We start from the raw sequence: 97,194 nt of genomic DNA, 5'->3' as shown, positions 1-97,194 counted from the left end.
GTCCCAGGCGGTGTCGAGGGCGGCTGCTGCGTCCTCGGCGGTGGTGGTGCGGTAGAGGTTGCCGATGACGGAGGCACCGAAGCCGAGCTCGGTGAGCTCGACGGCGGTGTTGCGGATCTTACGGCGGCGCAAGGGGTTCTCCTGAAAGGGTCGTTCAGCGTCGTACGTGTGCCGTGGCGCCCGCGAGGAGCGCCTCGACCTCGGCAAGGGTGGCCATGGAGACGTCACCGGGCGTGGTCATGGTGAGGGCGCCGTGGGCGGTGCCGTAGGCGAGGGCGCGCTCCAGTCCGGCGCCGGTGAGCAGCCCGTAGATGAGGCCCGCGGCGAAGCCGTCGCCGGAGCCGATGCGGTCCAGGACGTGCAGACCGGGCATACGGGGGCCGCTCACCAGGCCGGTCTCGGATGACCAGGCGAGCGCGGACCAGTCGTTGACCCCGGCAGAGGGCACCTCGCGAAGGGTCGTCGCCAGCACCGTCGCCTGTGGCAGCTGGGAGGCGACCGAGGCGAGAGCGTCGGGTACCTCGTCGTCGGTGAGCCGCACGGCGCCCGGATGCGGGCCCGTGAGTCCGAGCGCGCCCACGACGACGTCGGCGTGCCGGGCCAGGCGCAGGTCGGTCTCGCGGGCGCGCTCGGCGCCGCCCCGGCCGTCCCAGAGGCTGGGCCGGTAGTTGGGGTCGTAGGAGACGATGACGCCGTGCCGGCGTGCGGCCGCCATCGCCTCGTCGGCCACGTCGACGGTGGTGTCGGACAGGCCGGCGAAGATCCCGCCCGTGTGGAACCAGCGCACCGCGGCCGAGAACACCGCGTCCCAGTCGACGTCCCCCTTGCGCAACTGGGAGACGGCGGTGTTCGCGCGGTCGCTGACACCCAGCGCGCCGCGGATGCCGAAGCCGCGCTCGACGAAGTTCAGGCCGTTGCGGGCCGTGCGTCCCATGCCGTCCGCCGCGACCCAGCGGATGTGCGAAGTGTCGACGCCGCCCTGGAGGACGAGATCCTCCACGAGCCGGCCGACCGCGTTGTCCGCCAGGGCGGTGACCACGGCGGTGCGCAGACCGAAGCAGCGGCGCAGACCGCGTACGACGTTGTACTCGCCGCCGCCCTCCCAGACCTGGAAGGTGCGGGCGGTGCGGATCCGGCCCTCGCCGGGGTCGAAGCGCAGCATCACCTCGCCCAGGGCGATCACGTCGGTCACGGTGCCGTCCTCTCCACTGCCTCGGCGGTCAGCCGGCGGATCTCGTCGTAGTCGCCGCGTTCGAGGTGGCCGGGGGTGGCGATCCAGCTTCCGCCCACGGCGAGCACCGAGGGGTGGGTGAGGTAGGCGGGCAGCTGGTCGGGGCCGATGCCGCCGGTCGGGACGAAGCGCGCGCCTGGGAAGGGAGCCGCGAGCGCGCGGAGCATCCCGGTGCCGCCGAGCGGTTCGGCGGGGAACAGTTTGACCGTGTCGACGCCCGCCTTCAACGCGCGCATCAACTCGCTCGCCGTCGCCACCCCCGGCGCGACCGGTACCCCCAACTCGCGTGCTGCGTCGATGACTTCGTCGTCGAAGCCGGGCGAGACGAGGAAGCGGGCCCCGGCCGCCACGGCCCGCTCCGCCTGCTCGGCGGTGAGCACGGTGCCGGCGCCGACGGTCAGAGCGCCGTGCGCCGCCATCGCCTTGACGACCCGCTCGGCATCCGGCGTGCGGAAGGTGACCTCCGCACAGCGGGCGCCGCCCGAAGCGAGCGCGTCGGCCAGGGGGCCGGCACTCGCGACGGACGGCACGGTGAGCACGGGCAGCAGGCGCGACCCCGCCAGTACCGCGGCCAGGTCGGCGGTCATCGGCCGAGCCATCCGCCGTCGACGGGCAGGGTGGTGCCGTGGATGTAGTCGGAGGCGGGGGAGGCGAGGAAGACGGTGGCGCCGGCGAGGTCGTCGGCGGTGCCCCAGCGTCCGGCGGGAATGCGCTCCAGGATGGCCTTGCTGCGGGCCGGGTCGTCCTGGAGGGCCTGGGTGTTGTCGGTGGCGATGTAGCCGGGGGCGATGGCGTTGACGTTGACTCCGTGCGGCGCCCACTCGTTGGCCAGTGCCTTGGTCAGTCCGGCGATGCCGTGCTTGGCGGCGGTGTAGCCGGGGACGTTGATACCGCCCTGGTAGCTGAGCAGGGAGGCGGTGAACACGACCTTGCCGTGTCCGCGGGCCACCATCGTGGCGCCCACGGCCCGGGTGAGCGCGAACTGGGCGCTGAGATTGACCTGCAGCACCAACTCCCAGTCCGCATCGCCGTGTTGGGCGGCGGGGGTGCGGCGGATGGTGCCCGCGTTGTTGACGAGGATGTCCACCGGGCGTTCGCGCCGGGCGAGGCCCGCGCCCAGGGCCCGTACGGCGTCGGGGTCGGCGAAGTCGGTGCGGATCGCCTCGAACGAGCGCCCGGCGGCGAGGACGTCCTTCTCCACCTGACTGCCGGACTCCTCGAGATTGGCGCTGACGCCGATCACGTCCGCGCCGGCCTGAGCCAGCGCGCGGGCCATCGCCCGGCCGATGCCGCGGCGGGCGCCGGTGACGACGGCGAGCTTTCCGGTGAGGTCGAAGGCGCTCATACCGCGGCTCCCTGGGTGCCGTCGGTGCAGTCCACGAGGATCTTCATCACGTCTCCGCCGCTCTCCAGCGCCTCGAAGGCGGCCGGTGCCTCGGTCAGTGGCACGATCTTGGTGATCAGCCGCTGGGCGGGGACGGTGCCGTCGGCGACCAGGGCGACGGCCCGCTCGAAGTCGCCGCGGTCGTACAACCGAGCGCCGACGAGGGTGAGTTCGCGCCAGAAGAAACGGTGCAGGTTGATCTCGCGGGGCCGTGGGTGGATGGCGACCAGGCACAACCGGCCGCGCACACCGAGTGCTTCGACCGCGGTCTCGACGCCTGCCGCAGCGCCGGAGACCTCGAAGGCGACGTCCGCGCCGGCCTCGTCCGTCCACCGCTGGACGAGTTCGGTGATGTCGGCGGCGGCCGGGTCCCACGTGCTCAGGCCCAACTCCTCGGCGAGCAGCCTGCGGTGGGCGTTGACTTCGACCACGCGCACCTCGGCCCCGGCGGCGCGTGCGACCAGGGCGATGAGGATGCCGACGGGTCCGCCGCCGACCACGACGACCTTCTCGCCGTCCTTCACCGCCGCCCGGCCCACGTCGTGCACCGCGACCGCGGTCGGCTCGACGAGAGCGGCCTGGTCCAGCGGGAGGGTCTCGGGCAGCCGTATGAGGGTGGAGGAGGGCACCGTCCAGCGCTGCTGCATGGCGCCGGGGGAATCGATGCCGATGAAGTCCAGGTGCTGGCAGATGTGTTGGTGACCGGCGCGGCAGGCGGGGCAGGTGCCGTCCCAGCGCAGCGGCATGACGGTGACCGCGTCCCCGGGCCGCCAGTCCTCGACGCCGGGCCCGACGCGGACGATCCGGCCCGCCATCTCGTGTCCCAGTACGGCGGGCGCGGCGACCCGGGCGTCCATGTCGCCGTGGAAGATGTGCAGGTCGGTGCCGCAGATGCCGACGTAGGCGGGGGCGAGTTCCACCTCGCCGGGGCCGGGCTCCGAGTCGGCGGCGGGCGCGGTGTCCAGCGTGCGGGCCGAGGTGTAACGGACGGCGAGAGTCATCGTGGGGTCAGGGTCCCTTCCGCGCGGACACCGATGGTCAGCAGCAGGTTGGCGTAGGTACGGGTGTCACCGGTGACGACGGCGAGTGCCAGGTCGGGGGAGCGGGCGGCGTCGTAGAACTCGAAGCGGCCGAGCGTGTCGACCGGGACCGGCGCCAGTCTGGAGCGGTACTCGGCGATGGCCGGTGGCTCCGGCTCGCTCTCGGGCTCCACCATCACCTGCGCCGACTCCACGGGCAGGGCGCGCAGCAGCACGTCCAGGACGGTGGTGACGTCGAGGGTGCCGGGTGCCAGGTTGAGGTGGACGGTTCTGGCCCGTTCGCCGACCGCGGTGCTGGCGGGGTAGTGGCCGTCGGCGAGCAGGACACGGGCGCCGTGCCCGGCTCCGGCGAGCGCTTCGAGGATGCCGGGGTGCAGCAGTTCGGTCAGCAGCACGCAGTCCTCTCCTTACTTGTCGTTACTAGTCGTTCTCGTGGTCGGACAGCCGGTAGAAGGCGGTCGCCGTGTCGCATAGCACCGCCTGCCTCTCGTGCGGGGAGCAGTAACCCAGCAGGTGTTCGACCGTTTCGGCCCAGCGGGCCCAGCCTCCGGCGAGGACGCAGACGGGCCAGTCGGAGCCGAACATCAGCCGCTCGGGGCCGAAGGCGGCCAGCAGGGTGTCCCAGACCGGGCGGATGTCGTCGAGGGTCCACGTGTCATGGTCGGCCTCGGTGATCAGTCCGGAGACCTTGCAGCGCACCTGGGGACAGCCCGCCAGTGCGCGCACCTTGCGCATCCAGTCGGCGAGCGTGTGCTGTCCGATGGGTGGTTTGCCCGCGTGGTCCAGGACGAGGGGCAGGTCCGGGAAGCGCTGGGCGAGACGGATCGCCTGGGGGAACTGGTGGCTGCGGATGAGCACGTCGTAGCCGAGGTCCCGCTCCTGTACGGCGCGCAGGCCCCGCTCGACGGACGGCTGTTGCAGCCACTCAGGGTCGGACTCGCCCTGGACGAGGTGACGCAGGGCTCGCAGGTACCCGCCCCCGGGCGCGGAACGCAGTTCGTCGAGTACGTCGCCGATCGCGGGGGAGGTCAGGTCCGCCCAGCCGACCACCGCGCCGACCAGCGAGTCCTGGTCGGCGAGGTCGAGCAGTTCCGCCGTCTCCGCCACCGAGGCGACGCACTGCACCACCACCGTGCTGGTCAGCCTCCGCCCCGCGAGGGACCGGTCGGCGGCCCGTCGCAGGTCCTCGATGCCGTGGCTGCGGCGGATCGGCTCGTGGCCGGGTTCGTCGAGCCAGGGCTGGGGGCGGTGGTCCAGGTCCCACACATGGTGGTGGGCGTCGACCAGGGAGAGGAGTTCAGACACGGGCGGACCAGACCGGGCCGTCGGGGTAGCTGTACTCCTTGAGCGAGGCGGGATACATCTGCGCGCTCAGCCCGGGCAGCGTCGGGGCGAGGTAGTGGCCGTCGACGACGCGGACCGGGTCGACGAAGTGCTCGTGCAGGTGGTCGACGTACTCGATGACCCGGTCCTCGGTGCTGCTGGAGACGGCGACGTAGTCGAACATCGACAGGTGCTGCACCATCTCGCACAGGCCGACGCCGCCGGCGTGCGGGCAGACCGGCACGCCGAACTTGGCGGCGAGCAGGAGGATGGCGATGTTCTCGTTGACGCCGCCGACGCGGGCGGAGTCGATCTGCACGATGTCGACCGCGCCGGCCTGCAGCAGTTGCTTGAACACCACGCGGTTGGCGATGTGTTCGCCGGTGGCGACCTTGATGGGGCTGAGTGCCTTGCGGATTGCGGCGTGGCCGAGGATGTCGTCGGGGGAGGTGGGCTCCTCGATCCAGTACGGGTCGTAGGGGGCCAGGGCCCGCATCCAGTCGATGGCGGGCTGGACGTCCCATCTCTGGTTGGCGTCGACGGCGATGCGGATGTCCGGGCCGACCGTCTCGCGGGCGGTGCGCAGGCGCCGTATGTCGTCCTGCAGGTCGGCACCGACCTTCAGCTTGATCTGGGTGAAGCCGTCCGCGACGGCCTCGCGGGCGAGGCGGGCCAGCTTCTCGTCGGAGTAGCCGAGCCAGCCGGGAGTGGTGGTGTAGGCGGGATAGCCGCGCTCCAGCACGTGGGCGATGCGCTCCTTGCGGCCGGGTTCGGCGCGGCGCAGGATCTCCAGTGCCTCCTCGGGGGTGAGGGCGTCGGACAGCCAGCGGAAGTCGACCTGCGCGACCAGCTCCTCCGGCGACATCTCGCCGAGGAGGCGCCACACCGGCTTGCCCGCACGCTTGGCCGCGAGGTCCCAGGCCGCGTTGACGACGGCGCCGGTCGCCATGTGGATGGCGCCCTTCTCCGGTCCCAGCCAGCGCAGTTGGGGGTCGTGCACGAGGGAACGGGAGAAGGCGCCGAGGTCAGCGCAGACTTCCTCGACCGAGAGGCCGACCACGTGCGGGGCAAGGGTGGCGATGGCGGCGGCCTGGGCGTCGTTGCCGCGTCCGGTGGTGAAGGCCAGGGCGTGGCCCTCCAGCCCGTCGCCCGCATCGGTGCGCAGGACCACGTAGGCGGCGGAGTAGTCGGGCTCGGGGTTCATGGCGTCCGAGCCGTCGAGGTGTTCGGAGGTCGGGAACCGCACGTCCAGGACGTCCAGGGCGATGATGCGGGGGGATGCGGGCACGGGGGAGGACATGGCGGCAACTCCTGTAAGGGGCAAGGGAGATGGGTCCCCTTGCGACGAGACGTGAACGCGGCGGAGGTCGGGCGGCCGGTGGGGCCGCCCGGGTCACTCCTGGACCTTGCCGCCGGTGATGCGGGAGATGGCGAGGGCGACCAGGATGATCAGGCCGTTGAGGGCGCCGATCCACTGGGCGGGGACACCCGCCAGCGTGAGCACGTTCTGGATCATGAAGAGCAGCAGGATGCCGCAGAACGCCCCGAACATGGTGCCCTTGCCGCCGTTGAGGCTGATGCCTCCGATGACGGCGGCGGCGAAGACGGTGAAGATGTAGCCGTTGCCCTGCGCGGAGGCGACCGAGGCCAGGCGTCCGGAGAGCATCAGTCCGGCGAGGGCGGCGAGCAGGCTGCCGGTGACGATGACGATCCACAACACCCGGTCGGTGCGGATGCCGGCCGCCTTCGCGGCGTCGACGTTGCCGCCGATGGCGTACAGGGAGCGGCCGAAGCTGGTCCAGCCGAGCACCACGATCGCGATCGCGAACAGGGCCAGGCAGATCCAGATGGAGGCGGGCATGCCGAACCATTCGGCGGTGCCGGGGTAGAGCATCGACTGTGGCAGCTGGAAGAAGGTCTGGCCGCCGGAGATGCCGGTGAGGACGCCGCGCAGCACGATCAGCATGCCGAGCGTGACGATGAAGCCGTTGAGACCGAAGCGGATGATCAGCAGCGAGTTGATCACGCCGATCAGCAGACCTGTGGCGAGCGTGACGGGGATGGCCCAGGCACCGGGGAGCAGCCCGAGTCCGTGTCCGGCGCCGGCCGGGACGACCAGCCAGGCCGCGACGCCGGGCGCCAGGCCCATCGTGGACTCCAGGGAGAGGTCCATCTTCTTGACGATCAGGATCATCGTCTGGGCGAGGACCAGCAGGGCCATCTCCGACATGGTCTGCAGGACGTTGATGAGGTTGTCGGCCTGCAGGAAGACCGGGTTGACGATCTGGCCGACGATCGCGATGACGACGATCGCCGGGACGAGCGCCAGGTCGCGCAGCCGGGCCAGGGGGATCCGGCCGCCGAGCAGCGCGATGCGCTTCTGCTTGGGTTCCACGGCCTGGGCGGCGGCGTCCGCGAGGACGGTTTCAGGCATTGAGGTCCACTCCTTCCATCGCGGCCACGAGGTCGTGGTCGTGCCAGCCGCGGGCTATCTCTGTCGTGACCCGGCCCTGGAACATCACCAGGACCCGGTCGCACATGCGCAGGTCGTCGAGTTCGTCGGAGGCGATGAGCACTCCGGCGCCGGACTCGGCGGTCTCCTCGACCTTGCCGAGGAGGAACTCCTTGGAGCGCACGTCCACGCCGGCGGTCGGGTTGATCAGGACCAGCAGGCGGGGGTCGTCGGCGAGGGCGCGGGCCATGACGACCTTCTGCTGGTTGCCGCCGGACAGGGCGGAGACGGGCAGGTCGGGGCCGGGGGTCTTGATGGCCAGGTTCTCGATCATGCCCTCGGCGAGCCGGTCGCGTCGGCCGCGGCTGAGGAAGCCGTTCTTCCCGAGCCGCTTCGGCACGGACAGGGTCGCGTTGTCGGCGATCGACATGTCGGGCACGAAACCCTGGTGGTGCCGGTCCTGCGGGACGAACCCGGCGCCGGCCGCGAGCGCGTCGGGCACGCTGCCCGGCCGGGGCCGACGCCCGGCGATCTCCAGGTCCCCGGTCGCCGCGGCGCGCAGTCCTACGACGGTCTCGGCGACCTCCGTCCGTCCGCTGGCGGCGGCGCCCGCGAGGCCGACGATCTCGCCGGCGCCCACCTGGAAGGTGACGTCGGTGTAGGTGTCGTCGCTGCCCAACGTGTGCACGGACAGCGCGGGTGCGGTGCTGTCGTCCAGGGTGGTGGAGCGTTCCTGCCGCCGGTCGGCGGCGGCCTCGCCGGTCATGGCGGCGACCAGTTCGGTGCGGGGCAGGTCGGCGACCGGGGCGGTCACGATGTGCCGGGCGTCGCGGAACACCGTCACCACGTCGCAGATCTCGTAGACCTCCTGCAGGTGGTGGCTGATGAACAGGAAGGTCACACCTTGGCGTTGCAGGTCGCGGATGCGGTCGAACAGCCGGTTGATCGCCGCCGCGTCGAGCTGTGCGGTGGGCTCGTCGAGGATGATGAACCGGGCACCGAAGGACAGTGCCCGGGCGATCTCGACGAACTGCCGCTGTTCGACGCTGAGATCGCCGGCCGGGGTCTGCGGGTCGACGTCCACCGACCAGGTCGACAGCAGCTCCTTGGCCCGTCGGCGTACGCCGGTCCAGCTGATGAGCCGGTGGGGGCCGTGGTGGTGCCGGTTCAGGAAGAGGTTCTCGGCGACGGTCAGCGCGGGGATGATCGTCGACTTCTGGTAGACGCAGGCCACGCGCTGTCGCCAGGCGTCGCGGTCGCCAAGTCGTGGTGCGGGGTCGCCGCCGAAGGTGACCGTTCCCTCGTCGGGGGAGTGCAGGCCCGTCAGGACGGACACGAGGGTCGACTTGCCGGCGCCGTTGCGGCCGACGAGTGCGTGGGTCTTGCCGGGCCTGATGGTGATCCGGGCGCCGTTGAGGGCCACCGTGGGACCGAATCGTTTGACTATGCCCGTCGCCTCGACGACGGGCGGGGCTGCGGGGGCCCGCCCGTCGTCCGCCGGGGCGGGCGCGGGGGTGACAGTACGCTCCCCGTCGCTCATCTCAACCGCCTTGTTCTGGATAGCCGTTGGGTGCCTGAGGGGGCGGGTCAGCCGAGGTGGTTGCCCCACAGCGAGGTGTCGTCGCTCTTGAGGCTGGCAACGCCGCCGTAGCTGGCGCCGTCGGAGGTGACCAGGGGTGCGGAGAGCTGGTCCTCCAGCAGACCGTCACGGACCTGGATGATCGTGCTGTCGTGGTCGGTCTTGCCCGGCTTGAACGTCTTCCCGTCGATCGCGGCCTTGAGGTAGTACAGGGCGTACTTGGCGTACAGGTCGGCGGGCTGGGAGACGGTGGCGTCGATCTTGCCGGCGGCGATGTCCTTGAGCTCCTCGGGGATGCCGTCGTTGGACACGATGAAGACGTGCTTCTTGTCCTTCGGATCCACCAGCAGGCCCTTCTGCTTGAGTACCTGCAGGGTGCCGGGCAGGGCGAAGCTGGACTCCATGTAGACGCCCTTGATGTCCGGGTGGGCGGTCAGGTCCGTCTGGAGCTTCTGCGCGGCGACCGCGCCGTCCCAGTTGGTCGCCTCGCCGAACACCTTGATGCCGGGGTAGTTCTTCTTCATGCAGTCGTTGAACGCCTCGGTGCGGTCACGGCCGTTGATCGAGTCGAGGCCGCCCTCCAGCATGACGACCTTGCCCTTGCCACCGAGCTTCGTGCCTAGGAACTGGCAGGCCTTCTCGCCGTAGGCGCGGTTGTCGGCCCGCACCACCATGAACACCTTGCCGCTGTCGGGGCGGGTGTCGACGGTGACGACGGGGATCTTCTTCGCCTCGAGCTGGGCCAGGGTCGGCGCGATGGCGGCGGTGTCCTGCGGCGCCATCGCGATGCCCTTGACGCCTTGGCTGATGAACGTCTGGGCGTTGGCGGTGAGCTTGGCGACGTCGTTCTGGGAGTTCGTGGTCTTCAGGGACAGGCCCATCTGCTTCGCGAAGTCGGGCGTGTACTTGATGTACGAGTTCCAGAAGTCGGTGTCCGACCGCGGGTAGTCGACGCCCACGAGCGGCTTGTCACTCGACGAGGCGGACGTGCCGGAGCCGCTGCTGCACGCGCTGAGCAGCGTCAGTGCACAGACGACGGACGCGGTGGAGCTGAGTGCGGTTCTGAGTCCCATGGGTACTTCCTCGCGCTGGTCCCGGAGCGGGGTTGTTACGCCGGTGCGACAGTGGTGTGTCGCTGACGGAGAGATGGGATGTTTATAGGTCGGGCTCGGCGGGATGTCCAGGGGGTGGGTTGAAAGTTCTGGAGATTGCCGCAAGATGACCCAGGTGGAGGGCCATTGCGAGGCCTTGCTGACGGATCCATCCCATCAATGTTGCCAATCCGTGATGGGATGTCTCTTGCGCCTGCCCTGCTTGAAGGGGAGGCCAGGTTGACTTCTCGACTGCAAACCTGCTGGTCATGAGCCCGTCAGCAGCCCTGCCTGCGATGCGGGAAGTCCGGCCATCTGCGTGAGGACACGGGTCTGGTGCGCATGCCGGGCTGGGGCTCGGCTCAGCCGGATGAAACGGCAAGGCCGTGCGGCTCGGAGAGCCCGACGTCAGCGGGCTGCGTTCAACGAAGCTCTCAACACGGCAGTGGGAAACGGGTACTTCGCGGAGAACTCCCCTCAGGGGCTCCGTTGGAAAGAGCCAGCAGTGAGTGAGGTCTTTCGGCGGTTCACCGATCGTGTGACAAGAGCCGTGGCCACCGGCGCAGGAATGCGTCGAACCGCGCGTGGAGATCGTCACCGAGAACGTTCCTCCCGGGCCATGCCTCGTCGCGGGCACCGGCCGGGTGGGTCTGCTCCCCGAACGCGCCGCCCGCCTGCTTCCCCCGGGCGGTGCCACGGCCGTCGTACGAGCGCGACCCCGCCCACGTCTGGCTGCGGAAGATCACGTCGGAGGCCGGCCGGATGGTCGGCGCGGGCGGACCGGAGCGCACACGGCACGACACCACCGACTCGCCAAGGGCTGATCGCGCGTCGGCCCCACCCGGTGCACCCGGCCCGCCCACAGGTGGCGGGTGTTGCCACACCCGCGAGGCCCCCACCCGCCTCGGTGGGACACGTCGCGGGCTGCCCTCTGCGCGGAGATCGTCGTGGGCCCCGTACCGGAACGCGCGGTGCTTGTCCCCTGCAACTCGCCGCGGGACGCTGCCTGTTCATTCATCGTGCCGAGAGGCGCGCGGAGCGCCGCGGTTCTGCTCGGAGGACGGCGGAGTCCGCCGACGTGCGGCGTTCGACAACGCTGCTGTCACTCGCGCGAACAGCTGCGATGTGTGGTGTGAACGGGCCTCTATGCGACTGCCGAGCGCCAGGTCGCACAGCTTCTGGAGGTTCTGGAAGTGCGAGAGCCCCTCCACGAGGCCGGCGGCGAAGTAGACGAAGACCAGCTCGCGCGCGGGATCGACCATCCAGAGGGTGGATCCGCTGCCCATGGCCCCGAAGGAGCGAGGGGAGGCCAGCAGGCCGAGCGGGGTGAGGTGGTGGCCGTGTCCTTGGACGTAGCCGCCGCCAGGCTGAAGTTGGCGGGGAAGTCGGGGATGCCCCGGGACTCCTTGTTGCCGGACGACTCATCGGCGTCCGCCGGGCAGTCGAGGAGCGGGGAGCTCTGTCGGTGGGCGGCTGGTGCGGCCACCCCTCGTACACGGACACCGTGGAGATGTGCACCCCGTGGGCCGCGGCCGGGCGCAGCGCGGTGGCGGCCGTGAGCTCGCGGTCGGCACGGACGGAACCGCCTACAGCACGTGGTGGCACGCGTCGGGCGGCTGGGCCGGCTGGTTCCGGCTCGGTATCACCTGAGGCTTCGAACGCGCTGGTCGGGCCCTACCCACAGCCGGTGAGGATGGTGTCCGGCAAGGGCCTCGAGCGTTTCCCGTCAGCCAGGTGGACCGGCACGGTCCTGTCGCTCTCGGCGCCTGCGAGCGCCGCCGGCCGCGGCAGGAACCGTCGCCGGGACTCCTGGGGCGAGACGCAGCCGCACTGGACGTCCCAGTAGCCGCCTCGCCGGGTGAGGAAGACCGCGCTCAGGGGCGGCACGGCGAGATGCCAGAAAGCTCTTGCCGGTAGGGCCAGAGCATGAATGAGCACGGCCCGGACAACGGCTGCTTCGGTGATCGCCACCGCGTGGCCCGTGTCGGGTGTCACGCTGCTCAGCCAGTCCGCCGATCGGCGGCAGAGCTGGCGTACGGACTCCCCTTCGTGGGGCGCGGCATCCGGATCCGTGAGCCAGGCGCTGAACCCGTCGGGATCGGTTGCGGCGACTTCGCCGACGGTCCGACCGCGCCATCTGCCCACGTCGAGATCGCGCAGTAGGGGCTCGGACGCCGCCACCAGACCGATGGCGTCAGCAGTCTGCGAGCAACGGGTCGAGGGCGCCCGGATGGCCCACTCGTGGGGAGAGAGCACTGCTCTCGCGGCGCCGGCCAGACGCAGGCCGCGCTCGCTCAGGGGAGCGTCGCCGAGCAGCGGATCCAGGGCGGCGTCACCGCCGGGCGCGCACAGAAACGTCAGGTGGATCGACATGGGACCGACCTCCTTCTTGGCCCGGCATCGCTTTGGACGGGGTGAGACCCACGCGGAGGTCGCTCGGTCGGCCGGGCCGACGCCACGTCGTGCCTCACGTGCTCCACCTTCGGTGCAAGCCCCCCGGCCGCACCATCCGCCAGGTGTCCGAAACCACCCGGCCGACCGGCCGGCGTGCCCCCACAGCCCGGTCGAACCCGGCATCGGTCATCCGTTGCCCGCCGCCCGACGAGGTACCGAACCGGACCGTGGTCCGGCGGCAGGCGGAGTGCGGGTGAGAGCACCGGCAGGAGCTCGGGGGGAGCGGGAAACGCACAGGGACCGGGCAGGGACCGGGCAGGCACTGGGCAGGCACTGGGCAGGGGTGGACCCGCGGTGTGCGGCTGACGGGCCGGCGGGCGGTCGTGTCGGCAGCGGCGTTCACCGGTTCCGCTCAAGGGGCAGTTCGAGGCGGAGCTCGTAGCCTCCTTGGGCCGTGGGGCCGGACGTGACGGTGCCGCCGAGGAGTTCCGCTCGCTGGGCCAGGCCGACCAGGCCGTGGTGGGCGCTGGGCAGGGCGAACGCACGTCGGGTGGGGGCGGTGTTGGTGACGGTGGCGCACAGGGCACCGTCCCGGTGCCTGATGCGGACGGTCACGGCGGCGCCGGGGGCGTGTTTGCGGACGTTGGTCAGTGCTTCCTGGATGGTGCGGTAGACGGCACGCTGGACCGTGGGCGGAATCTCCGCGGGCAGGTCGGTCTCCAGCTTCGCTTCGATGCCGCTGGCCTCGACCAGGTGCTCCAGGTCGGCGAGCGAAGGCTGCGGGGTGAGCTCCGTGGGCCTGCTGCCGGAGGCCCGCAGAACGCCGACCATGTGTCGCAGTTCTTCCAGGGTCTGCACGCTCAGGCGGCGGATCGTGGCCGCGGCCTGTCTCGTCTCGGCGTCCCGGCCGCCCACCTGGAGCGCTCCGGCCTGTACGGCGATGAGACTGACCTGGTGGGAGACCACGTCGTGCATCTCCCGGGCAAGCTGAGCGCGTTCCTTCGCCAGAACGCTCTGGGCCGTCAGCAGCCGTTCCTGCTCGCGGGCCTCGGAGATGTCGGCGAGCCGCAGTGACAGTTCGCGTCGGGCCTGGACGAGCTGGCCCAGGAAGACGGGAGCGGCAGCGGTGGCCAGGGTGTAGCTGAGGTGGAACAGGTTGTTCGTCTGGGACAGCTCGGTGGCGTCCAGGGACGACCACGGCCAGGGCAGGAAGTCGATGATCGCGTAGGTCAGCGCGCAGCCGGCCAGCAGGAGACGGTGGCGGTTGAGGGAGGAGAGCGTGTACAGCGCGGCCATGGGGGCGACCACCGCGTCGGTGACCAGGGCGGTGGGGAGCGTGAGGGCGAAGGTCGTCAGGGGCAGTCGGTGACGCAGCATCAGGGCAAGGGCGCCGAGCAACGCGCAGGCGGCGGTCGGCCGGTCCTCGACATCGACATGAGCCCATCCGTCCGTCAGCGCGATCCCGACGAGGCCGATGTCGAGGACCACGGTCGGCGGCCGTCGGGGACTCACCGGGCGCCCTCGTCCTCGGCGGGAGTGAGCAGGCCCGCGCGCTCGGCGATCAGAGCCGCCTGGACGCGGCTGCTCACCCGCAGTTTGCCGAGCACGTTGGTGACATGGCCCTTGATGGTGCCGGTGCTCAGGTGCAGCCGTTCGCCGATCTCGTTGTTGGCGAGTCCTTCGGCCATGAGGACGAGCACGGCACGCTCGCGCTCGCTGAGCCGAGCGGTGAGACGGACGGCGGCGGGCTCACGCACGCTGTTGTCGAGGTAGCCGCCCACCACCAGACGAGTGACCTTGGACGACAGTACGGTCCCTCCCTCGGCCAGGGTGCGCACCAGGTGGGGAAGCTGCTCGGGGTCGGTGTCCTTGAGCAGGAATCCGGCGGCACCCGAACGCAGCGCGGTCGCCACGTATTCGTCGGTGTCGAACGTGGTGAGCATGGCGACCACCGGAGCCTCCGGCATGCGGCGGAGCTCGGCGAGAATCGTCAGCCCGTCCACGTCCGGCATCCGGATGTCGAGCAGGACGACGTCCGGCCGCAACTCCCGCACCGTGCGCACGGCCTGGCCACCGGATACCGCCGCGACGACCTCGATGTCGCTCGCCGATTCGAGAATGTGCGTGAAACCCGTACGGATCAAGGCTTCGTCATCGACCACCAGTACCCGGATCACGTGCGCTCCGCTCGTCGCATGCCCCGATCGATGCGTACCCCGGCTGGAGCCGTCGTCCCGGCGACCGGCACGGAGACCCGCCGGTTGGCGGCGTGCCCTCAGCCGGTCGGCGGGGACGCCCGCCACCCGCTCACTGCCACGGCGGCAGGCGTGCCACCTCGTCGAACAGCGCGGGAGACCACACAGCCCAGGACAGATCGGGAGACCATGGCCCTCGACCTCGACATCGACAGCATCCGCCAACTCATCGGCGAAGGCGTCCGCGACAAGGTCTACCCCGGCGCCGTCTGGGCCGTCGGCGACCGCTCCGGAAACATGGCCATCGGCACCCCGGGCGTCCTGGACCCCGACCGGCCCGGCGAACCGATGCGGCACGACACCGTCTTCGACGTCGCCGGCCTCACGGAGATCCTCGCGGTGTGGTCGTCCATCGGTTCCCTCGTCGAGGACGGCAGGCTGTACCTCGACGAGCAACTGGGTGACTTCTGGTCCGAGGTGAGCGGCCACCCTCTGGGCCGGGTGAACACACGCCACCTGCTCACCCATACCGCAGGCGTCCCGCTCCGGACCAACCTCATGAACCTGTACGGCACCGACCCCCGGGACATCCGTGACGGCGTCCTCCGCGAAGCCGTGCGCCGTCCGCCCGGGGAGGCCGTGGAGTACACCGGCCGCGCCGCCCTCATCCTCGGCTATCTCGCCGAAGAGCTCTCCGGCCAGCGCCTGACTTGATCCACAGGTCTTGACCATTCCTCGACAGACCGTGAGAAACGATCTTCGGTCTAGGGTGTGATACAGCCTCTGACCTGTGTTGATCCTGTGCCTGATAATTCTGGGTGTGGGTATTGCCACACGGTGGGTGACCGGTCGTCCCGCTAGGGTCTGTCCACTGCCTACAAAATCACCGGAGGGGTCATGGCGTTCGGCTGGATCGACGGACAGGCGGAACTGCGCCGCCGCGCCGGACTCGTACGGACCCTGCGCCCCCGCCCCGCCGACTCACCGCTGCTGGACCTGGCGAGCAACGACTACCTGGGTCTCGCCCACCACCCGGAGATCGCCGCGGGCGCCGCCGAGGCGGCCCGGACCTGGGGCGGCGGCTCCACCGGCTCCCGGCTGGTGACCGGCACCACGGAGCTCCACACCGAGTTGGAGCGCGAGCTGGCCGAGTTCAGCGGGTTCGAGGCGGCCCTGGTCTTCTCCTCCGGCTACGCCGCCAACCTGGCCGCCGTCACCACGCTCGGCCCGCACGGCTCGCTGATTGTCTCCGACGCGCTCAACCACGCCTCCCTGATCGACGGCTGCCGGCTGGCCCGGGGCACCACCCAGGTCGTCGGACACAGCGACCCGGACGCCGTGCGCAAGGCGCTCGGCACCCACGAGGGACCCGCGGTGGTCGTCTCCGACACGGTGTTCTCGGTGGACGGGGACGCGGCGCCGCTGGCCGGGCTGGCCGCGGCGTGCCGGGAGCGCGGCGCCGGGCTGCTCGTCGACGACGCACACGGGCTCGGGGTCCTCGGGGACGGCGGGCGGGGAGCCGCGTACGCGGCGGGGCTCTCCGGCGCCGAGGACGTGGTCGTCACGGCGACCCTCTCCAAGTCGCTGGGCAGCCAGGGCGGGGTCGTGTTCGGCCCGGCCCGGGTGATCGACCACCTGGTCAACGCGGCCCGCACCTTCATCTTCGACACCGGCCTGGCCCCCGCCGCGGCGGGGGCGGCCCTCGCGGCCCTGCGGCTGCTGCGACGCGAGCCCGGGCGGGCGGCCCGGGCCCGCGAGGTGGCCGCCGACCTGCACGCACGGCTGACCGCCGCGGGCCTGGAAGCGGTACGGCCGGACGCCGCGGTGGTCTCCGTGCGGGCACCGTCCCCGGAGGGGGCCGTGCGATGGGCGGCCGACTGCCGTACGGCAGGCCTGGCCGTGGGCTGCTTCCGTCCGCCTTCCGTGCCGGACGGCATCTCACGGCTGCGGCTGACCGCCCGCGCGGACCTCTCCGGGGCCGAGATCGAACGCGCTGTACGTGTGATCGGCGAAACACGACCATGAGTCGGCGTGACACGGCCGGGCTGCGCGCGCATGCGGATACGGAGTCGATTACGGATTCAGTTGCGTACTGATCAGTTTTGTTCGCAGCCTGATCAGCGGGGAGCGCTGATCAGTCGCTGACCGCAGCCACGAAACCCGCCCAGCTCTCGGGGGAGAAGAGCAGCACGGGTCCGGCCGGGTTCTTGGAGTCGCGTACGGCGAGCAGTCCGGCCGGTGGGCCGGAGTGCGGCCGTGCCGTCTCCACGCAGTTGTTCGCACCGGTGCTGTAGCTGCTGCGCAGCCACCGCAATCCGTGCAGATCAGCACTTGAAGGTACGTTCCGAGGCAGTGCAGTCATGGTGCCTCCTTACGCGCCGTCCTGTATCCCGGCGATGTAATCCAACGAGTCCTCGGGCGAAAGGGCGTGGATCTGAAGGGTGTTGAAGGCCTCCGCGTAGGCCTGGAGGTCTTCTTTCCGCTCCAGGTAGAGGCTACTCGTCAACTGGTCGAGAACAACCACATCCAGATCAGAAGTGCTCGGAAATGAGAAGATTACGAAAGGCCCGGTGATGCCGATATGCGCCCCGGCCGCGAACGGCAGCACCTGGAGCCGTACCTGGGGCAGCCGGGCCGCCTCCACCAGCCGCGCCAGCTGCCGTGTCATCACCCCCGGGCCGCCGACCTCCCGGCGCAGCACCGCCTCGTCGAGCACCGCGCTGAGCTCCAGCGGCGGATCGTTGCGCAGCACGTCCTGCCTGGCCAGACGCACCTCCACCAGGGCGTCCAGGGCCTCGTCGTCGAGCCCGTCGGCGGCCACCCGGGTCACGGCACGCGCGTACTCGGGGGTCTGCAGCAGCCCCGGGACGACCAGGGTCTCCAACGTGCGCATCGCCCCGGCCTGCGATTCCAGGCTGATGAAATCCCGGTAGGCGGGCGGCAGCACCCCCCGATAGGCGTGCCACCAGTGGTGCCGCCCGGCCGTGTCCTCAGACCCCGCCAACACCAGCAGCAACTCCCGCAGTTGTCCTTCGACGACCCCGTAGGCGTCGAGGAGTAACCGCACATCGGCCGGTTTCACACCGCTGGCGCCGGTCTCGATCCGGCTCACCTTCGACTGATGCCAGCCCACCAGACGGGCGGCCTCACCGCTCGTGAGACCCACACCGGTGCGCAGCATGCGCAGTTCGGTGCCCAGTTTCCGGCGGCGTACCGCGGGACCGTTCTGCATGGGCTACTCCTTACTCCTTCCGAGCCGCCCAAATACGGTCTGAGGTCGCAGAGTTCACCGCTTCGAGCGACAGATATATGCATATCTTGGTGGATCGCTCCCCGTGACCGGCCCGGTAATGGCAGTCTGACGAAGAAGCACCAGTCCGGGACCGTACTCGAACCTTCCGCGCAGTGTCGGACTCCGGTCCCGAGGAAAGGGACGACCTCGCCATGGCAGACCACCTGGAAGCATCCGTCACTCTGCCGAGCGATCCCGCCTCGGTCTCCACGGCCCGCTCCTACGTGCTGGACATCCTCGCGGAGTGGGGACTGCCACCGGAGACGGAGACCGCGGACACCATCCGCCTCATCGTCTCCGAACTCGCCACCAACGCCGTACAGCACACCTTCGGACAGTCGCCCACCTTCACGGTGGACATGGTCCTCGACCGTGACGAGCACCTGCGCATCGGCGTCACGGACAGTCATCCGCGTTTCCCCAAGAGACTTCCCGCCGCGGTCCAGCAGGACAACGGCCGCGGCATGGTCATCATCCGCTGGCTGACCGCCGAGTGCGGTGGCAAGCTCCGCGTACGCCCCACCCGGGAAGGCGGCAAGACCGTCTCCATCGAACTCCCCTGGACCGTCCCGGCCGGCACCGTCACCGCCGCCGGCCAGCAGGAACCGTAGCCCCGAGCCCCTGCCGGCCGACCGGTGAGCGGGTCAGCTGACCCGGCCGTACCAGACGCTCTTCGTCCAGATCTTCTGGAGCCTGACCACGTCCCCGGTCTTCGGGGCGTGCCAGATCTTTCCCTTCCCGGCGTAGATGCCGACGTGGTAGACGCTGGAACCCGAGTGGAAGAAGACCAGGTCCCCGGCCTTGCGGTTGCCAGCCGAGATGTGACGGGTCTTGTTGTACTGCTGGGCCGCCGTACGGGGCAGCTTCTTGCCCGCCTTCTTGAACGAGTACAGCGTCAGCCCGGAGCAGTCGAACCGGTTCGGTCCGGTGGCACCCCACCGGTAGGGCGCGCCCTTCTTCGACGCGGCGACCTGGAGTGCCTTCGTCCCCATCGTGGCGGCCGAGGCCTCGGAGGCGACACCCGGGATCACGATCGAGCCGCCCACGGCGGCGATCGTCAGCGCCGAGGCCGTACCGGCCCGGGCCATGAGCGACGGAACACGATTGAGCGCAGTCATGCGCAACCCTTCGTCAGCCGCCTGTGAAGGATGACCTGTCGGATTCGGGCTGGCGAAGTTGCCCGGCCGCTGACGCGGCTTCACCCCAAGGGCTGCTCGGCCCGGTCATGGCGTGACCGTCCCGGCGACCCGTCGTGCTTGGGTCCTCCACTCCTGCCGATGCACTTCTGTCGACGGGTCAATCCGGGCGGCGGCAGGACTCGGCGTCCGCCCGGACCGCCCCGCCGCTGTGGCGGGGGCTTGTCGTCAGACAGGGATCTTCACTCACGCGTGTCCGAAAATCCCAATGGAATCGGGGATTTGTGGGGTTACTCACCACCCACCCGTTCGGGTGGACAGTACTGTGTTCGATTCTTCGTCAACTGCCCTGCGTAGCCCCGGACCTGCACGGAAGCACTCGGCGGGCACCCTCGGACCGGCATGCCGAGCGGCCCTGTCGGTCAGGTAAAACCACGCCACGCTCCGCCGAACGGGGGTAACCCCGTTGGGCCGTTTCAACTCCGGCGCGGACAGGGCGTCGACGCGCCCCGACCGATTTCTGCGGCGGTCACCGTACGCAGTCGGGCGGGAGTACGACACGAGCGGTCCGGCGCTCGCCGTCGAGCACCCGCAACGCCCGTGCCAGCGTGTCCCCGTGAAGCTCCGTCTCGCCCCGCCCGTGCATCAGGGCCAGCGCGTCACGCAGCTCGGAAGCGGCGCGCACCAGCGCCTGCGCGGCGCGCAGCCCGCGGTACGTGTCCTCGTTCTGCGCCGGATTGATACGGCCCAGCAGGTCGACCACGTCCAGGTAACGGTCGATCAACTCGCCCTCGGCGCGCGTCAGCGCGGGCAGCGGCGGAAGCTCCGGTGGCAGCATCGCCGGATCACCCCGCGTCCGGCAGGCCGAGCGAGGTCCGGCGGCTGGGTACGACCCGGTCCACCAGCCCGTACGCCAGCGCCTCCCGCGCGTCCAGCACCAAGTCCCGCTCCAGGTCCCGGTGGACCTGCTCGGGGGTGCGCCCGGTGTGCCGGACCAGCATCGCCTCGAGCAGCGTCCGGACCCGCTCCAACTCCGCCGCCCGGATGACCAGATCACTCGGCTGGCCCTGTACCGGTTCGGGCAGCGACGGCTGCTGGAGCACGACGCGGGCGCCCGGCAGCACGGACCGCTTGCCCGGGGTGCCGGCCGCGAGCAGCACGGCGGCGGACGCCCCGGCCTGCCCCAGGCAGATCGTCTCCACGTCGCAGGTGACGTACTGGACCGTGTCGTAGATCGCCGCCATCGCGCTGAACGACCCGCCCGGGGAGTTGATGTACAGCGAGATGTCCCGCTCCGGAGCCGCGTGTTCCAGATACATCAGCTGCGCCATCACGTCGTTCGCGGAGGTCTCGTCCACCGGCGTGCCCAGGAAGACGATCCGCTCCTCCAGCAGCTTCGAGTACGGATCCAGGGTGCGCTGCCCGGAGCTGGTGCGTTCGGTGAACTCGGGCAGGACATAGCGGGCGGACGGTCGGGTCATGGCATACCCCTCCTCGCGGCCGAGGTGTCTCGGCGGCCGGACTCTCTGTAAAAAATGTACAGGACGTACGTAGACCTGGAGAGGGATTCCGCTGTCGCCGAACAAGAGGTGTTGTCCGAGGTGCCCCGTAAGCTGGGTTCATGGCCTACGAGATTCCGGTGACGCAAGCCAGGGCTGAGCTCGCCGAACTGATCAACCGGGTGGTGTACGGCGGCGAGCGCGTCGTCGTGACCCGCCACGGCAAGCCGCTGGTCGCCCTTGTCTCCGCCGCCGACCTCGAGCGCCTCGAAGAGCTCCCCGAATCCTCCGAGGAGCACGTGGTCAGCTCGGTCTCCACGGTCCGCGAGACCGCCTCCGTCCGCCCCGAGCGCGGCCGCTTCGGCATCGCGGCCGAGCACCGGGGGGCCGCGGGCTCCTGACCGCCGCTATGGCATCGGACCCCCTCCGGAGAGGGCCCCGGCGTCACCGCGTTCACCCGGACGGGCGCGAGCGCGCCCGCCGGCGGTGAAACCGTCCGCTCTGTCGCGCCGGTCACCCGTGCGCGCCGGACGGTGAACAGACAGAGGAAAGAGCTTCTCGCCGAACGCGGCTCCGGCATCCGCGGGCCCGATGTCGGCCGGCGGGCCGGGGCTCACCGCGCCCGGACCGAACGCGAGCTCCAGCCTGGACGAGGCGGCGGGCCGGCAGCCGGCGGAACTGGTGGTCCGCGCGGTGCGGTGAGCGCCGTTCCGGCGGCGGCTCCTCGCGACCACGGCCCGGTTAACGTCGTTGAAACTCCGGCGAACTAGCCTGCCCATCCACGCCACCAGCGGTTTTGTGTCCGGACGGGTGGCTGCGGCAACCGGGCCCCGCACGGTCCGGAGCGAGGACTGTGAGGTGGGACGTGCAACTGACCCCGCACGAGCAAGAGAGGCTGCTGATCCATGTGGCGGCCGACGTGGCCGAGAAGCGCCGGGCCCGTGGGCTCCGGCTCAACCACCCCGAGGCGGTCGCCCTCATCACGTCGCACATCCTCGAAGGCGCGCGGGACGGCCGTACCGTCGCCGAGCTGATGGCCTCCGGCCGCAAGCTGCTCACCAGGGACGACGTGATGGAGGGCATCCCCGAGATGATCCACGACGTCCAGGTCGAGGCGACCTTCCCGGACGGCACCAAGCTCGTCACCGTCCACGACCCGATCGTCTGAGGAGGCCGCCGATGATCCCCGGAGAGATCCTCTTCGCCGACGGGCCCATCGTGTACAACGAGGGCCGCGAGGTCACCCGCACGACCGTCCTCAACGCGGCCGACCGGCCCGTCCAGGTCGGCTCCCATTACCACTTCGCCGAGGCCAACCCCGGCCTCGAGTTCGACCGGGACGCGGCCCGCGGCAAGCGGCTGAACATCGCCGCCGGCACCGCCGTCCGTTTCGAGCCCGGCATCCCCGTCGACGTCGAACTCGTCCCGCTCACCGGCGCCCGTGTGGTGCCCGGACTGCGCGGGGAGACCGGAGGTGCCCTCGATGCCTGAGATCTCCCGCGCCGCGTACGCGGACCTGTTCGGACCGACCACCGGTGACCGGATCCGGCTCGCCGACACGGACCTGATCGTCGAGATCGAGGAGGACCGTTCCGGCGGGCCCGGGCTCGCCGGGGACGAGGCCGTCTTCGGCGGCGGCAAGGTCATCCGTGAATCCATGGGCCAGTCGCGTGCTACGCGCGCAGACGGCACCCCCGACACGATCGTCACCGGCGCGGTGATCATCGACCACTGGGGCATCGTCAAGGCGGACGTCGGCATCCGCGACGGCCGGATCACCGGCATCGGCAAGGCGGGCAACCCCGACACCATGGACGGGGTCCACCCGGACCTGGTGATCGGCCCCGAGACCGAGGTCATCGCCGGCAACGGACGGATCCTCACCGCCGGCGGCGTCGACGCGCACGTCCACTTCATCTGCCCGCAGATCGCCGACGAGGCGCTGTCGGCGGGGGTCACCACCCTGGTGGGCGGTGGCACGGGCCCGGCCGAGGGGTCCAAGGCGACCACCGTCACCCCGGGCCCCTGGCACCTCGCCCGGATGCTGGAGGCGATGGAACAGTACCCCCTCAACATCGGCTTCCTCGGCAAGGGAAACACCGTCTCGCACGAGGCGATGCTCTCCCAGATCCGGGGCGGGGCACTCGGGCTGAAACTGCACGAGGACTGGGGCTCGACGCCCGCGGTCATCGACGCCGCCCTGACCGTCGCCGACCGCACGGGCGTGCAGGTCGCGATCCACACGGACACGCTGAACGAGGCGGGTTTCGTGGGGGACACCCTGGCCGCCATCGGGGGGCGCGGAATCCACGCCTACCACACCGAGGGCGCGGGCGGCGGGCACGCGCCGGACATCATGACCGTCGTCTCCGAGCCGCATGTGCTGCCCAGCTCGACGAACCCGACCCGGCCGTACACGGTGAACACCGCCGAGGAACACCTCGACATGCTGATGGTGTGCCACCACCTCAACCCGGCGGTGCCGGAGGACCTGGCCTTCGCCGAGTCCCGGATCCGGCCGTCGACCATCGGGGCCGAGGACATACTGCACGACCTGGGCGCGATCTCGATCATCTCCTCCGACGCACAGGCCATGGGACGCGTCGGCGAGGTCATCCTGCGGACCTGGCAGACCGCGCACGTGATGAAGCGGCGGCGGGGAGCGCTGCCGGGGGACGGGCGCGCCGACAACCACCGGGTACGGCGGTACGTCGCCAAGTACACGATCAACCCGGCCCTCGCGCAGGGGCTGGCTCGGGAGATCGGCTCGGTGGAGACCGGGAAGCTCGCCGACCTGGTGCTCTGGGAGCCCGCGTTCTTCGGGGTCAAGCCGCACCTCGTCCTCAAGGGAGGGCAGATCGCCTACGCGCAGATGGGCGACGCCAACGCCTCGATCCCGACGCCCCAGCCGATCCTGCCGCGTCCCATGTACGGGGCGATCGGACGGGCGCCGGCCGCCAACTCCTTCAACTTCGTCGCCCCGCTGGCGATCGAGGACGGGCTGCCGGAGCGACTGCAGCTCGGCAAGCGGTTCGTCGCCATCGAGTCGACGCGTGCGGTGACCAAGGCGGACATGCGGGAGAACGACGCGCGTCCGACGGTGCGGGTCGATCCCGACAGTTTCGCCGTGCACATCGACGGGGAGCTGGTCGAGGCGACTCCGGCCGCCGAACTGCCCATGGCCCAGCGCTACTTCCTGTTCTGAGGGCTGGGAGTACGTGATGACTCGGGCAGCGTTGCTGGTCCTCGCTGACGGCCGCTTTCCCGCCGGAGGGCATGCGCACTCCGGCGGTGCGGAGGCGGCCGTCAAGGCCGGGCGGATCACCGGGGCGGCGAGTCTGGAGGAGTTCTGCCGAGGGCGGTTGCACACGGCGGGACTGGTGGCGGCCGCGCTCGCCGCGGCCGCCGTACTCGGAGCGGACGTACGGGAGTTGGACGCGGCGGCCGACGCGCGGACGCCGTCCCCGGCGCTCCGGGGCGCCGCTCGCCGGCTCGGGCGGCAGCTGCTGCGGGCCGCGCGGGCGACCTGGCCCTCTCCCGAACTCGACGCCGTGGCACGGGAGTTCCCCAAGGGCGCGCATCAACCGGTGGTCCTTGGCGTGGTCGCCCGGGCGGCGGGGCTCTCGGCCGAGGACGCGGCCTACTGCGCGGCGTACGAGAGCGTGAGCGGGCCGGCCACGGCGGTGGTGCGGTTGCTGAGTCTGGACCCGTTCGAGGCGACCGGGGCGCTGGCCCGGCTGGCGCCGGAGGTGGACCGGGTGGTCGACCGGGCCGTGGAGGCGGCGCGGAGGGTGGCCGGGGGCGGGGTCGACGCGCTGCCGGCGGCTTCGGCGCCGCTGCTGGAGATCGGGGCGGAGTGGCACGCGGGGTGGGCGGTGCGGTTGTTCGCGTCGTAGTTCTCCCCGCACCCGGGGGCTGCCGCCCCGGACCAGAAGCAACGCCATTCGAACAAGGAGCCGCATATGCATCTCGACCACGCACACCAGCACGGCCCCGTCGCCGTGAGTGCCGACGCCCATCGGCCCGACGGGTCCCGGCGGGCTCTCCGTATCGGGCTCGGCGGGCCCGTGGGGTCCGGGAAGACGGCCACCGTCGCCGCGCTGTGCCGGGCGCTGCGGGAGCAGTTGTCGCTCGCGGTCGTCACCAATGACATCTACACGCGTGAGGACGCCGAGTTCCTGCTCCGGGAGGCCGTGCTGCCCCCCGAGCGGATCACCGCGGTGGAGACGGGGGCCTGCCCGCACACCGCGATCCGGGACGACATCTCGGCCAACCTCGAAGCCGTGGAGGATCTGGAGGACGAGGTCGGGCCGCTGGATCTGATCCTCGTCGAGTCGGGCGGGGACAACCTCACCGCCACCTTCTCCAAGGGGCTCGTGGACGCGCAGATCTTCGTGATCGACGTGGCGGGCGGGGACGACATCCCGCGCAAGGGCGGGCCGGGGGTCACGACGGCCGATCTGCTCGTCGTCAACAAGACGGACCTCGCTCCCCATGTGGGCTCGGATCTGGCGCGGATGGCCGCCGACGCCAAGGCACAGCGGGCCGAACTGCCCGTCGTCTTCCAGTCGTTGCGCAGTGAGGCCGGGGTCGGGGACGTGGCCCGCTGGGTGCGGGAGCGGCTCGCCGCGTGGACGGCGTGACCGCCACCGGGGTGCGGGCGACCGCGCGGATCGTTGCCCGGGCGGACGGGCGGGGCGGTACCTCGCTCCCGGTGCTGGAGGGCGAGGGGCCGCTCGCCCTGCGGCGCACGCGCGGCAGCGGGTCCGAGGCCCGGGTGATGGTCGTCGGCGCGATGAGCGGGCCGCTCGGCGGGGACCGGTTCGCCGTCGAGGCGACGGTGGAGCGCGGGGCACGGCTGAGCGTCGGGTCCGCCGCGGCCACCATCTCGCTGCCGGGGCAGGCGAAGGGCGAGGCGCGCTACGACGTCCGGCTCGACGTCGCCGACGGCGGTGAACTGCGCTGGCTGCCCGAGCAGTTGATCGCGGCCAAGGGCAGCGATCTGCATGTCACGACCCGTGTCGACGTCGGTGCCGGCGGGCGGCTCGTGCTGCGTGAGGAGCAGGTGCTCGGGCGGGTGGGGGAGGAGCCGGGGCGGCTCACCAGCCGGCTCACCGTGCGCGTCGCCGGACGGGCCGTGCTGGACCAGGAGCTGGCCTGTGGGCCCGGTGCGCCCGGCGGCTGGGACGGGCCCGCCGTGCTGGCGGGGCATCGGGCGGTGGGGCAACTCGTCGTCGTACGACCGGAGTTCGCCGCGGAACCGGAGGCGGCGCGGATGCTGGGGGAGTGCGCCGCGCTCACTCCGCTCGTCGGACCCGCGGTACTGGTGAGTGCGGTGGCCGGTGATGCGCTGCGGCTGCGGCGGGTGCTGGACGAGGCATGGGGCCGGCTCGGCGGCTGATCCGCTCAGCGGGACGCGGCCATCCGGTTATCGGATTGGTAAAGACGGCGGTCACACCCTGTCCTCAGGAGGTTCACAGCCGGAAGGATCCCCCCTGACCGTTAGTCACCATGTACGGGGAGGGGCCCTCTTGAGGGACAACTTCAGATCGAAGAGCCGTGTGCTGGCGCTCGGTTCGGCGGGAGCGCTCGTCACCGCCAGCCTGCTCACCGGCGCGCTGGCGGCGCCCGCGGCCGGTGCCGAGGCACGCAAGGGCGGCCAGGACCGCGCGCAGTGGGGGGCCGCGGTCGCCGCCGCGCAGGCCGCCAAGGCCGGGATCGCCTGGGCGGACTGCCCGTCCGACTGGGGCCTGGAGAAGCCCATCCAGTGCGGCTGGGTGAGCGTGCCGCTCGACTACACGAAGCCGTACGGCAAGCAGATCAAGCTGGCCGTCGACCGAATAGGCAACACGGGGACGAAGGCGGAGCGCCAGGGCGCGCTCGTCTACAACCCCGGCGGACCGGGCGGCTCCGGGATGCGCTTCCCGCGCCGGGTCACCACAAAGAACCCGCTGTGGGTCAACACCGCGAAGGCGTACGACTTCGTGGGCTTCGACCCGCGCGGTGTCGGCCACTCCGCGCCCATCTCCTGCATCGACCCGCAGGAGTTCGTGAAGGCGCCCAAGGCCGACCCGGTGCCCGACACCGAGGCCGACAAGACCGCGCAGCGGGGGCTCGCCAAGCAGTACGCGGACGGCTGCGCCGCGCGCACCGGCCGGGCGATGCTCCAGCAGATGACCACCCCGAACACCGCCCGCGACCTGGACGTCATCCGGGCCGCCCTCGGTGAGAAGAAGCTCAACTACCTGGGCGTCTCCTACGGCACCTACCTCGGCGCGGTGTACGGGACGCTGTTCCCGGGGCATGTGCGCCGGATGATCGTCGACAGCGTGGTCAACCCCTCGCGCGAGAACATCTGGTACCAGGCCAACCTGGAGCAGGACATCGCCTTCGAGGGCCGCTGGAAGGACTGGGAGGACTGGGTCGCCGCGCACGACTCCGCCTTCCACCTGGGCACCACGCGGGACGCCGTACAGGCCGAGTGGCTCCAGCTGCGCGCCACCGCCAAGGCGAACCCGATCGGCGGGGTCGTCGGACCGGCCGAGCTGATCTCCTTCTTCCAGAGCGCGCCGTACTACGACTCGTCCTGGGTCCCGGTCGCGACCGTGTTCAGCAAGTACGTCGGCGGTGACACCCAGGCGCTGGTCGACGCGGCCGCCCCGGACCTCACCGACACCGCCGGCAACATCACGTCGGAGAACGGCAACGCCGTCTACACCGCCGTGGAGTGCACCGACGCCAAGTGGCCCACCAGCTGGAAGAAGTGGGACCGCGACAACACCGAGCTCAACAAGCAGTACCCGTTCATGACCTGGGCCAACGCATGGATGAACCTGCCCTGCGCCACCTGGCCGGTCAAGCAGCGGACCCCGGTGGACGTCACCACCCACAAGGGCCTGCCGCCGGTGCTGATCGTGCAGTCCACGCGTGACGCGGCCACCCCGTACCCGGGCGCCGTCGAACTGCACAAGCGCTTCAAGGGCTCCCGCCTCATCACCGAGCAGGGCGCCGGCTCGCACGGTGTGACCGGCCTGGTCAACCCGTGCATCAACGACCGCGTCGACACCTACCTGCTCACCGGCAAGCTGGACGGCGCGGACGTCACCTGCACGCCGCACGCCACCCCGCAGCCGTAACCCTTCCGGTACGACGACGAGGGGCGGCGGGATCCACTCCCGCCGCCCCTCACTCGTACCCGCGAACGACCTCAACTCAGCGGCGCCCGAGGGAACTTGCGCTCCTTCTCGCCCTTCGTCGCCGCCTGCCCGGCCTTGGCGACCGCCGCGTACTCGTCGACGTACTCCTGCTCGGAGAGGCTCAGGATGGCGTACATGATCTCGTCGGTGATCGCGCGCAGGATCGCCTTCTCGCTCTCCATCCCGGCGTAGCGGGAGAACTCGAGGGGCTTGCCGAAGCGGATCACCACGGGGTGGATCCGCGGGATCACCGCGCCGGGCGGCTGCGCCTCGAAGGTGCCGATCATCGCGCAGGGGATCACCGGGACACCGGCCCGCAGCGCCATCACGGCCACTCCGACCTTGCCCTTGTAGAGGCGGCCGTCGTGCGAGCGGGTGCCCTCCGGATAGATCCCGAGCAGCTCGCCCTTGCTCAGCACTCCGAGCCCCTCCCGGATCGCGGCCTGGCCCGCCTCCTTGCCGGAGCGGTCGACCGGGATCTGCCCGGCGCTGCGGAAGAAGAACGCGGTCAGCCGTCCCCGTACACCGGGGCCCGTGAAGTACTCGGCCTTGGCGAGAAAGGTGATGCGCCGCTTCAGGACGGCCGGCATCAGGAAGTGGTCGGAGAAGGAGAGGTGGTTCCCGGCGACGATCGCCGGCCCCGACGCCGGCACGTGTTCGAGGCCCTCGATCCGGGGCCGGAACACCACGCGCAACAGCGGCCCCAGCAACACGTACTTGAGCAGGTAGTAGAACACGGCTCTCTCCTCACTTTGCCCGTTCCCGCCGGAACTGGCATTTCCCCCAGGTGGGATCCGCTCCAGCCTGCCCGGGTGATGTGCACTTGTCGTCATCTGCGGCCATGTTCGGTCGGTCTCATACTGAAGCTTCGCCGAGTTGCCTGCGGATCGAACATCGTCTCGGGATTTCACCATGCCGGACGCTGTTCCGTCGCCCGCCCCGCGGGTCGGCACGCGGGGCGGCGTTCACAGTGCTTTCTCAGGGCCGGTAGACCATGCCCGGCTGTGGCTTGGCGGGGGCGAGCAGTTGCGACACGGTCACGAGGGTGTAGCCGCGCTGTTCGAGTGCCTTGATGATGCCCGGGACGGCGGGCACGGTCCCCTTGTGCAGGTCGTGCAGCAGGATGATGCCGTCGCGGTGGGTCTGGTCGAGCACCCTCTTGGTGATCAGGGCCGAGTCGGTCGTCTCGTAGTCCTTGGCCGTGACGCTCCACAACACCTGGGCCAGTCCCAACTCCTTGCAGACCTTGGCCACTTTGCGGTTGGTGCGGCCCTCCGGGGGACGCATCAGGACGGGCCGTTCGCCGGTGATCCGCTCGATGGCTTCCTGAGTCCTGCTCAGTTCCTGGCGGGCGGCGGCCTCGTCGAGGTCTGTCAGCCTGGGGTGGGTCCAGGTGTGGTTGCCGATTTCGTGTCCCTCGGCCGCAATGCGGCGCAGGATGCCGGGGTACTTCGCGACGTGGCCTCGGCCCTGCACGAAGAACGTGGCGTGCAGACCGTCCTGCTTGAGGATGTCCAGCAGTGCGGGGGTCGTCGGACTGGGGCCGCCGTCGAAGCTGAGGGCCACGCACTTCGCCTTGCGGCAGTCGACGCTTCCGGCGACTCTTCCCTTTGCCTTGTCGCGAGCAGCGCGCGGCGAGGTGTGATCGTAGGTCGTGACCGTCAGGGCCAGAGTGAGCGCGACGGCCAGGGCGGCGGCCACCGCCGTGACGGTGGCGATGAGTATGCGTGAGCGTCTGGTGCGCCTGTTGAAGGGCATGCGGGACCATTCTCCGGAGCGAGTCACGGGGTTATCGGGTGCGGGCGGGAACCGGCTTCGCGGCCAGGTCCCGCGCCCGTATGTCGAGCGTCAGGCGATGCCTGAGCAGGCGTCCGAGCCGGCGCTCCACCGTTGTGTGGATGAGCAGGGACAGCGCCAGCGCGCAGGCGACCGACACCACCATCGAAGGCAGCGGCCCCAGCTTCGGAAAGGCTCGGATCAAGCCTTTTGCCAAAGGAATGCCGATGCTCTGGTGGACGAGGTAGAAGGGGTAGGTGAGTCCGCCCGCGGTGACCAGCCAACGCCATCGCAGCCGCGCCAGGGTTCCTTCGACACCGGCCAGCGCCAGCAGCCCGAGACAGACCGTCAGCAGGACCGCGCACACGGCCCAGGAGGGCCGGCTCTCGCCGGGGGGCACGGCGGCGTGGTCGGCCACCCGGAGTTCGAGCACGGTGAGTTGGTAGGACCAGGCGAATCCCAGCAGCAGCCACAGCAGGAGGCTCTGACCGAACCTGTGCATCAGATGGAGGACGATTCCGGCGACGAACAGGCCGGTGTACCGGGGCAGCACGAACTCCTCGAGCAGGGGCGAGTGGAGTTCGAGGGTGACGACACCGGCCAGGAGCCAGGCTCCGCAGAAGGTCACCACCCGCCGGTACGACAGCCCGAAGACGAGCAGCACGGCCATCAGCAGGTAGAAACGGGCCTCCACCCAGAGCGTCCAGCTGACGCCGTCGACCAGGTCGAGGCCCAGGGGTCCCGGAGCCATCGTCAGGTTGCCGAGGACGGTACGGGGGTCGATGCGGGTGGCGGCCGACCAGTGACCCAGCCGTGAGACGAGGACCAGCGCGACGACGAGGAGAACGGCGCACCAGTAGGCCGGGAAGAGCCGCGCGACACGGGAGACGGCGAACTGCGCGGGAGTCCGGCCCCAGCAGCTCATGCAGATGACGAAACCGCTGATGGCGAAGAAGAACTCGACGCCGAGCCAGCCGTAGCGGCTGATCCCGTGCAGGAACGGCGCGAGATCGCGGAGTTCGGTGGGCCCCCAGAAATGGGGGGTGGGGGTTCCGAGGAAGTGGTACGCGGCCACCATCACCGCCGCCACCAGGCGGAGCCCGTCCAACGCGGCCAGGCGGCCCGGCCCGGTCGGCGGTTCGGGGGACGGTCTGTCGGACGGCATGTCGCGGGCCGTCTCAGGCGGCCGGCAGCGGGGAGCGGCTGACCCGTATCCTCGACTGGCCGTGCGGGCGCTTCTCCCAGTCCGCCATGAACCGGGCGTGCAGACCGTGCCGTTGTACCAGGGCCAGGAGGGTCTCGGTTCGGTCGAAGGTGAAGTCGAAGAACCCGGTGTCGGTCAGCACCCGGCCGACGTGTGCCAGGCACTGCTCGATGACCTCCAGCGGTGAGTGGGAGAAGACGCTGTGCGCGTGGACCACGTCGAAGTGGTCGTCGGGCAGGAAGCCCAGGGTGAGGTCGCCGGTGATGGTCAGGTGCGGCAGCTCGTCCTGGACACGGCGCTCGACCAGCGTCTTCTTGGCGGCCATCAGGATGTCGGGCGAGATGTCGATGCCGTAGTAGTTGCCCGCGTCCAGGCGGCTGATGAACCGCCGGCCGCCGCGCATCCCGTGTTCGACGAGGTAGTCGAACTGCATCCGCCCGAGCGCCGGCCAGCGGTCGTGGGTCCGGCTGCCGACCGCGGCCTCCGGGCTGCGGCGGGTGTCCGAGGCCATCACGGCGCGGTAGTAGCCGATGTGGTCGGGGTGCTTGAGGCGCAGCCACGCATCCCGGCCGGCCCGGCGCAGGTAGGGGACGACGCGGCCGGGGTGGCGCAGGGCGTAGCCGGTCCTGTGGGTGAGGGCGGCGCGGTTCTCGCGCAGTTTCTTCGGTGACGTGGCGTCGGCGGGCATGGCGAAGCGACCTCCGTGCAGGGAAGGGAAGGGAAGTGAAGTGAAGTGAAGGGGAGAGGAAGTGGCTGGATACGGCCGCCGCGGTCAGACGCGGCGGCGCAGCAACAGCATCGTGAGGACCGTGAACAGCGCGGCGAGGCCACCGAGCACGGCGGTGTCGGTCCACTGGAAGGCCCAGTAGTCACCGGCCGGGTTGGCCTCGTAGAAGCGGGCGACGTACCCGTGGGCCGTCATGCACTCCCTGAGCTGGGGGCCGGACGGAAAGGGGCAGTTCAGCACGTCGTCGTGGCGGCCGGACGCGGTGATCAGGCCGTAGGTGCCGGTCGACCACTTTTCGCCCATGGGCGCCTTGGGGGTGATGCCGGCGCTGACGTAGGTGTGCGGCGGGACCAGCAGCCGGGTCCGATGCGTCCACTCCAGCAGGAGCGTCAGCACGCCGGTCATCAGCAGGGTCAGGCCCATCGCGGCCAGGACCCGGCGGGTCAGCAGGCCCAGCAGGGTGCCGGCCGCCAGGCCGAACAGGGCGGCCGCGACGACGCGGGGGCCCGAGCCGCTCAGGGCGGTGTCGTCGTACCAGAACAGGCCGTAGCTCCGGTCGGCGGCCGGTCGCCACCACCAGGCGAACACACCCGCGAGCAGGCCGGAGAGGGCGGTCGTGGCCGCCGCGGCCAGGGCGAACCGGGAGGCGAACCACTGACGGCTGCTCACGCCCTGGGCGAGGACCATGCGGTGCGTGCCCAGTTCCCGGTCGCGGCCGAGCAGCGGGGCGCCCCAGAAGACCCCGATGACGACCGGCAGGGCGATGTTCAGCGCCCCGAGGTACTTCAGCGGCTCGACGTCCAGCAGCAGGGGCAGTCCGGTACCGGACCGTGTGCAGTACAGCGGTCCGGTACCGCAGTGGTCGAACAGCCCGCTGTGCAGGGCGTCGAGCATGCCCGAGCGGAAGTACGCGGCGATCGCCGCGGCGACGACCAGCGCGGCCGCGCCGATACCGACCGACACGCGCTGCTGGCGCCAGGCGAGCCAGAGGGAGCCCTTCACGCGGCCGCCTCCGTCCGCTCGCCCGCGACGCCACCGGTGTGCTCCGGCTCGTCGGCCCGCAGGTAGCCGATCAGGACGTCCTCCAGCGCCGGCCTTTCGACGTGCCAGTCGCCGCGCAGCGGTCCGCGCTGCCGTATCAGAGCGGTCAGTTGTCTGCCGCCTGTACGGCTTCGCACGACGGTGTGCTGTGCGGTCAGGGTGTCGGCCTGGCCGGCGGGCCCGGTCAGTACGGCATGGCTCGCGCGCAGTTCCTCGGCGTCCTCGCTCAGTTCGACCCGGCCGTCGCGCAGTACCAGCACCCAGTCGCAGGTCTCCTCCAGTTCCGGCAGGACGTGCGAGGACAGCACGATGCTCAGGGCGCGCTCGGCGGCCTCGGCCATCAGCTCCGCCATGATGTCGCCGCGTGCCACGGGATCGAGATCGGCCAGGGGCTCGTCGAGAAGCAGGAGGTCGGGCCGCTTGCCCAGGGCCAGGGCGAGCGCGACGCGCGTGCGCCGCCCGGGGGAGAGCTCGCCGACGCGGGCGTGGGGCGGGATGCCGCCCTCGCGGACGATCCGCTCGGCGGTCGTCCGGTCCCACGAGGAGTTCAGCTTCTCGCCCATCAGCAGCGTGTCCGCCACCGTGAAACGCGGGTAGAGCGGCTTGTCCTGGGTGAGCAGCGCGACCCGGGCCCGGGCCTCGGGCGTGCCGGGTACGGCGCCCAGCGCCCGTATCTCCCCTGAGCCGGGTCGCAGCAGGCCGCCGGCCAGGTGCAGCAGGGTGCTCTTGCCGGCGCCGTTGCGTCCGACGAGGGCGGTGACACGACCGCCGGGCACGGTGAACTCGCAGTCCCGCAGGGCTTCGCCGCCCCGCCTGCGGTACCGGAATCCCAGTCCCGTGGCGCAGAGCGCGGCCGAGGCGTCAGGCCCCGTCATGCGTCCTCCTTCTGTCGTTCCCGGTCACCCGGGTGCTGCTGTCGTACGCGTCGTCGTAGGCGTCCAGGGCGGCCGTGACCAGGGCGAGCACATCGGCCCGCTCCAGCCCCGCGGCCCGCGCGCGGGCCACCCAGTCGGTGAGTTCCCCGCGCAGCGGGGAGTCGTCCTCCGCGGCAGGCCGGGTGAGTGACCGCGTCACGAAGGTCCCGAGGCCGCGACGCAGTTCGACCAGACCGGCCTGCTCCATGTCGCGGTAGGCCCGCAGCACGGTGTTCGGGTTGATGGCGGTCGCCGCCACCACCTCCCTGGCCGTGGGCAGCTTGTCTCCCACTCGCAGGATGCCCATCCGGAGCGCGCGTTCGGTCTGCTCCACGATCTGCACGTAGGCCGGTACACCGCTGCCACGGTCGATCCGGTAGTCGATCACATCGTCTTCCTCGGTTCCACCATGCTTGTGTTAATGAATTAATGGAAGCATGATGGATGTCCGTCGGTCATGTCAAACATCCCGGGTTGGTCGAGGGGGACGCCGAGAGGTTACGGGTGGCCGAATCACCAGATCGTGCGATGCGCCTCGGTGCCGGCGCGGCCCGGTCCGGTCTGGTTGGCGAAGCGGGGTCGATGCGGATCTCTGGTCCGGATTGCAGTTTCTGTCTTCGTGCAGCACCGGGCGCGTCTGTCCGGGATCGCCTACCGCGTGCTGGGCAGCGTGGCCGAGGCCGAGGCTGAGGACGTGGTCCAGGAGGTGTGGCTGCGCTGGCAGAAGACGGACCGTTCGGTGGTGGTGAGCCGGGTGGCCTTCCTGTCGAGCGCGACGACCCGGTTGGCCATCAACGTGGCGCAGTCTGCGCGGGTGCGCCGGGAGACCCGCATCGGGCCGTGGCTGCCCGAGCCCGTCGACACGGGTTCGGATCCGGAAGTGGGCGCGCAGCGGGCAGAGGCCCTGGAGCCGGCCCTGTTGCTGGTGCCGGAGAAGCTGAGCCCTGTCGAGCGGGCCGCGTACGTGCTGCGTGAGGCGTTCGACTACGCCTACCCCGAGATCGCCGAGATGCTGGGGCTCAGCGTCGTCAACGTACGGAAGATCGTCAGCCGTGCGCGCAGGCAGCTGGCGGACGGGCAGCGGGAGAGCGTGGCGGCAGCGGAGCACCGGCGTCTTCTGAACGCCTTCGTCTCGGCGGCCCGAACGGGGGATGTGGCTGACTCCGTCGCCCGAGCGCGCCCTACCCGTCTGTATTGCCGAAGCGCACGGTCGGGCGTTGAGCCCACGTCCACGCGGGAAGGCTCGTGATGCCAGGCCGCCCTGTGATACCGGGACCCGGGCGATGGGCAGAGCCCGACGGAATGGTGCTGTCGAACGCCATGTGCGGACAGCTGGTTGACCGCGACGACCGAACCGATGGCGTATTGCCCGGATATGGTGGTTTATGTACCACTTCGGAGCCGGTGAAAGGGCACGTCATGAAGTTCGCGGTCATAGGCGGTACGGGACTGATCGGGTCGCAGGTCGTCGAGAACCTGAACGCCGCAGGGCACGAGGCTGTGCCCCACTCGAAGTCCACCGGAGCCGACGTCCTCACTGGTCAGGGGCTGGACGAGGCGGTGGCAGGTGCCGACGTCGTCGTCAACCTGACGAACTCCCCGACCTTCGACGAAGCCTCCCCGGCCTTCTTCCGGACCTCGATGGACAACCTCGTGGCCGCGGCCCGCAAGGGCGGCGTCGGCCACTTCGTCATCCTCTCGATCGTCGGCGTGGACCAGGTGCCGGAGCTGGACTACTACCAGGCCAAGACGCTCCAGGAGCACATCCTCGCGGCCGGGCAGATCCCCTACTCGATCGTGCGGGCGACGCAGTTCATGGAGTTCATGGACGCCACCATGTCCTGGACCTCGGACGCCGAGACCGTCCGGCTGCCCGCCACGCCCATCCAGCCCATCGCGGCCAAGGACGTGGCCGCCGCGGTGGCGGAGGTCGCCGCGGGCGCCCCGCTCAACGGCATCCGCAACATCGCCGGCCCCGACGTCTTCACCCTGGACGAACTCGGCCGGATCACCCTGGCCCACAAGGGCGACCCCCGCACCGTCGTCACCGACCCCACCGCCGGCATGTTCGCCGCCGTCAAGGGCGACGTCCTCACCGACCCGGACGCCCACCTCGCCCCCACCCACTACGCCGACTGGCTCTCCTGACATGCCGGCGGCGGTCAGGGGTGTACGAGCAGCATGATGACCGTTCCCCAGGCCGTCGAGCCGTCCCAGAAATGGCCGTAGGGCCCTCTTGCGCCGGTGGACACGGCTGTGGCATCCGGAACGCTGCGCAGCGTGGGCATCGGGTACGGCCTCTGGCGGCCCCGTGTCCCGACGAGAGGCCTTCGGCCGGGGGCTCGTGCGACGGGCCCGCCATGGCGAGCGTCATCCAGGCCATCGCTGCCATGCCGACCGAGTACGGCAGCCGCCGTGCGATCACGGTCAGTCGCGACCGCCGGCCGCGGCCGGCGGTCAGCGGGAACCACAGGGCAGCGGCTGCGAAGAACGCCGACGCCGTCTGTGGCAGCTCAGGCAGCGCGTGGCCGGAGTGCCACGGCAGCACCGTCATGGCCAGGGCCATGACGGTGTGCAGGAGATGGTCGACCCGGCTGCACCATCCGCAGCGCCTCGACGTGAGGGCATGCCGCAGTGCACGGACGGCCGCGGCCGCGAACAGCGCTGTCAGCCCGCTGTACACGACATCAGTGGCGCTCATGTTCCGGCCTGTGGGCGGCAGGCGGCAGGCGGCAGGCGGCAGCTCAGCCGGTCGGGCGCGGGGCGCGCAGATGGGCCCGCTTCTCCAGTTCCTCGTCGTCGACCAGCGTGAGCATCGGCTGATCCGGAGCGCACATCATGAACACGATGTACTTGGCCGGGACGTCCGACGAGGCGTTGCCGTTCTGATAGTGGATCACTTCACCGCCCGGCTCCCAGAACGTCTCGCCGGCCTTGATCACGTGCTCCGGCTCACCCTCGAGCTCCCACCGGACAGCTCCCTCGAGTACGTAGCCGAAACACGGCCCGGAGTGGCGGTGCGGGGGAGTGCCGGGGTCACCGGGGGCCCATTCGACAAGGACCGTCATTCCCGACGCGCCCTCGGGGATGAAAGGCGGTTTGATGTCTGCCAGCATCTTGGGGCCGAAGCCGTCCTCAGAGTGCATTTCGTGCATGTGTTACACCTCCGTAGACCTGCCCGGAACGGGGGATCTCACGTCGGCCGTTCCGGGCTCACGACAATGTGCTTGATCGGCTTGCGCTCGAAGTCCGTCCCCCGCCGAAGGCGGCGATGTCGCAGAGAAGGACCGGCCGCGTCCGGCGGGGCCGGAGCCTGGCTCTAGCCGAACATGCCGACCTTGTAGCCGCCGGCCGGCTGCCGGGTGACGATGTTGATGCGGTTGTAGGCGTTGATGACGGCGATGAGGGTCGTCAGTGCGGCGAGCTGGTCCTCGTCGAAGTGCTTCGCGGCGTCCGCCCACGCCTCGTCGGTGACACCGCCGGCCGCGTCCGCCACCCGGGTGCCCTGCTCGGCCAGCTCCAGCGCGGCGCGCTCGGCCTCGGTGAAGACCGTCGCCTCCCGCCAGGCGGCGATCAGGTTGAGCCGCACCGAGGTCTCCCCGGCGTGGGTGGCCTCCTTGGTGTGCATGTCGGTGCAGAAGCCGCAGCCGTTGATCTGGCTGGCGCGGACCTCGACCAGGTACTGGATCGTGGCCGGCAGCGTCGAGTCCGACAGCGCCTTGCTGGCCGAGAAGAGGTGCTTCAGCACCTTGCCCGCGAGGGGGTTGGCGTAGTAGTTGAGACGTGCATCCATGTGCGCTCCTAGCAAAATCGCTGGTACGCATCACTGACCGGACAGCTCGGCCAGGTGTGACACCAAAGGATGTGTGACGTGGGTCTCGGCATCGTGCCGAAGTACCGCCGCCCGCCGGCTAACCATCGACGAACGTGACCGTTTCGTCGAGCGGTGCCCGGCCTGTACGGGTGGAGGGCGCCGCGGGGTCTTCGAATCCGATCGACATGCCACAGAAGAGGATGAGGTCGTCCGGAGGTGACAGGATCTCCGCGACCGTCTTGCGGTAGACGGACCACGCCATCTGCGGGCAGCTGTGCAGGCCTTCGGCGCGGAGCAGCAGCATCACGGTCTGCAGAAACATGCCCACGTCGGACCACTGGGGTCGACCCAGATCGCGGTCGATGTAGCAGAACAGGGCGGCGGGCGCGCCGAAACAGCTCCAGTTCCCGACCGCGGCCCGCTGGCGCGCCTCCCAGTCCTCGCGTGTGATGCCCAGTGCGCTGTAGCGCTCCGCACCGAAGGCGGACCGGCGCTCGTGGTAGGGGGACTTCAGTGTGGACGGGTACATCTCGTATTCCCGTTCGTCCCAGGGGTCGTGTGCGCTCACGCGCCCACCGGCGAGCTCCTTGAGTTCGGCCAGCGGTCGGCCGGTCAGTACGTAGATGCGCCAGGGCTGGAGGTTCGATCCCGACGGTGCCCAGGCGGCAGCGGACAGCACGCGCTCCAGTACCTGCCTCGGGACGGGCCGGTCGACGAATCCACGCACGGCCCGTCGGCTGGTGACTGCCTCGTAGACGTCCAAGATCACCAATCTCCCTCGTCCGCTCTCCGTTCCCCGATCTACATGCCTGTCCCCCGATAACCGTTGATCTACGAAATATGATGATATGTGGGAATCGGTGGGGATGGCAGCGATGCCCGGACGCGCCCCGCACCTCCGACCCCGCGGAAGGAGGCTTCATCGGCCTGGCGTGGCCGGCTGGTCCGATGTCGGCGGGTCGCTCGCCGGAAGGTGGTCCTCCGCCCACAGGAACAGGACGGCCAGGGGGATGAGGAAGGCCTTGCCGTGTACGGAGAGCGCGTAACGGGTGCGTGACGGCGGCCCGGGACGGACGTCCTGGACGACCAGGTCGATCGCGGTCAGTTCCTGGAGGCGCCGGGTGAGCATGCGCTCGCTGATGCCGGGCACGCGCTCGTGCATCCCTGCGAAGTCGGCCGGGTCCTTGGCCAGAGCCATGAGGATCAGGCCGTTCCAGGGCCTGCTGAGCAGAGCGAAGGTCCGGGCGATGGCCGGCGAGGTGTCGGTCGACTGCGGGTGTTCCGACCGGCATACCGCCCGAGAGCGCTGTGGGGTGGTCATGGTGTGTGTCCGTTCCGGTACGGCACGAGGTGTCGTGGTTCAACACCTCGCGCGGTACGTCGAGGTCGTGTCGGAAGCCGACCCGTGGGTCTGCCGGACCGCGCCTGTGGGCGGCGGGCGGAATGTGCCTTCGGGCCGAACTCCTCGGCGGCCAGGGCTTGATCGTGCGTACGAAGCGCTCGGCGTCAGCCGTCAGTCGTCAGCGTCATGGCGACGGGCGTGCGCGTGACGCGGCATCGGTGAAGCGGCGCCGGATTCCGGCAGGGCGGGCAACAGCATCCCGGAACCCGTGGCCGGGGTCGTCGTGCCCCGGGCCTCCCTTGGTTCCCGTATGACCCAGTGGCCGAACAGGACCGCGGTGAGCCCGATGACGCTCCACAGGACGAGGACGGCGAGGTGGCCGGCGCCGGCGTTGCCGTCGAAGTACGTGGTGTCGCGAAGCAGGCTGGCTCCGGCGCCCGGGGGCAGCCACTGGCCGATGTGGTCCGCGCTCTTGGGGAGCATCTCCGGAGCGGACGTGGCGCCGGAGAAGGCGTTCCCGACGAAGACCATGAGCGCGGCGCTGAGCCCGAGGCCCGCCGGCCCCAGGAGCCGGATCATCCCGGCAGCGGTCGCGCTGATGGCGAGCAGGTCGAGTGACAGGATCGCCCACGTGGCCACGTGGTGGTGGGGCAGCGCATCGAGGAAGCCCTGGGCCACGAGATAGACCCCCAGGGCCGCGATGGCGCAAGCGACGAGAAGGGTCAGCACTCTGTGCCGCGGCCGTGACAGGCCGCGAGCCATCGTGACGAACGCCCCGATCATGATGCCGCAGACCGTGAGCGGGAAGACCGCTGAACTGAACACCACACCCCGGGGGTCCGCTGCGGCGACAGGCACCACGTCGACCGCCTTCACGAGGATCTTCGCCGGGGAATCGGCGTCGGCGGCCCCCTGTGGGTCGGCTGCCTGCTTGTGGACCTTTGCCGGGGAATGCGCACCGGCCGCCTTCTGTTCGGCCGCCTTCTGTTCGGCGGCCTTCTGCTGGGCGATCTGCAGGGTGGCCTTGTCGGCCAGCTGTTGTCCGACATCGGTCAGAAGCTGCGCCACGGCGGGGCCGGCGGCGGTGGTCTTCAGCACGGTGATGCCGTGGCCGGAGATGGCGAAGGCGCCGTAGACATCCCGGTTCTTGATCGCCGAACGCGCGGTCTGCCGGTCGGGGTAGAGGTGGAAGTCGAACGCGCCGGGCTTCGCACGGGTCAGTCCCTCCACCGCGTGCTGGCTGGCCGGCCCGGTGCCCACGATCCCTACCGGGACGTCGCGCGGCGAGGTCCGCCCCGCCGGCCAGGCGAACGCCATCACCGCCAGAGTGATCACTACGGGCAGTGCCACGGCGGCGATGAGCACTTCCCGCCATGCGCGGTGTCCTGACAAGGGGTTCCTCACGACCCACCTTCTCCTAAAAAGAATGACCGTTTTCTTGAAGGCCCTAGTCTGGCCTGCCACGCTCGTAAACGTCAATGGAATGTTCGTTTTCTTTGCTAGGCTGGCCCCATGCCCAAGGTCACCCAGCAGCACATGGACGCCCGCCGCAAGCAGATCCTGGACGCGGCGCGCCGTTGCTTCCTCCGTGACGGTTTCCACTCCACATCCATGCAGGACCTCTTCGCCGAGGCGCAGTTGTCCGCAGGTGCGGTGTACCGGTACTTCACCAGCAAGGACGAGGTGATCCTCGCGATCGCCGAGGACAACATGCGGGATGTCCTCGACATCACTCTCGCCGTCGCCGCGAACCAGCAGGGCCGCTCCATGGGAGAGGTCATGGCGGAACTGCTCGACGTGATCCGGGTGAAGTCCATCGAGGAAGACGTGGCAGGCCTCGCGGTTCTGGTGTGGGGAGAGGCCATGCGCAACCGCTCGCTGGCCCAGGGGATGGACCACTTCATGGGCCGGATCCGGGCGAACCTGATCACCTTGGTCCGCGAGCACCAGGAAAATGGTGTGTTGCCCGTGAACGTGACAGCCGAGGCGATCGCGTCGACGATGCTCTCCATCCTCCCCGGCTACATCCTCCAAGTGGCTCTGCTCGATCCGGCTGTTGTGGCCGAGGTTCCCGACGCGGTGCGGGCGTTGTGGCCGGGGCCGGCCGATGGGCGCTGAGCAGTCTCGCGTGCGACCGACCGCCCCGGGAACACCTCGCCCATCGCGCTCGCCCTGACGGGCTCCACCGCTTCATCGCCGCGGTCGTGTCACACCACCCAGGTCCGTCTGGTCTGTCTGGCGTCAGACAAGGAGCAGAGGGACCGATGCGCGAGATTCTGATTGGCGGTGGGGGCGTCCCTACATGACGTACCAGCCCTTCCTGCCGGAGGTGACGGCCGGTTCGGTCGAGGCGCGGCACGCTGCCGTCTCGTTGCGGCGACACCTGCGCAGGACCCGGCTGATCGCGGGGAGCGTGACCGGGATCCGCCACGCGGACCGGACGGTGTCCGTGCGCTCCGCGAGCGGAGCGGACTACGAAGTTCGGTACGACACGCTTGTGGTCACCGCCGGTGCCGTGACGCGCACCTTCCCGATACCCGGAGTGGCGGAGCAGGCGATTGGCCTGAAGCACGTGGAGGAGGCCGTGGCCATTCGCGACCGGCTGATGACCGCGTTCGATCAGGCGGCGTCCCTGCCGCCCGGACCCGAGCGGCAGAGGCTGCTCACCGTCACGTTCGTGGGCGGCGGGTTCTCCGGCGTCGAGGGGTTCGGCGTCTTCGGGATGCCCTCCGATTCGGTGGCCGACATCGTGGGACGCCCTCAGCCCGAGTGCGTGGAGCTTGCCGACCGAGCACGATCACCTTGCCCGCGCCGTCCGCCAGGCCTGCGTGAACGAGGACGCCGAACCGCTTGAGTCGCTGCTGCGCCCGGACGTCACGGCGTTCTTCGACGGCGGCGGCAAAGTCCGAGCACCGAGCAGGCCCGTCCACGGCAGCCGTCAGGTCGCCCACAGCCTGCTGACACTCCTCGCCCGCCACCCCCGCGCCTCCCTGACCACCCACGCCGTCAACGGCCGTACCGGCCTGATCGCCCGCTACGACCACCAGGTCGCCGCCGTCATCGGCCTCGACATCGCCGACCACCATGTCGTACTGGTGTGGGTGGTCCTCAACCCCGACAAACTGCGCTCCTGGAACCAGATCGCCACCCCGGACGACCCCGGACACTCGGCCGGTCACCCGGCTTGCCGGGACCGGTAGAGCCCGTCCGGCGGACGGGCTCCGGAGTGGTGCCTGTGCCGAGCCGCGCTCAGGGCATGCATAGGATGGGCCCCGATGCGCCCCACCGAACCGCCCGCCCCGCCACCGCCGTACCGGCGGTGGCGAGCCGTGCTCGTGCTGGGGCTGCTGGCCGGACTGCTCGGCATGCACGCGCTGGCCTCCGGCGGCGGCATGGGACACGGCGGGCACGAGCGGGTCGCGCACCCGACGGCCGTGGTCGCCGTGTACGACGGCTGCTCCGGCGACGACGGTCACTGCGGCGGCGGCCTTGTGCACCACGCCGACGCGACCTGCGCCTCGGGCGCGGTGAGCGGCGGACCGTCGCTGCCCGCGCTCGTCCCGGACCCGGTCCCCGTCCGCGCCGCCGTCTGCGCGGCCACCTCCCGCCCGGCCACGGCACCGGACGGCGCACGCGCGCCCCCCGACCTGGCCGAACTCCAACTCCTGCGGGTCTAGAGGCACCCGAGCCGGTCGTGCGCGCCCAGCGCCGCGGTCGTGCTCCCGCGTGCCCCGTTCACAGCAATCGCAGGAGATCCAGCATGACCACCACGCGTACCCGTGCCGTCCTCGTCGCGCTGACCGCAACCGCCGCCCTCGCCCTCACCGCGTGCGGCAGCGGCGACGACACCACGTCCGGCGCGTCCGCCACGACGTCCTCCTCGGCCACCGCCGAAGGCGCGCACAACGCACAGGACGTGTCCTTCGCGCAGGGCATGATCCCGCACCACCAGCAGGCCCTGGAGATGGCGGAGCTCGCCGCCGACCGGGCCTCCTCGGCCCAGGTCAAGGACCTCGCCGCCCGGATCGAGAAGGCGCAGGACCCGGAGATCAACACCATGACCGGCTGGCTGAAGGCCTGGGGCGAGGACGTGCCCATGGCCGGCATGGACCACAGCGGTCACGCCGGCATGTCCGGCATGTCCGGCATGTCCGGGATGATGTCCGACAAGGACATGACCGCGCTGAAGAAGGCCCAGGGGACGGACTTCGACACGATGTTCCTGACCATGATGGTCCAGCACCACCAGGGCGCGGTCGAGATGGCCGGCACGGAGAAGTCCAAGGGCGACTACGCCCCGGCCACGAGCATGGCCGACTCCATCGTCACCGCCCAGAACGCCGAGATCAAGGAGATGAACAAGCTCCTCGGCAAGGGCTGAGCACAAGGCGGCGGCCGCGCCCACCGGCGCGGCCGCCGCCTGAGCGGGCCGCCGCCTGAGCGGGCCGCCGCCTGAGCGGGCCGCCGCCTGAGCGGGCCGCCGCCTGAGCGGGCCGCCGCCTGAGCGGGCCGCCGTGCGCTCAGGCCGCCAGGACCTTCTCCAACGAGGCCAGCGCCGAGCGCAGTTCGTCCGCCGTGACGGTCAGCGGCGGGGCCAGCCGGATCGTGGAGCCGTGGGTGTCCTTGACCAGGACGCCCACGCGCATCAGGCGTTCGCTGATCTCCCGTCCGGTGCCGATCGCCGGGTCGACGTCGACGCCCGCCCAGAGCCCGCGCGAGCGGAAGCCCACCACGCCCTTGCCGACCAGCGCGGTCAGCCCGTCCCGCAGGACCACGCCCAGCTCGGCCGCCCGGCGCTGGAACTCGCCGCTCTCCAGCAGCTCCACGACGGCCGTCCCGACGGCCGCCGCGAGCGGGTTGCCGCCGAACGTGGAGCCGTGCTCGCCCGGCCGCAGCACGCTCAGCACCTCACGCCGGGCCACCACCGCCGACACGGGCACGATCCCGCCGCCCAGCGCCTTGCCGAGCAGCAGCACGTCCGGCACGACGTCCTCGTGGTCCACGGCGAGGGTGCGGCCGGTGCGGCCGAGACCCGACTGGATCTCGTCCGCGACGAAGAGACAGCCCTTGCGCCGGGTCAGTTCGCGGACCCCGGTCAGATAGCCGTCGTCGGGGATCAGGACCCCGGCCTCGCCCTGGATCGGCTCGATCAGCACGGCCGCCGTCGTCTCGTCGACCGCCGCCTCCAGCGCGGCCAGGTCGTTGTACGGCACGATCCGGAAGCCCGGGGTGAACGGGCCGAAGCCCGCGCGGGCGGTCTCGTCCGTGGAGAAGCTGACGATGGTCGTCGTACGGCCGTGGAAGTTGTCCGCCGCGACGACGATCGTGGCCCGGTCGGCGGGGACGCCCTTCACGTCGTAGGCCCATTTGCGGGCCACCTTGATGCCGCTCTCCACCGCCTCGGCACCGGTGTTCATCGGCAGCACCATGTCCAGACCGGTCAACTCCGCGAGCCGCTCGGCGAATTCGGCGAGCCGGTCGTTGTGGAAGGCGCGGGAGGTCAGGGTCAGCAGGTCGAGCTGGCGGTGCGCGGCCTCGATCAGAGCCGGGTGGCGGTGGCCGAAGTTGAGGGCCGAGTAGCCGGCCAGCATGTCGAGGTAGCGGCGGCCCTCGACGTCCTCCACCCAGGCGCCCTCGGCACGGGCGACGACCACGGGCAGCGGATGGTAGTTGTGCGCGAGGACCGGCTCCTCCGCCTTGATCAGTTCGGCGGAGGAGCGCGTGGATGCGGGTGCGGTCATCAGGGGGATCTCCTGGTCCTCAGCGGATTTCCTGGGTGCAGCACTTGATGCCGCCGCCGGCCTTGTGGAACTCCGACAGGTCGACGGGGACGGGCTCGTAGCCCTGGTCGGCGAGGCGGCCGGCGAGCGCCTCGGCCTGGGGGGCGATGAAGACATGGCGGCCGTCGGAGACGGAGTTCAGCCCCCAGGCCATGGCGTCGTCGCGGGTGGCGAGCACCGCGTCCGGGTACAGCCGGCGCAGCACCTCGCGGCTGCCGGCGGAGAAGGCCTCCGGGTAGTACACGATGTTGTCCTCGTCGAGGACGAACAGCGCGGTGTCCAGGTGGTAGAAGTACGGGTCCACCAGGGTCAGGCTGATCACCGGGTGGCCGAAGAACTCCTGCGCCTCCCGGTGCGCCTCGCGGCTGGTGCGGAAGCCGGTGCCGGCGAGCAGGTACCGGCCCGTCCAGACCAGGTCGCCCTCGCCCTCGACCACCGAGCCGGGGCGGTGCACGTCGTAGCCCGCCGTCTTGAACCAGAGGTCGTAGTGGGTGGACTCGGGGCGCCGCTCGGGCGCGTGGAAGAGGGAGCCGAAGACCCGGCCGCCGACGACGACCGCCGAGTTCGCGGCGAAGACCATGTCGGGCAGACCGGGGACCGGCTCCAGCCGGTCGATGCTGTGGCCATGGGTGCGGTAGGCGCTGATCAGCGCGGTCCACTGCTCCCGGGCCAGGTCGACGTCGACCCTGGTGTCGGGGTTCATCCAGGGATTGATCGCGTACTGCACGGCGAAGTGTCTGGGTTCGCAGACGAGGAAGCGCCGGACGCGCGGCACACGGCTTTCGGACACAGAGGTGTTCCTCCGCTTTCCTGGCGGTGTCGACTGAGGGTTGACACCACGGTAGAAAGCGACTGATCCGGACGACAAGGAATAAATATTGCGCGTCTGCGCAGGAATGCTGCGTCTCCAGTCATACAAACGCAGCGTCGGTGCGTTTACTCGGGTACCGGCTGGGTGGCGCCCGCCTCCGGGCTCTCCGGGAGCAGATGCGACAGCACCATCACACTGATCGTCTTCCGGATGAACGGCTCCACCCGGATCCGCTCCAGCACCTCCTCGAAGTGGCCCACGTCCCGGGCCCGGACATGCAGCAGCGCGTCCGCGCCGCCGGTCACCGTCATCGCCGCGGTGATCTCCGGATGGTTGCGCACCACCTCCGCGAGCCGCCGGGGCGGGGCCGCGCCCTCGCAGTACACCTCGACGTACGCCTCCGTGCGCCAGCCGAGCGCCGACGGTGTCACGGTGGCCGTGAACCCGGTGATCACCCCGGTCTCGCGCAGCCGGTCGACCCGCCGCTTCACCGCGGTGGCGGAGAGCCCGATGGCCGCGCCGATCTCGGCGAAACTGGTCCGCGCGTTCGCCATCAGCGCGGTGGTGATCTTCCGGTCGAGGTCGTCGAAAGGGGCGGCGCCGCTGTTCATGAGCGCACTGTATCCACGGGGACGGGCAGGGCAAGGACACCACTTCATCCGGCGCGAACGTCCACGTCCGGTACATGTCCAGCGCCCCGCCGCGCCGCCTACACTCCGTTCATGCTGCGCGCCCTCGCCGTCGACGACGAACGCCCCTCGCTGGAGGAGCTCCTGTATCTGCTCAACGCCGACCCGCGCATCGGAAGCGTCGAGGGCGCCGGGGACGCCACCGAGGCGCTGCGCCGCATCACCCGCGCCCTGGAGTCCGGACCCCTGGGCGCCGACGCCGTCGACGTGGTCTTCCTCGACGTCCAGATGCCAGGCCTGGACGGCCTGGAGATGGCCCGCCTCCTCGCCGGCTTCGCCCGGCCCCCGCTGGTCGTGTTCGTCACCGCCCACGAGGACTTCGCGGTAAGGGCCTTCGATCTCAAGGCCGTCGACTACGTCCTGAAGCCGGTACGGAAGGAACGCCTCGCGGAGGCCGTACGCCGGGTCGCCGAACTGCGCGGTACCGCACCGCGGATACCGGTGCACGAACCCGACCCCGACCACATACCCGTCGAACTCGGCGGTGTGACCCGGTTCGTGGCCGTCGACGACATCACCCACGTCGAGGCCCAGGGCGACTACGCCCGCCTGCACACCGACCGCGGCAGCCACCTCGTGCGCATCCCCCTCTCCACCCTGGAGGACCGCTGGCACTCCCGCGGCTTCGTCCGCATCCACCGCCGCCACCTGGTCGCCCTCCGCCACATCGGCGAACTCCGTCTGGACGCGGGCACGGTGAGCGTCCTGGTCGGCGGCGAGGAACTCCAGGTCAGCCGACGCCACGCGCGCGAACTGCGGGACCTGCTGATGAGGAGGGCCTGACGATGCCCACGGACCCCGCCGAGCGCCGGGTGGTCGTCACCGGCCCGCCCCGCCGCAGCCGCCACACCTCCGGCTACTACCGGCCGCGCACCGAGATCGACGAGCAGACCACCCTCGGCCACACCTATGTCCGCTCCCTCATGCGCACCCAACTCCGCGCCGCCCTGGTCGTGTTCGCGGTCCTGGTCCTCCTCGTCGGGCCGCTGCCGCTGGTCTTCGCCGCCGCCCCCGACGCCCGCCGCCTGGAATGGCTGGTGCTCGGCTTCTGCCTCTACGCCCCGCTGATCCTGCTGGCCCGCTGGTACGTGCGCCGCGCCGAACGCAACGAGGAGGACTTCGTCCGCCTCGTCGAGGACCGATGAACTCCAGCCGCGACGAGGACAGATGAACTCCAGCTACGCCGTCCCCGCCGTCGCCCTGGTCGTCGTCGCGACCGTCCTCGTCGGCGCCTTCGGCCTGCGCATCTCCCGGACCACCTCCGACTTCTACGTCGCCTCCCGCACCGTCGGCCCCCGCCTCAACGCGGCCGCGATCAGCGGCGAGTACCTCTCCGCCGCCTCCTTCCTGGGCATCGCGGGCCTGGTCCTGGTCCAGGGCCCCGACATGCTCTGGTACCCGGTCGGCTACACCGCCGGCTACCTGGTCCTGCTGCTCTTCGTCGCCGCCCCGCTGCGCCGCTCCGGCGCCTACACCCTGCCCGACTTCGCCGAGGCCCGGCTCGCCTCGCAGCCGGTACGGCGGCTGGCCGGGGCGTTCGTAGTGGGCGTCGGCTGGCTGTACCTGCTGCCCCAACTCCAGGGCGCCGGACTGACGTTGACGGTCCTCACCGGCGCGCCCGACGCGCTCGGCGGACTCATCGTGGCCGTGGTCGTGGTGGCCACCGTGGCCGCCGGCGGGATGCGCAGCATCACCTTCGTCCAGGCTTTCCAGTACTGGCTGAAACTCACCGCCCTGCTGGTCCCCGCCCTCTTCCTGATCCTTGCCTGGCAGGGCGCCGGCGCCCCCACCCACGCCTTCGACGAACCGGCCGCCTTCCGCGACCGGCGCACCGTCGACGTCCAGGACACCCTCGCCCTCAAGCTCGACCGCCCCCTCACGGTCACCGTCACCGGCACGGTCGACGGCCGCCCGCACGACGACACCCGGCTCACCCTCCCCGAGGGCACCCACCGCATCGCCGCCGGCACCCGCCTGACCTTCGCCAAGGGCACCCGGGTCCCCGCCACCGACCGGGGCACCAACGGCGGCATGTCCACCTCGCTCGCCGAGAGCCGCGAGGAACGCCCGCTGTACGCCACGTACGGCCTGATCCTCGCCACCTTCCTCGGCACCATGGGGCTGCCGCACGTCGTCGTCCGCTTCTACACCAGCCCGCACGGCGTCGCCGCCCGCCGCACCACAGTCGCCGTCCTCGCCCTGATCGGCCTCTTCTACCTGCTGCCGCCCGTCTACGGCGCCCTCGGCCGCCTCTACACCCCCGAACTCACCCTCACCGGCAACGCGGACGCGGCCGTCCTGCTGCTGCCCGACCGGGTCATCGGCGGCCTCGGCGGCGATCTCCTCGGCGCGCTGGTGGCGGGCGGCGCCTTCGCCGCGTTCCTCTCCACCGCCTCCGGACTGACCATGGCGGTCGCCGGAGTCCTCACCCAGGACGTCCTCCCGTCCCGCGGCGTGCGCCACTTCCGACTCGGCACCGTGCTCGCCATGGCCGTGCCGCTCGCCGCCGGCGTGCTCGTCGGCGGACTGCCGGTGGCCGACGCCGTCGGGCTGGCCTTCGCCGTGTCGGCCTCCTCCTTCTGCCCGCTGCTCGTCCTCGGCATCTGGTGGCGGCGGCTGACCCCGCCCGGCGCCGCGGCCGGGATGCTGGTCGGCGGCGGCTCGGCGTTCTGCGCGGTGGCCGCGACCATGGCCGATTTCCCGGGCACCGGCTCCGTGCACGCGCTGCTCGCCTGGCCCGCGCTCTGGTCGGTCCCGCTGGGCTTCCTCACCATGATCCTGGTGTCCCTGGCGACCCCGGGCCGGGTCCCGCCCGGAACGGCCGCCGTCCTCGCCCGCTTCCACCTGCCGGAAGAGCTGCGCGCGGAGACCACCGGACCCCGCGAGGTGCGGCTGTGACCGGATTCCTCGCCGGTCTCCTGGTGGCCGTGCTCCCGCTGCTCGCCGCCGGCTTCTGGCTGGGCCGCCGCACCGCCCGCCCCGAGCGCCTCGGCGGCGGCCTGGGCACCCCGGTCGAACACGCCACCTTCGAGACCCTGCACACCGCGTCCCTCGCCGCGCCCCCGCTGCGCGCCGGCCTCACCGAGGAGACCGCCCGCCGCTCCGCCCGCCGGCTGCGCACCCTGCTCGGCACCGACGCGCTCTGTCTCACCGACCACGAGAACCTGCTGGTCTGGGACGGCGTCGGCGGCCACCACCGCACCGAGATCATGGAACGCCTCGCCGGACCGCTGGAGTCCGGCCGCGGCGAGGCCTTCCGGCTGCACTGCGAGGTGCCCGACTGCCCCCTCCGCTGGGCCGTGATCGCCCCTCTCACCGTCGACGACCGCGTCCACGGCACCCTGGTCGCCTGCGCCCCGCGCGAGTCCGCCGTACTGGTCCGCGCGGCCGGCGAGGTCGCCCGCTGGGTCAGCGTCCAGCTGGAGCTGGCCGACCTCGACCGCTCGCGCACCCGGCTCATCGAGGCCGAGATCCGCGCCCTGCGCGCCCAGATCTCCCCGCACTTCATCTTCAACTCGCTCGCGGTGATCGCCTCGTTCGTGCGCACCGACCCCGAGCGCGCCCGCGAACTGCTCCTGGAGTTCGCCGACTTCACCCGCTACTCGTTCCGCAGGCACGGCGACTTCACCACCCTCGCCGACGAGCTCCACGCCATCGACCACTACCTGGCGCTGGTCCGGGCCCGCTTCGGCGACCGCCTCACGGTCACCCTCCAGATCGCCCCCGAGGTGCTCCCGGTCACCCTGCCCTTCCTCTGCCTCCAGCCGCTCGTCGAGAACGCCGTCAAGCACGGACTGGAGGGCAAGACCGGCACCTGCCACATCCAGATCACCGCCCAGGACGAGGGCGCCGAGGCGCTGGTCGTCATCGAGGACGACGGCGTGGGCATGGACCCCGTCCTGCTGCGCCGGATCCTCGCCGGCGAGCTCAGCCCCACCGGCGGCATCGGCCTGTCCAACGTCGACGACCGGCTCCGCCAGGTGTACGGCGACGACCACGGCCTCGTCATCGAGACCGCGGTCGGAGCGGGCATGAAGATCACCGCCAGGCTGCCGAAGTACCAGCCCGGGGTGCACCAGGCCGCTCGCCTCACCCCGGACTGAGCGGTCAGCCGCTGCTCTGGGTGACGACCATCGCGAGCGTCAGCAACCCCAGCACCACCCACCCGAACCACAGCCAGCCGTTGCTGCCGAGCGCCACCGTGTACGCCGTCACCACCACGAGTCCCCCAACGGTGAGGACCCCCATCGCCTTGGTGGAACCGTTCGAACCGTTCGCAGAACCGGGCATCACGACACCCTCCTCATGGTCCGTCTCCCTCCATGGTGCCCCGGGTTCGGCGTCCACGGGGCACGGAGAGACGGAAAGGCGTCTCAGCCCTTGCGCGCGTGCAGCGAGGCCAGGTACGCGTTGTACGCCTCGAGCTCCTTGTCGCCGTCCCGGTCGGCGGCCCGGTCCTTGCGGCGGGCCTGGCGCTGCTCGGAGCCGTACCACTGGAACAGCAGGGCGATCAGTACCAGCACGGACGGGATCTCGCTGAACGCCCAGGCGATCCCGCCGGCCGCGTTCTGGTCGGAGAGCGCGTCGATCCCGAGCGAGGCGGACGGGTTCTTGAACGTCTCGACCATCGGCTCGGACGCCATCATCAACGCGATACCGAAGAAGGCGTGGAACGGCATGCCGGCGAACAGCTCCAGCATGCGCATGAGGTACCCCGGCCGGTGCGGACCCGGGTCGACGCCGATGATCGGCCAGAAGAAGACCACGCCGACGGCGAGGAAGTGCACCATCATCGCGATGTGCCCGGCCTTCGAACCCATCAGGAAGTCGAAGATGGGGGTGAAGTAGAGGGCGTACAGGCTCGCGATGAAGAGCGGGATGGTGAAGGCGGGGTGGGTGATGATCCGCATGTACCGGCTGTGCAGCAGTGCCAGCAGCAGCTCACGCGGCCCCTTGCGCCCCCTCGCGGCGACGGGCAGCGCCCGCAGCGCCAGGGTCACCGGGGCGCCCAGCAGGATCAGGATCGGCGACAGCATGCTGATGACCATGTGCTGCACCATGTGCACGCTGAACATGACCATCCCGTAGTCGTTCAGCCGCGTGCACATCACGACCATGATCGTCAGCACACCGACCACGAACGACACCGTCCGCCCCACGGACCACGCGTCCCCCCGCCGCCGCAGCCGCACCAGCCCCCACCCGTACAGGGCGAGCCCCGCGACACACGCGACCAGAAAGAACGGATCCGCCGACCACTCCAGCCCCCGCCCCAGCGTGAACGGCGGCAGATCCATCGTCATGCCGTGCCCGCTGTGATCCATCCGGCGGCTCCTGATTCGTGGGGGGTGTTTCTACCGACCCCACATTAGAACCGCGGCCGACCCAGCTTGTGAGCGGGGTGCACGATCCCTACCTAAAGGGGCGCGGGGCTGTGCCGATATGCGGCTGCCGCCGCGTGGGCGCGACCAGCCACAACCCACCCGCACCCGACGCACAACCGCAGCCCTTACAGCACGGTCTCCGCTTCCTCGTACCGCTGCGAAGGAACCGTCTTCAACGTCTCCACGGCCTCCGCCAACGGCACCATCACGATGTCCGTCCCCCGCAGCGCGGTCATGTGGCCGAACTCCTCCCGGTGCACCGCCTCCACCGCATGCCACCCGAACCGCGTCGCCAGCACCCGGTCGTACGCCGTCGGCGTCCCACCCCGCTGCACATGCCCGAGGATGACCGGCCGCGCCTCCTTGCCGAGCCGCTGCTCCAGCTCGATGGAGAGCTGTCGGGCGATCCCGGCGAACCGCTCGTGGCCGTAGATGTCCTTGCCGCCCTCGTCGAAGTCCATGGAGCCCGCCTTCGGCTTGGCCCCCTCCGCCGCGACGACGATCGCGAACCGCTTGCCCGCCTCGAACCGCTCGCCGACCCGGCGGGCCAACTCCTCGATGTCGAAGGGCCGTTCCGGTACGACGATGGCGTGCGCGCCGGCTGCCATGCCGGAGTGCAGGGCGATCCAGCCGGTGTGCCGCCCCATGACCTCGACGACGAGCACCCGCTGGTGGGACTCGGCGGTGGTCTTCAGCCGGTCGAGCGCCTCGGTGGCCACGCCCACGGCCGTGTCGAAGCCGAAGGTGACGTCGGTGACGGCGATGTCGTTGTCGATGGTCTTCGGGACGCCGACGATCGGCAGACCGGCGTCGGACATCAGCCGGGCCGCCTTCAGCGTGCCCTCACCGCCGATCGGGATGATCGCGTCCAGGCCGAGCTCGGCGACATGGCCCCTGGCCCGTTCCACGCCGTCCCGCAGGTGCGAGGGCTGGACCCGGGAGGAGCCGAGGATGGTGCCGCCGCGGGCCAGGATGCCGGCCACGGCGTCGAGGTCGAGTTTGAGGTAGTCGCACTCCAGGAGGCCCTTCCAGCCGTCCCGGAAGCCGATGACCTCGTCGCCGTGGTCGGCGACGGCACGGTGCACGACGGACCGGATGACGGCGTTCAGGCCGGGGCAGTCGCCGCCGGACGTGAGGACACCAATGCGCATAGCCCGAAACAACCTTCTCCACGTGGGCCGGAGACCGGACCACGCTGTCCGGCTGACATCGCGGCCACCCTACCGGCGCAAGGGGGTCATTCCGTACCGGGCGTCCGCCTGCTGGACGTGCCCGCACATGTGAGCGGACACCCTGTCAGGCGGGCCCGGAATCCACCTCTCCGGTACAGCTCAGGCGGGCTGCTGGGCGGCCTCGATCCGCTCGCCCCGCAGGGCCTCGTACCAGCGGTCGTCGATCGGCGGCAGCGCGTTGACGTCGAGCGCCAGCTTCAGCAGCAGGTCGGCGATGAGCGGGTTGCGGGCGAGGACCGGCCCGTGCATGTACGTACCGAAGACGGTCTCGTTGTACGCGCCCTCCGTGCCGTCCCCGGTGCCGTTGCCCCGGCCCAGCTGGACCCGGGCGAAGGGGCGGGCGGTGGGGCCGAGCTGGGTGACGCCCTGGTGGTTCTCGAACCCGGTGAGCTGGGGCAGCCCGAGGCGCGGGTCGATGTCGGCGAGGACGTCACCGACACACCGCTCGCCGGTGCCGCGCACGGTCGTCACGTCCAGCAGGCCGAGGCCGGGCTCGCGCTGGCCCAGGTCGTTGATGAACTCGTGCCCGAGGATCTGGTAGCCGGCGCACACCGAGAACACGATCGCGCCGTTCTCCACCGCCCGGTACAGGTGCCCGTCCCGGCGCAGCCGCTCGGCCGCGAGCCGCTGCGGACGGTCCTCGCCGCCGCCGATCAGGTAGATGTCGCCGGAGGTCGGGATCGGCTGGTCGCTGCGCACGTCCAGCCGGGCCACGTCGAGACCGCGCTGCCGGGCCCGGCGCTCCACGACGAGCGCGTTGCCCTGGTCGCCGTAGGTGCTGAGCAGGTCCGGGTAGATCCACACCAGCCGCAGTTGGTTGTCGCTCATGAAGTCTCTGTCCTTCGTGGTCAGTTGCCGACGCGGCGGCGCAGGTCCTGGAACGCGGTGTAGTTCGCGATGACCTCGATCCGGCCGGGCGGGCACATCTGCACGGCCTGGTCGAGGCTGTCGCAGACCTGGAAGTGCTGGCCCGCGACCTCCAGCCGCACCGCGAGGTCCAGCTTGCGGTCACCGAGCACGAGGATCGGGTGGCCGGTGAGCCGGGTGTAGTCCACGTCCCACAGCCAGGAGGTGTCGGTGCCGTCCGCGCCGCGCGCGTTCACCGAGAGGATCACCGGCGCCGGCGGCGGGTCGATCAGCGAGAACGTCTCCAGCCAGCCGGCCGGGTTCTTGGCAAGGAGCAGCCGCAGATCGCGGTTCTGGAACTGCACGACGTCGTAGCGTCCCGCGACCGCCTGCACCTGGTACATCCGCTCCAGGGCTACCTGCGGCGGCACCCCGAAGACGGCGGCGACGGCGGCCGAGGAGGCGGCGTTGGCCTTGTTGGCGCGCCCGGGCAGCTGCAGATGGATCGGCCAGGCGGACCCGTGCGGGTCGAGGACGTGGTCCCCGGAGAGCACCCAGCTCGGCGTCGGCCGCCGGAAGCCGCACTCGCCGCAGAACCAGTCGTCGCCCGGGCGCTGCATCACGCCACCGCAGGACGGGCACGACCAGGCGTCGTCCTTCCACATCTGCCCGGCGGCGACCCAGACCACGTTGGGGGAGGAGGACGCGGCCCACACCACCAGCGGGTCGTCGCAGTTCGCCACGATGACGGCCTTCGACCCGGCGAGGCCCTCGCGCCAGTTCTCGGCGAGCATCCGGGTCTCGGCGGCGCGGTCGAGCTGGTCGCGGGAGAGGTTGAGCAGGGCGATGCACTTCGGCGCGGTGTCCCGGGCCACTCCGGCCAGGTACTTCTCGTCGACCTCGATGACACCGAACTTGGCGTCCGAGCCGCCGGCCAGCGCCGAGGTGATGCCGGCGGGCATGTTGGCGCCGAGCGCGTTCGACACGACCGGGCCCGCGGCCTTCAGCGCCTCGGCGATGAGCCTGGTCGTGGTCGTCTTGCCGTTCGTCGCCGAGACGAGCGTGACGTCCAGGTGCGTGGCCAGCCGGGCGAGCAGGTCGGGGTCGAGTTTGAGCGCGACCCGGCCGCCGATCACGGATCCGCTGCCGCGCCCCGCTGCCCGGGACGCCGCCGCGACCGCCTTGCCCGCGGTCACGGCCAGCTTGGCCCGCGGCGTGAGCGGGTCCGAGTTGCCTGCCATCAGATCTCGATCCTCCTTGCGTACGCGCCGCGCCTCAGCCATCCGGCAACGTGGTGTGTGTGCACCTCAGCCTATCGATATCCGTTCGCACACCCGAATTCCGGCCCATGCCTGCGCGGCGAGCAGGGGCCGAGTCGAACCGTACCCTTGCGGCCATGCGACACGGTTCCATTCCGGGCGCCCGCGGGCGGGTCCGGCCCCTCACCCTGCTCGGCGATCCCGTCCTGCACGCCCCCTGCGCCGAGGTCACCGACTTCGGCCCCGAACTCTCCCGGCTGGTGGAGGACTTGTTCGCCACGATGTACGCGGCCGAGGGCGTGGGCCTCGCGGCCAACCAGGTGGGGGAGTCGCTGCGGGTGTTCGTATACGACTGCCCCGACGACGAGGAGGTCCGCCACCTGGGCCATGTCGTGAACCCGCGTCTGGTGGCGGCCGACGGCGTGACGCTCCGCGGCCCGGAGGGCTGCCTGTCCCTGCCGGGCCTGGAGGCGGGCACGGAACGGTACGACCACGCGGTCGTGGAGGGCTTCACGGCACAGGGTGACCCGATCACGATCCACGGCACGGGCTTCTTCGCGAGATGCCTCCAGCACGAGACCGACCACCTGGAGGGCCGCGTGTACGCGGACCACGTCACGGGCTGGCGCAGGCGCAGGCTGCTGCGACAGGTGGCGAAGTCCTCCTGGCACCGGTGACCGTCAGAACCCCGGACCTCCTACCCTGTCCCCGGCGGCGGCCAGCCGCCCCCACAGCAGGTCGGCCAGACTCTTCACCAACTCCGCACGAGAACACGGTCGTTCCCCCAGCCACCAGTCCCCGGCGGCGTGCATCATGCCGACGATGCCGTGTCCCCACACCCTGGCCAGCTGCTGGCTGCTGGGCCCCAGGTCCAGCCGGTCCTCGATGACCTGCGCCAGTTCCTCACCCATCCGCCGGAGCAACGGAGCCGAGTGCTTTCCCACGTCGAACCCCTGGTCGGTGCCCGTGCTGCCCTCGGCGGGGTGCATCAGGAACCGGTACACCTGAGGCCGCGCCTCGATCGCCGCGAGGTACGTGTCCAGGGTCGCCTCGACCCGCTCACGGCGCTCCGCGGGAGCGTCCAGCGCGGCCCGCAGGGAGTTGAGCAGCGCGTCCGTGTGCCGCTTGGCGAGCGCCGCGTACAGCCCGCCCTTGTCGCCGAAATGGCGGTAGAGGATCGGTTTGGTGATGCCGGCCTCCGCCGCGATCGCGTTCATCGAGGCCTGTGGGCCGTCGCGCAGCACCACCCGGTCGGCGGCCTCCAGCAGCTCGCGCCGCCGGCGGTCGGCGGACCTCTGCTGTTCGGTCCGTGTGGTGTCCATGTGCTCTCCCCACCCCGTGCTGTTTCGGTACTGCCTGCGCAAACTAACACCTGGCGACCACACCGTCTCGAACTGGCTGCCGAGGTGACCTTGGGAGTTGACTTTTCCTACCGACGAGTAACAGACTCGGGTTACCGCTAGTAACACATTATGCGCCGCCGCTGGAGGGGTCATGGCCGAGTTCACCATGGAACTCAACGACGAACAGAAGGAGGTCCGGGACTGGCTGCACGGCTTCGCCGCCGACGTCATCCGCCCCGCGGCCGCCGAATGGGACGAGCGTGAGGAGACTCCCTGGCCGGTCATCCAGGAAGCCGCGAAGGTCGGCATCTACTCCCTGGATTTCTACGCCCAGCAGTACTTCGACGCCACCGGCCTCGGCATCCCGATGGCCATGGAGGAGCTCTTCTGGGGCGACGCGGGCATCGCCCTCTCCATCGTGGGCACGGGTCTCGCCGCCGTCGGCGTCCTCGCCAACGGCACCGAGGAGCAGATCGGCACCTGGATCCCCCAGATGTACGGCGACCCCAACGACGTCAAGGTCGCCGCGTTCTGCTCCTCCGAGCCCGACGCCGGCTCCGACGTCGGCTCCATGCGCACCCGGGCCGTCTACGACGAGGCCAAGGACGAGTGGGTGATCAACGGCACGAAGACCTGGGCGACCAACGGCGGCATCGCCAACGTCCACGTGGTCGTCGCGGTCGTCGACGCCGAGCTGGGCTCCAAGGGCCACGCGTCCTTCATAGTCCCGCCGGGCACCCCGGGACTCGCCCAGGGCCAGAAGTTCAAGAAGCACGGCATCCGCGCCTCGCACACCGCCGAGGTCGTCCTGGACAACGTCCGGGTGCCCGGGTCCTGCCTGCTCGGCGGCAAGGAGAAGCTGGACGAGCGCCTCGCCCGGGCCCGGGAGCGGGCGAAGTCGGGCGGCGTGGGGGTCCCCCCGGCCGAAGGCTGGGGGAGGGTCAAGAACGCGGCGATGGCCACGTTCGAGGCCTCGCGTCCGGCCGTCGGTGCGATGGCGGTCGGTACCGCACGCGCCGCGTACGAGGTCGCCCTCGACTACGCCATGACCCGTGAGCAGTTCGGGCGGCCGATCATCGACAACCAGGGGATCGCCTTCCAGCTCGCGGACATGCGGACGTCCATCGACGCGTCCCGGCTGCTGGTGTGGCGGGCGTCCTGGATGGCGATCAACGGCAAGCCGTTCACCGCGGCCGAGGGGTCGATGTCGAAGCTGTTCGCGAGCGAGACGGCGAAGAAGGTGACCGCCCAGGCGATCCAGATCCTGGGCGGCAACGGGTACACGCGGGAGTATCCGGTGGAGCGGATGCACCGGGATGCGGCGATCTACACGATCTTCGAGGGGACGAGTGAGATCCAGCGGTTGGTGATCGCCCGGACGCTTTCGGGGATGCCGATTCGGTAGCGCCGTAGGGGGTGCGGCGTGCTGCGGACCGACGGCCGTCAGTGGCTGGTCGCGCAGTTCCTCCCCCAGCCTTCGGCCGGGGGTACCCCCAGCGCCCCCGAACAGGTTGGCGCAGTCACCGGTGCTTCAAAGGGGTGAGTTGCTCGATGTCGTAGCGCTTGCGGAGTTCCTCGATGGCCTCGAGGTTCGGAGGGCCGTCGCTGTCGAGGATCTCCAGGAGTTCCTCGAAGTAGCGCTCGTGGTCGGGTGGCGGCGAGGCCTGGAAGAACATCCTCGCCGGGGTCTCCGTCGGGTTGGCGAAGGCGTGGGGGCATCCCGGTGGCACGACGATCACCGTGCCCGGGGTGGCCCGTACCACCCTGGTGCCCGAACTCGACTCCCACCGCTGCCAGTTGTCGGGGGTGCGGATGCGGGGCTCGAAGGCGAGGACGTCCAGCTCGCCTTCGAGGACGTAGAACAACTCCTCGCTGCGGGTGTGCACATGGGCGCCCACGTCGAAGCCCGGGGGGACCTCCACCTCGAAGGTGGAGGCCATCCGCGAGTGCGTGCCGGTCACCTTGAAGGTGACCCGCTGGGCCGGCGTGTGGACCACGCGCCCGTGGCCCGGTGGTACGAGGAGTCCCTCGGTCGTGGTCATGGGCCACTCACCAGGTCACCGGAAGGGCCTCGGGTCCCCGGATCAGCGCGCCCTTTCGGAAGGGCACCTGCTCCGGGGGTACGGCGAGCCGCAGCCCGGGCAGCCGGTCCAGCAGGGCGTCGACGAGGAGTTCCTCCTCCAGCCTGCCGAGCTGGCCGCCGGGACAGTAGTGCGGGCCGAACCCGAAGGACACATGCGGGTTGGGACTGCGGGTGAAGTCGATCGTCTCGGGGTCCGGGAAGACGTCCGGGTCGCGGTTGGCGGCCAGGTACGAGACGTAGATCGGATCGCCCGCGCGGATCCGTACGCCCTTGATCTCCACGTCCTGCAGGGCGATCCGGGACAGCCCGACCGCGCTGCGGTGCGGGATGTAGCGCAGGAGCTCGTCGATCGCCCGGGGGCGGATCCCCGGGTCGGTGCGCAGCCGGTCCAGGAGGTCGGGGCGGGTCAGCAGCAGGTAGAACATCTGCCCGCTGTTGTTGGTGACCGCCTCGCCGCCGATCTGGAGGAGGACGGCCAGACCGACGGCCTCCTCCAGGGTGACCTCGCCCCGGCCCACCGCGGCGCCCAGCAGCGAGCAGACGTCCTCGCCCGTGCTGTTGTCGCGCAGCCCGACGAGATCGGCGAAGTAGGCGCCCATCTCGCGCTTGGCCTTCTCGCTGACCTCCTTGCCGTGCGACGAGGAGAGGATCCGCTGGGTCCAGATGTGCATGGTGTGCCGGTCGGCGGCCGGCACGCCCATCACCTCGCAGATCACCGCGATGGGGAACGGGCTCAGGATCGTCGCCGTGAGATCGGCGGGCGGCCCGTCCTGGACGAGCTCGTCGACGAGCTCGTCCAGCATCCGGCGGGCCTTCTCCCGGACCCGCTCCACGCCCTTGGTGGTGAGCGCGGAGGCCACCGAGCGGCGCAGCCGCGTGTGGTCGGGCGGGTCCAGGAAGCCGACCGCGCCGCGGTCCGGGATGAAGTGCGGGGCGAGCCGGGTGACCGGCTGCTCCATCACCGCCTCACGGCTGAACCGGGGGTCGTTGGCCACCATCCGTACGTCGTCGTACCGGGTGACCAGCCACGCCCAGCCCTCGCCGTTGGGGAGCTGGATCCGGGTGACCGGTCCCTCCCGCATCAGCTCGGCCAGGGTGGGGTCGAAGTCCACCCCCGCCAGGTCCGGCACCTTCCAGTGCCGGACCGGACAGGTGACCTCGCCGTCGGCCTCTTCCGCGGGGTCGAGTGGTTCGGTGAGCGTCATCTCGGTTATGCCGCCTCTTCGTCCGTACGCCGCCAGCGACCCAGCGACATTTCCGCGGTGATGCCGGGACCGAAGCCGGCGAGCAGGCCGCGCGCCCGGTGCTCGGCACCGCCCTCGTCGAACATCCGGCGCAGTGCGTCCAGGACGACGGCGCTGGCGATGTTGCCGTACTCGGTGAGCGTGGCCCGGCTGAACCGGAACGCGTGCGGGTCGACCTGGAGGAACTTGCTCAGGTCGTCCAGGATCCGCGGCCCGCCGGCGTGGACTATGTAGAAGTCCAGGTCGGAGGCGTCCCAGCCGTGCAGTCCCGCCAGGTCCTGCAGGGCCGGAGCCAGCGGCTCCATGGTCGCCGGGACCCGCTTGTCCAGCAGGAAGTGGAACCCGGTGGCCCGGACGTCGTACATGATCCACTCTTCGGTCTTCGGGATCAGGTACGAGCCGTTGCGTTCGAGCTCGACGCCGTTGCCGCCCTTGCCGCGGACCACGGCGGCGGCGATGCCGTCACCGAAGAGGCCGTTGGACAGGAGCGAGCCGATGCCGAGGTCGGTCGGCTGGTAGCACAGCGAGCAGAACTCGCAGGCCACGATGAGCGCGTTGGCGTCCGGGTACGCCGAGCAGAAGTCGTGCGCCCGGTTGATGGCCGCTCCGCCGGCCGCGCACCCCAGCTGGGCGATGGGGATCTGGCGGGTGGTGGAGTCGAAGTCCATCTCGTTGATCAGCCACGCCGTGAGCGAGGGCATCATGAAGCCCGTGCACGAGACGTAGATGATCACGTCGATGTCGCTGGTGAGCAGTTCGGCGTCGTCGAGTGCCCGCTGGATGACTGCGGGGACCCGGGCCTTGGCCTCGACCTCGTAGAGCTTGTTGCGCTCCTCGAAGCCGGGGTGCTTGAGGGTTTCCTCGATCGGCTGCACGATGTGCCGGGTGCGAACGCCCGTGTTCTCGATCAGTCTCAGCGCCAACGGCAGCTGCGGGTGGTTCTCGTGGTGGGAGCGCGCCAGTTCCAGCGTCTCCTCCATCGTGATCACGTACTCCGGGACCGACACTGAGGGCTTGCACAAAGTCGCCATGAACCGTGCCTGCTTTCAGCCTTCCGGCGGGTTTTGACCCCGCCGGCCAGAAGGTGGTTCACCTCAGGAGGTGGTTTTCTCACGATCACCCGTGAGGGCGATGATCTCTCGCCGGACTACTCCGAACCGGTGACCCCGTGTCAGGGTCGGAGCGGCGCCGATGAATCCCGACGAGGAGGAAACAATGCCCCGCACGGCTGCGGAACTGCTGAAAACGACCAGGTCAGAGCTGTCCCCGGACCCGAACGCGAATCCATTTGTTCCCCCCGTCGCCAGCGGCCGGGCGAGTCTGGAGACACTCGCCGTCCTGGCCCTGGAACAACACCACGTGATTCCCGCCGACCACCGCGCGTTCGTGCATCTGGCGCAGCGCGCCGCCGAGGAGCCCGCGGCCGCCGGGTTCTTCACCATGCTGGCCGAGGGCGAGGAACTGGCGGCAGAGCGGCTGGGCGCGTTCATGGCGGCGTGCGAAGTGGATGAGCAGCGCATGCAAGCGTACGAGCCCCTACCGGGCTGCCAGGCGTACCCGGCGTACATCTCCTGGCTCGCCCTGAACGCGACCCCGGCGGACGCCGTCCTGGCCATCACGGCCAACTTCGCTACGTGGGGCACCTATTGCGCGACCATCGCCGAGGCCCTGCGCACGCACTACGCCTTCACCGACGACGCCTGCGCCTTCTTCGACTTCTTCGCAGCACCGGCCCCCGCCCTGGACCACAAGGCAGAGGCAGCGGTGGAGGCGGGCCTGTCCACCGGCCGACTGGACGAGGGACGAGTCTACTCCTACGGCCGCCTGCTCCAGTCGTACGAGCAGATGTTCTGGACGTCGCTGGCTGGACTTACGTAAAGGGGCGCGGGGCTGTATCGATATGCGGCTCCGCCGCGTGGGCGCGACCAGCCCCCACCCACCCGCACCCGCCGAACGACCCTCACTCCCCACTGCTATGGGCGATACAAGCCACGTCGATCCGATCCGCAAGCTTCGCCAGCTCGATCGTCAGCGCCGCCACCGTGTCCTCGTCCAGCCCGCTCTCCCCGGCCTCCACCAGACGCAGCCACCGCCCGCCCATGGTCCGCAACAACTTACTCACGTCGGCCGCGGCCACCTGCAAGGTACCGCGGTTGTCGACGATCAGAGGCAGAGTCACTTCGCGGTTCACACCGGGGATCGTAGCCGCGCGACCCTCACGCACCCTGCCAAACGGTGGTGATGTTGCAGAACTCCCGGATTCCGTGCCCGGACAGCTCACGGCCGTATCCGGACCGCTTCACCCCGCCGAAGGGGAACGCCGGGTGGGAGGCGGTCATGCCGTTGACGAACACGCCACCGGCCTCCAGATCCCGGACGAACCGGTCCACCTCGGCCTCGTCCCGCGTCCACACGTTCGAACTCAGCCCGAAGGGCGAGTCGTTCGCGATGAGCACCGCCTCGTCCAGGTCCCCGGCCCGGTACAGCGTGGCCACCGGCCCGAACGCCTCCTCGCGGTGGATGCGCATGTCGCGGTGGATCCCGGCGAGGACGGTCGGCGGGTAGTACCAGCCGGGCCCGTCCGGCCGCTGCCCGCCGCACAGCACCTCGGCACCCGACCGCCTGGCGTCCTCGACCAGTTCCTCCAGGTCCTTGCGTCCCTGCTCGCTCGCCAGCGGCCCGACGTCCGTCCCCTCGTCCATCGGGTCGCCCGTGCGCAGCGCCTCCATGCCCGCCACGAACCGCTCGGCGAACGCGTCGTAGACGGCCGTGTGCACGATGAACCGCTTCGCGGCGATGCAGGACTGCCCGTTGTTCTGCACGCGCGCGGTGACCGCGATCCGTGCGGCGCGGTCGATGTCCGCCGAGGGCATCACCACGTAGGGGTCGCTGCCGCCCAGCTCCAGCACCGTCTTCTTGATCATCTCCCCGGCGGTGGCGGCGACCGCGCGGCCCGCGGGCTCGCTGCCGGTGAGTGTCGCCGCCCGCACCCGCTCGTCGCGCAGGATGTCGTCGACCGCCCCGGAGCCGATCAGCAGGGTCTGGAAGCAGCCCTCCGGGAAGCCCGCCCGGTGGAACAGGTCCTCCAGGTACAGGGCGGTCTGCGGGACGTTCGACGCGTGCTTGAGCAGGCCCACGTTGCCCGCCATCAGCGCGGGCGCGGCGAAGCGGACGACCTGCCAGAGCGGGAAGTTCCAGGGCATCACGGCGAGCACCGGGCCGATGGGCCGGTAGCGCACCCGGACCCGGGACGCGCCGGAGTCCTTCACGTCCGTCTCGGCCGGCTCCTCGTCGGCCAGCAGCTCCTCCGCGTGGTCGGCGTACCAGCGCATCGCCTTCGCGCACTTCGCGGCCTCCGCGCGGGCCTGCTTGACCGGCTTGCCCATCTCGGTGGTCATCGTGCGCGCGATGTCCTCCTGGTCCGCGTCCAGCAGGTCGGAGGCCCGGTGCAGCAGCCGGGCGCGCTCGGCGAAGGCGCTCGTGCGGTACGTACGGAACGTGGCCTCCGCGAGTTCGAGCCGGCGTTCGAGCTCGTCCTCGTCCATGGCTTCGAACGTTTCGAGCGTCTCGCCGTTCGCCGGATTGACCGTGGCGATGGGCATGGCTGACCTCCCTGGGAGCGAGCTTGATATGACCTTCCCGCGCGGCCGGGCCGATCGCAACGTAGGGGGCTCTGTTCAGCCCGTGTGCTCCGCCAGCCGGTCGAGAAACGCGGCCTGGGCTTTGACGATCAGCTCACGGGCCCGGTCGGGGCCGAGCCAGGCCACCCGGTCCAGCTCCGGGAACTCCTGGATCCGGCCCGACCGCGGCGGCCACTCCATCACGAAGGTGCCGGGGGCGATCGAGGCCGGGTCCAGGTCGGCCTCGATCGCCCACGCCGTGACGATCTTGCCGTTGGTCTGCCGGACCTCACCGAGTCCGATGGCCTCGCCGTCCGGCGGCCGCAGGCCCAGCTCCTCCTGGAACTCGCGCCGGGCCGCCTCCCAGGGGGGCTCGTCGGGCTCGTACTCGCCCTTGGGGACGGTCCACGCACCCGCGTCCTTCTTCGCGAAGAACGGGCCGCCCATATGGCCGAGCAACACCTCAAGGCCGTTGTCGGTATGCCGGAACAACAGCAGTCCGGCGCTTCGCCTCGGTTCCGTCACGGCCGTACCTCCGGGTGGGCGGCCAGCAGGGTCTCCACGGTATCGGCCTCCTGAGGCCGCTTGTCCTCGCGGTAGCGGACGACCCGGGCGAAGCGCAGGGTGACACCGGCGGGGTAGCGGGTGGACCGCTGCAGGCCGTCGTAGGCGATCTCGACGACGAGTTCGGGTCGTACGGTCACCACCCAGCCGTCGTCCGAGACCTCCAGTTCCTTGAGGCGGGTGGTCTGCCATTCCAGCAGGGCGTCGGTCAGGCCCTTGAAGGTCTTGCCGAGCATGGCGAAGGAGCCGTCCGGGGTGCGGGCGCCGAGGTGGAGGTTGGAGAGCCTGCCGGTGCGCCGGCCGTGGCCCCACTCGGCGGCCAGGACGACCAGGTCGAGGGTGTGCACCGGCTTGACCTTCAGCCAGGAGGCGCCCCGACGGCCGGCGCTGTAGGGGGCGTCGAGCGCCTTGACGACCACGCCCTCGTGACCGCGGGCGAGGGTGGCCGCGAGGAAGTCCTCGGCCGCCGTCGTGTCCGCCGCGGCCGTCGAGTCCCCCGGCCCCGACACCAGCGCCCGGCGCACCCGCATCGGCTCGGGGACCAGGCGGGCCAGCCGCGCGTGCCGTTCGGCGAAGGGGAGGTCGAGGAGGTCGTGGTCGTCGACCGAGAGCGCGTCGAAGAAGACGGGGGAGACCGGGACCTCCCGCGCCGCCTTCGCCACGTCCGTCCGGGAGCCGACTCGGCCCGCCGTCTCCTGGAAGGAGCGGGGGCGGCCGTCGGCGTCGAGGGAGATCACCTCGCCGTCCAGGACGAACCGGTCGCCCGTCAGCTCCCGTGCGGCGGCCGTCACCTCGGGGAGGCGGTCGGTGATGTCGTCGAGGGTGCGGGTGAAGACGCGGACGGTGTCGCCGTCCCGGTGGACCTGGACCCGGATGCCGTCCAGCTTCTCCTCGACCGCGCAGGCGCCCAGCTTCGCCACCGCCTCCGTCACCGAGGAGGCGGTGTGCGCCAGCATGGGCAGCACCGGGCGGCCCACGGTGAGCCGGAACCGGGCGAGGGCCGGCGGCCCTTCCGCCAGCAGCGCCCCGGCCACCGTCTGCAGGGACCCGGCGAGCATCACCGCCCGGCGGACGTCCGCCGGGTCCGCGCCGGTCGCCCGCGCGAGCCCCTCCACGGCCACCGCGTCCAGGGCGCCCTGCCGCACCTCGCCGCCGATCAGCCCCAGCAGGAAGCGCTGCTCGTCCGCGGTCGCCGCGCCCAGCAACTCGCCCACGATCCGGGCGCGCTCGGCCTGCGAGCCCGGACCGGAGACCTTGCCCAGCCCGGTCAGCCGGGCGTCGACCTCACGCACGGTGAGGGACGGCTCGGCGGCCGGCGGGACCGGCCGGCTCAGCACCTTCCAGCCGACGCCGAGCCGGCCCTGCGGGAGCCGTCCGGCCAGGTAGGGGATGACGATCGGTACGTCGTCCGGGGCCGTCTCCCGGAAGAGTTCGGCGAGCAGCGCGGTCTTGCGGGACCGGGCCGCGGTGGCGGCCACCTCCCGGGACACTTCGGCGAGCCGGGTCAGCAGCATGCAGCCCATGGTGCAACGGGTGTGGCCGGACTACACCCGCACGGCCGCGTCCAGGTCCGCGAAGAGCAGCTCGCCGTTGATCGCCGCGCCGGCGCGGTAGCCCCGGCTCACCGCGTTGACCACCTGCTCGGCGAACCCGCTGGCGTTGCCCGCCGCCCACAGCCCCGGCACGGTCGTCAGACCGCGCTCGTCGATCACGGGGTAGGCGCCGAAGGGGGTCTCCGTCATCTCCGCGCCCAGCGCCCTGAGCAGGCCGTTCCGCGGAACCGGCCGCGGCGCGACGAACAGGGCCTCCCGCGCGTGCACGCTCCCCTCCGCCAGCCGTACGCCCGTGAGCCGGTCGTCCTCGATCCGCAGCCCCGCCACCTCGCCGGGCACCACGCGCACCCCGGCCACGGCCAGCCGGCGCAGATCGTCGTCCGTCAGCTCGGCCTCCTCGACCCGGTGCAGGAAGAGGATCACGTCCTTGGACCACTGGGTGACCATCAGCGCCTGGTGCACGCTCATCGCCGTCGTGGCGAGCACACCGAACGCCTGGTCGCGGACCTCCCACCCGTGGCAGTACGGGCAGTGCAGCACATCCCGGCCGAACCGCTCGGCGACCCCGGGCACGGACGGCAGCTCGTCCTTGAGGCCGGTGGCCACGACCAGCTGACGGGCCCGGACCGTGCGGCCGCCCGCCAGCGACACCGTGAAACCGTCGCCTCCGGTGGCGTCCACCGCCCGGTCCCGGACCAGTTCCACTCCGTACCGGGCGATCTCCTCCCGCCCCACGGCCAGGAACTCCTCGGGCGGCATGCCGTCCCGGGTCAGGAAGCCCTGCATATGGGCCGTCGGGGCGTTGCGCGGCTCGCCCGCGTCGACCACCAGGGTGCGGCGCCGGGCCCGGCCCAGCACCAGCGCGGCGGACAGCCCGGCCGCGCCGCCTCCGACGACGACCACTTCGTACGTATCGGTCACGGTGACCACCTCCGGGGCCGACGGTCGCGCACCGCCTGCCGGATTGACAAACGTCTTTGCCGAAACTGCAATACGACCATGGCCACGGACGACGTTCTCGCGGAGGTGGGCCCCCGGCTGCGCCGGATCCGGAAGGAGCGGGAGGTCACCCTGGCCGCCCTCTCCGAGACCACCGGCATCTCGGTCAGCACCCTCTCCCGGCTGGAGGCGGGGCTGCGCAAGCCCAGCCTGGAACTGCTGCTGCCGATCGCGCAGGCCCATCAGGTGCCCCTGGACGAACTGGTCGGCGCCCCGTCGGTCGGCGACCCCCGGGTCCGGGCCAAGCCCATGGAGCGCTACGGCCGCACCTTCTGGCCGCTGACCCGGCAGCCGGGCGGGCTGCAGGCCTTCAAGGTCGTGGAACCGAAGCGGAAACTCGACCCCGAGCCCCGTACCCACGAGGGCTACGAGTGGTTGTACGTGCTGTCGGGGAAGCTGCGGCTGGTGCTGGGCGACCACGACGTCGTCCTCGCGGCGGGGGAGGCGGCGGAGTTCGACACGCGGGTGCCGCACTGGTTCGGGTCGACGGGAGAGGGGCCGGTGGAGTTCCTCAGCCTGTTCGGGCCGCAGGGGGAGCGGATGCACGTGCGGGCGCGGCCGAAGAAGGCGTGACGGATCCGCTGTTACCCGGGACACGGTTCCCTGGATGACAAGCGACCGCTTAGTATGCGGTGGACCCCGGTCAGACGACGCAGTCGACGCAGTCCCGTGGAGGCACCGCATGCAGGCATGGCAAGTGCACGAGAACGGCGAGCCGAGCGAGGTGATGCGGCTCCAGGAGGTGGAGCGGCCCACGCCCGGCGACGGCCAGGTGCTGCTCAGGGTGCGTGCCGCCAACATCAACTTCCCGGACGTGCTGATGTGCCGGGGCCACTACCAGGTGCGCCCGCCGCTGCCGTTCACCCCCGGGGTGGAGATCTGCGGCGAGACCGAGGACGGGCGGCGCGTGATCGCCAACCCCGTGCTGCCGCACGGCGGTTTCGCCGAGTACGCGGTCGCGGACGCCGCGGCCCTGCTGCCCGCGCCGGACGCGCTGGACGACGCCGAGACCGCCGCGCTCCACGTGGGCTACCAGACGGGCTGGTTCGCCCTGCACCGCCGGGCGGCGCTCCAGGCCGGCGAGACGCTGCTGGTGCACGCCGCCGCCGGCGGGGTCGGCAGCGCGGCCGTGCAGCTCGGCAAGGCCGCCGGGGCGACGGTGATCGGTGTCGTCGGCGGGGCCGACAAGGCCGCCGTCGCGCGCGAGCAGGGCTGTGACGTCGTCATCGACCGACGGTCCGAGGACGTCGTCGCCGCCGTGAAGGAGGCCACCGGCGGGCGGGGCGCCGACGTGATCTACGACCCGGTCGGTGGCGAGGCCTACACCCAGTCCACCAAGGTCGTCGCCTTCGAGGGCCGGATCGTGGTCGTCGGCTTCGCCAGCGGCACCATCCCGAGCCCGGCGCTCAACCACGCCCTGGTGAAGAACTACTCCATCCTGGGCCTGCACTGGGGCCTGTACGCCACCAAGAACCCCAAGCTGATCCTGCACTGCCACGAGCAGCTCACCGAACTCGCCGCGAGTGGCGCCATCAAGCCGCTGGTGAGCGAGCGGGTGCCGCTGACCGAGGCCGCGGCGGCCGTGCAGCGGGTCGGTGACGGTGTCACCACCGGCCGGGTCACGGTCGTACCGAACGGAGCCGCAGCATGACCGACGCCGCCGAACTCCAGCGCCGCACCGCCGAGTTGCTGGCCGCGTATCCGGTGGAGACCACCGATCGGCTCGACTTCCTCAAGGCCCGCTTCGACGCGGGACTCGCCTGGGTGCACTATCCGGAGGGCCTCGGCGGCCTCGGCGCGCCCCGCTCCCTCCAGGCCGTCGTGGACGCCGAGCTGGAGGCCGCCGGCGCGCCCGACAACGACTCCCGCCGCAACGGCATCGGACTCGGCATGGCTGCGCCGACCATCCTCAAGTACGGCACGGAGGAGCAGAAGCGGCGCTTCCTGCGGCCGCTGTGGATCGGCGAGGAGGTCTGGTGCCAGCTGTTCAGCGAGCCCGGCGCCGGCTCCGACCTGGCCGCGCTCGGCACCCGGGCGGTGCGTGAGGGCGACGAGTGGGTCGTCAACGGGCAGAAGGTGTGGACGTCCGGCGCCCACAACGCCCGCTGGGCCATCCTCATCGCCCGCACCGACCCGAACGTGCCCAAGCACGCGGGCATCACCTACTTCGTCTGCGACATGACCGACCCGGGCGTGGACGTCCGACCGCTGCGGCAGATCACCGGCGAGGCCGAGTTCAACGAGGTCTTCCTCACCGACGTCCGCGTCCCCGACGCCCACCGCCTCGGTGAGATCGGCGACGGCTGGCGGGTCGCCCAGACCACGCTCAACAACGAGCGCGTCGCCATCGGCGGCATGCGGCTGCCCCGCGAGGGCGGCATGATCGGCCCGGTCGCGAAGACCTGGCGCGAACGCCCCGAACTGCGCACCCACGACCTGCACCAGCGGCTGCTGAAGCTCTGGGTCGAGTCCGAGGTCGCCCGGCTCACCGCCGAACGGCTGCGCCAGCAGCTCGTCGCCGGACAGCCCGGCCCCGAGGGCGCCGGCATGAAACTCGCCTTCGCCCGCCTCAACCAGGAGATCAGCGGCCTGGAGGTCGAACTCCGCGGCGAGGAAGGCCTGTTGTACGACGACTGGACCCTGCGCCGGCCCGAACTCGTCGACTTCGTTGGCCGGGACGCGGGCTACCGCTACCTCCGCGCCAAGGGCAACAGCATCGAGGGCGGGACCAGCGAGGTCCTGCTGAACATCGTCGCCGAACGCGTCCTGGGCCTGCCCTCGGAACCGCGCACCGACAAGGACGTCGCCTGGAAGGACCTCTCCCGATGACCGACCTGCTGTACTCGGAGGAGGAAGAGGCGCTGCGGGCGGCCGTACGGGACCTGCTCGCCGACCACTGTGACGCGCCGGGCGTCATCGCCCGCACGGAGTCGGACGCCCCGCACGACCTCGCGGCCTGGAAGGCCCTCGCGGACGGCATGGGGCTCGCCGGGCTGCTGGTCCCGGAGGAGCTGGGCGGCCAGGGCGCCTCGCACCGCGAAGTCGCCGTCGTCCTGGAGGAGTTGGGGCGGGCCGTGGCTCCCGTGCCCTATCTGTCCAGTGCGGTGGTGGCGACGGAGGCGCTGCTGGAGTGCGGTGACGAGGAACTGCTCGGGAAGCTGGCGTCCGGGCGGACGATCGGGGTGCTGGCCGTGGGGCTGCAGGCCGCCCCGGGGGCCGCGTTCACGACCGTACGGGTCGAAGGCGGGCGGCTGACCGGTGAGTTGACCGGGATCGCGGACGCCGTCGCCGCGGATGTGCTGCTGGTGCCGGGGGACGACGGCGGGCTGTACGCGGTCGCCGCGGACGCGGTGGGCGTCGCTCCTCAGGTCGCCTTCGATCTCACCCGGCCGCTCGCCACGGTCACCCTCGACGAGGCGGCGGCGCGTCGCGTGGGCGACGCCGAGCCCGCGGTACGGCGTGCGCTGCGGGCCGGGGCCGGGCTGCTGGCCTCCGAGCAGTTCGGTGTCGCCGAGTGGGCGTTGACCGAGACCGTGCGGTACCTCAAGGAGCGCAAGCAGTTCAACCGGCCGGTGGGCGGGTTCCAGGCGCTCAAGCACCGGCTGGCGCAGCTGTGGCTGGAGGTCGTCAACCTGCGGGCCGCCGCGCGGGGGGCCGCCGATGCGCTGGCCTCCGGCGGGGATGCGGATGTTCTGGTCGCCGTTGCTCAGGCTTACGCGGGGCCGGTCGCCGTGCGGGCGGCTGAGGAGGCGCTGCAGTTGCATGCGGGCATTGGTATGACCTGGGAACATCCGATCCACCTGTATCTGAAGCGGGCGAAGGCGGATTCGATCGCCTTCGGTACGGCGGGGGCGCATCGGGAGGCTCTGGCCGCATTGGTCGATCTCCAGGCGCCGTGATTTTCGGTTGTCGGGTGCGGGTGCGTGGGGGCTGGTCGCGCAGTTCCCCGCGCCCCTTCGGGGCGCCCATGAAGTGAACCGGGGGTGGCAGTCCAGCCAACTCGTCGCGGAGAAACACCCATTGGGCCCTGCTCGAACGCATACTCCCTTCGGTCCCTCATGGCCCTACAAGGGAGGCAGAGCATCATGGCCCTCACCACCCGTCGCAGAGCCCTCACCACTCTCGGTGCCGCCCTCGCCGGTGCCGTCGTGCTGCCCGGGCAGGCCTGGGCGGGCGGCGGTCACCGCGGCCCGCGGCCGCTGTGGCGTGCGCACGCCCACAACGACTACGAGCACACCCACCCCCTCTTCGACGCCCTCGGCCACCGCTTCGGCAGCGTCGAGGCCGACATCTTCCTCGTCGGCGACCAGCTGCTCATCGGCCACACCGTGGACGACCTCGACCCGAGCCGCACCCTCGAGTCCCTCTACCTCGACCCGCTGGCCGCGATCGTGAAGGCCAACCACGGCTCGGTGTACCGGGGGTGGCGGCAGCCGCTGCAGCTGCTGATCGACATCAAGACCGAGGGCTCCTCGACGTATCTGGAACTCGACCGTCATCTGCGGCGCTACCCGCACCTGTTCACGACGTACGCGCACGGCCGGGTCGTCCCCGGTGCCGTCACCAACGTCATCTCCGGTGACCGGGCGGCGCGCACGCCGATGGAGGCGCAGACCGTGCGCCGGGCCTTCTACGACGGCCGGCTCACCGACCTCGGCACCTCGGCGCCCGCCTCCTTCGTCCCGCTGATCAGCGACAACTGGACCCTCAACTTCACCTGGCTGGGCGAGGGCGACTTCCCCGAGACCGAGCGGCAGAAGCTGCGCGGGATCATCGCCGAGGCGCACGCGAACGGGCAGAAGGTCCGGTTCTGGGCGACCCCGGACGTCGCCGGACCGGCGCGCGACGCGCTGTGGGGCGAGCTGCTCGCCGCCGGAGTCGACTACTTCAACACCGACGACCTGGCCGGCCTGGAGACCTTCCTGGACGCCCACCAGGGGTCGTAACACCACTCGAACGGGGGACGTGTCAACCGCACCGACCAACCCTCCGCTACGCCACACTTGCGGCCGAACGCCTCGACATGGGCGTGGCGGAGGAGGTTCGCGATGGCCGTTTCCATCTCTGTGGTGCTGCTGCTCCTGTTTCTGGCGGTGCTCTTCATGCGCCAGGGCGCGCTGAAGATCTCGCACGCCCTGGTCTGCATGCTGCTCGGCTTCTATCTGGCCAGCACCAGCATGGCGCCCACCATCAGCAGCGGGCTGACCGCGACCGCCGACCTGGTCGGCAGCCTGCGGCCCTGAGCCGGGCGGTCAGGGTTTCCAGAAGACCCCGATCCCGTTCGCCACGGCCCGCTCCGGGCTGTCGGTCGGGTGGTTGAGCACGCTCACCGTCTTCGCCCCCGCGGTGCGGGCCACCAGTGTCGTGGAGCCGCCGCCGTCCAGGCTGAACGCATCGGCCGCGCCCAACTCCCGCATCTCGTCGGCCACTTCGGCGATGGTCATGCCGCTGCGGTAGGCGGCCGCGCCGTCCAGGGCGAGGAGCAGGAGCTTGTGGCCGCCGGTCGTGTAGCCGGCGGCGGTGCGCACGGCCGAGGTGGTGTTGTTCAGGCCGGCCAGCGGTTGTCCGTCGCGCAGCACCGGGTAGCCGCCGACCGCGAAGCGGTAGGGGATCCTGGAGGCCGACGCCACCATCCGCTTCCGTACCCTGACCCGCTCGCCCTTGGTGAGCGTGCGCAGCTTGTCCGCGCCCGCCTCCCGGCCCAGCAGGACGGTCGTACCGGCCGCGATCGCGCCGCTGCCCGGGGTGGCGGACGTGGCGACGACCCTGCCGTCGCGGATCCGCACCTCGTAGGTGTCCGTGCTGCAGCCGGCCGCGCGGCTGGTGTCCGAGCCGCAGGTGGCGCGCTTGCGGGAGACGGTGCCCCAGGCCGGGGTGTAGGCGCCGATGGAGTCCTGCGCCAGCGCGTACTGGTTGAGGCCGCGCAGCGCGAGGTTCCCGTCGGGGGTGCGGACCGTGCCGACGAGGGTCAGCCGGTCGAGCCGGGCCCGGCGGTCCACGCCGACGCCGAAGACGTCGGTGGTGTCCGTGCCGGGCGGCAGGGAGGGGCCGAACCGCTGGGCCGTCGGCACCGCCGCCTTGAGCAGCCGGCCCCGGGCGATCGCCGGGCCGACGCTCGCACCGGTCGCCGCGACACCCGGGTGCTGGGTCTCGGTGATGTTGAAGAAGTCGCCGTTCACGCCGGCGACCGCGCCCGCCGCGTCCGCCATCGCCGACACCTGGGCGCGGGCGGCCACCGCGTCCGGATGGAGCAGGTCCACGCGGACGTGCGGGTTGGTCAGGTCGACGGTCAGCAGATGGGCGTGGACCGTGCCCTTGGCCGCCGGGACGTCGAACTGCCGGTAGCTGACACCGGACGAGATCCGGCCGGCGCCCGACGCGGCGCCGGCCGGTGCCGCCCCCGCGAGGGCCGCACCGGCCAGCACGCCGGACGTCGTGGCGATCGTGAACAGAGTTCGGGTCGTCGCTGCAAATCGTCTCTGACGATGCGTCACCGCACCCCCTGATGTCTCGTCGACTTCCGCGGATATCAGGGGGCAGTGCAGCAGACGTGAGTGACCTACAGGTCTGCTAGACGTCTACTACACGAGAACGGGTGAGAAAACGCACCCCCTCGGGTGCTTCCAGCGAGAAACCGCTCCCTCGTCCGGGAACCACGTCCACGATCAGCCGGGTGTGGCTCCAGACCTCGTACTGGCTGCGGGACATCCAGAAGGTGACCGGCTCCGCGACCCCGTCCACCGCGAGTTCGGCCAGCAGCACGTCCGAGCCGCCGGTGCGGAACTCGCCGTCCGGGTAGCACATGGGCGCGCTGCCGTCGCAGCAGCCGCCGGACTGATGGAACATCAGCGGGCCGTGTTCGTCGTGCAGTCGGCGCACCAGCTCGGCGGCCTGCGGGGTGAGCTCGACGCGTGGAGGCGCCGTCCTGTCGTCCATGGTCACCGTCCTGGGGGCCGGGGCGTGCGATCCCCTCAGTCTCACGCCTCGTCACCGGCCCGTCCAGCAGCGGTCGTCGATCTACTCCGTGCGCAGCGCCGTCGCCGTGCGGACCCGGGCAGCCCAGCCCGCCGGGAGCAGCGCGCCGAGGACCGCGATCCCGGTACCGCCCAGGGCGAGGAGGATCAGCTCGGGCGTCCGGTAGACGTCGAGGACGGCGTCGGGCAGGCGCAGTCCCGCGCTGTCGCCCATGGCGGGCATGACCGTGCGGTGCACCGCGAGGCCCAGCGGTACGCCCAGCAGTCCGCCCACGACGCCGGGCAGGACGACCGAGGCGATCACCAGCGTCACCGTCTGCCGGGGTGTCATCCCGAGCGCCTTGTGGATGCCGAGGTCCCGGATGCGCTCGCGGGTGTCGAGGACCACCCCGCCCAGCACGCCGAGTCCGGCCACCGCCACCAGGATCAGGGTGAGCGCCGCCGCCAGGGTGTCGAGGGCGACCACGGCGTCACTTCCGTTCACCGACTTGGTGTCGGTCGCCGTGACGTCGAGGGACTTGAGCGCCGCGTTCAGGTATGTCACGTACGCCTTCGTGTCGGTGCCCGGCACAAGCCGCACGGCGTGCTCGGAGGGGTGCAGGTCCGGGGCGGCCGTCCGGAGCGTCGCCAGGTCCGTGAAGACCCGCATGCCCTGCTGTCCCGTGTCGAAGACCTCGCCGACGATCCGGATCCGCACCGGCGAACCGTCCACGGTGAGAGTGACCGTGTCGCCCACGGCGGCTCCGCTCGCGGTGAGGAACGGGGTCGGCACCACCGCCTCGCCCGCGGCCCGGATCCAGCGGCCGGAGACCATCACGAAACCGCCCCAGGAGGCGTCCCCCTCGTAGGCGACCACCGGGACGTCGCCCGTCACCCCGGAGACCTTGGCCTCGGTCGTGGCGCTGCCGTACTGGTCGCGGGTGCCCGGCTGGGCGGCGATCGCGGCCCGCACGGCGGCGGCCCGGGCGGCCGTCACCCGTGGCACGCCCGGTCCGACCGGCACCGGACCCGCCGGCCGGTCGGCGCCCACGGTCACCTCGGCCGCGTTGTGGTTCTTGGCCGCGATCACCTCGCCCAGGGACGCGGCCATCCCGACGGCGAAGGTGACCGCCGCCGTGCCGAAGGCGATCGCCGCGACCATCGCGACGGCGCGGGCGGGCCGCCGGAAGGGGCGGGCCAGCCCCAGGCCCACCGGCCGGGGCAGCGGCAGCCGTGCCGCCAGCCGGGCCGCCGTACGGCCCCGGCCCGGTGCCGGGGTGCGCCCCACGTTCAGCGCGTCCACCGTGCGCAGCCGTCCGGCCCGCCAGGCGCCGGCGCACGCCGTGCCCGCGACCACGCCCAGCACCCCGGCGGCGACGCCCAGATCGACCCCGGCGGAGACCCCGAGCCCGACCGAGCCGTACACGGCCGAGGTCTCCGCCAGCAGCGGCGCGGCCAGCAACTGTCCGCCGAGCACGCCCAGCCCGGTGCCGACCGCGGCCGGCACCAGCGCCTGCGCCATGTAGGCGCGGACGACCTGCCCCGGAGTGCAGCCGACCGCCTTGAGCGTGCCGATCCGCCGCAGTCCGGTGCCCACCGCTCCGGCGACCACGTTCCCGACGACCAGTGCCGACATCACCAGGCCCAGCACCCCGAAGGCGACCAGGAACGGCACGTACAGGGCGGTCTCGCGCGTGGCGAACTCCCGTACGGAGAGCCAGGACCGAGCTCCCGAGAGCGCGTTCTTCGGCACGGTCGCCGCCACCGCCGCGCGGTCCTGGGCGACCTCGGCCTTCGTGGCCGCGTGGGCGAAGCGGTAGAGCATCTGGTAGCCGTCGGCGCGACCGGACCGGGTGAGCCCGGCGACCTGCGCGGGCACCACCCACGCGTCGGCGGTACGGCTCACCGAGCGGGCGGTGCCGACCACGGTGAGCGTCGGGCTGCCGGGCAGGTCCGGGAAGGCCAGCCGCTGCCCGAGCCGCACGGGCGGTCCGTCCGGGTCCGACGCGAGCACGATCTCACCGGTCCGCCGCGGCCACCGGCCCGAGGTCACCGTGAGCCGGTCCACCGCTCCGCCGGGATCCGCCCGTCCGACGACCGACAGCGCGCTCGCGTGCTCCGGCGTGACGGTCGTCGTCGGGAACGGGCCGGAAGCCTCCGTCACCCCGGACGCGTGGGCGGAGGTGGCGAGTTGGGCCGTGCTGGCCCGGCGCGCGTCGAACTGCGCGGTGAGCTGGGCTCCCTGCCGGCGGGCAAACGCCTTGTCGAAGGGTGCCCGCGAGGCCACCAGCAGCGCACCGGCCAGCACGGACGCCGTCACCGCGAGCAGCGTGGCCAGCGCGATGACCAGCGTCTGGGTACGGCGCCGGGCCATGCCCGACCGGACCACCCGGACCAGGACGCTCATCGGACCGCCTCCGTCGCGACGTCGGTCTCCGTCGCGGCATCGGTGGTGATGCCGCCGTCGGCGAGGTGGACCGTGCGCCGGGTGCAGGCCCGGGCGAGATCGTGGTCGTGGGTGACCAGGACCAGGGTCTGGCCGTCGGCGTTCAGCTCCCTGAGGAGCCGGGCGACCTCGGCGCCGGACGCGGAGTCCAGGGCGCCGGTCGGCTCGTCGGCCAGCAGTAGCGCGGGTCGGTTCATCAACGCCCGTGCCACCGCGACGCGTTGGCGCTGGCCGCCGGAGAGCCGGCCCGGGTAGGCCGCCGCCCGGGCCGCGATGCCCAGCGACTCCAGCAACTCGTCCGCCCTGCTGCGGGCCTCGCGCCGCCCCGCCCCGGCGAGCCGGGCGGGCAGCACGATGTTGTCGGCGACGGTCAGGTCGTCCAGCAGGTGGAAGAACTGGAACACCATCCCGACCTTCGCCCGCCGGTAGCGGGCCGCGCCCGCCTCGCCGAGCCGGTCCACCCGGACGCCGTCCACGGTCACCGTGCCCTCGTCCGGCCGGTCCAGGCCCGCGACCAGGTTCAGCAGCGTCGACTTGCCGCTGCCGGAAGGCCCCAGGACCGCGACCGCCTCCCCGGGCGCCACGGTCAGGGTCACGTCCAGCAGGGCGGGCGGTCCGGCGTCGTAACGCCTGGTCACGTCCCGCAGTTCGATCAGGGGTGTCGTCATGGGTGGGTCTCCGTCCCTCGGTGGCCGCCGACGCTAGGGAACGGGGCGGGGCGGGCACGACGGGCGCGGGGCGTAATCGCCGTACCGCGTCGGAGGTAAGGGCGGCCGGGTCATCCCTGAGATGTAGTCGAGGGAGGGATGCCCGGGGGCCGGGCAGCGTCGAGAATGGGGCGATGACGACGACAGGGGCGCCCGCCCCGCTGGCCCGACTGCGCGCGCTGGCCGGGCCGAACGGTCCCGTGCCCGCGCCCACCCCGCGGTCCCGGCTCTTCGACGCCGCTCTCGCCCTGGTCGTCCTCGTCGCCGAGATCGACTACGCGGTGGACCCGGATCTGCCGACCGGGCGGCACGGCACGGCAGGCCTGGTCTGTCTGGTCCTCCTCGCCTCCGTGCCGCTCGCCTGGCGCCGCCGCTACCCGCTGGCCGTGCTCTGGATCGTGCTGGCGGCCAACATGCTCACCCCCGCGGACGTTTCCCGGCTCACCTTCTACGCCTGTGTCATCGCCGCCTACAGCGCGGCCGCCTTCAGCCCCCACCGGGTGGCGGCGATCGCCACGCTCGCGCTGGCCGTGCTGCTCACCTTCACGATCGGGAGGTCCGTCCCGCACACCCCCTTCGGTGTCGAACCCACCGTCCCCACCCAGTACGTGCCGCTGATGATCTCCGCCCCCCTGGTGGTGGTCACCGTCGGACTGCGGAGCTGGAAGGTGCGGGCGGCCGAGAGCCGGGTCCGGCTGGCGGAGGTGGAGCATCGGCAGGCCGAGGCGCTGCGCAGCGCCGTCGCCCACGAACGGGCGCGGATCGCACGGGAGTTGCACGACGTCGTGACGCACAACGTCAGCGTGATGGTCATCCAGGCCGGTGCCGCCCGCAAGATCATGGACGCCGAGCCCGAACAGGCCCGCGAGGCGCTGCTCGCCGTGGAGGCGGGCGGCCGTACGGCGCTGGGGGAGCTGCGGCAGGTGATGGGACTGCTCACGATGGACGACGACTCCGACGAGGCCGAGTTGGAGCCGCAGCCCGGTCTGGAGCGGCTCGGGCCGCTGATCGACCGCACCCGCGGCACCGGTACGCCCGTGGAGCTCACGGTGTCGGGGACGGTCCGGCCGCTGCCGGGCGGGGTCGAGCTGACCGCCTACCGGGTGGTCCAGGAGGCGCTGACCAACGCCCTGAAGCACGCCGGGGGTTCGAGCGCCGTCGTGCGGGTCGACTACGGTGAGCGCGAACTGCGCGTCGAGGTCACCGACTCCGGCGGCACCCCGGGACCGGCCGCCGCGACGGGCAACGGGCGCGGACTGGTCGGGCTGCGCGAGCGGCTCGCCGTGCACGGCGGCACCCTGAGCAACGGGCCGTGCCCGCTGGGCGGTTACCGGGTCCGGGCCCTGATCCCCCTGGAGTGCACGTGAGTTCACCGACCGGCTCTTCGCCGAGTCCGCCACGGGTCGTCGTCGCCGACGACCAGGCCCTGGTGCGCACCGGCTTCCGGCTGATCCTCACCGCCGACGGCATCGAGGTCGTCGGCGAGGCCACCGACGGCCGGGAGGCGGTGGACGCGGTCCGGCGCACCCGGCCCGACGTCGTCCTGATGGACATCCGGATGCCCGAGCTGGACGGCCTGGAGGCCACCCGCCGGATCCTCGCCACCCCCGACCCGCCACGGGTCCTGATGCTGACCACCTTCGACCTCGACCGGTACGTGTACGCGGCGCTGTCCGCCGGTGCCAGCGGCTTCCTGCTGAAGGACGTCACACCCGAGCACCTCACCGCCGCCGTCCGCACGGTCCGCGACGGCGACGCGCTGCTGGCACCCGCCATCACCCGCCGCCTCGTGGAACGCTTCGCCCGGGCCGGCGCCGACTCCGCCGCCCTGCACCGCGACCTCGCCCACCTCACCCCGCGCGAACTCGACGTCCTGCGGCTGCTCGCCCAAGGGCTCTCCAACGCCGAACTGGCCGCCCGCCTCCATCTCTCCGAGGCCACCGTCAAGACCCATGTCTCCCGCGTCCTCGGCAAACTCTCGCTGCGCGATCGCGCCCAGGCCGTGGTCGTCGCCTACGAGACCGGACTGATCACCCCGGGCAGCCGGTAAGGGCCCTTCCTGACAAGGCAGTTGTGTCAGAAGTGTTGACCCGTCTTCTGGAAACGTTTTAACTTCCCCTCACCCAGCACCCCTTGGTGAGGAGGCTCCGTGGCAGCGATGCTGCGTGAGCGTCCGGGTAGGGCGGCCGTCGGGCAGACACGCCGCCGTTCACCGGGCGTTCGGAACGGCCGAAAAGGTTTTCAGAAACGCCGCGGCGGGACGCTGATCCTGCTCATGCTGCCGGGGCTCGCCTATTTCCTGGTGTTCCACTACGGGGCCCTGCTCGGCAACGTCATCGCCTTCAAGGAGTACGTGCCCTTCGACGGCCTCTGGGGGAGCCCCTGGGTCGGACTCGGCAACTTCCGGCGGATGTTCGGCGACCCCGAGTTCTGGGACGCGGTCCTCAACACGGTCTGGATCGCCCTGCTCCAGCTCGTCTTCTACTTCCCCGTGCCGCTCGCCCTCGCCCTGCTGCTGCACAGCCTCACCTGGTCGACCGTGCGCCGGTTCGTGCAGTCGGTGGCCTATCTGCCGCACTTCATCTCCTGGGTGATCGTCGTCGCCCTGTTCCAGCAACTCCTGGGCGACACCGGCATGCTGAACGGCTACCTCGGTGACGCCGGGCTGCACACCGTCGACATCATCGGCAACCCGCACGCCTTCCGGCCGCTCGTCGTCGCCCAGGTGATCTGGAAGGACGCCGGCTGGGGCACGATCATCTTCCTCGCCGCGCTCACCCAGGCCGACGAGCAGCAGTACGAGGCCGCCGCGATCGACGGCGCGGGCCCCTGGCGGCGGTTCTGGCACGTCACCCTGCCGGCCGTCCGACCCGTGGTCGTGCTGCTGCTGATCATGCGGCTCGGCGACATCCTCTCCGTCGGCTTCGAGCAGATGCTGCTCCAGCGGGACGCGGTCGGGCCGCAGGCCGCCGAGGTCCTCGACACCTTCGTCTACTACCAGGGCATCGTCGGCGGCGACTACGGATACGCGGCCGCCGCGGGCCTGTTCAAGGGCCTGATCGGCGCCCTGCTCGTCTACGCGGCCAACAAGGTCGCCCACCGGCTCGGCGAACAGGGGGTCTACATATGAGCGCCCAGGCGTACCGGCCCGGCTGGATGGAGAAGCCGAAGCCCGTCACCCAGGCGGGCAAGGCGGTGGCCCTGACGGCCGTCGTGCTGCTGGTGTGCGTGCCGTTCCTGGTGATCGTGTCGACCTCGCTGGCCTCCCAACGCGAGGTCGTGGCGAACGGCGGCTGGGTGCTGTGGCCGGAGCACCCCACCCTCAAGGCGTACCGGGACATCCTCGACGGCGGCATCGTCACCCACGCGCTCGGGGTGAGCGCCGGAGTCACCGTCGTAGGCACCCTGCTCAGCCTCGCCTGCACGGTCACCCTCGCCTACGCCCTGTCCCGCCCCGGCGTCGCCGGCGGCCGCCCGGTGCTGCTGCTCGTCCTGTTCACCTTCCTCTTCCCGCCCGGGATGATCCCGAGCTTCCTGCTGGTCAAGGACCTCGGCCTGCTCGACACCTACGGCTCGCTGGTCCTGCCGGTCCTGGTCAACGTCTTCAACCTGGTCGTCCTGCGCGGCTTCTTCCAGGGCATCCCGGCGGAGCTGTACGAGGCGGCCCGCCTGGACGGCGCCGGCGACCTGCGGGTGCTGTGGTCCGTCGTGCTGCCGCTGTCGAAGGCGGCGCTCGCGGTCGTCGGCCTGTTCTACGCGGTCGCCTACTGGAACTCCTGGTTCTACGCCTCCCTCTACCTGGAGAGCGACCACTGGCCGCTGCAACAGGTGCTGCGCACCTACGTCGTGGCCGGTTCCGGGCTCACCGACCAGACCATGGGCGACGGCACCGTCAACGCTCCGCAGACCATCCAGATGGCGGTGCTGGTGATCGCCACCGTGCCGATCCTCGCCGTCTACCCCTTCCTGCAGAAGTACTTCACCAAGGGCGTGCTCACCGGCGCCGTCAAGAGCTGATCCACCGTCAACAGCGCTCCAGGAAAGGTCACTCGCCATGCCCAGCATGTCCAGACGCGCCCTGCTGCGTACCGTGGCCGCGGGTGGCGCCGCCGCCTGTGCCCCCGGTCTGCTGACCGCCTGCTCCACCGCCCCGGACAACGGCGACGTCTCCAACGCGGGCAAGAAACTCGCCCCCTGGCCCGCCCATGTGGCAGCCGCCGGACCGAAGCCCGACCTCGCCCCCACCACCGCGGGCGTCCAGGCCGGATACCTGACCTACCCCTCCGACCTGACCACCTCGGTCAAGCGCACCCCGGGCGACGGCTCCACGATCCGCGTCATGTCGGTCACCTTCGGCACCCCGCCCAAGAGCGCCTCGCGGAACCGGTACTGGGAGGCGGTCGAGAAGGCCCTCGGCGTCAAGATCGAGTTCACGGTGATCCCGCAGGCCGACTACCAGAAGAAGATGGCCACCGTCATGGCCGGCGACCCCGACTCGCTGCCCGACATCCTCAACGTCTTCTCCGGCTTCGCGCTGCCCCGCGAGGCCCAGTTCGTCCAGCGCAGGGCCGAGGACCTCACCCCGTACCTCTCCGGCGCCGCCGTCCGCGACTACCCCAACCTGGCCGGCATCCCCACCGACGCCTGGCGGGACATGGGCCGTATCGGCGGCCGGATCTACGGCATCCCGCTCGAACGCCCGCTGCCCGGCTCGACGCTCTGGCTCAACCAGGGGATGTTCACCGACGCCGGGATGACGGACGGCTGGACCTCCGAGGACTTCGCCGCCGTCGCCGCGAAGGCCACGCACGGCAGGACGTACGCCCTCGGCGCCGCCGCCGGCTCCCTGTTCGGCAACGCCGTGCACGCCGCCGCCCACAACGCCCCCAACACCTGGGCGGTCGACGCCAAGGGCGTCTTCCACCCCAACCTCACCGACGAGCGCTACCAGGCGGCCGTCGCCTACCAGGCCGCCCTGCGCAAGAGCGGCGACTACCACCCCGACGCCACCTCGATCTCCTCCGCCGACCTCGGCACCCTCTTCCTCAACGGCACCGTCGGCTCCCTCCAGGACGGCTTCGGCGCCTACCAGAGCCGCTACCCCGACTCCAAGGGCCTGCTGACCCCGGCGCCCGCCCTGCCGTACAGCGTCGGCGGCACCCCCGGCGGCATCGTCGCCGCCCGCCGCTCCTTCGGCTACACGATCCTCAAGACGGCGAAGAAGGAACGCATCGAGATGCTGCTCAGGCTCCTCGACTACCTCGCCGCCCCCTTCGGCACCGAGGAGTGGGAGCTGAGCCACTACGGCCTTGAAGGCGTCCACTTCACCCGCGGCACGGACGGCTCGCCCGAACCCACCAGGCTCGGCGAGGTCGAGAACGTCACCAACCTGCCCTTCCGCTACCTCGCCGAAGGCCCCCAGGTGCTGTTCGTGCCCGGAATGCCCGACGCGGTACGGGCGCTGCACGACTGGCAGACCAAGGTCGTACCGGTCGCCGTCCGCAACGCCGCCTACGGCCTCAAGTCCGCCACCGAGACCGCCCAGGGCACCACGCTCAAGGCCCTGATGGACGACACGATCACGGCCGTCATCGCCGGCCGCGCCTCGATGTCCGACTACGACACCGCCGTGGCCCGATGGCGGGCCCGGGGCGGCGACAGAATGGCCGAGGAGTACGCCAAGGAGTACGCCGCGGGCAGCTGAGGCGGCGGCACGACAGGGCCGGGTACGAGGGGAACAGGAGCGGCATGACGACGGCAAAGGGGCGGGTCACGATCCGCGAGGTCGCCGAACGGGCGGGGGTGTCCGTGGCCACCGTCTCGCGGGTGCTCAGCGGCAACTACCCGGTCCCGCCCGCCACCCGCGCCCGGGTGCTGCGCGCCGCCCGCGCGCTCGACTACGTCGCCAACGCGCATGCGCGGGCCCTGGTGGGCGGCGGCCGGAAGATGGTCGCCGTCGTCCTCCGCCAGGTCACCAGCCCCTTCTACGCGCAGGTCGCCGAGGGCGTCGAGGCCGAGGCCGCCGCCCACGGCTGGCTCTGCCTGGTCGGCACGACCGGCGGCGACCCGCAGCGCGAGATGGAGTTCGTGCAGCTGATGCGGGAGGAGGGGGCGCGGCTGGTGATCCTGGTCGGCGGGGTCGTCGAGGACGACGCGTACCGGGAGCGCGTGGCGCGGTACGCGGAGGCGCTGGACGCGGCGGGGTCCCGGCTGGTGCTGTGCGGCCGCCCGGCGCCGGTTCCTGACATACCCGCCCTCGTGGTCGAGTTCGACAACGAGGCGGGGGCCCGGGCCATCACCGGGCATCTGCTGTCGGCCGGGCATCGGCGGATCGTGTTCCTCGGGGGGCTGCCCGGCAACACGGCGCTCGATGCGCGGGTCGCCGGGTATCGGGCGGCGCTTGCGGAGTACGGGCTGCCGGAGGAGGCGGCGTACGTGGTCGACTGCGGGCTGGGGCGGACCGCCGGGTTGCGGGCGATGACCGAACTCCTCAAGGGGGAGCGGAAGTTCACGGCCGTGGTCGCGGGGGACGACATGGTGGCCGCGGGGGCGTTGCGGGCGATCGCCGACGCCGGGTTGCGGGTGCCCGAGGACATGTCCGTCGTCGGGTACAACGACATACCGCTGGCCGAGGACTTCAGTCCGCCGCTGACGACGGTGCGGACGCCGGCGGAGGAACTGGGGCGGGCCGCGGTGCGGTTCGCGTTGCGGGATCCGGAACAGGTGGCTGGAGCGCGGCACCTGCTCGGTACGCACATTGTGGTGCGGGGGAGTGTCGCTGCCGTGGAGAGGCCGTCGTGACGGTGCGGGTGGGTGGGGCTGGTCGCGCCCACGCGGCGGAGCCGCATATTGACACAGCCCCGCGCCCCTTTCGGGGCGCACGACAAGCCGTCGGTTGAAGGAGGACCCCTTTTGCTGCCGCCGTCCGACCATGTCCTGTCGTCCATTACCGGCTGGACCCGTGGTCACTGGGAGAACACCGCCGATCGGCTTCTGGACGGTCTACTCCCTTATGCGTCACCGAAGTTCGCCCAGTACCGGTTGCCCGGTCGGGTCAGTCACTCCGGGGAGTGGTCCGACGGGCTCGAAGGGTTCGCGCGGTCCTTCCTTCTTGCCGCGTTCCGTATCGCGGGCTCCGGAGGTGAGGTCGGGCCCGCGCTCGTGGAGCGGTACGCGGCCGGGCTGGCCGCCGGTACCGATCCGCGGCACCCCGAGCGCTGGCCGCCCATCACCGATCGGGGGCAGCCGATGGTCGAGGCCGCCTCCGTGGCGGTGGCGCTGCACGAGTCGCGGGTGTGGGTGTGGGACCAGCTGGACGAGCGGGTGCGGGAGCAGGTCGTCGAGTGGCTGTCGGGCTTCGTCGGTGCTGTCGTCAACGACTCCAACTGGCGGCTGTTCCAGGTGATCGTCGAGGAGTTCCTCGCATCTGTCGGCGGGCCGTACCGGCGGGGCGAGATCGATGCCGGGCTGGCGCGGCTGGACGACTGGTACCGGGGCGGGGGCTGGTACACCGACGGGGACGGGCGGAAGTTCGACTACTACAACGCCTGGGCGCTGCACCTGTATCCGGTGCTGTGGGCGCGGATCGCGGGGGAGCGGGCGGACCCGGGGACCGTGGCCCGGCATCGTGCGCGGCTGCGTGAGTTCCTCGGGGTCCATCAGTACTTCTTCGGCGGCGACGGGGCCCCGGTCCATCAAGGGCGCTCGCTCACGTACCGGTTCGCCGCCGCCGCTCCGCTGTGGGCCGGTGCCCTCGCCGACGCGACCCCACTGCCGCCGGGGCGTACCCGCCGGCTGGCGTCGGGCGCCCTGCGGCACTTCGCCGAGCGCGGGGTGCCCGACGAGCGGGGGCTGCTGACTCTTGGCTGGTACCGGCCCTTCCTCCCCGTCACCCAGAGCTACTCGGGCCCGGCCTCCCCGTACTGGGCGAGCAAGGCCTTCCTCGGTCTTCTGCTGCCCGCCGACCATCCCGTGTGGACGGCACCCGAGGAGCCCGCCCCGATCGACACGGCGGACGTGTCCCTGGCCCTGCCCGCGCCGGGCTGGCTGCTGCACGGCACGGCCGCCGACGGGATCGTACGGCTCGTCAACCACGGGACGGACCGGCTGCCGCCACCGCCCGCCGAGGGCGAGGACAGCCCGCACTACGCGAAGTTCGCCTACTCCAGCGCGACGGCGCCGCAGACTCCGACAGGCCCCGACAACCACATCGCCCTGCTCGCGGACGACGTTCCCGGTCGACGGGGGCGTATCCGTCCGCTGTACGCCGAGGGGCGGGCGGCCGCCTCCTGGCACGCGCCGGTCGGGGGCCGTATCGCCACGGCCAGTGCGGTGCACGGTCCGTGGGAGGTGCGGGTCCATCGGGTCGAGGCGCCCGCCGGGACGGTCGTACGGGTGGGCGGCTGGGCGATCGCCGACGACACGGCAGCTCTGGAGACGGAGTGCGGGGACGACTGGGCGCTGGCCCGGCGCGCGGACGGACTGACCACGGTCCTTGCCACGCTCGTCGGCCCGCCCGGCGGTACCGCGGCGGTCGAACGGGCCCGTGGCCGCGACGCCTTCGGCGAGCACTCCGCCACGCCGCTGCTCACCGTGCTCCACCCCGGCGGCACCCTGCTGCTGGCCACCCTCGTCGTCCTCACCGCGGATCCGGCCGTCCACGGGGACCCGTACGCCCTGCGCACCGGCACCCGTGTGACGCCGACGGCTGAGGGCGGGGTGGAGATCTGCTTCCCGGACGGGACGGGATCGCTGCTCGCGCCCCTACCCTGAAACTGGGGGACGGGGACGGGGGCGGGGCCGGATGCAGTTCATCGAGGTGACCGGGCTGGCGGGGGTGCGCTCCGCCGTCATTCGGTTCCGGCGGCCGGGTTCGGGGCTGGAGTTCCTGCTCTTCCCGATGATCCATCTGGGCGAGGCCCAGTTCTACCGGGAGGTCACGTCCCGGCTGCGGGAGCGCTGCGACCTGGTGGTCGCGGAGGGGGTGGGGGAGGGGTCGCCGGGCGCGGACGCGCTGGTGGCCTCGTACGCCCGGCTGGACGGGCACGAGCGGCTCGGGCTCGTCGTGCAGGACATCGACTTCGACTCCCTCGGGGTGCCCGTGATCAACCCCGACATGAGCGGCGCGGAGTTCGAACGGGGCTTCCGGCGGCTGCCGTTGCAGGAGCGGGTGGTGCTGGCCGCGGTGGTGCCCGCGATGGTGGCCGGCATGCGGATGTTCGGCACCCGCCGCTATCTCGCCCGCCACCTGACGACCGAGGACCTGCTGACCGATGCCGAGGAGGCGGCGCAGGACGCCCTGCCCGGTCTGGACGACCTGGTCATGCGCCGCAGGGACCGGCTGCTCACCAGGGCCCTGACCGACGCCCACCGGGCCTGGGGCGAGCGGTCCGGAAGCTTCACCGTCGGCGTCGTCTACGGCGCCGAGCACATGCGGGCCGCGTCCCGCACCCTGACCGAGCTGGGCTACCACGCGGCGGACGCCGAATGGCTCACCGTGTTCCTGGTGGAGCCGCCGGTTTCCGGGTGACCTCGGATTCCTCCCGCACACCCATTGACCTGAGCATGTCCGCATCCATAACCTCCGTCTCCATACGTAGATGCAGTCTCTGTATGCAGGCGTCATTCAGGCACATGGACGTGACGCCCAGTTCAAAGGGGAACTGGCTTGCCTCTGGTCGTCGTAGGGATCAGCGTTCTGGTCCTGCTCTTCCTGATGACGAAGCTCCGGCTGAACGGCTTCGTCGCGCTGCTGCTCGTCGCCGTCGGCGTGGCCGTGGTCCGGGGGATCCCGCTGGAGAAGATCCCGGACACCCTCTCGGAGGGCATCGGCGGGCAGATCGGTGACACGATGCTCACCATCGGCCTGGGCGCCATGCTCGGCCGGGTGATGGGCGACTCCGGCGCCGCCCAGCGCATCGCCGACAGACTGCTGGCGATCAGCGGCCCGCGCGGGGTACAGGTGGCCATGGTGGTCACGGCCATGATCATCGGCGTCACGATGTTCTACGAGGCCGCGTTCGTCATCATCGTCCCGGTCGCCTTCACCCTCGTCCGGGTCACCCGGTCGAACCTGCTCTGGGTCGGCCTGCCGATGTCCATCGCCCTCTCCACCATGCACAGCTTCCTGCCCCCGCACCCGGGCCCGACCGCGGTCGCCGCCACCTTCCACGCCTCCGCCGGACTCACCCTGTTCTACGGCCTGTTCATCGCCGTCCCGGTCGGCGCGCTGATCGCCCTGGTGTGGCCCCGGCTGCCGTTCGTCCGGGCGATGAACCCCGAGGTGCCCAAGGGGCTGGTCAGCGAGCGCGTCTTCGAGGACGAGGAGATGCCCGGCATCGGCTGGTCGCTGGCGATCGCCCTGCTGCCCGTCGTCCTGATCGCGGGAGCGGCGATCACCGACCTCGCCACCTCGGCCGACACCCCGGCCATCCACCTCGTCGACTTCGTGGGCGCCGCGCCAGTCGCCCTGCTGCTCACTCTGCTGGTCTCCATGTGGGCGTTCGGGCCGCGTGTCGGGCGCACCATGGAGGAGGTCGCCCGCTCCTGCCGTGAGGCCGCGGCGGCGATGGCGATGATCCTGCTGGTCATCGGGGCCGGCGGCGCGTTCAAGCAGGTGCTCGTCGACGGCGGGATCTCCGACTACATCAAGGACTTCACCGACGGCTGGTCCATATCGCCGATCATCCTGGCGTGGCTGATCGCCGCCATTCTGCGGGTCGCGCTCGGTTCGGCCACCGTCGCCGTGGTCACCGCCTCCGGTGTCGTCCTGCCGCTGCTCGCGGGCAGCGGGGTCCATCCTGAACTCATGGTCCTCGCCGTCTCCTGCGGCTCGATCGCCTTCTCCCACGTCAACGACCCGGGCTTCTGGATGTTCAAGGAGTACTTCAACCTGTCGGTCCTGGACGCGGTCAAGGCCCGTACGACCTACACGACCGTGCTCGCGGTCCTGGGCCTGGGCGGCGTCCTGCTCATGGAACAGATCCTCGACGCCCTCGGTGTGTAAGCCCCCTCTCCCCGTCTCCGGTAAGGACGTTCGCCCATGAGCCAGCCCGTCGTCACCCGCTTCTCCGTGTACCCGGTGGCGGGCCGGGACTCCATGCTGCTCAACCTCTCCGGCGCCCACGCCCCGTACTTCACCCGCAATGTCGTGGTCGTCGAGGACTCCGAGGGACGGACGGGGCTCGGTGAGGTGCCGGGCGGGGAGGCCATCACGCGCACCCTGCGGGACGCGGAGCCGCTGGTGCTCGGCGCACGACTGGGCGACCACAAGCGGGTGTTGCGGGCGATGGGCGAGGCGTTCGGTGGCCGGGACGCGGGCGGACGCGGGGAGCAGACCTTCGACCTGCGCACCACCGTGCACGCCGTCACCGCCGTCGAGTCCGCCCTGCTCGACCTGCTCGGGCAGCATCTGGAGGTGCCCGTCGCCGCCCTGCTCGGCGACGGCAAGCAGCGCGACTCGGTCCGCGTCCTCGGCTACCTCTTCTACGTCGGCGACCCCGACCGCACCGACCTGGACTACCTGCGCGAACCCGACGCCGACGTGGAGTGGTACCGGATCCGCCGCGAGGAGGCGCTCACCCCGGAGGCGATCGTCCGGCAGGCGGAGGCGGCCTACGACCACTACGGCTTCCGGGACTTCAAGCTCAAGGGCGGGGTCCTGGCGGGCGCCGAGGAGGTCAAGGCCGTACAGGCGCTGAAGGAACGGTTCCCCGAGGCCCGGATCACCCTCGACCCGAACGGCGCCTGGTCGCTGCGGGAGGCCGTCGAGCTGTGCCGGCCGCTGCTCGGCACGCTCGCCTACGCCGAGGACCCCTGCGGAGCCGAGGACGGCTACTCCGGGCGGGAGATCCTCGCCGAGTTCCGCCGGGCCACCGGGCTGCCCACCGCGACCAACATGATCGCCACCGACTGGCGGCAGCTCACCCACGCGCTCGCCCTGCAGTCGGTGTCGATCCCGCTCGCGGATCCGCACTTCTGGACCCTGAGCGGATCGGTGCGGGTGGCCCAGCTCTGCCACGAGACGGGGCTGACCTGGGGCTGCCACTCCAACAACCACTTCGACATCTCGCTGGCCATGATGGCCCACTGCGGGGCCGCCGCCCCCGGCGAGTACAACGCCCTGGACACGCACTGGATCTGGCAGGAGGGCCGGGAGCGGCTCACCGCGGAGCCGCCGAGGATCGTCGGCGGCGAGGTCGCCGTCACCGACGCCCCCGGGCTCGGACTCCGCCTCGACAGGGACCGGCTGCTCGCCGCCCATGCCCTCCACGAGGAACTCGATCTCGGCGCGGGCCGGGACGACGCGGCCGGGATGCGGTACCTCGTGGAGGGCTGGGGCTTCGACGCGAAGCGGCCCTGTCTGGTGCGGTGAGCCGTCGGCCGGCCGGCTGGTCGGCCGGCCGGCTGGTCGGCCGACCGGGTTGTCGGCTTCCGGCCCGGCGGGGGCGTCAGGCGTCCTGCACGGCCGGGGCCTTCTCCGGCGTGGTGTGTCCCGCCGCCCTGAGGGTCGGTTCCTGCCGGGGAGCGCGCAGCAGGACCACCGCGACCAGGGCGGCCAGCAGGGTGAGGCTGCCCGCCGTGACCAGGCACAGCCGCATGCCGTCGAGGAAGGAGTCGCCCAGCGCGCCCATCGCCTGGCCGGTCCGGGCCCCCAGGTTGAGGTCGGCGACCGCGCCCAGGCCGTCCGACTGCGCGGTCGTGACGATACGGTCCTGCGTCGCGCCGGTGACGCCCGCCTCGGTGAGGTGACCGGGGAGCGCGTCGATCGCCCGGGTGGTGAGCAGCGCGCCCAGCACGGCCGGGCCGAGGGCGCCGCCGACCTGACGGAAGGCGTTGTTGCCGGCCGCGGCCATGCCGGCCAGCCGGTACGGCACGGAGGCCACCGCGGTCGCCGTCATGGGCGTCATCACGAAGCCCATGCCCAGGCCGAGCAGCGCGAGGCGCCAGGCGGCCGAGGCGAAGGAGGTGTCGGCGGCCAGGCCGGTCAGGGCGAACTGGGAGGCGGCGACGAGCAGCAGCCCGCCGGTGATCATCACCCGGGCCGACACCCGGTGCATCAGACGTCCGGCGGGGCCGCCGACCAGCAGGGCCGCCCCGGTGACGGTCAGCAGCCGCCACCCGGCCTCCAGGGTGTCCAGCCGCTGCACCATGCCGAAGTAGAGGCTGAGCACGAAGAAGAACCCGATCATCGCCAGGAAGCTGATCATCGCGACCAGCGTGGTGGCGGTGAAGGCCGGGCTGCGGAACAGGCTCAGGTCCAGCATCGGGCTGTCGCTGCGCCGCTCCACCAGCACGAAGGCGACGCCCGCGACCACGGCCGTGAACAGCGCCACCATCACCTTGACGTCGGTGAACGAGTCCGCGCCGCCCTCGATCACGCCGTACACCAGCGCGGTGACCGCGAGCGTGGCGGTGAGCTGGCCCGGCCAGTCCAGCCGGCGGCCGTGCGGAGCCCGGGAGTCGGTCAGCCGCCGGGCCGCGACGGCGACGGCGAGCAGCGCGACGGGGACGGACGGCAGATAGATCCAGCGCCAGGAGAAGTGCGCGACGACCACCCCGGCGAACATCGGCCCGACGGCCAGGGCAGCCATCAGACAGGTGGCCCATATGCCGATGTACTTGCCGCGCTCCCGGTGGTCCGGCACCGCGTGGCTGATCAGCGCCAGGGTCGTGGGCAGCAGCGCGGCCGCGCCGATCCCGGCCAGCGCCTGGCCGGCCCAGACGACCTCGATCGAGTGCGCGCACAGGGCGGTGACCGCGCCCGCCGCCGAGCAGAGCAGGCCCGCCTGGAACACCTTCTTGCGCCCGTGGACGTCACCGAAGACGCCGGCGGTCAGGATGAACGCGGCCATGGGGAGCACGAACGCGTCCTGCACCCACGACAGCTGTGCGGTCGAGGCGTTCAGCGCCGCCTGCAGGGCGGGCAGGCTCACGGAGACGGTGGTGACAGGAAGATAGGCGACGAAGACGCCCAGGCAGGCCATGACGATGGTGGCCGCCCGCCGCTCGACCGGCGCGCTCGCCGGTGTCGTCACGTTCACGGAGATTCTCCTTCGCGGCGCACCGCACCGCGGTCGAGACCACCGGCGGACCCGGTGGCCTGTGTCGTACGGGCTTCCGAGGGGAAACCCGCCGCCACAGCATCCGGTCTGCCCGCCCGCAACCGCCAACCAAGTGCCCCTCTGGCTGCAAAAGCCTCCAAATACACCGGGCTCCGTGACACACTTCCGCCATGCTCGACCTTGTGGACAGAAAGATCCTCCGTGCCTTGCAGTGCGCTCCGCGGCTGCCCTTCCGGAGGATCGGCGAGGTGGCCGGCGTCTCCGAGCAGACCGCGGCACGCCGCTACCAGGCCCTGCGCCGCAGCGGCACCCTGCGCGTGCTGGGACTCGTCAACCCGCGGGTGTACGGCTCCGCGCAGTGGGTGGCCCGGATCCGCTGCCGCCCCGACCGGGTCGGCCCGCTCGCCGACGCCCTGGCCCGCCACCCCGACATCGCCTACGCCCACCTGGCCTCGGCCGGCTCCGAGATCTTCTGCGTGATCCGCGCGCCGCTCGACACGGAACGCGACGACTTCCTGTTCCGGCAGCTGCCGAGGTCGGGCTCGGTCCTGGACGTCAGCATCGATCTGCTGCTCCACGAGTACGGCGCTCCCGGCACCGCCGAGTGGACCGGCTACGGCGACAGCCTCGACGCCGAGCAGGTACGGCGGCTCACGGCGGAACGGCCCCCGCCCGCCGCCGCACCCCCGCCGGCCCCCACCGCCGAGGACGCCCCGCTGCTCGACGCCCTCGCCCAGGACGGCCGTACCACCCACACCCGGCTCGCCGAACTCACCGGCTGGTCGCTGTCCCGGGTGGGGCGCAGGCTGGAGTCGCTGGAGAGCTCCGGCACGCTCGAGTACGAGGTCGAACTGCTTCCCGAGAACCTGGGCTACCCCCTCAACGCCACGCTCTGGCTGCGGGTGGCCCCCGCCCGTCTGGAGCGGATCGGCGAGGAGTTCGCCGGCCACGATGAGGTGCCGTTCGCGGGAGCCGTCAGCGGGGAGTACAACGTGATGGTCAGCGTCATCACCCGTGATCCCGACGACTTCTACCGCTATCTGACCACCCGGGTCGCGGCCACCCCGGGCATCGACGCCTACAGCGTCAGCATGCGGGTCCGCCCCCTCAAGAAGGCGGTGTCCCTCATCTCCCGGGGCCGCCTGGTGCCGGTGACGCCCCTCTAGACGCGGTCCCCGGCGTTCTGTCTGTGGCCGTCGGGCGCGGTGGAGCGCCGGTGCTCGACGGCCCGGGCGACTTCGTTGCTTGAGCACGCTACTGTGTGGTGATGACTGCCGAAGAGCCACTGACAGCCCAGGAGGAACGCCTCTGGCGTGCCCTGATGCGCGTCATGGTCGCCCTGCCGCGTTCGCTGGACGACGATCTGCTGCGGTCCACGGGGCTGACGCTCACCGAGTACGTGGTCCTGATGAACCTCTCCGAGGCCGAGAACCAGGAACTCCGGATGACGGACCTCGCTTCGGCCACCGCCCTGTCGGCGAGCCGCATCACCCGTGTCGTGGACGCGCTGCAGAGCCGCGGGCAGGTCGTGAAGCGGCGCTTCGAGGGTGACGCCCGCGGCAATGTGGCGACGCTGACCTCGGAAGGCCTCAAGCGACTCCAGGACGCGTACCCCGTGCATCTGGCGAGCGCCCGCAGGCGCGTCGTGGACCTGCTCGACGGGCGGTCGGTGCCGGTCATGGTGCGGCAGTTCGAAGCGGTGGTCGAGAAGCTCGACTGAGCACCACCGCCCGCATCGGCGGCTGTGACGCCCGCCGTCAGGCCCGCCCGGAGTCGACGGGCGGGGCGAAGGAGATGGTGCCCTGGGCGACCGCGCACACGCTCTCGCTGCCGTCCGCGGCGACGTTGGACACCTCGCAGCGGCAGACGGCGAGCGCCCGGCCGCGCCGGACCACCCGGGCCCGGGCCCGCAGCAGTTCGGCGCCCGCCGGGCGGACGTAGTCGATGGTGAACCCGGCCGTGAGGGGCCGGTTGCCGGGCTCGGTACCGGAGGCGAAGGCCATCGCGTTCTCCGCCACATAGGCGATGACCCCGCCGTGGACGTATCCGTACTGCTGGCGCAGCTCCGGCCGGTTCTGCAGCTCCAGCGTCGCCTCGCCGCCGCCGAAGGCCGTCAGCCGCGTACCCACCAGGGCACTGAAGGGCTGGGCCGCCAGGATCTTCTGCGCGAAGGCCATGTCGGGCATGTCGTCATCGGGCGTGTCGTTCACACTCGCCACCCCACCGAGTATTCGGTTCATTACTGAATTCACTAGTGAAGTGAGAATGGCGCGCGACCGTGGAGTCTGTCAAGATTCCGCCCATGTCCGAGCCCGACCAGCGCCTCTTCTTCCTGCTGCAACGCGCCGCGCACCAGTTGCGCACCACCGCGGACCGGCGTCTGCTGTCCGTCGCCGGGATCACCACGGCCCAGCTCGGCGCCCTGCTGGCGATCGACGACGAGCCCGGGATCACCCAGCAGCGGCTGGCGCAGGCTCTGCAACAGCGCGAGTCGGGTATCACCGCCCTGGTCCGGCGGCTCTCGGAGGCCGGTCTCGTCGCCCGGCGCAGGCACCCGGACGAGCACCGTGCGGTCGTCCTGGAACTGACCGAGCACGGGGTCGGCGTACTCGCGTTGGCCCGCCCCGAGATCGACCGGTTCAACGCCGAACTGCGCACCCTGCTCGGCACCGACGGCTTCACCGAGACCTCCGCGGCCCTGTACCGCCTGGCGCACTGGGAACCCTGAGGCCAGCGAGGGCTGGGTCAGCGCCGGCGGCGCGTCTCCGCCAGCAGGGGCAGCAGAGAGAGGACGACGATCACGCCGACCAGCGGCAGCAGGTAGTGGTCGATGCCGGAGAACGACGACCCCAGGGCGTATCCGGCGAGGACGAAGCTCTGGGACCAGAGCACCCCGCCCACGATCTGCCACAGGGTGAACGTCCGCACGGGCACCCCGAGCGCCCCGGCCGCCGGGTGCAGCACCGTCCGCAGCAGCGGTACGAAGCGGCCGATCACCAGCGCCTTGCCGTAGCCGTAGCGGGCCAGCAGCAGCTCCGCCCGGACCGCCGCCGCGCGCACCCGTGGCCGGGTGGTCCGGACCAGGAGCGGGCGGCCGCCGTGCCGTCCGATGAGATAGCCCACCTGCGCGCCCACGACGGCACCGACGGCCGCGCACACCAGCACCTGCCACAGCTCCAGCCGGGGTGCGCGCTCCGCGTTCGCCGCACACAGCACGCCGGCCGGGAAGAGCAGCGTGTCGCCCGGCAGGAAGAAGCCGACGACCAGCAGCCCCGACTCGGCGAAGATCACCACCAGGACGGCCAGCGCCCCGAAGGCAGCGAGCAGCGAGGCGCTGTCCGTCGGATTGACGGCGATCACCGCCCTCGCCTCCATGGTCCTCGCCGGTCGCTTCCCTCAAGTGTCACGTGACACGGGGCCGGGCGCAGGCAGGAGAGGGCGGCGTCAGGCCGCGCTGTACCCGAGCTGGCGTCTCATGTAGGGGGTCATGAGGGTCTTCGCCTTGGCGATGGCGGTGGTCCGGGTGCCCAGCACCGCGCTCTCGCCGAGCGGTACCGGCAGCACGGTCACGCCGTCGGCCGGGCCGAAGGGCACGATGAGCGGGGTGCGGTGGACGGCCCGGTAGGAGCGCGGCTTCTTGCTGTGCCGTCCCGAACTGCGCAGGTAGGAAAGGATGTTGTGGGCGGCGACCTCGGCCTGGGCGAGCGCGGCCGGGGTGACCTTGAGTTCGCCCACGTCGTTGACGTCACCGACCGCGAACACGTCCGGGCGGCCCTCGACCCGGAGCATCCGGTCGACCTTGACGTGTCCCGTCCCGTTCAGCCAGTCGCCGTGCCCGGCCAGGCGCAGCCACAGGGTGTTGGGGGTGGTGCCGGTCGCCCAGAAGGAGAGGTCGGCGGCGAGGACGGTGCCGTGGGCGTCGCGGTAGGTGGCGAAGTCGTGGCCGGGGGACATGAAGGAGTCCAGCCGTACCGCCACCTCGTGGGACTCCAGCCAGGCCCGGGCCTTGCGGCCGGCCCGGACGCTGCCCGTGGAGTGCAGCAGTTCCTGTCCGGAGTGCGCGAGGGTGACCCGGGCGTCCGGCCGGGCCAGCCGGATCTCGGCGCTGAGCTCGACGCCGGAGGGGCCGCCGCCGACGACGAGGATATGTTCGGCGACGGCGATGTTGTGCTGGTGCTCGGCGAAGGCCTTGGCGGCCTCGTCGGGGGTGGAGCCGACGAAGCGGGCCGGTTCGGGGTAGTCGGCGCCGGTGGCGATCACCAGTACGTCGTACGGCAGCCGTTCGCCCGTGGCCAGGACGACCTGACGCTCGCCGGTGTCGACGCGGACCGCCTTGCCCACGGCGACCCGGCCATGGGCGAGCAGTCTGTCGTAGGGGATGAACGGGGCGCCCGTCCACTCCGGGCGCACCCCCGCGCGCAGGGACGCGATGCGGTGGAAGAAGACCTCCTTGCGGTCCACGAGCGTGACATGAGCCGTCTCGTCCAGCTTCTTCGCCAGCCGTATGCCCGCGTAACCGCCGCCTATCACCACTACGTTGCCGTCCCGCACAGCGATACTCCTGAGCCAGGGTGGGGGGAATGGCCGTGAGCGTAACACTTGAAACATCAAGCGTAGGGTGGGTTGTGTGAGAGTGCTGTAAAGAGCCCCCGCGCCGGGCGCGGACCGCCCCCGGACGGCCGCGGGCCCGGCACGGCCCCGAACGCGTCCCGGATCAGGGGGTGTTGAGTGCGGCGAGCGGTGGTGGGGGTGTCGACCGGGCGGTGTGCAGCCGGCGGGTGACCTCGGTCAGGTCGGCGATGAACATCCCCGCGAGTTCGGCCGTGAACCCGGTCCGGACGACGAGACGCAGGACGGACACGTCCTGGCAGGGTGCGGGGAAGGTGTAGGCGGGCAGGTGCCAGCCGCGGGCGCGCATGGCCTGGGAGACGTCGAAGACCGTCAGGCCCTCGGTGCCGGGTGCCAACCGGAAGGCGAAGGCGGGCAGTTCGGAGCCGTCCGTGACCAGCTCCCAGGGCGCGATGCGCTGGATGCGGGTGGCCAGCGCACGGGCCGTCGTACGGCTCTGGGCCGCCAGGTCCCGCAGCCCGTCGAAGCCGTACCGCAGGAAGCTGTAGTACTGCGCGACGACATGGGCGCCCGGCCGGGAGAAGTTGAGGGTGAAGCTGGGGGAGCGGCCGCCGAGGTAGTCGACCTCGAAGACCAGGTCGTCCGGGAGGGCCGCGGCGTCGCGCCACAGGGCCCAGCCGAGGCCGGGGAAGACATGGCCGTACTTGTGGCCCGAGGTGTTGATGGAGGCGACGCGTTCGAGCTGGAAGTCCCAGAGGAGGCCCGGGTCGAGGAACGGGGCCACCAGGGCGCCGGACGCGCCGTCGACATGCACGGGGATGTCGGTGCCGGTGGCGGCCTGGTAGCCGTCCAGGGCCAGGCAGATGTCGGCGACGGGCTCGTAGGAGCCGTCGAACGTGGACCCCAGGACGGTCACGACCCCGATCGTGTTGTCGTCGCAGTAGGCGGTGAGCGTGTCCGGCGTGAGGTGGTAGCGCCCGGGCTCCATCGGGACGTAACGCGGTTCCACCTCGAAGTAGTTGGCGAACTTCTTCCAGCACACCTGGACGTTCGCGCCCATCACGAGGTTGGGGCGCGCGGTGTCCTTGCCCTGGGCGCGCCGGCGGTCCTGCCAGCGGCGCTTGAGCGCGAGGCCGCCGAGCATGGCCGCCTCGCTCGACCCCGTGGTGGAGCAGCCGCGGACCTGCTCCGGATACGGCGCGTGCCAGAGCCGCGCGAGCATCCGCACACAGCGCTCCTCCATCGCGGTGATCTGCGGGTACTCGGCGCGGTCCGCGAGGTTCTTCTCGGCGGTCTCCGCCATCAACTGCCTTGCCTGCGGCTCCATCCACGTGGTCACGAAGGTGGCGAGGTTGAGCCGTGCGTTGCCGTCGAGCATCAGCTCGTCGCGCACGCGGCGGCAGACCTGCTCGGGCGGCGACGCGGACTCGGGGAGTTCGTCGACCGGTAGCAGGAGATCGTCGACGGGAGGGCGGTCGGGCCCGGGGGGAGCGGTCGGGATGTCGTACTCGACAGCGGTCATGACGTCGGTATGCGGGATGGGCATGAGTGCCTCGATGCCTTTCTGGTCCGTGCGGCCCCGTGTCCTTTGAAGCTAGATCGCTTTTCCGTCCGGCATCCGTGCCGATTCCACCGATCCAGTGATCGATTTGCGCACTGATGAACTGGATTTTCCCATCCACATACTGGCCGCTCCGGCTCGGCCGCAGGCCGGCCCTCCTGCCCGGCCGTGGGCTTACAGACTGCGGGCGGTGATGTCGCCGTAGGAGGTGGTCGCGGTGATGCGCAGGGCCGCGTCGGCGCCGTCGGCGTTCTTGAGGCCGTTGTCGATGCGGCCGTAGCCGGTGCCGGCGTCCAGCGCGGCCGAGACGCCGCGGGCGGCGCCGACGGAGATGTCGCCGTGCCGGGTGTCCAGGGCGACGGTGCCCCGTACGGCCTCGGTGACGGTGAGGTCGCCCTTCTGGGTGCTGATCTCCGCGGTGCCGCCGAGGCGGCCCACCGTGATGTCGCCGGCCTGGACGGTGAGGCGGGCACCGGCGGTCTCGTCGAGCTTGACGGTGGCCTGCGCACCCTCGAAGGCGACATCGCCGAGCCGGCCGACGCCCCGGAGTTCCGCGAGGGCCGCCTTCGCCTCCACCCGGGATCCGGCGGGCAGCTGGACCGTCACCTCTACGGAGCCGGAGTCGCCGAGGATCCGGTTCTTCGCCTCCGGAGCCGTGATCCGCAGGACGCCGTCCCCGTAGACGACCTCGATCCGCTCCGCCGCCTTCACGTCACGGCTCCGGGCGGCGTCCGCGGGCAGGACCTCGACCGTGGTGTCGGCCCGGTCGGCGGCGATGAGCCGTATGTGCCCCGCGGGGATGTCGAGGACCGCGGAGACCGGGGTGGGCGTGTCGAACTTCTGCATGGTGCGCTCCTT

At 71.3% G+C, this 97,194-nt stretch carries 101 protein-coding genes, 4 pseudogenes and 1 riboswitch; of the genes and pseudogenes, 45 read left to right on the top strand and 60 right to left on the bottom strand.

The window, feature by feature from the left end; all coding sequences use genetic code 11:
- The 12 genes and pseudogenes from ACFZDK_RS27645 to ACFZDK_RS27590 form a co-directional block, all read right to left on the bottom strand.
- Nucleotides 1–132: pseudogene (locus ACFZDK_RS27645) on the bottom strand (aldo/keto reductase); the annotation flags it as partial.
- A gap of 22 nt (nucleotides 133–154) precedes the next feature.
- On the bottom strand, nucleotides 155–1,192 hold the full coding sequence (locus ACFZDK_RS27640) for a PfkB family carbohydrate kinase (protein WP_390976486.1): 1,038 nt from the start codon (nucleotides 1,190–1,192) through the stop codon (nucleotides 155–157).
- Nucleotides 1,189–1,818: a bifunctional 4-hydroxy-2-oxoglutarate aldolase/2-dehydro-3-deoxy-phosphogluconate aldolase gene (locus ACFZDK_RS27635; RefSeq protein ID WP_390976484.1), complete on the bottom strand. Its 630-nt coding sequence runs from the start codon at nucleotides 1,816–1,818 to the stop codon at nucleotides 1,189–1,191. The genes ACFZDK_RS27640 and ACFZDK_RS27635 overlap by 4 nt, the downstream gene beginning before the upstream one ends.
- A complete protein-coding gene (locus ACFZDK_RS27630; RefSeq protein ID WP_390976482.1) occupies nucleotides 1,815–2,576 on the bottom strand; it encodes an SDR family oxidoreductase in 762 nt (253 codons plus the stop codon). Before ACFZDK_RS27630 ends, ACFZDK_RS27635 begins: the two co-directional genes overlap by 4 nt.
- Entirely contained in the window at nucleotides 2,573–3,616 is a 1,044-nt protein-coding gene (locus ACFZDK_RS27625) for an alcohol dehydrogenase catalytic domain-containing protein (RefSeq protein WP_390976481.1), read from the bottom strand. The genes ACFZDK_RS27630 and ACFZDK_RS27625 overlap by 4 nt, the downstream gene beginning before the upstream one ends.
- Nucleotides 3,613–4,050, bottom strand: a complete 438-nt coding sequence (locus ACFZDK_RS27620) for an RbsD/FucU domain-containing protein (protein ID WP_390976480.1) — start codon at nucleotides 4,048–4,050, stop codon at nucleotides 3,613–3,615. Before ACFZDK_RS27620 ends, ACFZDK_RS27625 begins: the two co-directional genes overlap by 4 nt.
- A 25-nt stretch (nucleotides 4,051–4,075) precedes the next feature.
- Nucleotides 4,076–4,960, bottom strand: a complete 885-nt coding sequence (locus tag ACFZDK_RS27615; protein WP_390976479.1) for an amidohydrolase family protein — start codon at nucleotides 4,958–4,960, stop codon at nucleotides 4,076–4,078.
- On the bottom strand, nucleotides 4,953–6,278 hold the full coding sequence (locus ACFZDK_RS27610; protein WP_390976477.1) for an enolase C-terminal domain-like protein: 1,326 nt from the start codon (nucleotides 6,276–6,278) through the stop codon (nucleotides 4,953–4,955). The genes ACFZDK_RS27615 and ACFZDK_RS27610 overlap by 8 nt, the downstream gene beginning before the upstream one ends.
- Before the next feature lie 93 nt (nucleotides 6,279–6,371).
- On the bottom strand, nucleotides 6,372–7,412 hold the full coding sequence (locus tag ACFZDK_RS27605; RefSeq protein WP_390976476.1) for an ABC transporter permease: 1,041 nt from the start codon (nucleotides 7,410–7,412) through the stop codon (nucleotides 6,372–6,374).
- Nucleotides 7,405–8,970, bottom strand: coding sequence for an ATP-binding cassette domain-containing protein (locus ACFZDK_RS27600; protein ID WP_390976475.1), 1,566 nt, complete (start codon nucleotides 8,968–8,970; stop codon nucleotides 7,405–7,407). The genes ACFZDK_RS27605 and ACFZDK_RS27600 overlap by 8 nt, the downstream gene beginning before the upstream one ends.
- 47 nt (nucleotides 8,971–9,017) lie before the next feature.
- Nucleotides 9,018–10,082: a substrate-binding domain-containing protein gene (locus tag ACFZDK_RS27595; protein WP_390976473.1), complete on the bottom strand. Its 1,065-nt coding sequence runs from the start codon at nucleotides 10,080–10,082 to the stop codon at nucleotides 9,018–9,020.
- 1,028 nt (nucleotides 10,083–11,110) lie between these two features.
- Entirely contained in the window at nucleotides 11,111–11,386 is a 276-nt protein-coding gene (locus ACFZDK_RS27590) for a hypothetical protein (RefSeq protein ID WP_390976471.1), read from the bottom strand.
- A gap of 226 nt (nucleotides 11,387–11,612) precedes the next feature.
- Here ACFZDK_RS27590 and ACFZDK_RS27585 point away from each other — a divergent pair, with 226 nt between their 5' ends.
- Nucleotides 11,613–11,750, top strand: a complete 138-nt coding sequence (locus ACFZDK_RS27585) for a hypothetical protein (RefSeq protein WP_390976470.1) — start codon at nucleotides 11,613–11,615, stop codon at nucleotides 11,748–11,750.
- A 24-nt stretch (nucleotides 11,751–11,774) separates the two neighbouring features.
- Here the strand turns inward: ACFZDK_RS27585 and ACFZDK_RS27580 are convergent, their stop codons facing one another.
- The 3 genes from ACFZDK_RS27580 to ACFZDK_RS27570 form a co-directional block, all read right to left on the bottom strand.
- A complete protein-coding gene (locus ACFZDK_RS27580) occupies nucleotides 11,775–12,473 on the bottom strand; it encodes a histidine phosphatase family protein (RefSeq protein WP_390976468.1) in 699 nt (232 codons plus the stop codon).
- A gap of 420 nt (nucleotides 12,474–12,893) precedes the next feature.
- Entirely contained in the window at nucleotides 12,894–14,006 is a 1,113-nt protein-coding gene (locus ACFZDK_RS27575; protein ID WP_390976466.1) for a histidine kinase, read from the bottom strand.
- A complete protein-coding gene (locus ACFZDK_RS27570) occupies nucleotides 14,003–14,671 on the bottom strand; it encodes a response regulator (protein ID WP_390976464.1) in 669 nt (222 codons plus the stop codon). The genes ACFZDK_RS27575 and ACFZDK_RS27570 overlap by 4 nt, the downstream gene beginning before the upstream one ends.
- A gap of 207 nt (nucleotides 14,672–14,878) precedes the next feature.
- Between ACFZDK_RS27570 and ACFZDK_RS27565 the strand changes: the two are divergent.
- A pseudogene (locus tag ACFZDK_RS27565) lies at nucleotides 14,879–15,397 on the top strand (serine hydrolase domain-containing protein); the annotation flags it as partial.
- 189 nt (nucleotides 15,398–15,586) lie between these two features.
- Nucleotides 15,587–16,714 (top strand): aminotransferase class I/II-fold pyridoxal phosphate-dependent enzyme, encoded by a 1,128-nt coding sequence (locus tag ACFZDK_RS27560; protein ID WP_390976462.1) that lies wholly within the window; start codon nucleotides 15,587–15,589, stop codon nucleotides 16,712–16,714.
- 109 nt (nucleotides 16,715–16,823) lie between these two features.
- Here the strand turns inward: ACFZDK_RS27560 and ACFZDK_RS27555 are convergent, their stop codons facing one another.
- A complete protein-coding gene (locus tag ACFZDK_RS27555; protein ID WP_390976461.1) occupies nucleotides 16,824–17,051 on the bottom strand; it encodes a DUF397 domain-containing protein in 228 nt (75 codons plus the stop codon).
- A gap of 9 nt (nucleotides 17,052–17,060) precedes the next feature.
- On the bottom strand, nucleotides 17,061–17,921 hold the full coding sequence (locus tag ACFZDK_RS27550; RefSeq protein WP_390976460.1) for a Scr1 family TA system antitoxin-like transcriptional regulator: 861 nt from the start codon (nucleotides 17,919–17,921) through the stop codon (nucleotides 17,061–17,063).
- A 212-nt stretch (nucleotides 17,922–18,133) separates the two neighbouring features.
- Here ACFZDK_RS27550 and ACFZDK_RS27545 point away from each other — a divergent pair, with 212 nt between their 5' ends.
- The gene (locus ACFZDK_RS27545) at nucleotides 18,134–18,592 is read left to right on the top strand and encodes an ATP-binding protein (protein ID WP_390976458.1); all 459 of its coding nucleotides are present in this window, start codon (nucleotides 18,134–18,136) and stop codon (nucleotides 18,590–18,592) included.
- Nucleotides 18,593–18,625: 33 nt separating this feature from the next.
- On the opposite strand, the gene ACFZDK_RS27540 is transcribed toward ACFZDK_RS27545, so the two are convergent.
- The 3 genes from ACFZDK_RS27540 to ACFZDK_RS27530 all read right to left on the bottom strand — a co-directional run bounded on the left by ACFZDK_RS27540 (nucleotide 18,626) and on the right by ACFZDK_RS27530 (nucleotide 20,598).
- Nucleotides 18,626–19,099 (bottom strand): NlpC/P60 family protein, encoded by a 474-nt coding sequence (locus ACFZDK_RS27540; protein WP_390976457.1) that lies wholly within the window; start codon nucleotides 19,097–19,099, stop codon nucleotides 18,626–18,628.
- 3 nt (nucleotides 19,100–19,102) lie between these two features.
- Nucleotides 19,103–19,285, bottom strand: a riboswitch (cyclic di-AMP (ydaO/yuaA leader).
- A gap of 361 nt (nucleotides 19,286–19,646) precedes the next feature.
- The gene (locus ACFZDK_RS27535) at nucleotides 19,647–19,955 is read right to left on the bottom strand and encodes a hypothetical protein (protein ID WP_355720386.1); all 309 of its coding nucleotides are present in this window, start codon (nucleotides 19,953–19,955) and stop codon (nucleotides 19,647–19,649) included.
- A gap of 7 nt (nucleotides 19,956–19,962) precedes the next feature.
- Nucleotides 19,963–20,598, bottom strand: a complete 636-nt coding sequence (locus ACFZDK_RS27530) for an ATP-dependent Clp protease proteolytic subunit (protein ID WP_390976455.1) — start codon at nucleotides 20,596–20,598, stop codon at nucleotides 19,963–19,965.
- Between the two features lie 140 nt (nucleotides 20,599–20,738).
- On the opposite strand from ACFZDK_RS27530, the gene ACFZDK_RS27525 reads away from it, so the two are divergent.
- The 8 genes from ACFZDK_RS27525 (at nucleotide 20,739) to ACFZDK_RS27490 (ending at nucleotide 27,752) form a co-directional block, all read left to right on the top strand.
- Entirely contained in the window at nucleotides 20,739–21,017 is a 279-nt protein-coding gene (locus tag ACFZDK_RS27525; RefSeq protein WP_355720380.1) for a type II toxin-antitoxin system Phd/YefM family antitoxin, read from the top strand.
- A 464-nt stretch (nucleotides 21,018–21,481) separates the two neighbouring features.
- Complete coding sequence (locus tag ACFZDK_RS27520; RefSeq protein WP_037782101.1) at nucleotides 21,482–21,784, top strand: urease subunit gamma; 303 nt, start codon at nucleotides 21,482–21,484, stop codon at nucleotides 21,782–21,784.
- Between the two features lie 11 nt (nucleotides 21,785–21,795).
- On the top strand, nucleotides 21,796–22,107 hold the full coding sequence (locus ACFZDK_RS27515; protein ID WP_390976453.1) for an urease subunit beta: 312 nt from the start codon (nucleotides 21,796–21,798) through the stop codon (nucleotides 22,105–22,107).
- Nucleotides 22,100–23,821 (top strand): urease subunit alpha, encoded by a 1,722-nt coding sequence (locus tag ACFZDK_RS27510; protein ID WP_390976451.1) that lies wholly within the window; start codon nucleotides 22,100–22,102, stop codon nucleotides 23,819–23,821. The genes ACFZDK_RS27515 and ACFZDK_RS27510 overlap by 8 nt, the downstream gene beginning before the upstream one ends.
- A gap of 16 nt (nucleotides 23,822–23,837) precedes the next feature.
- Nucleotides 23,838–24,512, top strand: coding sequence for an urease accessory UreF family protein (locus ACFZDK_RS27505; protein WP_390976449.1), 675 nt, complete (start codon nucleotides 23,838–23,840; stop codon nucleotides 24,510–24,512).
- 66 nt (nucleotides 24,513–24,578) lie between these two features.
- Entirely contained in the window at nucleotides 24,579–25,259 is a 681-nt protein-coding gene (gene ureG, locus ACFZDK_RS27500; RefSeq protein ID WP_355720368.1) for an urease accessory protein UreG, read from the top strand.
- Nucleotides 25,256–26,017: an urease accessory protein UreD gene (locus ACFZDK_RS27495; protein WP_390976521.1), complete on the top strand. Its 762-nt coding sequence runs from the start codon at nucleotides 25,256–25,258 to the stop codon at nucleotides 26,015–26,017. The genes ureG and ACFZDK_RS27495 overlap by 4 nt, the downstream gene beginning before the upstream one ends.
- Nucleotides 26,018–26,147: 130 nt before the next feature.
- Complete coding sequence (locus ACFZDK_RS27490) at nucleotides 26,148–27,752, top strand: alpha/beta fold hydrolase (RefSeq protein WP_390976447.1); 1,605 nt, start codon at nucleotides 26,148–26,150, stop codon at nucleotides 27,750–27,752.
- 71 nt (nucleotides 27,753–27,823) lie between these two features.
- Here ACFZDK_RS27490 and ACFZDK_RS27485 read toward each other — a convergent pair whose 3' ends face one another.
- From ACFZDK_RS27485 to ACFZDK_RS27455, 7 genes are all read right to left on the bottom strand, one after another.
- On the bottom strand, nucleotides 27,824–28,549 hold the full coding sequence (locus tag ACFZDK_RS27485) for a 1-acyl-sn-glycerol-3-phosphate acyltransferase (protein ID WP_390976445.1): 726 nt from the start codon (nucleotides 28,547–28,549) through the stop codon (nucleotides 27,824–27,826).
- Between the two features lie 241 nt (nucleotides 28,550–28,790).
- On the bottom strand, nucleotides 28,791–29,570 hold the full coding sequence (locus ACFZDK_RS27480) for a polysaccharide deacetylase family protein (RefSeq protein ID WP_390976443.1): 780 nt from the start codon (nucleotides 29,568–29,570) through the stop codon (nucleotides 28,791–28,793).
- 31 nt (nucleotides 29,571–29,601) lie between these two features.
- Nucleotides 29,602–30,753: an acyltransferase family protein gene (locus tag ACFZDK_RS27475; protein ID WP_390976441.1), complete on the bottom strand. Its 1,152-nt coding sequence runs from the start codon at nucleotides 30,751–30,753 to the stop codon at nucleotides 29,602–29,604.
- A 13-nt stretch (nucleotides 30,754–30,766) separates the two neighbouring features.
- Nucleotides 30,767–31,480, bottom strand: a complete 714-nt coding sequence (locus tag ACFZDK_RS27470) for a methyltransferase (RefSeq protein WP_390976439.1) — start codon at nucleotides 31,478–31,480, stop codon at nucleotides 30,767–30,769.
- Between the two features lie 84 nt (nucleotides 31,481–31,564).
- Complete coding sequence (locus ACFZDK_RS27465; RefSeq protein WP_390976437.1) at nucleotides 31,565–32,521, bottom strand: transporter; 957 nt, start codon at nucleotides 32,519–32,521, stop codon at nucleotides 31,565–31,567.
- Nucleotides 32,518–33,435, bottom strand: a complete 918-nt coding sequence (locus tag ACFZDK_RS27460) for an ATP-binding cassette domain-containing protein (protein WP_390976435.1) — start codon at nucleotides 33,433–33,435, stop codon at nucleotides 32,518–32,520. The genes ACFZDK_RS27465 and ACFZDK_RS27460 overlap by 4 nt, the downstream gene beginning before the upstream one ends.
- Nucleotides 33,422–33,862 (bottom strand): GntR family transcriptional regulator, encoded by a 441-nt coding sequence (locus tag ACFZDK_RS27455; protein ID WP_390976433.1) that lies wholly within the window; start codon nucleotides 33,860–33,862, stop codon nucleotides 33,422–33,424. The genes ACFZDK_RS27460 and ACFZDK_RS27455 overlap by 14 nt, the downstream gene beginning before the upstream one ends.
- Nucleotides 33,863–34,039: 177 nt before the next feature.
- On the opposite strand from ACFZDK_RS27455, the pseudogene ACFZDK_RS27450 reads away from it, so the two are divergent.
- Nucleotides 34,040–34,657: pseudogene (locus ACFZDK_RS27450) on the top strand (sigma-70 family RNA polymerase sigma factor); the annotation flags it as partial.
- 236 nt (nucleotides 34,658–34,893) lie between these two features.
- Nucleotides 34,894–35,622 (top strand): NAD(P)H-binding protein, encoded by a 729-nt coding sequence (locus ACFZDK_RS27445; protein WP_390976432.1) that lies wholly within the window; start codon nucleotides 34,894–34,896, stop codon nucleotides 35,620–35,622.
- Here the strand turns inward: ACFZDK_RS27445 and ACFZDK_RS27440 are convergent.
- The 6 genes from ACFZDK_RS27440 to ACFZDK_RS27415 all read right to left on the bottom strand — a co-directional run bounded on the left by ACFZDK_RS27440 (nucleotide 35,567) and on the right by ACFZDK_RS27415 (nucleotide 40,094).
- A complete protein-coding gene (locus tag ACFZDK_RS27440) occupies nucleotides 35,567–36,175 on the bottom strand; it encodes a DUF5134 domain-containing protein (RefSeq protein ID WP_390976431.1) in 609 nt (202 codons plus the stop codon). The two genes, ACFZDK_RS27445 and ACFZDK_RS27440, sit on opposite strands and share 56 nt — an antisense overlap.
- Before the next feature lie 43 nt (nucleotides 36,176–36,218).
- Nucleotides 36,219–36,629: a cupin domain-containing protein gene (locus tag ACFZDK_RS27435; RefSeq protein ID WP_388415213.1), complete on the bottom strand. Its 411-nt coding sequence runs from the start codon at nucleotides 36,627–36,629 to the stop codon at nucleotides 36,219–36,221.
- 164 nt (nucleotides 36,630–36,793) lie between these two features.
- On the bottom strand, nucleotides 36,794–37,267 hold the full coding sequence (locus ACFZDK_RS27430) for a carboxymuconolactone decarboxylase family protein (RefSeq protein ID WP_390976429.1): 474 nt from the start codon (nucleotides 37,265–37,267) through the stop codon (nucleotides 36,794–36,796).
- A gap of 118 nt (nucleotides 37,268–37,385) precedes the next feature.
- Complete coding sequence (locus ACFZDK_RS27425; protein ID WP_390976519.1) at nucleotides 37,386–38,051, bottom strand: nitroreductase family protein; 666 nt, start codon at nucleotides 38,049–38,051, stop codon at nucleotides 37,386–37,388.
- A gap of 156 nt (nucleotides 38,052–38,207) precedes the next feature.
- Nucleotides 38,208–38,609, bottom strand: coding sequence for a winged helix-turn-helix transcriptional regulator (locus tag ACFZDK_RS27420; RefSeq protein WP_390976427.1), 402 nt, complete (start codon nucleotides 38,607–38,609; stop codon nucleotides 38,208–38,210).
- Nucleotides 38,610–38,801: 192 nt separating this feature from the next.
- Nucleotides 38,802–40,094, bottom strand: coding sequence for an ABC transporter permease (locus ACFZDK_RS27415; RefSeq protein ID WP_390976425.1), 1,293 nt, complete (start codon nucleotides 40,092–40,094; stop codon nucleotides 38,802–38,804).
- Between the two features lie 48 nt (nucleotides 40,095–40,142).
- Here ACFZDK_RS27415 and ACFZDK_RS27410 point away from each other — a divergent pair, with 48 nt between their 5' ends.
- The 5 genes and pseudogenes from ACFZDK_RS27410 to ACFZDK_RS27390 all read left to right on the top strand — a co-directional run bounded on the left by ACFZDK_RS27410 (nucleotide 40,143) and on the right by ACFZDK_RS27390 (nucleotide 43,011).
- Complete coding sequence (locus ACFZDK_RS27410; RefSeq protein WP_390976423.1) at nucleotides 40,143–40,748, top strand: TetR family transcriptional regulator; 606 nt, start codon at nucleotides 40,143–40,145, stop codon at nucleotides 40,746–40,748.
- A gap of 175 nt (nucleotides 40,749–40,923) precedes the next feature.
- A pseudogene (locus ACFZDK_RS27405) lies at nucleotides 40,924–41,343 on the top strand (FAD-dependent oxidoreductase); the annotation flags it as partial.
- 115 nt (nucleotides 41,344–41,458) lie between these two features.
- A complete protein-coding gene (locus ACFZDK_RS27400; protein WP_390976422.1) occupies nucleotides 41,459–41,830 on the top strand; it encodes a hypothetical protein in 372 nt (123 codons plus the stop codon).
- A gap of 75 nt (nucleotides 41,831–41,905) precedes the next feature.
- Entirely contained in the window at nucleotides 41,906–42,307 is a 402-nt protein-coding gene (locus ACFZDK_RS27395; protein WP_390976420.1) for a DUF6153 family protein, read from the top strand.
- An 83-nt stretch (nucleotides 42,308–42,390) separates the two neighbouring features.
- Nucleotides 42,391–43,011 carry a DUF305 domain-containing protein gene (locus ACFZDK_RS27390; protein ID WP_390976419.1) on the top strand — a complete coding sequence of 207 codons (621 nt, stop codon included), beginning with the start codon at nucleotides 42,391–42,393 and terminating at the stop codon, nucleotides 43,009–43,011.
- Between the two features lie 139 nt (nucleotides 43,012–43,150).
- Here ACFZDK_RS27390 and rocD read toward each other — a convergent pair whose 3' ends face one another.
- The 3 genes from rocD to ACFZDK_RS27375 form a co-directional block, all read right to left on the bottom strand.
- Nucleotides 43,151–44,371 carry an ornithine--oxo-acid transaminase gene (rocD, locus tag ACFZDK_RS27385; RefSeq protein WP_390976417.1) on the bottom strand — a complete coding sequence of 407 codons (1,221 nt, stop codon included), beginning with the start codon at nucleotides 44,369–44,371 and terminating at the stop codon, nucleotides 43,151–43,153.
- Nucleotides 44,372–44,390: 19 nt separating this feature from the next.
- The gene (gene ddaH / locus ACFZDK_RS27380; protein ID WP_390976415.1) at nucleotides 44,391–45,200 is read right to left on the bottom strand and encodes a dimethylargininase; all 810 of its coding nucleotides are present in this window, start codon (nucleotides 45,198–45,200) and stop codon (nucleotides 44,391–44,393) included.
- 146 nt (nucleotides 45,201–45,346) lie between these two features.
- Nucleotides 45,347–45,832 carry an AsnC family transcriptional regulator gene (locus tag ACFZDK_RS27375; protein ID WP_390976413.1) on the bottom strand — a complete coding sequence of 162 codons (486 nt, stop codon included), beginning with the start codon at nucleotides 45,830–45,832 and terminating at the stop codon, nucleotides 45,347–45,349.
- Nucleotides 45,833–45,943: 111 nt separating this feature from the next.
- Between ACFZDK_RS27375 and ACFZDK_RS27370 the strand changes: the two genes are divergently transcribed.
- The 4 genes from ACFZDK_RS27370 to ACFZDK_RS27355 are packed head-to-tail and all read left to right on the top strand — an operon-like array spanning nucleotide 45,944 to nucleotide 50,013.
- The gene (locus tag ACFZDK_RS27370) at nucleotides 45,944–46,693 is read left to right on the top strand and encodes a LytTR family transcriptional regulator DNA-binding domain-containing protein (protein ID WP_390976412.1); all 750 of its coding nucleotides are present in this window, start codon (nucleotides 45,944–45,946) and stop codon (nucleotides 46,691–46,693) included.
- Nucleotides 46,694–46,695: 2 nt separating this feature from the next.
- Nucleotides 46,696–47,055, top strand: a complete 360-nt coding sequence (locus ACFZDK_RS27365; protein WP_390976410.1) for a hypothetical protein — start codon at nucleotides 46,696–46,698, stop codon at nucleotides 47,053–47,055.
- Between the two features lie 22 nt (nucleotides 47,056–47,077).
- Nucleotides 47,078–48,808, top strand: coding sequence for a cation acetate symporter (locus ACFZDK_RS27360; protein ID WP_390976408.1), 1,731 nt, complete (start codon nucleotides 47,078–47,080; stop codon nucleotides 48,806–48,808).
- Nucleotides 48,805–50,013, top strand: coding sequence for a histidine kinase (locus ACFZDK_RS27355; protein ID WP_390976407.1), 1,209 nt, complete (start codon nucleotides 48,805–48,807; stop codon nucleotides 50,011–50,013). Before ACFZDK_RS27360 ends, ACFZDK_RS27355 begins: the two co-directional genes overlap by 4 nt.
- 4 nt (nucleotides 50,014–50,017) lie before the next feature.
- On the opposite strand, the gene ACFZDK_RS27350 is transcribed toward ACFZDK_RS27355, so the two are convergent.
- The 5 genes from ACFZDK_RS27350 to ACFZDK_RS27330 all read right to left on the bottom strand — a co-directional run bounded on the left by ACFZDK_RS27350 (nucleotide 50,018) and on the right by ACFZDK_RS27330 (nucleotide 54,613).
- Nucleotides 50,018–50,200 (bottom strand): hypothetical protein, encoded by a 183-nt coding sequence (locus ACFZDK_RS27350; RefSeq protein WP_355720303.1) that lies wholly within the window; start codon nucleotides 50,198–50,200, stop codon nucleotides 50,018–50,020.
- Between the two features lie 83 nt (nucleotides 50,201–50,283).
- Nucleotides 50,284–51,234: a cytochrome c oxidase assembly protein gene (locus ACFZDK_RS27345; protein ID WP_390976405.1), complete on the bottom strand. Its 951-nt coding sequence runs from the start codon at nucleotides 51,232–51,234 to the stop codon at nucleotides 50,284–50,286.
- Between the two features lie 185 nt (nucleotides 51,235–51,419).
- The gene (locus ACFZDK_RS27340; RefSeq protein WP_390976403.1) at nucleotides 51,420–52,445 is read right to left on the bottom strand and encodes an ATP-dependent 6-phosphofructokinase; all 1,026 of its coding nucleotides are present in this window, start codon (nucleotides 52,443–52,445) and stop codon (nucleotides 51,420–51,422) included.
- 180 nt (nucleotides 52,446–52,625) lie between these two features.
- Nucleotides 52,626–53,354: a type 1 glutamine amidotransferase gene (locus ACFZDK_RS27335; RefSeq protein WP_390976401.1), complete on the bottom strand. Its 729-nt coding sequence runs from the start codon at nucleotides 53,352–53,354 to the stop codon at nucleotides 52,626–52,628.
- A gap of 20 nt (nucleotides 53,355–53,374) precedes the next feature.
- Complete coding sequence (locus tag ACFZDK_RS27330; RefSeq protein WP_390976399.1) at nucleotides 53,375–54,613, bottom strand: MurT ligase domain-containing protein; 1,239 nt, start codon at nucleotides 54,611–54,613, stop codon at nucleotides 53,375–53,377.
- A 155-nt stretch (nucleotides 54,614–54,768) separates the two neighbouring features.
- Here ACFZDK_RS27330 and def point away from each other — a divergent pair, with 155 nt between their 5' ends.
- The gene (gene def, locus ACFZDK_RS27325) at nucleotides 54,769–55,308 is read left to right on the top strand and encodes a peptide deformylase (protein ID WP_390976397.1); all 540 of its coding nucleotides are present in this window, start codon (nucleotides 54,769–54,771) and stop codon (nucleotides 55,306–55,308) included.
- 3 nt (nucleotides 55,309–55,311) lie between these two features.
- Here def and ACFZDK_RS27320 read toward each other — a convergent pair whose 3' ends face one another.
- Nucleotides 55,312–55,953 (bottom strand): TetR family transcriptional regulator, encoded by a 642-nt coding sequence (locus tag ACFZDK_RS27320; protein WP_359219453.1) that lies wholly within the window; start codon nucleotides 55,951–55,953, stop codon nucleotides 55,312–55,314.
- A 172-nt stretch (nucleotides 55,954–56,125) separates the two neighbouring features.
- Here ACFZDK_RS27320 and ACFZDK_RS27315 point away from each other — a divergent pair, with 172 nt between their 5' ends.
- Complete coding sequence (locus ACFZDK_RS27315) at nucleotides 56,126–57,379, top strand: acyl-CoA dehydrogenase family protein (protein WP_390976394.1); 1,254 nt, start codon at nucleotides 56,126–56,128, stop codon at nucleotides 57,377–57,379.
- 115 nt (nucleotides 57,380–57,494) lie between these two features.
- Here ACFZDK_RS27315 and ACFZDK_RS27310 read toward each other — a convergent pair whose 3' ends face one another.
- Genes ACFZDK_RS27310 through ACFZDK_RS27300 form a run of 3 tightly spaced genes read right to left on the bottom strand, consistent with a single transcriptional unit; the run spans nucleotide 57,495 to nucleotide 60,332 of the window.
- Nucleotides 57,495–58,016 carry a cupin domain-containing protein gene (locus ACFZDK_RS27310; protein WP_390976392.1) on the bottom strand — a complete coding sequence of 174 codons (522 nt, stop codon included), beginning with the start codon at nucleotides 58,014–58,016 and terminating at the stop codon, nucleotides 57,495–57,497.
- A gap of 7 nt (nucleotides 58,017–58,023) precedes the next feature.
- Complete coding sequence (locus ACFZDK_RS27305; RefSeq protein WP_390976517.1) at nucleotides 58,024–59,271, bottom strand: cytochrome P450; 1,248 nt, start codon at nucleotides 59,269–59,271, stop codon at nucleotides 58,024–58,026.
- Complete coding sequence (locus tag ACFZDK_RS27300) at nucleotides 59,268–60,332, bottom strand: 3-oxoacyl-[acyl-carrier-protein] synthase III C-terminal domain-containing protein (protein WP_390976390.1); 1,065 nt, start codon at nucleotides 60,330–60,332, stop codon at nucleotides 59,268–59,270. Before ACFZDK_RS27300 ends, ACFZDK_RS27305 begins: the two co-directional genes overlap by 4 nt.
- 184 nt (nucleotides 60,333–60,516) lie before the next feature.
- On the opposite strand from ACFZDK_RS27300, the gene ACFZDK_RS27295 reads away from it, so the two are divergent.
- The gene (locus tag ACFZDK_RS27295) at nucleotides 60,517–61,179 is read left to right on the top strand and encodes a transcriptional regulator (RefSeq protein WP_390976388.1); all 663 of its coding nucleotides are present in this window, start codon (nucleotides 60,517–60,519) and stop codon (nucleotides 61,177–61,179) included.
- 82 nt (nucleotides 61,180–61,261) lie between these two features.
- Here the strand turns inward: ACFZDK_RS27295 and ACFZDK_RS27290 are convergent, their stop codons facing one another.
- The 5 genes from ACFZDK_RS27290 to ACFZDK_RS27270 form a co-directional block, all read right to left on the bottom strand.
- Nucleotides 61,262–61,492, bottom strand: a complete 231-nt coding sequence (locus ACFZDK_RS27290) for a DUF6213 family protein (RefSeq protein ID WP_390976386.1) — start codon at nucleotides 61,490–61,492, stop codon at nucleotides 61,262–61,264.
- A gap of 25 nt (nucleotides 61,493–61,517) precedes the next feature.
- Nucleotides 61,518–62,903: an NADP-dependent succinic semialdehyde dehydrogenase gene (locus ACFZDK_RS27285; protein WP_390976385.1), complete on the bottom strand. Its 1,386-nt coding sequence runs from the start codon at nucleotides 62,901–62,903 to the stop codon at nucleotides 61,518–61,520.
- A gap of 75 nt (nucleotides 62,904–62,978) precedes the next feature.
- Nucleotides 62,979–63,446 (bottom strand): NUDIX domain-containing protein, encoded by a 468-nt coding sequence (locus tag ACFZDK_RS27280; protein ID WP_390976383.1) that lies wholly within the window; start codon nucleotides 63,444–63,446, stop codon nucleotides 62,979–62,981.
- Nucleotides 63,443–64,999: an ATP-dependent DNA ligase gene (locus ACFZDK_RS27275; RefSeq protein ID WP_390976381.1), complete on the bottom strand. Its 1,557-nt coding sequence runs from the start codon at nucleotides 64,997–64,999 to the stop codon at nucleotides 63,443–63,445. The genes ACFZDK_RS27280 and ACFZDK_RS27275 overlap by 4 nt, the downstream gene beginning before the upstream one ends.
- Nucleotides 65,000–65,029: 30 nt before the next feature.
- Complete coding sequence (locus tag ACFZDK_RS27270; protein ID WP_390976379.1) at nucleotides 65,030–65,959, bottom strand: FAD-dependent oxidoreductase; 930 nt, start codon at nucleotides 65,957–65,959, stop codon at nucleotides 65,030–65,032.
- A gap of 78 nt (nucleotides 65,960–66,037) precedes the next feature.
- On the opposite strand from ACFZDK_RS27270, the gene ACFZDK_RS27265 reads away from it, so the two are divergent.
- From ACFZDK_RS27265 to ACFZDK_RS27240, 6 genes are all read left to right on the top strand, one after another.
- Nucleotides 66,038–66,610: a cupin domain-containing protein gene (locus ACFZDK_RS27265; protein WP_390976377.1), complete on the top strand. Its 573-nt coding sequence runs from the start codon at nucleotides 66,038–66,040 to the stop codon at nucleotides 66,608–66,610.
- Between the two features lie 109 nt (nucleotides 66,611–66,719).
- Complete coding sequence (locus ACFZDK_RS27260; protein WP_390976375.1) at nucleotides 66,720–67,688, top strand: zinc-binding dehydrogenase; 969 nt, start codon at nucleotides 66,720–66,722, stop codon at nucleotides 67,686–67,688.
- On the top strand, nucleotides 67,685–68,866 hold the full coding sequence (locus tag ACFZDK_RS27255) for an acyl-CoA dehydrogenase family protein (protein ID WP_390976373.1): 1,182 nt from the start codon (nucleotides 67,685–67,687) through the stop codon (nucleotides 68,864–68,866). Before ACFZDK_RS27260 ends, ACFZDK_RS27255 begins: the two co-directional genes overlap by 4 nt.
- Nucleotides 68,863–69,936: an acyl-CoA dehydrogenase family protein gene (locus tag ACFZDK_RS27250; RefSeq protein ID WP_390976371.1), complete on the top strand. Its 1,074-nt coding sequence runs from the start codon at nucleotides 68,863–68,865 to the stop codon at nucleotides 69,934–69,936. The genes ACFZDK_RS27255 and ACFZDK_RS27250 overlap by 4 nt, the downstream gene beginning before the upstream one ends.
- A 186-nt stretch (nucleotides 69,937–70,122) precedes the next feature.
- On the top strand, nucleotides 70,123–70,983 hold the full coding sequence (locus ACFZDK_RS27245) for a phosphatidylinositol-specific phospholipase C/glycerophosphodiester phosphodiesterase family protein (RefSeq protein ID WP_390976369.1): 861 nt from the start codon (nucleotides 70,123–70,125) through the stop codon (nucleotides 70,981–70,983).
- Nucleotides 70,984–71,085: 102 nt separating this feature from the next.
- Nucleotides 71,086–71,280 carry a hypothetical protein gene (locus ACFZDK_RS27240; RefSeq protein WP_355720240.1) on the top strand — a complete coding sequence of 65 codons (195 nt, stop codon included), beginning with the start codon at nucleotides 71,086–71,088 and terminating at the stop codon, nucleotides 71,278–71,280.
- A gap of 9 nt (nucleotides 71,281–71,289) precedes the next feature.
- Here ACFZDK_RS27240 and ACFZDK_RS27235 read toward each other — a convergent pair whose 3' ends face one another.
- From ACFZDK_RS27235 to ACFZDK_RS27220, 4 genes are all read right to left on the bottom strand, one after another.
- A complete protein-coding gene (locus tag ACFZDK_RS27235) occupies nucleotides 71,290–72,531 on the bottom strand; it encodes a phosphodiester glycosidase family protein (RefSeq protein ID WP_390976367.1) in 1,242 nt (413 codons plus the stop codon).
- 76 nt (nucleotides 72,532–72,607) lie between these two features.
- The gene (locus ACFZDK_RS27230; RefSeq protein WP_359222398.1) at nucleotides 72,608–72,973 is read right to left on the bottom strand and encodes a DUF779 domain-containing protein; all 366 of its coding nucleotides are present in this window, start codon (nucleotides 72,971–72,973) and stop codon (nucleotides 72,608–72,610) included.
- Between the two features lie 81 nt (nucleotides 72,974–73,054).
- Nucleotides 73,055–75,397 (bottom strand): FtsX-like permease family protein, encoded by a 2,343-nt coding sequence (locus ACFZDK_RS27225; protein ID WP_390976365.1) that lies wholly within the window; start codon nucleotides 75,395–75,397, stop codon nucleotides 73,055–73,057.
- Nucleotides 75,394–76,104: an ATP-binding cassette domain-containing protein gene (locus ACFZDK_RS27220; protein WP_390976363.1), complete on the bottom strand. Its 711-nt coding sequence runs from the start codon at nucleotides 76,102–76,104 to the stop codon at nucleotides 75,394–75,396. Before ACFZDK_RS27220 ends, ACFZDK_RS27225 begins: the two co-directional genes overlap by 4 nt.
- Before the next feature lie 173 nt (nucleotides 76,105–76,277).
- Between ACFZDK_RS27220 and ACFZDK_RS27215 the strand changes: the two genes are divergently transcribed.
- The 10 genes from ACFZDK_RS27215 to ACFZDK_RS27170 all read left to right on the top strand — a co-directional run bounded on the left by ACFZDK_RS27215 (nucleotide 76,278) and on the right by ACFZDK_RS27170 (nucleotide 88,516).
- Entirely contained in the window at nucleotides 76,278–77,510 is a 1,233-nt protein-coding gene (locus ACFZDK_RS27215; RefSeq protein ID WP_390976362.1) for a histidine kinase, read from the top strand.
- A complete protein-coding gene (locus ACFZDK_RS27210) occupies nucleotides 77,501–78,193 on the top strand; it encodes a response regulator (protein ID WP_390976360.1) in 693 nt (230 codons plus the stop codon). Before ACFZDK_RS27215 ends, ACFZDK_RS27210 begins: the two co-directional genes overlap by 10 nt.
- A 225-nt stretch (nucleotides 78,194–78,418) precedes the next feature.
- Entirely contained in the window at nucleotides 78,419–79,273 is an 855-nt protein-coding gene (locus ACFZDK_RS27205) for an ABC transporter permease subunit (RefSeq protein WP_390976358.1), read from the top strand.
- Nucleotides 79,270–80,160, top strand: a complete 891-nt coding sequence (locus ACFZDK_RS27200; RefSeq protein WP_390976357.1) for an ABC transporter permease subunit — start codon at nucleotides 79,270–79,272, stop codon at nucleotides 80,158–80,160. Before ACFZDK_RS27205 ends, ACFZDK_RS27200 begins: the two co-directional genes overlap by 4 nt.
- A gap of 37 nt (nucleotides 80,161–80,197) precedes the next feature.
- A complete protein-coding gene (locus ACFZDK_RS27195; protein ID WP_390976355.1) occupies nucleotides 80,198–81,847 on the top strand; it encodes an extracellular solute-binding protein in 1,650 nt (549 codons plus the stop codon).
- Between the two features lie 44 nt (nucleotides 81,848–81,891).
- Complete coding sequence (locus ACFZDK_RS27190; RefSeq protein WP_390976353.1) at nucleotides 81,892–82,944, top strand: substrate-binding domain-containing protein; 1,053 nt, start codon at nucleotides 81,892–81,894, stop codon at nucleotides 82,942–82,944.
- A 111-nt stretch (nucleotides 82,945–83,055) separates the two neighbouring features.
- Nucleotides 83,056–84,915, top strand: a complete 1,860-nt coding sequence (locus ACFZDK_RS27185; RefSeq protein ID WP_390976351.1) for a DUF2264 domain-containing protein — start codon at nucleotides 83,056–83,058, stop codon at nucleotides 84,913–84,915.
- Between the two features lie 31 nt (nucleotides 84,916–84,946).
- Nucleotides 84,947–85,672 (top strand): hypothetical protein, encoded by a 726-nt coding sequence (locus ACFZDK_RS27180; RefSeq protein ID WP_390976349.1) that lies wholly within the window; start codon nucleotides 84,947–84,949, stop codon nucleotides 85,670–85,672.
- Between the two features lie 138 nt (nucleotides 85,673–85,810).
- Nucleotides 85,811–87,148: a gluconate:H+ symporter gene (locus tag ACFZDK_RS27175; RefSeq protein ID WP_390976347.1), complete on the top strand. Its 1,338-nt coding sequence runs from the start codon at nucleotides 85,811–85,813 to the stop codon at nucleotides 87,146–87,148.
- A gap of 36 nt (nucleotides 87,149–87,184) precedes the next feature.
- Entirely contained in the window at nucleotides 87,185–88,516 is a 1,332-nt protein-coding gene (locus ACFZDK_RS27170; RefSeq protein WP_390976345.1) for an enolase C-terminal domain-like protein, read from the top strand.
- Nucleotides 88,517–88,592: 76 nt separating this feature from the next.
- On the opposite strand, the gene ACFZDK_RS27165 is transcribed toward ACFZDK_RS27170, so the two are convergent.
- Nucleotides 88,593–90,185 (bottom strand): DHA2 family efflux MFS transporter permease subunit, encoded by a 1,593-nt coding sequence (locus ACFZDK_RS27165; RefSeq protein ID WP_390976343.1) that lies wholly within the window; start codon nucleotides 90,183–90,185, stop codon nucleotides 88,593–88,595.
- Between the two features lie 191 nt (nucleotides 90,186–90,376).
- Between ACFZDK_RS27165 and ACFZDK_RS27160 the strand changes: the two genes are divergently transcribed.
- Nucleotides 90,377–91,372: an AsnC family transcriptional regulator gene (locus tag ACFZDK_RS27160; protein WP_390976341.1), complete on the top strand. Its 996-nt coding sequence runs from the start codon at nucleotides 90,377–90,379 to the stop codon at nucleotides 91,370–91,372.
- A 101-nt stretch (nucleotides 91,373–91,473) separates the two neighbouring features.
- Nucleotides 91,474–91,926 carry a MarR family transcriptional regulator gene (locus tag ACFZDK_RS27155; protein WP_390976340.1) on the top strand — a complete coding sequence of 151 codons (453 nt, stop codon included), beginning with the start codon at nucleotides 91,474–91,476 and terminating at the stop codon, nucleotides 91,924–91,926.
- A 37-nt stretch (nucleotides 91,927–91,963) separates the two neighbouring features.
- Here the strand turns inward: ACFZDK_RS27155 and ACFZDK_RS27150 are convergent, their stop codons facing one another.
- Nucleotides 91,964–92,392: a hotdog fold thioesterase gene (locus ACFZDK_RS27150; protein ID WP_390976515.1), complete on the bottom strand. Its 429-nt coding sequence runs from the start codon at nucleotides 92,390–92,392 to the stop codon at nucleotides 91,964–91,966.
- A gap of 116 nt (nucleotides 92,393–92,508) precedes the next feature.
- Between ACFZDK_RS27150 and ACFZDK_RS27145 the strand changes: the two genes are divergently transcribed.
- Nucleotides 92,509–92,934 (top strand): MarR family transcriptional regulator, encoded by a 426-nt coding sequence (locus tag ACFZDK_RS27145; RefSeq protein ID WP_390976338.1) that lies wholly within the window; start codon nucleotides 92,509–92,511, stop codon nucleotides 92,932–92,934.
- Between the two features lie 17 nt (nucleotides 92,935–92,951).
- Here the strand turns inward: ACFZDK_RS27145 and ACFZDK_RS27140 are convergent, their stop codons facing one another.
- The 4 genes from ACFZDK_RS27140 to ACFZDK_RS27125 all read right to left on the bottom strand — a co-directional run bounded on the left by ACFZDK_RS27140 (nucleotide 92,952) and on the right by ACFZDK_RS27125 (nucleotide 97,182).
- Nucleotides 92,952–93,566, bottom strand: a complete 615-nt coding sequence (locus ACFZDK_RS27140; protein ID WP_390976336.1) for a VTT domain-containing protein — start codon at nucleotides 93,564–93,566, stop codon at nucleotides 92,952–92,954.
- 84 nt (nucleotides 93,567–93,650) lie between these two features.
- Nucleotides 93,651–94,757, bottom strand: coding sequence for an FAD-dependent oxidoreductase (locus ACFZDK_RS27135; protein WP_390976334.1), 1,107 nt, complete (start codon nucleotides 94,755–94,757; stop codon nucleotides 93,651–93,653).
- Between the two features lie 163 nt (nucleotides 94,758–94,920).
- Nucleotides 94,921–96,297: a glutamate decarboxylase gene (locus ACFZDK_RS27130; protein ID WP_390976332.1), complete on the bottom strand. Its 1,377-nt coding sequence runs from the start codon at nucleotides 96,295–96,297 to the stop codon at nucleotides 94,921–94,923.
- Nucleotides 96,298–96,510: 213 nt separating this feature from the next.
- A complete protein-coding gene (locus ACFZDK_RS27125) occupies nucleotides 96,511–97,182 on the bottom strand; it encodes a DUF4097 family beta strand repeat-containing protein (RefSeq protein WP_390976331.1) in 672 nt (223 codons plus the stop codon).
- Nucleotides 97,183–97,194: the final 12 nt, after the last annotated feature.

Origin of the sequence: Streptomyces sp. NPDC007901 (assembly GCF_042959465.1) — a bacterium.
GTDB lineage: Bacteria > Actinomycetota > Actinomycetes > Streptomycetales > Streptomycetaceae > Streptomyces.
The sequence above is the reverse complement of the archived record's forward strand: the minus strand, read 5'-3'. Positions and strand labels throughout refer to the sequence as shown.

Coding starts and splice junctions, on each gene's coding strand:
- ACFZDK_RS27470 (WP_390976439.1), bottom strand. CDS start 31,480: ATGCCCGCCGACGCCACGTCACCGAAGAAACTGCGCGAGAACCGCGCC.
- ACFZDK_RS27180 (WP_390976349.1), top strand. CDS start 84,947: ATGCAGTTCATCGAGGTGACCGGGCTGGCGGGGGTGCGCTCCGCCGTC.
- ACFZDK_RS27560 (WP_390976462.1), top strand. CDS start 15,587: ATGGCGTTCGGCTGGATCGACGGACAGGCGGAACTGCGCCGCCGCGCC.
- ACFZDK_RS27595 (WP_390976473.1), bottom strand. CDS start 10,082: ATGGGACTCAGAACCGCACTCAGCTCCACCGCGTCCGTCGTCTGTGCA.
- ACFZDK_RS27340 (WP_390976403.1), bottom strand. CDS start 52,445: ATGCGCATTGGTGTCCTCACGTCCGGCGGCGACTGCCCCGGCCTGAAC.
- ACFZDK_RS27245 (WP_390976369.1), top strand. CDS start 70,123: ATGGCCCTCACCACCCGTCGCAGAGCCCTCACCACTCTCGGTGCCGCC.
- ACFZDK_RS27130 (WP_390976332.1), bottom strand. CDS start 96,297: ATGACCGCTGTCGAGTACGACATCCCGACCGCTCCCCCCGGGCCCGAC.
- ACFZDK_RS27630 (WP_390976482.1), bottom strand. CDS start 2,576: ATGAGCGCCTTCGACCTCACCGGAAAGCTCGCCGTCGTCACCGGCGCC.
- ACFZDK_RS27395 (WP_390976420.1), top strand. CDS start 41,906: ATGCGCCCCACCGAACCGCCCGCCCCGCCACCGCCGTACCGGCGGTGG.
- ACFZDK_RS27215 (WP_390976362.1), top strand. CDS start 76,278: ATGACGACGACAGGGGCGCCCGCCCCGCTGGCCCGACTGCGCGCGCTG.
- ACFZDK_RS27200 (WP_390976357.1), top strand. CDS start 79,270: ATGAGCGCCCAGGCGTACCGGCCCGGCTGGATGGAGAAGCCGAAGCCC.
- ACFZDK_RS27315 (WP_390976394.1), top strand. CDS start 56,126: ATGGCCGAGTTCACCATGGAACTCAACGACGAACAGAAGGAGGTCCGG.
- rocD (WP_390976417.1), bottom strand. CDS start 44,371: ATGACCGCACCCGCATCCACGCGCTCCTCCGCCGAACTGATCAAGGCG.
- ACFZDK_RS27475 (WP_390976441.1), bottom strand. CDS start 30,753: ATGCCGTCCGACAGACCGTCCCCCGAACCGCCGACCGGGCCGGGCCGC.
- ACFZDK_RS27230 (WP_359222398.1), bottom strand. CDS start 72,973: ATGGACGACAGGACGGCGCCTCCACGCGTCGAGCTCACCCCGCAGGCC.
- ACFZDK_RS27295 (WP_390976388.1), top strand. CDS start 60,517: ATGCCCCGCACGGCTGCGGAACTGCTGAAAACGACCAGGTCAGAGCTG.
- ACFZDK_RS27170 (WP_390976345.1), top strand. CDS start 87,185: ATGAGCCAGCCCGTCGTCACCCGCTTCTCCGTGTACCCGGTGGCGGGC.
- ACFZDK_RS27510 (WP_390976451.1), top strand. CDS start 22,100: ATGCCTGAGATCTCCCGCGCCGCGTACGCGGACCTGTTCGGACCGACC.
- ACFZDK_RS27125 (WP_390976331.1), bottom strand. CDS start 97,182: ATGCAGAAGTTCGACACGCCCACCCCGGTCTCCGCGGTCCTCGACATC.
- ACFZDK_RS27285 (WP_390976385.1), bottom strand. CDS start 62,903: ATGCCCATCGCCACGGTCAATCCGGCGAACGGCGAGACGCTCGAAACG.
- ACFZDK_RS27350 (WP_355720303.1), bottom strand. CDS start 50,200: ATGCCCGGTTCTGCGAACGGTTCGAACGGTTCCACCAAGGCGATGGGG.
- ACFZDK_RS27260 (WP_390976375.1), top strand. CDS start 66,720: ATGCAGGCATGGCAAGTGCACGAGAACGGCGAGCCGAGCGAGGTGATG.
- ACFZDK_RS27375 (WP_390976413.1), bottom strand. CDS start 45,832: ATGAACAGCGGCGCCGCCCCTTTCGACGACCTCGACCGGAAGATCACC.
- ACFZDK_RS27445 (WP_390976432.1), top strand. CDS start 34,894: ATGAAGTTCGCGGTCATAGGCGGTACGGGACTGATCGGGTCGCAGGTC.
- ACFZDK_RS27535 (WP_355720386.1), bottom strand. CDS start 19,955: ATGCTGCCACCGGAGCTTCCGCCGCTGCCCGCGCTGACGCGCGCCGAG.
- ACFZDK_RS27540 (WP_390976457.1), bottom strand. CDS start 19,099: ATGACTGCGCTCAATCGTGTTCCGTCGCTCATGGCCCGGGCCGGTACG.
- ureG (WP_355720368.1), top strand. CDS start 24,579: ATGCATCTCGACCACGCACACCAGCACGGCCCCGTCGCCGTGAGTGCC.
- ACFZDK_RS27600 (WP_390976475.1), bottom strand. CDS start 8,970: ATGAGCGACGGGGAGCGTACTGTCACCCCCGCGCCCGCCCCGGCGGAC.
- ACFZDK_RS27505 (WP_390976449.1), top strand. CDS start 23,838: ATGACTCGGGCAGCGTTGCTGGTCCTCGCTGACGGCCGCTTTCCCGCC.
- ACFZDK_RS27610 (WP_390976477.1), bottom strand. CDS start 6,278: ATGTCCTCCCCCGTGCCCGCATCCCCCCGCATCATCGCCCTGGACGTC.
- ACFZDK_RS27580 (WP_390976468.1), bottom strand. CDS start 12,473: ATGTCGATCCACCTGACGTTTCTGTGCGCGCCCGGCGGTGACGCCGCC.
- ACFZDK_RS27155 (WP_390976340.1), top strand. CDS start 91,474: ATGACTGCCGAAGAGCCACTGACAGCCCAGGAGGAACGCCTCTGGCGT.
- ACFZDK_RS27205 (WP_390976358.1), top strand. CDS start 78,419: ATGCTGCCGGGGCTCGCCTATTTCCTGGTGTTCCACTACGGGGCCCTG.
- ACFZDK_RS27545 (WP_390976458.1), top strand. CDS start 18,134: ATGGCAGACCACCTGGAAGCATCCGTCACTCTGCCGAGCGATCCCGCC.
- ACFZDK_RS27150 (WP_390976515.1), bottom strand. CDS start 92,392: ATGCCCGACATGGCCTTCGCGCAGAAGATCCTGGCGGCCCAGCCCTTC.
- ACFZDK_RS27265 (WP_390976377.1), top strand. CDS start 66,038: ATGGCCACGGACGACGTTCTCGCGGAGGTGGGCCCCCGGCTGCGCCGG.
- ACFZDK_RS27300 (WP_390976390.1), bottom strand. CDS start 60,332: ATGGCGACTTTGTGCAAGCCCTCAGTGTCGGTCCCGGAGTACGTGATC.
- ACFZDK_RS27145 (WP_390976338.1), top strand. CDS start 92,509: ATGTCCGAGCCCGACCAGCGCCTCTTCTTCCTGCTGCAACGCGCCGCG.
- ACFZDK_RS27190 (WP_390976353.1), top strand. CDS start 81,892: ATGACGACGGCAAAGGGGCGGGTCACGATCCGCGAGGTCGCCGAACGG.
- ACFZDK_RS27530 (WP_390976455.1), bottom strand. CDS start 20,598: ATGACCCGACCGTCCGCCCGCTATGTCCTGCCCGAGTTCACCGAACGC.
- ACFZDK_RS27370 (WP_390976412.1), top strand. CDS start 45,944: ATGCTGCGCGCCCTCGCCGTCGACGACGAACGCCCCTCGCTGGAGGAG.
- ACFZDK_RS27160 (WP_390976341.1), top strand. CDS start 90,377: ATGCTCGACCTTGTGGACAGAAAGATCCTCCGTGCCTTGCAGTGCGCT.
- ACFZDK_RS27460 (WP_390976435.1), bottom strand. CDS start 33,435: ATGACGGGGCCTGACGCCTCGGCCGCGCTCTGCGCCACGGGACTGGGA.
- ACFZDK_RS27410 (WP_390976423.1), top strand. CDS start 40,143: ATGCCCAAGGTCACCCAGCAGCACATGGACGCCCGCCGCAAGCAGATC.
- ACFZDK_RS27605 (WP_390976476.1), bottom strand. CDS start 7,412: ATGCCTGAAACCGTCCTCGCGGACGCCGCCGCCCAGGCCGTGGAACCC.
- ACFZDK_RS27360 (WP_390976408.1), top strand. CDS start 47,078: ATGAACTCCAGCTACGCCGTCCCCGCCGTCGCCCTGGTCGTCGTCGCG.
- ACFZDK_RS27330 (WP_390976399.1), bottom strand. CDS start 54,613: ATGGCAGGCAACTCGGACCCGCTCACGCCGCGGGCCAAGCTGGCCGTG.
- ACFZDK_RS27220 (WP_390976363.1), bottom strand. CDS start 76,104: ATGACGACACCCCTGATCGAACTGCGGGACGTGACCAGGCGTTACGAC.
- ACFZDK_RS27635 (WP_390976484.1), bottom strand. CDS start 1,818: ATGACCGCCGACCTGGCCGCGGTACTGGCGGGGTCGCGCCTGCTGCCC.
- ACFZDK_RS27320 (WP_359219453.1), bottom strand. CDS start 55,953: ATGGACACCACACGGACCGAACAGCAGAGGTCCGCCGACCGCCGGCGG.
- ACFZDK_RS27310 (WP_390976392.1), bottom strand. CDS start 58,016: ATGACCACGACCGAGGGACTCCTCGTACCACCGGGCCACGGGCGCGTG.
- ACFZDK_RS27525 (WP_355720380.1), top strand. CDS start 20,739: ATGGCCTACGAGATTCCGGTGACGCAAGCCAGGGCTGAGCTCGCCGAA.
- ACFZDK_RS27250 (WP_390976371.1), top strand. CDS start 68,863: ATGACCGACCTGCTGTACTCGGAGGAGGAAGAGGCGCTGCGGGCGGCC.
- ACFZDK_RS27590 (WP_390976471.1), bottom strand. CDS start 11,386: ATGGGCAGCGGATCCACCCTCTGGATGGTCGATCCCGCGCGCGAGCTG.
- ACFZDK_RS27515 (WP_390976453.1), top strand. CDS start 21,796: ATGATCCCCGGAGAGATCCTCTTCGCCGACGGGCCCATCGTGTACAAC.
- ACFZDK_RS27480 (WP_390976443.1), bottom strand. CDS start 29,570: ATGCCCTTCAACAGGCGCACCAGACGCTCACGCATACTCATCGCCACC.
- ACFZDK_RS27195 (WP_390976355.1), top strand. CDS start 80,198: ATGCCCAGCATGTCCAGACGCGCCCTGCTGCGTACCGTGGCCGCGGGT.
- ACFZDK_RS27255 (WP_390976373.1), top strand. CDS start 67,685: ATGACCGACGCCGCCGAACTCCAGCGCCGCACCGCCGAGTTGCTGGCC.
- ACFZDK_RS27550 (WP_390976460.1), bottom strand. CDS start 17,921: ATGCAGAACGGTCCCGCGGTACGCCGCCGGAAACTGGGCACCGAACTG.
- ACFZDK_RS27440 (WP_390976431.1), bottom strand. CDS start 36,175: ATGAGCGCCACTGATGTCGTGTACAGCGGGCTGACAGCGCTGTTCGCG.
- ACFZDK_RS27225 (WP_390976365.1), bottom strand. CDS start 75,397: ATGAGCGTCCTGGTCCGGGTGGTCCGGTCGGGCATGGCCCGGCGCCGT.
- ACFZDK_RS27435 (WP_388415213.1), bottom strand. CDS start 36,629: ATGCACGAAATGCACTCTGAGGACGGCTTCGGCCCCAAGATGCTGGCA.
- def (WP_390976397.1), top strand. CDS start 54,769: ATGCGACACGGTTCCATTCCGGGCGCCCGCGGGCGGGTCCGGCCCCTC.
- ACFZDK_RS27335 (WP_390976401.1), bottom strand. CDS start 53,354: ATGAGCGACAACCAACTGCGGCTGGTGTGGATCTACCCGGACCTGCTC.
- ACFZDK_RS27390 (WP_390976419.1), top strand. CDS start 42,391: ATGACCACCACGCGTACCCGTGCCGTCCTCGTCGCGCTGACCGCAACC.
- ACFZDK_RS27345 (WP_390976405.1), bottom strand. CDS start 51,234: ATGGATCACAGCGGGCACGGCATGACGATGGATCTGCCGCCGTTCACG.
- ACFZDK_RS27420 (WP_390976427.1), bottom strand. CDS start 38,609: ATGACCACCCCACAGCGCTCTCGGGCGGTATGCCGGTCGGAACACCCG.
- ACFZDK_RS27430 (WP_390976429.1), bottom strand. CDS start 37,267: ATGGATGCACGTCTCAACTACTACGCCAACCCCCTCGCGGGCAAGGTG.
- ACFZDK_RS27625 (WP_390976481.1), bottom strand. CDS start 3,616: ATGACTCTCGCCGTCCGTTACACCTCGGCCCGCACGCTGGACACCGCG.
- ACFZDK_RS27365 (WP_390976410.1), top strand. CDS start 46,696: ATGCCCACGGACCCCGCCGAGCGCCGGGTGGTCGTCACCGGCCCGCCC.
- ACFZDK_RS27555 (WP_390976461.1), bottom strand. CDS start 17,051: ATGACTGCACTGCCTCGGAACGTACCTTCAAGTGCTGATCTGCACGGA.
- ACFZDK_RS27240 (WP_355720240.1), top strand. CDS start 71,086: ATGGCCGTTTCCATCTCTGTGGTGCTGCTGCTCCTGTTTCTGGCGGTG.
- ACFZDK_RS27275 (WP_390976381.1), bottom strand. CDS start 64,999: ATGCTGCTGACCCGGCTCGCCGAAGTGTCCCGGGAGGTGGCCGCCACC.